Source organism: Streptomyces arenae (genome assembly GCF_022343545.1).
GTDB lineage: Bacteria > Actinomycetota > Actinomycetes > Streptomycetales > Streptomycetaceae > Streptomyces > Streptomyces humi.
Map to the genome: position 1 here is coordinate 1 of NZ_JAKQYH010000013.1, position 113,731 is coordinate 113,731.

Below are 113,731 nucleotides of genomic sequence, written 5' to 3' on the forward strand. Positions count from 1 at the left end.
CGCTCCCCGCTCGCCCACGGCCAAGGGACCGCCTCCTTCCCCACTCCCCGCCCGCCCGCCGCACCGTCCCTACCCGCCCCACGCACCGTCCCCTGCCCGTACACCGCACACGCACGCCCGGCGGATCGGTCCCGCCAGCCCACTTCTCGCCCGCGCGCGGGCGGGGGGCTGGCTTCGCCCGCTTGCCGCCCGCAGGTAACCGGCGCACCGGCCCCGCTCGCTCCGCGTCCCGCGCGCGGCCGACGCACAGTCCCCCCGCGCACCGCGCACCGCGCACCGCGCGCCGCGCGCCGCACAGGCCCGCCCGCCCGCCGCGCACCGCGCACCGCGCACCGCACAGGACCGCCCGCCCGCCGCACCGTCCCCACTCCACCCGCACCCCGCACGCGCGGTGGACCGATCCCACCCGCCCACTTATCGCCCGCGCAGGGCCCGGGGGGCTTCGCCTGCTTGCCGCGCCCGCCGGTGGAGCGCCCCCGCCCACCCGCTTCCCGCCCGCCCGTAACCGGTGCGCCGGCCCCGTCCCCCCGCTTCCCGCCCACGCGGTTGAGGGACCGGCTTCGCCCGGTTCTCGCCCGCCGGCGGCCGGCGGCCGGCCTCGCTCGCTCCGTGCCTCGGCCTCCCGCCCGCCCCCCGGCACGCGCGTTGTTCTGGCGTGAAGTGGATTACTGGGGGACATTTCCCCTTATTCAGGGGCGGAAGGGGGCGGGGGGCTGGGTTTCGTGGTGGAGCGGGGTTCCGCAGGGGTTAGCGTGGTGGGCGCTGATCGGCAGGTTGTGTCGGCCGGGGCGGTTGTCGACGTGCGGGAGGGTGAGACATGCGGGGCGGGGCGGTTCTGTGAGGTTGCTGCACACGTCCGACTGGCACCTCGGCCGCTCGTTCCACCGGGTCGACATGCTCGGCGCCCAGGCCGACTTCATCACCCACCTCGTGGCGACCGTACGTGAACAGGCCGTCGACGCCGTGCTCGTGGCGGGGGACGTCTACGACCGCGCCGTTCCGCCGCTCGCCGCGGTCGAGCTGTTCGACGACGCCCTGCACCGGCTCGCCGAGCTGGGCGTGCCCACCGTGATGATCTCCGGCAACCACGACTCGGCCCGCCGCCTCGGCGTCGGCGCCGGTCTCATCGACCGCGCCGGCATCCACCTGCGCACCGAGCCGTCCGCCGCCGGTACGCCCGTCGTGCTCACCGACGCCTTCGGAGACGTGGCCTGCTACGGGCTGCCGTACCTGGAACCCGCTCTGGTGAAGGACGAGTTCGGGGCGGAACGGGCCGGTCACGAGGCGGTGCTGGCGGCCGCCATGGACCGGGTCCGCGCCGACCTGGCCGGCCGCGCCCCCGGCACCCGCTCCGTCGTCCTGGCCCACGCGTTCGTTACCGGCGGCGAGGCCAGCGACAGCGAGCGGGACATCACCGTCGGCGGGGTGGCCGCCGTCCCCGCCGGGGTCTTCGACGGCGTCGACTACGTGGCACTCGGCCATCTGCACGGCTGCCAGACCATCACCGGGCGGATCCGCTACTCCGGCTCACCGCTGGCGTACTCCTTCTCGGAGACCGACCACCGCAAGAGCATGTGGCTGGTCGACCTGGCCGCCGACGGCACGGTCACCGCCGAGCGCCTCGACTGCCCGGTCCCGCGGCCGCTGGCCCGCCTCCGCGGCACCCTGGACGACCTGCTCGCCGACCCCGCCCTGACCCGGCACGAGGGGGCCTGGGTCGAGGCCACCCTCACCGACCCGGTCCGCCCGGCCGACCCCATGGCCCGTCTCACCGACCGCTTCCCGCACACCCTCAGCCTGCTCTTCGCACCCGAACGCGCCCCGGACGACCCCGACGTGACCTACGCCCGCCGGCTGGCCGGCCGCACCGACCGGCAGATCGCCGAGGACTTCCTCGCCCACGTGCGCGGCGCGGGACCCGACGAGCGGGAGCTGGCCGTGCTCGGCGAGGCATTCGACGCAGTCCGCGCGGACGGCGCGGTCCGGGAGGTGGCACGGTGACCGCCCCCTCGGGCGACGCGGCGACCGCGGGCGCGGCACCGTTCAGGAAGGCCGCCCCATGAGACTCCACCGGCTCGACCTCACCGCCTTCGGACCCTTCGGCGCCACCCAGAGCGTCGACTTCGACGCGCTCTCCGCCGCCGGCCTCTTCCTCCTGCACGGCCCGACCGGCGCCGGCAAGACCTCCGTCCTGGACGCCGTCTGCTACGCCCTCTACGGCACCGTCCCCGGCGCCCGCCAGAGCGGCCAGGGCGTCACCCTGCGCAGCGACCACGCCGACCCGGCCACCCGCACCGAGGTCCGCCTCGAGCTCACCGTCGCCGGACGCCGGCTGGAGATCACCCGCCAGCCGCCCTGGGAGCGCCCCAAGAAACGCGGCTCCGGCACGACGCTCGACAAGGCCCAGACCTGGCTGCGCGAGTACGACGCGAAAGGCGCCGCCTGGAAGGACCTCAGCCGCTCCCACCAGGAGATCGGCGAGGAGATCAGCCAGCTCCTCGGGATGAGCCGCGAACAGTTCTGCCAGGTCGTGCTGTTGCCCCAGGGCGACTTCGCCCGCTTCCTGCGCGCCGACGCCCAGGCCCGCGGCCAGCTGCTCGGCCGGCTCTTCGACACCCAGCGCTTCGCCGACGTCGAGAAACGCCTCGCCGAACGCCGCAAGTCCACCGAGGCCCAGGTCCGGGAGGGCGACTCCGCGCTGCTGGCCGACGCGCACCGGATGCAACAGGAGGCCGGTGACGCGATGGAACTGCCGGAGCTGGGTCCAGGTGAGCCCGGCCTCGCCGAGGCGGTCCTGGCCGCCGCCGCCGTGGCCCGCAGCACCGCCCGCGAGCGCCGCACCGTCGCCCACTGCCGTCTCGCCGCCGCCGAGTCGGCCCAGTTCACCGCCGACCGCGCGCTCGCGGACGTCCGCGAACTGGCCCGGTTGCAGGACAGGTTCACGCAGGCCAGGGAGCGCGCCGCACGGCTGGAGGAGAGCGCGGGCGAGCACCGCGAGGCGCAGGCGCGGATGGAGCGGGCGCGGAAGGCGGAGACGGTGGCGCCGGCGCTGGAGCTGCGCGAGGCCGCCGAGGCCGGGCACCGCGACGCGGCGGCCGCCGAGATGCGCGCCCGTGCGCTGCTGCCGGAGACCTTCGCCGGAGCCGGCGCCGCGGGGCTCGCCGGGGCGGCCCGCCGGGCCGCCGAGGAGCTGGGCGGGCTGGAGTCCGCGCGCCGGGCCGAGCGGCGGCTGGCCGACGTCGTCGAGGAACGCGGCCGCCTGGACCGGCAGGAGCGCGCGGACGAGGACGTGCTGCGCGAGGCCGAGAGCTGGCTCACCGACTGGGACACCACCCGTGCCGGACTCCAGTCCCGGGTCGACGCCGCCCAGGAGGCCGCGACGCGGGCCGAACAGCTCGACGTGCTGCGCGAACCCGCGCGCCGGCGGCTGGCGGCGGCCCGGCTGCGGGACGAACTGGGCCGGGACACCGACGAGGCCCAGCGCACGGCCCTCGCGTCCGGGACCCGCGCCCTGGAGGCCAAGGAGCACTGGCTGCGGCTCAAGGAGCAGCGCCTGGCCGGCATCGCCGCCGAGCTGGCCGCCCGGCTCACCGCGGGCGAGCCCTGCGCCGTCTGCGGGGCCACCGAACACCCCGCGCCCGCCCGGAAGTTCGAGGGCCACGTCGACGGTGAGGCCGAGGAGCGCGCGGAAGCCGCCCACCAGCGCGCCGAGGCCCAGCACGCCCGGGACGAACGGCGCCTGGCCACCGCCCGCGAGGCGCTGGCCGCCGCCACCGCCGCGGCCGGAGACGCGCCGACCGGTCAACTGGCCGCCGAGGCAGACGAGTTGGAGCAGGAGTACGCCCGCGCCCGGCGTGCCGCCTCGGCCCTGCACCCGGCGCAGGAGGAGCTGCGGCTCGCCGAGCGGGAGCGCGAGCGCCGCCTGGCCGACCGCCAGCAGGCCGAGGTCCGGGCCGCCTCCCGGCTCAGCCGCCGCGACGGACTCGATGTCGAGCAGGCCTCCCTGGAAGCGGAGTTGACCCAGGCGCGGGGGAGCGCCGACAGCGTCACGGCGCGGGCCGCGCAGCTGGAGCGGCAGGTGACGCTGCTCACCGACGCCGCCGACGCCGCGCGCGCCGCCGACGACACCGCCCGGCACCTGAAGGAGGCCGACGCCCGGCTCGCCGACGCCGCCTACCGGGTCGGTTTCGAGACCCCGCAGGCCGCGGCCGCCGCGCTGCTCACCGACACCGCGCACCGCCAACTCCAACGGCGCCTGGACGAACGGCAGTCGGAGGAGGCCGCGGTCCGCGCGGTGCTGGCGGAGTCCGACACCGCGGCCGCCGCCCGGCAGGCGCCCGCCGACCTCGACGCGGCCGAAGGCGCCGCCACCGCCGCGGCCCGGGCCCTGCGCGAGGCCGCCTCCGCCCGCGACCGGGCGGAGCGCTGCTGCGCCGAACTGGACCGGCTGTCCGCCCGAGCGACGGCGGCGGTACGCAGGCTCGCCCCGCTCCGCGAGGAGTACGACCGGGTCGCCCGGCTCGCCGCCCTCACCGCCGGGACCTCCGCCGACAACGAACGCCGGATGCGCCTGGAGTCGTACGTCCTGGCCGCCCGTCTGGAACAGGTCGCCGCCGCCGCGACCGTACGCCTCCAGCGGATGTCCTCCGGCCGCTACACCCTGGTCCACTCCGACGACCGCACCGGACGCGGCCGCAGCGGCCTCGGACTGCACGTCGTCGACGCCTGGACCGGACGGGAACGCGACACCGCCACCCTCTCCGGCGGCGAGACCTTCTTCGCCTCCCTCGCCCTCGCCCTCGGCCTCGCGGACGTGGTCACCGACGAGGCCGGCGGGATCCGCCTCGACACCCTCTTCATCGACGAGGGCTTCGGCAGCCTCGACGACCAGGCCCTGGACGAGGTCCTGGACGTCCTCGACTCGCTGCGCGAACGCGACCGCAGCGTCGGCATCGTCAGCCACGTCGCCGACCTGCGCCGCCGTGTCCACGCCCAGCTGGAGGTCACCAAGAGCCGCTCGGGCTCCGCACTGCGGCTGCGCGGCGTCTAGGTGCCGATCGGCCGGCGTGGCAGGGGCGAGGAGTAGACGACGCTCGTCGTCACCGAGCCGAGGGTGCCGATCCTGCCCGAGATCTCCTCCAGGTGGCGCATCGAGCGGGCGGTGACCTTGATGACGAAGCAGTCGTCGCCCGTGACGTGGTGCGCCTCCAGGATCTCGGGTGTGACGGCGACCAGGTCGTGGAACGGCTTGTAGTTGCCGTTGGGGTAGCGGAGGCGGACGAAGGCGAGGATCGGCAGGCCGAGCCGTTCCGGGTCCACCACCGCCGCGTACCCCTGGATCACGCCCGCCTCCTCCAGGCGGCGCACGCGTTCGGTCACCGCGCTCGGGGACATCGCGACGGCACGGGCCAGCTCGGCGAAGCTGGCCCGGCCCTCGCGCTGCAGGACGTCGAGGATACGCCGGTCGGTGGCGTCCGGGGAAAACACGGTCATGAGGGATGGATAACAGGCAATCCCCGGCCGGACAAGGTCCGGGCCGTGGATCACGGCTTCAGGGCGGCCGGTCACCGGCCGTAGATTTCCGGTTATGGAGAGCCGCCCCTTCGGCGGCCGAGGCGAAAGGCACGACATGACCGAGACGGACGTCACCACCCGCAACCCCGTGCTGCGCGTCGCCCCGGCCGCCCCCGCCGAGGCCGCCGCCCACTTCCGGGCGAGCCTCGCCTTCCACGCCGACGTGTCCGACGTGGCCGCCGCCCTCGCCGCCGACGGCGACCCCGGTTTCGTCGTCCTCGACTCCCGCTCCACCGAATCCTGGGACCAGGGCCACGTCCCGGGCGCCGTCCACCTGCCCACCGCGCTCATCGCCGGGCAGGCCGCCGGTCTCCTGGACCCGGACGTGCCCGTGGTGACGTACTGCTGGGGTCCCGGCTGCAACGGCGCGACCCGCGCCGCCCTCGCCCTCGCCGAACTCGGCTACCGGGTCAAGGAGATGCTCGGCGGGTTCGAGTACTGGGTGCGTGAGGGCTTCGAGTTCGAGACCTGGCAGGGACGCGAGCGCCGGGCGCCGGACCCGCTCACCGCGCCCGTCCACGGCGACTGCGGTTGCTGATTCCTGGAGGCGAACCTGTGCCGTCGCTGTACGTGTAGGTTCAGCCCATGACTCGTTATGCGGATCCAGGCGCGGTGGAGTGGGTGGAGTCGGGCGGCGGCCCGCTCGTGGCGGTCCCGGAGACGGTCCTGCCGTTCTGGGCCGGAGCCGACAGCGAGGAACTGGCCACCGACTACGACCGTGCCTGCGAGGTCGACGGCTTCGTCGGACTGCTCCCGGTCGGGGACAGTGCCGCCCTGGTCTTCGGCGACGAACCCGCCTCGACGTCCTTCCTGCCGGACCACGGCACCTTCGTACGCTGGTCCGCCGCCAACTCCGAGGACGAACTGCTGGCCCAGGTCCCCGCCGCGCTCGACAGCGCCGTCTGGGAGAACGAGATCCGCTGGCGGGTCCCCGGCCCCGTCGTCCTGTTCGACTCCGCCTGGCCGGGCGGCGCGGTGGCCGGCGGGGACCATCTGCGCGTCCCGCTGGAGCCCGGCACCTACACGGTGCGTGCCGCCTACACCAGGCCCGGCCCGGAAACCTGGCTCGGCCTGGTGCAGTTGCGCAAGGACGCCCACTGACGACCAGTCACTTGATGCCGTCCACCGCGATGTTGAGGTGCCGCGGACCACGCAGCACCGCGTTCTGCCGGTACGGCGGCGGGTCCTCGACCAGCCGGGGGTTGTCCAGCCGCCGGGCCAGCTGGGACAGCGCCAACTGGGCCTCGATGCGGGCCAGCGGGGCACCGAAGCAACTGTGGATACCGCTGCCGAAGCCCAGGTGCTGGATGTCCTGGCGGTCCGGGTCGAACCGGTCGGGGTCGGTGAACCGATGCGGATCCCGGTTGCCCGCGCCCAGGACCAGCCAGATGCGCGAACCCTTCGGAATGGTCACCCCGTGCACCTCGATGTCGGTGATGCAGGTGCGCTGCGGGAGGAGCTGCACCGGCGGCTCGTAGCGCAGCAGTTCCTCCACGATCCGCACCGACAGCTCCGGGTCGTCGCGCAGCCGCGCCAGGACCTCCGGGTGCCGCAGCAGGGTGAGCATGCCGTTGGTGATGAGGTTGACGGTCGTCTCATGGCCCGCGATCAGCAGCAGCACCGCGGTACTGAGCACTTCCATGGTCGTCATCGCGCCGTCCGGCCCGTGGCTGTGCACCAGGTCGGAGAGCATGTCGTCGCGCGGCTCCTTGGCGCGCTGCTCCACCAGCCCGTTCAGGTACATGCCGAGCTGGAGCCGGGCCTCCTGCGCGGCCTTCTCGGAGTCGGCGGCCGTACGGGTGTCCGGGTCCAGGCCCGCCACGATCGGGTCGACCCAGGCACGGAACCGCGGTTCGTCCTCGCGCGGCACCCCGAGCACCCGGCAGATCGCGGTGACCGGGAACGGATAGGCGACCTGGTCGACCAGGTCGAACTCCCGCGCGTCCCCGAGGCCGTCGATCAGCTCGGTGACGATCTCCTCCAGCTGGCCCCGCATGTTCTCGATGCGGCGCGGCCGGTGCGGCGGCCCGAAGGAGCTGTTGGCGATCCTGCGCAGCCGGTCGTGCTCCGGCGGGTCCAGCCGGATGAAGCTCGGCGGCAGCCCGGTCGCCTCCGGACCGGACAGCTCGTCCTCGCCGAGCGCGGCCAGGTTGGCGGCGTCCGAGCTGATCCGCGGATCGTGCAGCAGGGCCTCGATGTCGTGGTAGCCGCTGATGAGGTACGGGCCGTCCTCCTCGTGCAGCACCGGTGTCTTGCGCAGTTCCTCGTACACCGGGTACGGGTCGGCGCGGTTCGCGAAGTCGGTGATCTGCCGCAACATCGAGGTCTGCGTCATGACAGGTCCTTGGGGCGTCGTGGCCGGACTGCGGTCAGTGCCGGGCGGGGTGGAAGACCAGCTGCTGGTCGGTCGGCGAGTAGCCGCTGAGGGTCACCATGGGGCCGTGCGTCGGCAGCGCCGGGTCCGGGAAGTCGGCGTCGACCGGTACCCGTCCCTCGGGCCGGCGGTCCACCGTCGGGAACTCCACCGGGAACGGCGCGCCCTTCTCGATCTGCCGCTGGTAGAACTCCAGCCACCGCGTGTTGTCGAAGCTCACCGCGGCGATCGTGCGGCCCTGGAAGCCGTACACCCCCACGAAGCGGCGCTCGGCCAGCGAACCCTGCGTGATCATGATCTGGTCGCCCATCGGGGGCACCCCGACCGACTTGATGTTCACGCCGAACTGCGAGGACCAGAAGGCGGGCACCCACAGGTGCGGCCTGCGCTCCGCGCTCGGGCTGATCATGTTGTGCGCGGCGGTCTCGGCCTGCGCGACCGCGTTGCCCCAGTGCTCCAGGGACAGGAACTGGTAGCCGAACAGCGCGTGCGGGGACCGGGCGACATCACCGGCCACGAAGATGTCGTCGGTGACGATGCCCCGGAAGTCGAAGGCACGGCAGCCCGCGTCACAGGCGATGCCCCGCGGTCCCGCGCCGAGCCCGGACCCGGCCAGCCAGTCGGTGTTGCGGACCGCGCCGAGCCCCACGACCACCACGTCCGCCTCGATCACGCTCTCGTCGGACAGATGGACCGCGCGCACCCGGCCCGCAGGGTCGCCCTCCAGCGCGGTCACCATGACCCCGGTGCGCAGGTCCACCCCGTTCTCCCGGTGCATGTCGGCGGCGACCGCGCCGATCACCCCGCCCAACGCGCCCACGAGCGGCGCGCCCGCGCGTTCCGCCACGGTGACCGGGATGCCGTGCTCCCGGCAGGCCGAGGCGATCTCCGAACCGGTGAACCCGGCACCGATCACGAACACCCGGCGCGGCCCGGCCCTCAGCCGCCGCAGCAGGGCCGCCGCGTCGTCCCGGGTGCGCAGCGTGAAGACGCCGTCGAGACGGGCCTCCTCCTCCTTCGGCCAGGGCCGCGCCCGCACTCCGGTGGTGATCAGCAGCCGGTCGTACTCGACCTCGTCGCCGTCGGCCAGCCGGACCCGCCTGGCCTCGATGTCCAGACCGGTGGCCGCGACACCGAGCCGCCACTTCGCGTCGATCTCCCGCCGGTGCGGCAGCCCGGTGTGGTGCGGCTCCGCCTTGCCGAGCAGGACTCCCTTGGACAGCGGCGGCCGGTCGTAGGGCTCGTACGGCTCGTCGCCGATCATGGTGAGTTCGCCCGCGAAGCCCTCGGCGCGGAGCGTCTCGGCGCCCCGCAGCCCGGCCAGCGAGGCGCCCACGATCACGATCCGGCCCTCGCGCCGGAGCCAGTCCAGGTAGTCAGTGGGCGGCATCCGACGCCCCTCCCGAGACCGTCTCCAGGCCGTCGGCGGTGATCGCCTGCACCGGGCAGGCGGCTACGGCGCGGGCCACCCGCTCCCGCTGCTCCTCGTCGGCGCGCGGGCTGTAGACGAGCGATTCCTCGCCGTGCATGGCGAAGACGTCCGGCGCGAGGAACGCGCACTGCGCGTATCCCTGGCATCGGTTGAGATCGACGACGAGGCGCATCATGGCTCCGCCCTTCCGGTGGCCGGGTCCGGTGGACACCGCGGTCCGTCACCTCAGTGTCGGACCGCGGAGAACTCCCCGCACGCCAGCATGGGAGCCCCCGCCCGCCCCCGCCCGCCGGGGGCCGCCGATCGGGTGAGCCCTCAGGGCGCCGGCGCTCCGGCGGGGGAGCGGCGGAAGCTCTCCGCCACGATGTAGACGCTGAGCAGCAGCGACCAGGCAGGGAACACCAGCTCGCTCCAGGGCACGGAGGTCGCCGCGAACAGCAGGATCACGGTGACCAGCAGACCCAGCACGCTGAGCCAGCGGGGCAGGATGCCCAGCCGGTGCCCGATCACCGAGGTGGAACAGGTGAAGACGGCGGCCATCCGCATCGCGTACCCGACCATCAGCGAGTACGCCAGGTGCTGGCCGTAGTCCCAGACGGGCCTTGAGGGCGAGGTGCCCGCCGGATGCGCGGTGTCGAGCACGGCCGAGGCCGCCGCGGCGGCGCCGAACATCGTAGCCGTGAAGACCAGTCCGCTGCCGAGGAACACGGTGGCCATGAACCGGTCCTCGCCCTCACCGACATGGGCGCGCACCGCGCCGGCGAACCACAGGAAGCAGATGCCGGCGAACGGCACCAGCAGCAGGGCCGCGTGCACCGCGCTGCGCTGCGCCGGGTCCGCCCGCTGGGTGGTGACCGCGTCCGCGCCCTGCGGGATCCCCAGCCGGATCAGCACTATGGCGGCGGCGAGCAGCAGCGCGAAGACGATCCCGGCCACCCCGGCGGCGCGGGGGGTCTCCAGCGGCTCCCGTGGGCGCGTGGCGGTCTGCATACGAGGCTCGCTTCCTGTCCGGCGGCACCGGCGGCACCGGTGGCCCTGGCCACCAGCAAGCCGCCCGCACCCGCTCACCGCCACCGGAACACCCCCGAACGGCAGACACCCCCGAACGGCACCCCCGAACGGCGGGCACCCCCCCCGAGCGGCACGCCGTCACCCCGGGATGCCGAACCCGCGCTTCCCAGGTGGACGGCGCACCGAGCGGCCGCGCGTCAGAGCTGGGACAGCTCCTCCACCAGGTCGTCCAGGCCCAGCGACCCCTGCGACAGGGCCGCCATGTGCCAGGCCTTCAGGTCGAAGGCGTCACCCTGCCGCTCCCGCGCCTTCTCCCGGCCCAGCAGCCAGGCACGCTCGCCCAGCTTGTAGCCGATGGCCTGGCCCGGCATCGACAGGTAGCGGGTCAGCTCGCTCACCACGAAGTCCGCGGGCCGGCTGCTGTGCGCGGCGAAGAACGCCTGCGCCAGGTCGGGGGTCCAGCGCTCCCCGGGGTGGAAGGGGGAGTCGTCGGGGATCGTCAGTTCCAGGTGCATGCCGATGTCGATGATGACCCGCGCCGCCCGCATCATCTGCGCGTCCAGATAGCCGAGCCGGCGCTCCGGGTCGGTGAGGAAGCCCAGTTCGTCCATCAGCCGCTCCGCGTACAGTGCCCAGCCCTCGGCGTTGGCGCTGACCATGCCGACGCTCGCCTGGTAGCGGGAGAGGTCGTCGGCGATGTGCTTCCACTGCGCCAGCTGGAGGTGGTGGCCGGGCACACCCTCGTGGTACCAGGTGGAGACCAGGTCGTAGACCGGGAACCGGGTCTGGCCCATCGTCGGCAGCCAGGTGATCCCGGGCCGCGAGAAGTCGTCCGACGGCGGCGTGTAGTACGGCGCCGCAGCGCTGCCGGGCGGCGCGATCCGGGACTCCACCCGGCGGACCCGCTCGGCCAGGTCGAAGTGGGTGCCGTCCAGCCGCTCGATGGCCTCGTCCATCACCGACTGCAGCCAGGCGCGCACCTCGTCGACGCCCTCGATGTGCGTGCCCTGCGCGTCCAGGTGCGCCAGCGCCTCCCAGGGCGTGGCCGCGCCGGGCAGGATCTTCTCGGCCTCGGCCTTCATCTCGCCCAGCAGCCGGTGGTACTCGGACCAGCCGTACGCGTACGCCTCGTCCAGATCGAGGTCCGTGCCGTTGAAGTAGCGGACCCAACGGGCGTACCGCTCGCGGCCCACCACGTCCGGGGCGCCCTCGACGGCCGGCGCGTACACGTCCCGCATCCAGTCGCGCAGTGCCACGACCGCCTCGGTGGCGGACCGGGCCGCCTCGTCCAGCTCGGCGCGCAGTGCCTCCGGTCCGGCTGCCGCGAACTGCTCGAACCAGCCCCTGCCGTCGCCCGTGTCGGCCCACTCGCCGAGCTGCCCGACGAAGGTGGCGGTGGCCCGCGGGCCCCCGTACAACTTGCGGTCCAGGCCGAGTTCGAGGGACTGCCGGTACCCCTCAAATGCCGCCGGCACCGCGCGCAGCCGCTCGGCGACCGCCGCCCAGTCCTCCTCCGTGGCGACGGGCGTCACGGTGAACACCTGGCGCACCGAGTGCGCGATCGAGCTCAGGTTGCTGACGGCACGCAGGCTCTCGTCCGCCTCGTGCACGGCGAGGGACGCGGTGAGCCGCTCCCGCAGCAGACGGGCGCAGCGGCGCTCGATGTCACTGTCCGCGCCGGGCTGCCGCTCGGCCTCGTCGAGCTTGGCGAGCGTGGCGCGCTGGAGCTGGGCGAGAGCTTCGTCACCGGCCGGCGAGGTGTCGGGCAGCCGGCCCGAACTCTCCTTCACGCCGAGGAACGTACCGGTGATCGGATCGAGGGCGATGAGTTCGTCGACGAAGGTGTCGGCGACCTGACGGGGCAGCGGGGCGTTCGTCTGTGACATGCGGTCCATCCTCGTACGACGGCCGCCGCGCGTCACTGGGATTGAGCTGACGGCGTAGGCGGCAGCAGCGGTCCGCAGTCCCACTGCTGGAAGATCAGCCGGGTCTCCACCCGGGCCACCTCGCGACGGGACGTGAACTCGTCGAGGACCAGCCGTTGCAGGTCCGCCATGTCCGCCACGGCCACCTGGACCAGGTAGTCGTCGGGACCGGTCAGATGGAACACCGTCCGCGACTCCGGCAGCGCCCGGATCCGCTCCACGAACAGCCCCACCAACTCCCGGCTGTGCGGCCTGACCTGCACCGAGAGCAACGCCTCCAGACCGCGCCCGAGTTTGGCCGGATCGAGTTCGAGGCGGTGCCCGAGGATCACCCCGCAGCGGCGCAGCCGGGTCACCCGGTCCAGACAGGTCGACGGCGCCACGCCCACCTGAGCGGCGAGATCGCGGTAGGTGGTCCGGGCGTCGTTCTGAAGCAGCCGCAGCAGATGCAGGTCCACCGGATCCAGTACGACGGAATCGGCCATGGCCCGAACGTAACACGGGTCATGCCCCGGACAACCCGGCAGGTGTTCACCCTTCCGCCATGGACTCAGCGAGCATGCACGACGAGCCGGTGTCCCGCCCCGGCGACCTGACCGGCACCCCGCGCGCCCTGGCCACGGAGGCGGTGCACGCCGGCCGCGACGACCTCGCCCGGCAGGGTCTGCACGCCCCGCCGATCGACCTGTCCACCACCTACCCGTCGTACGACAGCCGTGCCGAGGCCGCCCGCGTCGACGCCTTCGCCGCCGACGGCGCGGACCCGGCGGGCCCCCCGGTCTACGGACGGCTCGGCAATCCGACGGTCGCCCGTTTCGAGACCGCTCTCGCCCGTCTCGAAGGCACCGACTCCGCCGTCGCCTTCGCCAGCGGCATGGCCGCCCTGTCCGCCGTCCTCCTCGCCCGCGCCGCGACGGGCCTGCGCCATGTCGTCGCCGTGCGCCCCCTGTACGGCTGTAGCGACCACCTCCTCACCGCCGGTCTCCTCGGTACCGAGGTCACCTGGACCGACCCGGCCGGCATCACCGACGCGCTGCGCCCCGACACCGGTCTGGTGCTGGTCGAGTCGCCGGCCAACCCGACCCTCGCCGAGCTCGACCTGCGGGCCGTCGCCCACTCCTGCGGCACGGTCCCGCTGCTCGCCGACAACACCTTCGCCACCCCCGTCCTGCAACGCCCCGCCGAACTCGGCGCACGGCTGGTGCTGCACAGCGCCACCAAGTACCTCGGCGGCCACGGCGACGTCCTGGCCGGAGTGGTCGCCTGCGACGAGGAGTTCGCCGGGCAGCTGCGGAAGGTACGTTTCGCGACCGGGGGAGTGCTGCACCCGCTGGCCGGCTACCTCCTGCTGCGCGGGCTGTCCACCCTGCCGGTACGGGTCCGCGCCGCCTCCGCCAACGCCGCCGAACTCGCCCGCCGCCTCTCCGCCGACCCCCGGGTGGCCCGCGTCCGCTACCCGCGGCTCGGCGGCGCGATGATCGCCTTCGAGGTGTACGGCGACCCGCACGAGGTGGTCTCCCGGGTACGGCTGATCACGCCGGCCGTCAGCCTCGGCAGCGTGGACACCCTCATCCAGCACCCGGCGTCGATCAGCCACCGCATCGTGGCCGCGGGCGACCGCCACAACGCGGGCGTGAGCGACCGTCTGCTACGGCTCTCGGTGGGCCTGGAAGACGTGGACGACCTGTGGTCCGACCTCGACCGGGCACTGGGCCACACCGAAACGCACCTTTAGGGGCGCTGGGGGCACCCCCGGCCGAAGGCGGGGGGAGGAACTGCGCGAGCGGCCACCACGCACCCGCAGTGGCCGCGTCCCCGCACCCTCTACGGCGCTTCGGTCCTCCCCTTCTCAGCCGCACCGGAGAGCCGCCCCGCGACCCCGACGGCGTCCAGCCGCGCGGTGATGACCAGCGTCCCCTCCTCGATCTGGTAGTCGAGCGGCAGCCCCAGCGCCCGCATGGCCGCCACCATCCCCGTGTTGGAGGCCTGCGTCACCGCGTACACGCTCTCGCAGCCCGCCTCGGCGGCCATGCCCACCAGCCGGCTCAGCAGCTCACCCCCGATGCCGCGCCGCTGCCACTCGTCCTCGACGAGCAGCGCCACCTCCGTCTCGTCCCCGTCCCACAACAGGTGCCCCAGGCCCACGACGCGGCCCGACGCGGTCTGCACGGCCAGTGTCCGGCCGAAGCGCGGGCTGAGCAGGTGGTTGAGATAACGGTCCGCGTCCCCGACGGGACCGTGGTAGCGCAACCCCAGGGTCCGCGCCGAGCACCGCTCGTGCATCGCCTTCGCCGCCTCCAGGTCCCCCGTGTCGGCCCGGCGCACGGTGATCGCGTTGCCCTCCGGCAGCGTGAGCACGTCCTGGCCGTGCGGGATACGCGGTCCGAGCCGGGCGTCCAGCTCCACCAGCGCCCGCGCCCGCGCGAACTCGGTGGGCGTGAACGGCAGATACGGCCGCTCCACGGTGATCACACCGCCTTCCGGTGCGCGCAGCCGCATCACGGTGTCCTCCAGCGCGCCCTCGACGGGAACCGTCTCGGGGCTCCGGGCCCCGCCCACCGGATGGGCGGGGAGCGAGCGGATCGTGCACCGACCCAACAACTGCCGGAGGGCCAGCGGAAGTTCCGCAGCGTCCAACGCGGTGCGGGTCGCCAGGCCCAGCACCCGGGTCGGCGCGTCCACCAGGTCGTGCGTGTCGGCCCGCTCGATCCAGGTGTCCGTGCCCCCGGCCAGCGCGAGCGCCCGGGTGATCTCACCAGCGGTCAGCTCGCCAGGGCCGCGCAGCAGGAACTCGTCCACCGTGCCGTCGGCCAGCGGATGCGTCTGCAGGCTCAGGATGTCCACCCGCCGGCCGGCGAGCGCGCCGCACAGGGCGGCCAGCGAACCGGGCTGGTCCCGCACCGTCGTCCGCAACCGCCACAGGGTGGCGGCGAGCGGGTCCCCGGCCGCCTGGCCCTCCGTACCGGGCCCGGCCTGTTCCGTCGCGGAGACGGCCGGCCGGGCGCCGGTATCGGTATCCGTCACCGGCGGTGCGTGACCTGGGCGCCTCGCCCACCAGACGTGGAAGCCCGCGGTCGCCGCCAGCACCAGCGCCGAGATCACCAGCAGCGCGGGACCGTCGGGACCGTGCCCCACCAGGTTGGCCACCGCGTCCGCGACCGCGACGGCCGTGAACAGCGCGGCGAGTTCGACGACGTCCCGCCGCCAGTGGTGCACGGGGCGCCCGTTCCTCGCTCGTGTCACATCAGACATGTCTCGATTCATACAGCCACTGTGAAGGAAGGGTGTTGCGTGATCACGAACGCTCTGTGACCGATGGGTAAAGCATGGTTATGTTCCTTTTGTTGATGTTTTTACTAGTGGCTCAGGCGGCCACCGGTTCGGCCAGCGCGTCCCGCAGCCGTCGGGCCTGGACCGCCAACCGGGACGAACCGCGGCGCGCCGCCGCCCCGGAGAGATGGGGCAGCTCGCCGTGTGCCCCGGTCCGCTCGGCGCACTCGGCCGCGACCGAGAGCAGTTCCCCGAGCCCACGCGCCGAACCCGGGGTGCCCGCGGTCGCGAGGTCGGCGAGCAGCACGGGCAGGGTGTGCCGGAGCATCTCCCATATCGTCGCGTTCGCCCCGGTGGCCGCCGCCGTCCGGGCCGACTCGGCCAGCCGCAGCGGCTTGACCGCACCGCGCCGCACCAGTTGGCCCAGGTCGGCGCCGAGCCGCTCGGCGTCGAGCTGTCCGCGGGCGGCGAGCACCAGCAGCGCGTCCACCGCGGCCAGCCGGTCCTCGGGATGCCGGGCGCCCAGGCCGTAGGCCAGGCACAGGTGCGTGCTCTCGCCCGCCGCGCCGCCGGACTCGGCGAGCAGCGGCAACGCGGCGGCCGTGCCCCGCTGGTCGTCCACGGCGGCCTCGGCGAGGTCGTGCAGCAGCCGCACGGCCACCAGTTCGCGCTGTTCCGGCAGGGTGGCCAGCCAGGCCCCGTGGTTCTCCTGGACCCAGTGGTAGCAGTAGCGGCGCTGGTCGGAGACGGTGACCGGCCGGCCCAGCCGCCGGAACGCCTCGGGGAAGTGCAGCTGGACCTCCAGGACCTCACCCGACTCGACAAGGACGCGCGGGCCCGACGTGCGGCGTGCGGACGTGGGCAGGGCGGGGCCACCGGCGGACAGCCAGTGGGCCAGGCGCTCGCCCTCCGGCGTGCCGAGGCCCCTCGCGCGTCCGGCGGCCGCCAGGGCCGTGGCCCGGTCCTCGCGTCGCACCCGCAGCAGCGCCTGCGCGAAGTCGGCTTCGCCGGCCCGCGCGCCGAGGCGACGGTAGGCGTCCAGCCGGTCCACCAGTTCGTCCGGCTCCAGGAGACCGGTGCTCCACGACGGGGTGGCCAGCAGCAGCGGCTGCGGATCCGTCCGTATCCGGTAGGCCAGTTCACGGAACCGGACGTCGAGGACCCGGGAGAACCCGTGGCGCGGGCACTCGTGATCGGCCGGCCCGCGCTGCCGCGCGGCGAGCAGGGTGGCCGTGCTCACGACCCCGTACAGCGTGGCCAGGACCAGTTCGAGGCCGTCCTCGGTGTCGAGGAGGCCACGCCGGGTGGGACCGAAGTACTCCTCGGCGTGCCACCGGCGATGGCCCTCGGGCTGCCGCCACCAGCGGGTGGCCACCGTCGGTTCGAGCGCCTCCCGCAACGCGTCCTGGTCCCGGTGGGCGTGCCGGGCCAGACCGTCCAGCACCCGCTCGAACGCGGCGACGTCCCCGCCGGACGCCAGCAACGCCCCCACCTCCTCGGCGAGTTCCAGTGCCGAATCCGGTGCCGGTGCGAGCCGCAGCGGTTCCGGTGCCGGCGGCAGCACCTCCTGGTACGCCTCGGGTTCCGGTCCGGGTGCGACACCCAGCACGGCGGCCGCCCGGACGCGCAGGGCCGGACTCAGCTGCCCGACCGCGGCGGCGACCTCCGACCGCGCCGCGGCGTCCTCGTCCAGCCGCCCGGCGTGCCGTTCGACCAGCTTCAGTGCCCGCTCCTGCACCTGGGTGTCCTCGTGGCCGAACGCCTGCGTCACCGTCGGCAGCAGCTCCGGCGCCGCGGACGGCTCGCGGCCGAGCACCTTGCCGAGGAGCACCAGCTGAGCCCGGACCAGCTTCTTCTCGGCCCGGAACAGCAGACCCTCGGAGGCCTCCGCCAGCTCCCGCGGGGTCAGGACGCCGTCGAGGGCCAGGGCGGCCAGCACCGACTGGGCATGCGCGGCGACGGGCGAGACGGCGTCACGCGCCAGGGACGTCCAGTCGGCGACGCGGGCACGCTCCTCGTCGCGGTTCGGGGCGAGCTGGACCAGCAGCGGCAGGAAGACCCGGTGGTCGGTCGGGCCGCCGCCGCGCAGCAGCCGGGCGACGCACGCGTCGAGGACCGCCCCGCGGTCCAGGGTGCCCGCGTGGGCGAGCTCGGCCAGGGAGCTCTGCCACGAACCGGGCCCGTCGCCGAACAGCCAGCGGACCTCCGCGAGATCGGACAGCTCGAACAGCCCGTTCACCAGCGCCGCCAGATCCGGCTCGGCGCGCAGCCGCTCGACGAGGGAGAGGCGCCCCCAGGTGTGACCCACGTGCCGTACCCAGCCGACCACATAGGCCTCCGTGACCGGTACCTCGCACCCCGAGCGGCGCACCAGCCCCGCCATCAGCGCGAAGGGTACGTCCGCCGAGACCGGCCGCGCGGCCAGCCGGCGGGCCACGTCGGCCTGCCAGCCGGTGTCCCGGTCGGCCAGCGCCTTGAGCAGGGTCTCCACCGGTGCCTGCCGCCAGCGCATGTCGGCCCCGGCGATCCAGGTCGCCGCCGCGGCCGCTCCGGTGTGACACATCGCTCCGGCCACCTGGAGCGCCGGGTACATCCGTTCATTCCGCTCCGCCCACGAGGTGGCCCGGATCTCCTTGCGCAGCTTCTGCAACTCAGGCAGCAGCGCACGCCGTTCGGCGTCCGGCAGCTTCGTCAGCAGCAGCGCCGTCTCGCCCGCGCGCCCCGCCCGCACCGCTTCCAGCACCGCATTCATCGCGCACCCCCGCCGATCCCCGCCATGTCCTGTCCCGCCGCCTCGCGCCCCGCCGTGTCCCCGCCCGGCGCCGCGCCCCGCCGCACCATCCGCACCGCCAGCGCGTGCTTGCACGGACCGCGCCCGCCCCGGTACTTCGCCCACCACAGGCAACTGCAACTCAGCACCCCCGCCGCGTCCCGTACCCGGTGCACATGACCGTCCTCGGCGGTCACCGTGCCCACGGCGCCGTCCACGGTCACCGCGCCCGCGGCCACCAGCGCCCGGGCCGACCGCAGCCGCGGGTTGTGCCGCTCCACGCGCCCGGCGTCGTACGGCAGTTCGCGGTGGAAGTAGGCGGCCTCCGCCGTGTCGTAGCCGACCCGCCCCGAGGTGCCGAGCCGGACCAGTGCCGCGCGGACCCGCTCCGTGGTGAGCCCGGAGGCGGCCGCCAGGTCGGCGACGTCCACCCGGGGTTCCCAGGCCAGCAGCACCGCGATCAGCTCCGCGTCCTCGCCGGCCTCGTCGGTGGCGAGCGCGTCCAGCACCCCGCCCTCGCCGGAGAACCCGCGCGCGCTGTCGGGCGAGAGGGTCAAGGTCAGCCGCATGCCCGGCAGCACCACCTCCCAGGCGGCGGCCGTGCCGGCGGCCGCGAGCGCGCCCGGCGGACCGTAGACCCGCAGGGCCGTCGCATGCCGCAGGACGCGCTGGAGCGCGGCCAGCCGCTCCGGGCCCGGCAGGCACACCGCGCCCGGCACCGGGCGAGTGGTCGGCCGCAGCCCCCGCCCCGCCGGCACCACCCAGCCGGGTCCGGCCGCGCCCCGCCGAGCCGTGCCGGCGCGGGGGAGCGAGCGCAGGAACCGCACCGCCTCGGCCGCCGGAAGCCCGGCCCGCAGCTCGAACCCGGCCGCTATGACCTGGGCCTCCGCGAAGCCGCGCAGCCAGCGGTCCGGGAGCGGGACCTTCTTCTCCACGACCGGCCCGTCCAGCGTGGTGACCGCCAACTCCTCCGGGCCGACCCGGAGATGCAGCGGATCGTCGGTGCCGATCCGGGAAAGCGCGTCCCGCAGCGGGTTGTTGACGTCGACGTTCGTCGTCCCGTGCCCCACCTCGCCGCCGTCCAGGCCCGGTCCGAGCACGTCCAGCCGGGCGTAGACCCCACCGCAGCCCGAGAAGGACTCGAAGCGCAGCCGGTCGCCGTTGCCCGTGACCACCGGGTCCAGCGAGGCGCGCAACTGCGGCTGGTAGTACCGGGCCGCCGCCACGTCGGCCACCGCCAGCAGCCCGGCGGCCGCCACCTGGGGGGAAGTCAGAAAGCCCGCGAAGAACCGCGGATGGTCCTCGACCCCGGTGGGCGTCGCGCCCCGGGAGGTCTCGAGCCCGAGACGGCGTCCGTCGGCGGCGGAGCGCAGCACGGAGGGTTGGCGATAGGCCACGGCCTGTGAAGATCGCGTCATGGGAAAACCGTAGAGGCGACCACTGACAATCCCTCTGACCTGCTAAAACATCATGCGGGCGGCTGAGTTCTGAGGGGTTCGAAGGTGGCCGGAGGTCCGACCGCGGAGACGGCTGGGGCCGCGCACCGGGGGATGACGCCGGTACGCGGCCCTGTTTCGAGCGTACGGGAGTTACTGGCCGACCCGGCCCGGCTGGAGCGTCCGGGTGAACAGCACGGTGCCGTCGTACTCCCGCAGACGCACCGTCAGTTCCCCGCTGTCGCCGTCGATGTCGACCTCGCCGAAGAACTGGTAGCCCTCGGCGGGTGACACGTTCGAGGCGGTCGGCGCCTTGACGAACACCCGGTCGGGTCCGAACGTGCCGTCCAGTGCGCTGGCCGGGAACGCGCCGGCGTTCAGCGGGCCCGAGACGAACTCCCAGAACGGCGCGAAGTCCTTGAACGCGGCCCGGGACGGGTCGTAGTGCTGGGCCGAGGTGTGGTGGACGTCGGCCGTCAGCCACACCGTGCCGGTGATCTTCTGGTGCTTGATGTGCCGCAGCAGCTCCGCGATCTGCAGCTCCCGGCCGAGCGGGGCACCCGGGTCGCCCTGGGCGACGGCCTCGAAGTTCGCCTTGCCCTCGACGGGGTCGGGCACGACAAGACCGAGCGGCATGTCCGCGGCGATGACCTTCCACACCGCACGCGACCGGGACAGCTCGCGCTTCAGCCACTCCAGCTGCTCGGCGCCGAGGATGCCCTGCGGATCGGTCGTCTGGTCGTCGGGGGAGTTGGCGTTGCGGTAGGTCCGCATGTCCAGGACGAACACGTCGAGGAGCGGACCGTGGTGGTGGACACGGTAGATCCGCCCGTCCGGGCGGCCGCTGATCGTGGAGATGGGGAAGTACTCGGAGAACGCCTGCCGGGAACGCACCGCCATGTCGTCCAGCCGCGTGCCGGCCGGGTAGGGGGTGCCGGTGCCGATGACCTCGCCCGGGTACCAGTTGTTGCGGACCTCGTGGTCGTCCCACTGGATGACGTTCGGCACCTGGGCGTTGAACCGGCGCAGCGCCTGGTCCAGCAGGTTGTAGCGGAAGTTGCCGCGGAAGTCGTCCAGGGTGACCGCGACGTGCGACTTCGCCTCGGCGGTGACGTTGCGGTACAGGCTGCCGTCGGGCAGCGCCTGCGTCGCCGGGATCACGCCGTCGGCGTAGATGTTGTCGCCGCTGCACAGGAAGAAGTCGGGGTCCACCTTCGCCATCGCCTCGAAGATGCGGTAACCGCCGATGGACTCGTTGATGCCCCAGCCCTGCCCGGCCAGGTCGCCGGACCACACGAACCGCACGCCCTGGCGGCGGCGCGTGGACGCGGTACGGAAGGTGCCGGTGACCGGCTCGCCGGTGCGGCGCGGGTCGTCGGGGTCGGCGAGCAGCACGCGGTAGTGGATCTGCTCGCCGGACGGCAGCCCGTGCAGCCGGGTGGTGCCGGTGAAGTCGCTGCCGGCGCCCAGCAGCGGGCCGCGCCACCTGCGGGCGTCGCGGAACGACTCGGTGGCCGAGGTCTCCACGATCATCCGGGCGGGCCGGTCCGAACGGACCCACACCAGGCCGGAGTCGGCGGTCACGTCGCCCGCCTGCACGCCCCAGTGCGCGCGGGGCCGCCCGGACAGTGCGAACGCCGGCGCCGAACCGAGCGCCGTGGGCAGGGCCAGGGCCGCCGACGCGGCGAGGGAGCCGCGCAGCACGCTGCGGCGGCCGGGGAGCGAAAGGGACATGAGAAGGGCCTCCAGGACGGGTTCCGGCCAATGTGCACGGCCACAACTACTGGGGCGCCGCAGCGCACACGGAAACCACGGGTGAACTCTGACCGCGCACGGGACGTCACCCGCCTTGTGCCGCCGCCATGAGCCAGCCGGGGGTGCCGTGCGCGGCGGTGCGGCCGGTGCGGCTCCGGGTACGCACGAGAGGAGCGACGGCACCGACGGGCCCGGGCGCAGTCCGCCCGCCCGCCTCGCCGGCGCGGCGCGCAGTTCGTCCGCCTGCCTCGCTGGCGCGGCGCGCAGTTCGTCCGCCTGCCTCGCTGGCGCGGCGCGCAGTTCGTCCGCCTGCCTCGCTGGCGCGGCGCACAGTCCGCCCGTCCCCCTTGCGGGTCCGGCGCGAAGTCCGTTCGCCTGCCTCGCGGGTCCGGCGCGCAGTTCGTCCGCCTGCCTCGCTGGCGCGGCGCGCAGTTCGTCCGCCTGCCTCGCTGGCGCGGCGCGCAGTTCGTCCGCCTGCCTCGCTGGCGCGGCGCGCAGTCCGCCCGTCCCCCTCGCGGGTCCGGCGCGCAGTCCGCCCGTCCCCCTCGCGGGTCCGGCGCGCAGTCCGTTCGCCCTTCTCGCGGGCGCGGCGCGAGGTCGGGCGCGCAGGGTGAGTGGGCGGCCGACTGCCGGAGGTGGAGGGCGTCGGCCGCCGTCCGTCAGCGGCTGCCGTCCAGGATGACGCGGGCGACCAAGGCCGGGTCGTCGTTCATGGGGCAGTGGCCGCAGCCGGGCAGCCGGATCAGCCGGGCCTTGGGGATGATCTGCTTGGCGCGGACGCCCTGGCGGCGCACCAGCAGCAGGTCCCGGGTGCCCCAGCCCACGGTCACCGGCACGCCGGGGATGTCGTCGGTGAACTGGACGGCGGAGCCCGCCCGCAGGGTGTCGGCGAACCCGGTGGCCCGCGCGAGCGCCAGGGTCTCGGCGACCACGGCCTCGGGTGAACGGCGCGCCGGCCGGGCGTAGATGGTGCTGGTCAGGGCCGTCCGCCCGGCGGCCGTCCGGGACAGCCGCTCCACGAGCGGGAGCGGCAGGCGCTCCGCGATCCGGCGCATGGCGATGAGCACACCGAAGGCGTAGCGCCGCTCGGCCTGCGACCAGAACCCCGCCGGGGAGAGCGCGGTGACGGACCGTACGAGCTTCTCGCGGCCCAGTTCCAGCGCCAGCAGCCCGCCGAGCGAGTTGCCCGCCACGTGCGGCCGGTCCAGCTCCAGCGCCTCGAACAGGGCGCCCAGCACGGCGTTGGTGGTCGGCAGGTCGTAGGTGAGGCCGGCGGGCAGGCCGGGGGAGGCACCGAAGCCGGGCAGGTCCACGGCGATCACGTCCCGCTCGGTCGCGAGGATGTCCACCACCGGGTCCCAGGCCTGCCGGTGATGCCCTATGCCGTGGATCAGCACCAGGGGTTCACCGCGGCCCACGCGCGCGTAGGAGACGGTCACGTCGTGCTGACCGTGCTGCGGGGTCGCGACCTTGAAGGAGACGGTGGCGGACATGGGCACTCCTCGTCTGGCGGCTTCGGCGGACGCCGTAGACAGCTTGTCAGCAATTGCTACTGGCGGGTAGTCCCCGGTGGGGCGTGTCGCGCCAGGCACCCCTTCGGCCCGCCGGAAGCCCGCGGACCATTCTGGGCGGCCGGTCCGGCATGCGGGTCGATTCCGCCTGGACAGGCGGGAACGTGTCGGATGGGATGGTGCCGTGACCACCGACACCCTCACCGATGTCTTCGAGGAACACCGTCCCGTCCTCATGGGAGTCGCCTACCGCATGCTCGGCCGGGTGGCCGACGCGGAGGACGTGGTCCAGGACGCCTGGCTGCGCTGGTCCGGCGGCGACCGAGGCGAGGTGCGCGAGCCGCGCGGCTACCTGGTGCGCGTCACCACACGGCTCGCCATCGACCGGCTCCGGCAGATCCGGACGCGTGGCGAGAGCTATGTCGGGCCCTGGCTGCCCGAGCCGTACGTCACCGACTTCGGCGCCACCGTGCCCGACACCGCGGAGCGCGCCGAGCTGGCCGACTCCGTCTCGCTCGCGGTCCTCGTCGTCCTCGAATCGCTGTCGCCCCTGGAGCGCGCGGTGTTCGTGCTGCGCGAGGCCTTCGGCTACCCGCACGCCGAGATCGCCGCCATGCTCGACCGGGGCGAGGCCGCGGTGCGCCAGCTCGCCGGCCGCGCCCGGCGCCACGTCGACGAACGGCGGCCGCGCTACGCGGTGGACCCGGCCCAGCGCCGGGACCTCACCGAGCGGTTCCTCGCCGCCGCGGCCGAGGGCGACCTGGAGGGGCTGATGTCGCTGCTCGCGCCGGACGTCCGCCTGGTGAGCGACGGCGGCGGCAAGGCGACGGCGGCGCTGCGCGTCATCGACACCCCCGCCAAGGTCGGCCGGTTCCTCGTCGGCGTGGCCCGCAAGGAAGGGGCCGGACTGTCCTTCCACCCTCTGGAGGTCAACGGCGGCTTCGCCGTGCTCCTGCTGGCCGGGGACAGGCCCGACAGTGTGGTCCAGCTCGACGTCGCCGACGGTCTGGTCCGGGCCGTCCACGTCATCCGCAACCCGGACAAGCTGCGGTCCCTCCGGCCCCTCTGATCCCGGTCGGCACACGGCTCCCGTCGGTGGCCGCCGTACGACGGGAGCTTTGCCGCCATGTCACGAAAAGGACCCCGCGCGAACGCCTCGTGAACGCTGCGCTGCGGCACCGCTGTGCGTTCGCCAAGGGTTCGAGGATTGGTATTGACCAAGGGTGTGTGCCGTCCTATGGTCGCAGATAAGTACAACAACCTTTAATAAACAAGGGCGCTTAAAACGCCGCCGGACCACGGCGATTGCGGAGGACAGGGTGGGGACCACGCAGCTGGAAACGGTGCCGGAACCGAAATACTGGCATCTCAAGACCGTGCTCAGTGAGGCACTCGACTCGGAGTTCTCGGTCGGTGAGATCCTGCCCAACGAGCGCGACCTCGCCGCCCGCTTCGGCGTGGCCCGCGCCACGCTCCGTCAGGCCCTCGAACAGCTCGAACTGGAAGGCCGCCTCCAGCGCCGCCGCGGTGTCGGTACGACGGTCGCGCCCCCGCGCGTGGGCGTGGCGGTGGGCACCGACCAGCACGCCTGGCCGGGCGCCCCCGACGACGCCTGGCAGCCGGTCGACTGCACCCTCGCGGTGCCGCCCGCCGCCGTCGCGACCGCCCTGGAGACCGGTGCGGACGAACCCGTGCACATCGTGCGGCGCTCCCGCGTCTCCCACGGCCAGCCCGTCGCCGCCGAACTGCTCTACATCCCGGCGTCCGCGGTCCCGGACCTCACGGCGATCGACGCGCCCGCCGGAGCGGCACGCGCGCGTGCGGTCCTGCGCGAACTCCAGCACCTGGAGCTGGACGGCCGGGACAGCGCCGTGGAACTCGGCTCGGCCCGCGCGGACGACGCCAAGGAACTCGACCGGCTGCCCGGCGCCCCGGTCCTGGTCGTCACCACCCGCTTCCTCGCCGCCGGCCGCACCGCCGCGCTGTCCGTCGCCACCTACCGCGCGGACACCTGCCGGCTGACCTTCGGGGCCTCCGGCGGGGTGGAGATCCACCACGGCCCCGAACGCCAGGCCTCCTAGCGACCGCCCCCAGACCGACGCCCCGCGCCCCGGAACCCCTCCGGGGCGCGCGACGTTCCGTCCGCGCGCCACAGGCCTCCTGACGCTCAGCGGCGGGCCGTGACCGTCCCGTCGACCGCGAAGAGCTGTTCCTCCACGTGGTCCAGGGCGAGCCGCAGCGCGCCCGTCGCCACCGCCGCCTCGCCGAGGAGGGAGAGGGCCACCCGGGGCGGCCGCAGACAGTACCGGGCGAGTTCACGACGCAGCGGCTCCAGGACGCCGTCCAGCCCCGCCGCCCAGCCGCCGATCACCACCAGCTCCGGGTCCAGCGCGAGCACGAGCGCCGCCACGTCGTGGACCAGCCGCTGTATGAACCGGTCGACGGCGGCCCGCGCCCGCGTGTCCCCCTTCCGGGCCAGCGCGAACACCTCGGCGACCGCCTGCTCGTCCAGCGGATGCAGCGGCTCGTCGGTCGTCGACAGCAGCGTCTCCGGGGTGACCTCGCGCCCCAGCAGATGCAGCGCGCCGATCTCACCGGCCGCGCCGCCGTAGCCGCGGTGCAGGCGCCCGCCGATCAGCGAACCCGCGCCCGGACTCAGCCCCGCCATCACCATGACCACGTCGTCGGACTCAGTGGCGGCGCCCTTCCAGTGCTCGGCCACGGCCGCCGCGTTGGCGTCGTTCTCCACCAGCACCGGACACTTGAAGGACCGGCTCAGCCGCTCGCCGAGCCGCAGCCCGGTCCACTGGGGCAGCGCGGTGCCCAGCCGCACCCGGCCGTCCGCCTCGACGATCCCGGGCGTGCCGACCCCGACGGCCCGCAGCGAACCGCGTGCCACCCCGGCCCGGCGCAGCAGCTCGGCGACCGCGGTGCGCAGCCGCTCCAGGCGCTCGTCCGCGTCGGCCGCCTCGTCCACGTCCTTGGCCTGAGCCCCCAGCACCCGGCCGTCCAGATCGGCGAGCAGCGCGGCCACCCGGTGCGGCCCGATCTCCAGCCCCAGCAGATGCCCGGCCTCGGCGCGGAACCGGTACCGTCGCGCCGGCCGCCCCTGGCGCCGTGCGGCACCCTCCTCGGCCGCCTTCTCCACCACCAGACCGGCTTCGATCAGCCCCTCGACGACGCCCTCCACCGTCGGCCGGGACAGCCCGGTGACCCGGGTGATCTCGGTGAGTGTCGCGCAGTCGGTGGCCCGCAGCGCGTGCAGCACCACCGCGGAGTTGATCCTCCGCAACAGAGACGGATCACCGCCGGTCAGCCCCGCCAACGTCCGTCCTCCCAGCTAGCTCCGCGTGTTGGCCGGATCGTACTTCGCCGCCACCGACCCGGGCGAGTGCCCGGCACCCCCGACCCGCGAAAGATCCGCGCTCGCCAGGGCGCCACCCCCGGAGTGCCCGGCCGCCGAGACCCGGCTGACGGGACTCCTGACAGCCCGCCAATTGTCAGTGGGACCGGCTTTACTGGATCACATGGACATCGCGAAGTGCCTCGCCGTGATAGACGAGCTGTGCGCGGCGGACTTCCCGACGCGGTACGGCAGGACAGCGGTCGGCGAGGGCGGGCCGGGGTATCTGACCGCGGAGTTACAGACGAGCGCCGACTTCCACGAGGACGGCGGGAGCGAGCGGGACGAGACGGAGGCACAGTACGAGGCCGACCGGGACGCGCTGGGGGAGCGGCTCCGCGCGAGGTGGGGACCGGCCCGGAAGTTCAGCCTGTACAGCACCTTCGAGCGGGGCATGGACGGCGAGGACCTCGACGAGCCCTGGGCCTCGCTCAGCGACCACGTCCCGGATGTACACCTGTGGCCGACGGACGCCGGCCGCTGGATAGCCCTCGGCGTCTCCCAGTGGGACACCGAACTGCCCTTCCAACTGCTGGCGGTCGTCACGGTCATAGACCCACCGTGAAGGCTCCGCATACCACCCGCGGATCGTCACGGGCGTGGCGTCGGTCGGTCGAGTCACGCGGGGCCGAGGTGACGTCGCCCACCGGAGGACTTACCTCGCAGCGGGCGCGCTTCCCCACACCATGACGGCCGACTTCACGGCGTTCCGAGCCTGTCCTGCCTGATGACCGAACGGGCTTGGGTGATCCAGCCGGACACCGCGTCGGCGCCGCAGGTCTCGGCGACCGACTCGGCCTCGTCCAGGTGGTGCGCGGCCGTCGTGAAAAGTTCCGCCGCCTGCCCCACCCAGCCCTGCCTCGCCCGGTCCTGCCCGACCCGGTCCTGCCCCGTCATGGTGCCGCCCCTCGCCGCCGGATGATCGCGGCGCCGAGGGTACCTCCGAACTCCTGGGAAGACAGCGGGAATTACGGGGCGGAGTGTGCCGCTGCCTCGCGCAGGCGGCCGTACTCCTCCGCCATCGTCGCCGCCGTCCAGTGTGCGTTCAGGCCGCTGGGGTTCGGGAGTACCCACAGCCGGGTCTGCCCGATCGTCCGTTCCTGCGGACCCACCTGAGCCGTGCGGTCGGCGAAGGCGGCGCGGTAGGCCGTGACGCCGACCACCGCCAGCCACTTCGGGCGGACCCGCGTCACCTTGGCCGTCAGGAGTCGGCCGCCCTCGGTGTACTCCGCCGCCGTCAGTTCGTCGGCCCGCGCGGTCGCCCGCGCGACCACGTTGGTGATGCCGAGCCCGTAGGACAGCAACTCACCCTGTTCCGCGGGCTTCAGCAGCCGCGGGGTGAAGCCGGACAGGTGCAGCACCGGCCAGAAGCGGTTGCCGGGTCGGGCGAAGTGGTGGCCGGTGGCCGCCGTCATCAGACCCGGGTTGATGCCGCAGAACAGGACACGGAGGCCGTCCGCGATGACGTCCGGGACGAGCCGGTCGCGGGCGGCCTCCAGTTCCGCCACCGTGAAGCGGGTCAGAGGATCGCCCCCGGCGTGTACCCCGCGGCCTCCGGGTGCTGCTTCACGATCTCCTCGATCCGGCCGACGACGAAACCGACCTGGGCGGCGGCCGCTCCGGTGAAGGACAGCTTGTCGGCCATCAGGGCGGCCAGCTGCTCGCGGTCGAGCGGCAGCCGCTCGTCGGCGGCCAGCTTGTCGAGCAGGTCGTTGCGCTCGGCGCCCCGCTCCCGCATCGCGAGGGCGGTGGCGACGGCGTTCTCCTTGATCGCCTCGTGGGCCACCTCCCGGCCGACACCCGCGCGCACCGCGCCCATCAGCACCTTGGTGGTGGCGAGGAACGGCAGGTAGCGGTCCAGCTCCCGCGCGATGACCGCGGGGAAGGCGCCGAACTCGTCGAGGACCGTCAGGAACGTCTCCAGCAGACCGTCCAGGGCGAAGAACGCGTCCGGCAGGGCGACCCGGCGCACCACCGAGCAGGACACGTCGCCCTCGTTCCACTGGTCGCCCGCCAGCTCGCCGGTCATCGAGGCGTAGCCGCGCAGGATGACCATCAGGCCGTTGACGCGCTCGCAGGACCGCGTGTTCATCTTGTGCGGCATCGCCGAGGAGCCCACCTGGCCCGGCTTGAAGCCCTCCGTCACCAGCTCGTGCCCGGCCATCAGCCGGACCGTCTTGGCCAGCGAGGACGGCGCCGCGGCCAGCTGCACCAGCGCGGTCACCACCTCGTAGTCCAGCGAGCGCGGGTACACCTGGCCGACCGAGGTGAACGCCTGCGAGAAGCCCAGGTGCCCGGCGATCCGGTTCTCCAGCTCGGCCAGCTTCGCCGCGTCCCCGCCCAGCAGGTCCAGCATGTCCTGGGCGGTGCCCACCGGGCCCTTGATGCCGCGCAGCGGGTAGCGGGCGAGGAGCTCCTCGACCCGCCCGTACGCCACCAGCAGCTCGTCGGCGGCGGTCGCGAACCGCTTGCCGAGGGTGGTGGCCTGTGCCGCCACGTTGTGGGAGCGGCCGGCCATGACCAGCTCGGCGTACTCGCCCGCCAGCTTGCCGAGCCGCGCCAGGACGGCCACCGTACGGTCGCGCACCAGCTCCAGCGAGAGCCGGATCTGCAACTGCTCCACGTTCTCCGTGAGGTCCCGGGAGGTCATGCCCTTGTGCACGTGCTCGTGCCCGGCGAGGTCGTTGAACTCCTCGATGCGCGCCTTCACGTCGTGCCGGGTGACCTTCTCGCGCTCGGCGATCGAGGCCAGGTCGACGGTGTCGAGGACGCGCTCGTAGTCGGCGATCGCCGCGTCCGGCACCTCGATCCCGAGGTCCTTCTGGGCCCGCAGCACGGCGAGCCAGAGCTGCCGCTCCAGCTTCACCTTCTGCTCGGGCGACCAGAGCGTGGCGAGCTCGGCGGAGGCGTAGCGTCCGGCGAGGACGTTCGGGATGCGGGGCTTGGCGGCTGCGGCAGAAGTCACGTGTACGGATTCTACTGGTCGATTCGTGCAGGCCAGCGCCACGGGCCCAGTCGTGCGAAGCTACGAGAGCCGCGTCACGGCTGGGGCAGGTCGGCCAGCTCCGCCAGGACGTCCGCGTGGCACGGCTGCGGTGCGCACCAGCAGGCCAGAGTCCGTCCGCGCAGGTCCGCCACCAGCTCCAGCAGTTCGGGCCGCTCCAGGAGGTACGCCCGGTACATCGCCATCACCTCGGCCCGGGTGCCGTCCCGCTTCTTCTTCGGGGTGTCGTAGGCGAAGGGGTTGCGCAGCGGGTGGTGTGGCAGGTCCCAGCCGCCCATGGTCCAGCGGCGGCCGACGTAGACGACGTCCGCGGGGGCGTGCTCCAGCCGGGGGCCGAACTCGTGGATCCGGCCCCGGACACTGATCACCCGTGTGGACACAGGACCGACGCTACGCCTCGTAGGGCAGCAGCTCCGGCCGCTTCGGCGCGCGGCCGTCGCCGGAGGAGCGGCCGGTGAGCCGACGGCCTATCCAGGGCAGCAGGTACTGCCGGGTGAAGCGGACGTCCTCGACGCGGCGCGCGGCCCAGCCGGGCGGTGCCGTGGCCGGCATCGGCGTGCGCCACTCGGCGTCCTCGGGGTCGTAGCCGAGGGTCTGCCAGACCGCCTCGGCGACCCTGCGGTGCCCCTCGGGCGTCAGGTGCAGCCGGTCCACGTCCCACAGCCGGGGGTCGGCCAGGGAGGGCGCGCCGTACAGGTCGACCACGCGGGCGCCGTGCCGCCCGGCGAGTTCCTCGACGATCTCGAACAGCGCCTCCATGCGGGGCCGGAACCGTTCGAGGACCGGGCCGTTGCGGCCGGGGCTGCGCATCAGCACCAGCTGCTCGCAGGCCGGCGCCAGCCGCTCCACCGCCTCGGTGAGCAGATCACGGACGCGCTGCATGTCGCACTTGGGGCGCAGGGTGTCGTTGAGGCCGCCGACCAGGGTGATCACGTCGGGTCGCATCGCGACCGCCACGTCCACCTGCTCCTCGACGATCTGTCCGATCAGCTTTCCGCGCACCGCGAGGTTCGCGTAGCGGAAGCCGGGGGTGCGGGCGGCCATCCGGTTGGCGAGGACGTCGGCCCAGCCCCGGTAGGAGCCGTCGGGCAGCAGGTCCGACATGCCCTCGGTGAAGGAGTCGCCGACCGCGACCAGGCTGGAGTGTGCGGGAGGCACGGAATTCGTCTGCATGGCGACGGAAATGGTATCCCGAGGCGCATACCCGTCAGTCGGTCCGGTGGCGCCCGGAGGGACACGGGGAACCGCGCGAGCAGCCGCGGCGGTGCCCGCGCACGGTCCGTGGACCGTGCGCGGCACTCTCCGTGGACCGGTCACACGCGCTGCCCGAACAGCTCCCGCAGCACGTCCTCCATGGTCACCAGGCCCGCCATCCGCCCGTCGTCGCCGAGCACACCCGCCAGATGGGTACGGCTGCCGCGCATCGCGGTGAGCACGTCGTCCAGCGGTGTGTTCTCGCGCACACGCGCGATGGGCCGCATGTCGCGCAGCCGGAACGGCACGTCCTGGGGCGAGGCGTCCAGCGCGTCCTTGACATGCAGGTAGCCGACGATCCGCCGTACCTCGTCGACCACCGGGAAGCGGGAGAAACCGGACTCCGCAGACAGCCGCTCCAGCTCCTCCGGGGTGACGCCCACGCGCGCGTAGACGACCCGTTCCAGCGGTACGATCACGTCCCGCACGGGACGGCGGCCCAGTTCCAGGGCGTCGTGCAGCCGCTCCTGCGCCCGGTCGTCGATCAGGCCCGCCTCGCTGGCGTCCTTGACGATCTCGGCGAGCTCGGCGTCCGTGAAGGTCGCCGAGACCTCGTCCTTGGTCTCCACGCGCAGCAGCTTGAGCAGGGTGTTGGCGAAGGCGTTGACCGTGAAGATCACCGGGCGCAGCGCCCGCGACAGCGTGACCAGCGGCGGTCCGAGCAGCAGCGCGCTGCGTACCGGCTCGGCCAGCGCCACGTTCTTCGGCACCATCTCGCCCAGCAGCATGTGCAGATAGGTCGCCAGGGCCAGCGCGATCACGAAGGACACGACGTGGCCCGCGCTCTCGGGCACGCCGACCGTGTGGAACACCGGCTCCAGCAGATGCTCGATCGCGGGCTCCGCGACCACGCCCAGCACCAGCGTGCACAGTGTGATGCCGAGCTGGGCGGCGGCCAGGAGCGCGGAGACGTGCTCCAGGCCCCACAGCACGCTCTTGGCCCGCCGGTCGCCTGCCTCGGCGTACGGCTCGATCTGGGAGCGGCGCACCGAGATCAGCGCGAACTCGGCGCCGACGAAGAAGGCGTTCACGACCAGCGTCGCCAGCCCGATCAACAGCTGTACGGCGGTCATCGGTGCGCCTCCCGCTCCGTCTCGTCGTCCAGCGGGGCGTGCAGCAGCACCCGCGCCGCCCGCCGCCCCGCCGCGTCCACCACGTCCAGCCGCCACCCGGCGACCTCCACGCTGTCCCCGGTCTCGGGTATCCGGCCCAGCTCGGCCGCGACGAGACCGGCCAGTGTCTCGTACGGCCCCTCGGGCGCCCGCAGGCCCACGCGCGCGAGCTGGTCCATCCGGGCCGCGCCGTCCGCCGAGTACAGCGCGCGGCCCTGTTCGTCCGCGCCCGCGGGGGCGAGGTCGGACATCTCGTGCGGGTCGTGTTCGTCGCGGACCTCGCCGACGACCTCCTCGACGATGTCCTCCAGGGTGGCGACCCCCGCCGTACCGCCGTACTCGTCGATGACGACGGCCATGGTGCGCCGGCCGCCGAGGCGGTCCAGCAGCCGGTCGACGGTGAGGGACTCGGGGACCAGCAGCGGTTCGCGCATCACCTGGTCGACCCGGACCCGGGCCCGCTCCTCGGCGGGCATGGCCAGGACGTCCTTGATGTGGGCGGTGCCGACGACCGCGTCCAGGCTGTCCCGGTAGACCGGGAAGCGGGACAGGCCGGTCGCGCGGGTCGCGTTCGCCACGTCCTCGCAGGTCGCCCGGACCTCCAGGGCGACCACCTGCACGCGCGGGGTCATCACGTTCTCCGCCGTGAGGTCGGCGAGGTTCAGTGTGCGCACGAACAGCTCGGCGGTGTCCGGCTCCAGCGCGCCCTGCCTGGCGGAGTGCCGGGCCAGCGCGGCCAGCTCCTGGGGGCCGCGCGCGGAGGCCAGCTCCTCGGCGGGCTCCACGCCGAAGCGTCGTACCACCCGGTTCGCGGAGTTGTTGAGATGGGTGATGAACGGCCGGAAGGCCGCGCTGAACCAGCGCTGGGCGTTGCCCACCCGCTTGGCCACGGGCAGCGGCGAGGAGATCGCCCAGTTCTTGGGCACCAGTTCGCCGACGACCATCAGGAACACCGTGGACAGCGCGGTGCCGATGACCAGACCGACCGAGCTCGCCGCCGACGCCGAGACGCCGATCGCCTCCAGCGGGCCGGCCAGCAGCTTGGCGATGGAGGGCTCGGCGAGCATGCCGACCACCAGGTTGGTGACGGTGATGCCGAGCTGCGCCCCCGAGAGCTGGAACGTCAGGTTCCGTACGGCCTTGAGGGCGCCGGCGGCTCCGCGCTCGCCGCGCTCCACGGCGCGCTCCAGTTCGCCGCGTTCGACCGTGGTCAGTGAGAACTCGGCCGCGACGAAGGCGCCGCAGGCGAGCGACAGCAGGATCGCCACCAGCAGGAGGAGCACTTCGGTCATCGGGTCACCTCCGTCCCATGGTCGGACAGGGCGGACGGGACCGCGCGGTGTTGCCGGTACTGAGGACTGGGAGGCTCGCCCATGGGCGGACGCTCACACACCTTTCATCGGGGATCGGGACGACCCCTCAATGGTAAAGGATCGGCAAAGCGTTTCACTCGGAGACCTCTGCCAGCGGTTTCACCCACCGCCGCCACTTCTCCTCCGGCTGGTACCCCGCCGCGCGCCAGGCATGGTGGGCGGTCTCGTTGCGGACCAGCACCATCGCGTCCCCGCGCCGCCCGCCGAGCCGTACGAAGCGCTCCTCGGCGGCCGCCAGCAGCGCCGAGCCGATGCCCCGGCGGCGCCGCTCCGGGTGCACGGCCAGCCGGTACAGGTGGCAGCGCCAGCCGTCGAAGCCCGCGATCACCGTGCCCACCAGTTCGCCGTCGAGTTCGGCGAGCAGCAGTGCCCCGGGGTCCCGGGCGACCAGGCGGTCCACCCCGCCGCGGTCGTCGCTGATGCTGGTGCCCTCGGCCGCCGTCCGCCAGAAGGCGAGCACGGCGTCCAGGTCGTCGGGCGCGGCGGCCCGTACACGAAGGTCTGTCATGCGGTGATCCCACCACAACCGCCTTTGCGGACCCGCCAATTCCAGAATGCGGACGACCCCACCGCCCAGGTCGCGCGCCCCGGCCGTCCCTGTCGCGCGCCCCGGCCGTCCCGGGCGCGCGGCGCACCGCACGGTCCGGTTCACTCGTGCGCGATCGCCGCCAGCACGTTCATGCGGGACGCGCGCAGCGCCGGCAGCAGCGCGGCCACGATGCCCACCACCGCCGAGCCGATCACGACCGCGACGATCGTGCCCCACGGGACCGCCAGCGCCTTCATGCCCTGGAGCGCCAGGACCCGCTGGGTGCACACGCCCCACACCAGGCCGAGCGCCAGCCCCAGGACCGCCCCGAACACCGCGATCACCACCGACTCCAGCCGGATCATCCGGCGCAGCTGCCGCCGGGCCAGCCCGATCGCGCGCAGCAGCCCGATCTCCCGGGTGCGCTCCACCACCGACAGCGCGAGCGTGTTCACCACCCCGAGCACCGCGATCACGATCGCCAGACCGAGCAGCGCGTACACCAGATAGAGCAGTACCGAGATCTGGTCGTGGACCAGCTTCTTGTAGTCGGCCTGGTCACGGACCTGCACCTGGGGGAACGGGGCGAGGGTCCGCTCCAGGTTCGCGCGGAGCCGGTCCGCGCTCGTACCCGCGGCCCGGTTGACGTACAGCGCCGAGTCCTGGCCGCCGGGGACGTACTTCTCCACGGTGGCGATGCCGAAGAACAGCCCGCCCTGGGTGCCGAATCCGCTGCCGCCGTCCTGGTCGCTGAGGGCGCCCACCCTCATGTCGGCGGTCCTGCCGCCCGGGAACCGGACGGGGAGCACGGTGCCCAGCCGGACCTGGTGGTCCTCGGCGAAGCGGGCGTCCATGCCGAGACTGCCGGCGGCCAGCGCGGCGGCCGTGTCACCGCCCTTGTACGCGACATGGGCGACCTGGTCGACCTGCGGGTCGTACCCCGCGGCGGTGGTGGTGACCCGCTTGCCGTCCGGCAGCCGTACCGCCACCGGCGCGAACCGCTGCCGTACGACGAGTCCCACGCCCTCGGTGCCGCGCACCTTGTCCGTGATCTCCTCGGTGAACGGCAGGAAGCTGCCGTTCTGGATCACGAGGTCGGCGCCCAGCGTCTTGTCGATCTGCTGGTCGAACGACGCGGACATGGAGGCGCTGGCCACCGACATCCCGCCGACCAGGGCGAGGCCCACCATCAGCGCGGCGGCGGTGGCACCGGTCCGGCGCGGGTTGCGCAGGGCGTTGCGCTGGCTCATCCGGCCGACCGGGCCGAACAGGGCGGGGAAGGCCCCGCCGAGGACCCGGATCACCGGCCGGACCAGCAGCGGTCCGGCGATCACCGTCGCGATCAGGGTCAGGACGACCCCGAGCCCGAGCAACGAGGCCGCGGCGGCGGTCCTGTGGGCGGCCGCGCAGCCCGCGAGGGCCGCCGCCCCGAGCGCCCCGACGGCCGAGCCCACCACGGCCCGCACCTTCAACGGCTTGCCCACACCGGCGATCTCGGCGTCCGCGAGCGCCGCCATCGGCGACACGGCGGCCGCGCGCCGGGCGGGCAGGTAGGCGGCGACGAAGGTGACGCCGACCCCCACCGCGTACGCGGCCACCGGGGTGCCCCAGCCGATGACCATCTCCGTGGCCTTGAGGTTCATGCCGATCGCGGACATCAGCCCGATCAGCCCGAACGCCAGCCCGATCCCGGCGCCCAGCCCCAGCGTCGAGCCGACCAGCCCGAGCAGCACCGCCTCGGTGAGCACGGACCGCCGGACCTGCCGCCGGTCGGCGCCCAGGGCACGCAGCAGGCCCAGCTCACGGGTGCGCTGGGCGATCAGCATGGAGAAGGTGTTGACGATCAGGAAGACGCCGACCAGGGTCGCTATGCCCGCGAACCCGAGCATCACGTACTTGATGACGTCCAGGAAGCCGCCGAGGTCCGCCGCGGAGGACTTCGCCTGCTCGTCGGCGGTCTTCAGGTCGTACGTCCCGGTGCCGATCGCGGCGCCGATCCGGCCCTTCAGCTCGGCGTCGGTCACGCCCTCGGCCGCGTCCACCGAGATGCTGGTGGCCCGGCCGGGGGAGCCCAGCAGTTCTCTGGCGGCGACCGCCGGGTCCAGGAAGACCAGGGCGGCGCCCGGGTTGGTGGTGGTGAAGGTGGCGATGCCGACGATCTCGACCCGGAAGGTGCCGGGCTGCGCCTGCACGGTCAGCGTGTCGCCGATGCGGACGTGCTTCCTGTCGGCGGTGTCCGCGTCGAGGAGGGCCTGGCCGGCACCCCGCGGGACGTGCCCGGAGGTGAGTCTCACCGGGCTGCGGTGGGTGAGGTACCAGTCGGTGGCGATGGTCGGGGCGCCGGTGGTGGAGCCGACCGACTCGTTGTGGCGGTCGACCACCACGACGTTCTGCACGGAGACGTCCGCGTGCGTCCCGGCGACGCCGTCGACCTTCGCGACCCGGTCGGCCAGCGCGGCCGGCACGGTCTGTACGGCACCCGTGGGCACCGACGACTTGAGGTCCTGCTTCGGCTCGACCGTCACGTCGGCGGAGGTGGAGGCGAACAGCCGGTCGAAGGTGCGGGACACGGTGTCGGAGAAGATCAGGCTGCCCGCGACGAACGCCACGGACAGGACGATGGCCAGCGCGGACAGCAGGAGCCGTCCCTTGTGGGCCAGAAAGCTCCGCAGGGTCGCCTTGAGCACCGGCTCAGTCCTCCTCGGACGCCGAGGAACCGTCTCGCTCGGCGGAACCCCGGCCCGCGGGGTCGCCGTCGCCGCCCTCGACACGGCCGGCGGTCTCGCCGCGGCCGCTGCCCTCGTCACGGCCGCCGCCTTCGTCACGGCCGCCGTCCTCGTCGCGGCCGGCGCCTTCGTCACCGCCACCGGAGAAGCGGCGCATCCGTTCCAGCACGGCCTCCGCCGTGGGTTCCTCGATCCGGTCCACGATCCGGCCGTCCGCGAGGAAGAGCACCAGGTCGGAGTGGCCGGCGGCGCTCGGGTCATGGGTGACCATCACGACCGTCTGCCCCAGCCGGTCGACGGCCTCCCGCAGGAAGCCCAGCACCTCCAGGCCGGCCCGTGAGTCCAGGTTGCCGGTCGGCTCGTCGGCGAAGATCAGCTCAGGGCGGGAGGCCAGCGCCCGGGCACAGGCCACCCGCTGCTGCTGGCCGCCGGAGAGCTGGGCCGGCCGGTGTCCCAGCCGGTCCCGCAGCCCGAGCGTGTCGATGACCTGGTCCACCCACTTCCGGTCGGGCCTGCGGCCCGCGATGTCCATGGGCAGCGTGATGTTCTCGGCCGCGTTCAGCGTGGGTATCAGGTTGAACGACTGGAACATGAACCCGATCCGGTCCCGGCGCAGCCGGGTCAGCTCGCGTTCCTTGAGCCCGGTGATCTCGGTGCCGCCGAGCCAGACCTGACCGGCCGACACGTCGTCCAGCCCCGCCAGGCAGTGCATCAACGTGGACTTCCCGGAACCCGAGGGACCCATCACCGCGGTGAAGCGGCCGCGGGCGATGTCCACGTCCACCGAGTCCAGCGCGAGCACGGCCGTCTCACCCGCCCCGTACGCCTTGGTCAGCCCGCGCGCGCGGGCCGCGATCGCGTCGGCTGCGGGTGCCTGAGCAGCAGGTGTCGACAAGACTGCCTCCCTCGCTGGCGTGCGCTGGCGCGGACCTCTTCGTCCGGGGCGAGCGTAGTGTGACCCGTCCCACAGGCGGTATCACTTTTCGATTCCGATGCGCGCTTGCCGTTGCTAGCGCTCCGGCGCTAGCTTCGAGGTATGGCTAAGACCCAGCTGAACGTGCGGGTGGACGAGGGCACCGCCAGGGCCGCCCGCGAACGCGCCCTCGCGCGGGGCATGAGTGTCAACCGCTACATAGAGGAACTGGTCATGCAGGACACGGGTGAAGCGGGCCGGACGTTCGTCGAGGCCGCCGCCGACTTCATGAAGCAGTACGAGTCCGTCTTCGCCGAGGAGTTCGGCGAGACGCACGGTACCGACACCGCTGACAAGACCGAAGGCCGTCACTGATCCCTTGAGCGATGTGACCATCGACCTCGCCTGGCTCCTCATGCTCGCCGAACAGAAGACCCCCGGTGACCCGCAGGTCACCGACTGGGGAGCGCTGATCGCGGCCGTGGCCCGGCACCAGGCCGAGATATTCGACGTGCCCGTCTACGACACCCCGCACGCCCGTGCCGCGGCCCTGCTGCAACTCCTGATCCACGTCCCGGCGCTGGAGCGCTCGAACGCCCTGTTCGCGTCCTCCGTCGCCTACGCGTACCTGGTCGCGAGCGGCCTGAAGATCGCCACCTCGCCCGAGCAGGTCCGCGATCTGGCCCGGCTCGTCAAGTCCGGCGATGCCGGTGTCGCCGACATCGCCGAGGAACTGCGCCGCTGGAGCCTGTGAGCGGCACTCCCTGGGAGCTGCCCTGAGCACTGCTCCCTGTGAGCGGTGCTCAGGGTCCGGGCTCCGGTGGCCGGCGTGCGACGCCGAGGACGCAGTACGAGGACGGCAGCCGCGGCCCGCTCCCCGGCACCAGCACCTGCTGGTAGGGGCCGAGTTCGAAGCCGGCCGCGCGCAACGCGGTGACCGGATCGCGGGCGAGGTGACAGCCGCCGGCCAGCACCGGCCACACCGTCCGGTCCAGGGCTCGCTGGGTGAACCGCATCGCCGGCCCGCCGCCCCGGCCGTGCTCGAAGAACCGCAGCTCACCGCCCGGCCGCAGCACCCGTCGTGCCTCGGCGAGCGCCCGCGGCACGTCCCGGACACTGCACAGCACCAGGGACAGCACCGCCGCGTCGTAGGCCTCGCTCTTGACCGGCAGCGCCTCCGCCGCGCCCGGCACCACGTCCACCGGGACCTCGGCGCGCACGGCGGCCTCCACCGCCAGCAGTCGCAGGGTGCGCTCCGGCTCGATCGCGACGACCTCCGCGACCGCACGCGGATACCGCGCGAAGTTCAGCCCGTTCCCCGCACCGATCTCGATCACCCGCCCGGACAGCCCGGAGAGCAGCCGCTCCCGGATCGCCGCCAGTCCGAGTCCGGTCTCGGCACGGGCGCTGCACCGGGCGTAGAAACGGGCGAACAGCGGGTGGTGGACGGGATCCCGCACCGGTGTTCCGGTACTGACGGACATCAGCCGCATGACGACCTCCCGACGGAAGCAGGTCCACGGTGATTGTCCCCCGTACGGGCCCGTCGCACCCCCGCTGCCGGCGACGGCCTAGGAGATGAAGTCGTGCACCTGCTCGTACACGCCGTGGTCGTTGTTCATGTCGGTGTGCGAGATGCAGCCGACGTCGACGTTGGTGGCCCCGCTCAGCTCCGCCGAGGTGTCCGGGTCGATCGCCGCGTCGCAGTCCGACCAGTACGCCGCGTAGGAGACGCTGCCCGGTGTCTCGTCACCGGAGTTGAGGGCGGTCAGGAAGGAACTGCCGGTCGTCATCTCCTTGCAGGAGGTGTAGAGCCATCCGCACAGCGAGGCGACGCTCGTCCCGTGGTTCACCCCGGCGACCGACACGAAGTGGTCCACGTACGCGGTGCCGCCGAGGTTCTTGAGGTAGTAGCGGCTGTTGAGCGCGCCCATGGAGTGGACCACCAGGTCCACCTTGGAGGCGCCCGTCCTGGAGAGGACGGACTGGATGTAGCTGGACAGCGTCGAGGCGGTGGTGACGTTCGACTTCGTCCAGTCGTACGAGATCGCGTACAGCTCGGAGGACGAGTAGCCGTCCGCCTCGAAGTCCGCGATCCAGTCGTCCCAGCTGGTGGAGTCGCTGCTCAGGCCGTGCACGAACACGATCGGGTCGTGGCTCGCCGCGTGCGCGGGAGTCGCGGCCAGGGGGAGTGACAGAAGGAGCGAACCGGCAGTCGCCGACAGAGCCGTTGCGATGCGACGCTTGGCGCGTTGCATGATGCCTCCTGAAACGGGTGGGGTTGTTCAGGAGTGTCAGGACGGGTCTACGCGCGCCGCATCGGTGAAGTCGCCAGTCTTTACGAGTCAACTAACTCGCCAGTAACGTCTTTGGTGTGGTGATACCGGTGAACCCCCCACCTCTCGACCGCACTTCGCCACCAGGGACCACCGACGCGGGGCCGTGCCCGGCTTCGGCGCTCCCCGACGGCGTCCGCACCAGGGTGCTCCGCCTCGTGTACGACGACCCGCGCGCCGCGGCCGAACTCGTGCCGCGCCTCACGGCACGCCAGGCCGCAGGCGCCGACCCGCTGCCCGTCGAACCGGCCGAACTGGCACCGCGGTTGCTGCATGCCCTGCGCCGGGAGATCCGGGCCCTGCCCGACGACACCCGGCGGTTGCTGCTCCTCGCCGCCGCCGACCAGTACCCCGTCGCCACCCACGCCTTCCTGCGCGCGGTCACCGCCGTCCGGGCGGACACCCGCCCGCTGGAGGCGGCCGAGACCGCCGGGGTCGCCCACGCCAGCGCCGGCGGGGTGTTCTTCCGGGACGCCTGGACCCGGATCGCCGCCTACGAGACCGCCTCACCCGCGGACCGGCGCGCCGCCCACCAGCTGCTGGCCCGGGTGCTCGGAGGCAAGGGCGAGACGACCCGCCGCTCCTGGCACCGGGGCGCCGCCGCCCTCGGCCCCAGCGCCCGGCTCACGGCGGAACTCCGCCCGGCCGCCGACCGGGCCCGCGCCGAGGGCAGACCCGCGCTCGCCCGGGCCCTCGCCGAACGCGCCGCCGAACTCAGCCCGGACCCGGTCGCCGAGGCCCGGCTGCTCGCGCTGGCCGCCGCCGACGCCTGGCGCTCCGGAGAACCCGACCGGGCCAGACGGCTGGCCGCCCGCACCGACAACTCCGCCCTCGACGGGGTGCTCGCGCTCAGGACGGGCAACGCCGCCGAGGCCTTCGACGCCCTGCTCACCGCCGCCGTCCGGCAGGAACGTTCCGCCGATGCCGCCGGACTGCTCGCCCTCGCCACCGAGGCCGCCGTCTACACCGGCGACCTCAGACGCTGCCGCGAGGCCCAGGTCATCGCCCACTGGCTGGGGCTCGCACCGTCCGGCGTGCTCGCCGGACTGGCCGCCGCCGTCGAGGGCCGCTACGACGAGGCGCGCGACCTCCTCAAGGGCACCGCAGGCCGCTGCGGACCCGGCGGCGACCCCGGTCCGCTGATCCACGCCGCTGTCGCGGCGCTGCTGCTCGGCGACCCCACCCGGGCCGCCACCGCCACCCTGCGGGCTGCCGCCTCCGCCCGGGCGCGCGGCACCCCTGGGAGGGTCGTCCAGGCCATGGAGTTCCGCGTCTACGCCGACTTCTGGACCGGCCGCACCCGGGCCGCCGAGGCCACCGCCCAGGAGGCCCTTGACCAGGCCCACGCCATCGGGCAGGACAACGGGGCCTGCCATCTCCAAGCCGCGCTCGCCATGTTCGCCGCCGTCACGGGCGACGAGGAGGCCTGCCGGGACCGCGCGGCGGCCGTCCGCCCGTACGCCCTGGCGCACGGACTCGGTCTGCCGGCCGCCCTCGCCCAGTGGGCGCTCGCCTTCCTCGACCTCACCCACGGCCGCTTCCCGGCGGCGGCCGCCCGGCTGCGCGCCCTCGCAGGGTTCGGCCCCGGCCACGGACACCGGGCGATCCGGCACCTGGCCACCCCGCACTACGTCGAGGCCGCCGTACGCACCGGCGACACCAGGGTGGCCCGCGCCGCGCACGCCGACTACGACCGCTGGGCCACGGCCGTCCGCAGCCCCGACGACCTCGCGCTCAGCGCCCGCTGCCGGGCCCTGCTCGCCCCCGGCGCCGAGGCGGTCCCGCACTACCGCACCGCCCTCGACCTGCACGCCCGCGGTACCCGGGACTTCGAACGCGCCCGTACCGAGCTGCTGTTCGCCGGTGCGCTGCGCCGGATCCGGCAGCGCACCGAGGCCCGGGACCGGCTGCACAGCGCCCTGGAGGCCTTCGAGTCCTTCGGTGCCCCGCACTGCGCGGCCCAGGCCCGCGCCGAACTCCGCGCCCTGGGAACGCCGTTTGCGCCCCACCCGGGCGCCGATCCGGCCGCCGTGCTCACCGCGCAGCAGCTCATGGTGGCCCGGATGGCCGCCGAGGGCGCCACCAACCGGGAGATCGCCGACCGGCTCAACCTCAGCCCGCGCACCATCGACCACCATCTGCGGGGCGTCTTCAGCCGGTTGGGGATCCGGTCCAGGATCGAACTGGTACGGCTGCTGGGGGAGTCGCCCTAGGGATTTTCGGGATTCCGGTCGGGTGCGGAGTCGGTCGGGTGCGGCGCCGTCGTGGCTGGTCGCGCAGTTCCCCGCGCCCCTTCAGGGCGCCCGGTGGAGCGCCCCTTCAGGGGCGCGGGGAACTGCGCGACCAGCCCCCACACAGCCGCACCCGAGCGACGGACCGTCGGTCTACGCCGCTTCCCGCGCCCGGAACGCCTCCGCGTCCCAGTTGCCGTCCAGGCGTGCCGACAGCCAACTCGGCGCCACCGCACGGAACTCCGCGGGCGACAGAGCCCCCGCGCCGGCGGGCAGCGCGCCCAGCAGCGGGGCGCCGGCCACCTCCGGGAGGTCCGCGACATTGCAACGGGACGCCAGGTCAGGTGAGTCGGGCCAGCTGCCGATCACGACGCCCAGCAACTCCAGCTCACGGGCGCGCAGTTCGCGGGCCGTCAGCTCGGTCGTGTTGAGCGTGCCGAGCCCGGCCGACGCCACCAGCAGCACCGGCGCGTTCAGCAGCCGGGCCACGTCCGCCAGCGTGCCGCCCGCCTCGTCGAACCGGACGAGCAGCCCGCCCGCGCCCTCGACCAGCACCAGATCGTGCTCGGTGGCCAGCTTGGCGGCGGCCTCCGCCACGTCCTGCGGACGCACCGGGCGCAGGCCCGCCCGCCTGGCCGCCGTACCGGGCGCCAACGGCTCGGGGAAACGGGCCACTTCGGCCGCCGTCACGGCGCCTGCGAGCCGTGCGACCTCGTCGGCGTCCCCGCGCTCGTCCGGTCGTACCCCGGTCTGCGCGGCCTTGAGGACCGCCACGGAGCGGCCGGCCGCGACCGCGGCGGCGGCGACCGCGGCCGTGGTGACGGTCTTGCCGACCTCCGTGCCCGTCCCCGTGATCACCAGGATCGGCATGCTCATCCCTCCCGCGCCGCGGCGCACACCGCGCGCGTGATCCGTGCCAGGTCCGCGTCGTCCGTGACGTACGGCGGCATCGTGTACACCAGGTCGCGGAAGGGCCGCAGCCACACGCCCTCGCGTACCGCGGCCGCCGTCGCGGCCTTCATGTCGATCTCGTGGTCGAGCTGGACCACCCCGATCGCCCCGAGGACACGCACGTCCCGGACGCCGGGGAGCCCACGGGCGGCCGCGAGTCCCTCCCGCAGGCCCGTCTCGATCCGCTTCACCTCCGCCGCCCAGTCCTGCCCGAGCAGCAGCCCCAGCGAGGCGCAGGCCACCGCGGCGGCGAGCGGATTGCCCATGAACGTCGGGCCGTGGGCGAGCACCGGCACCTCGCCCCGTGAGATCCCCTCGGCCACCCGGGGCGTGCACAGTGTCGCCGCCATGGTCAGGTAACCACCGGTCAGCGCCTTGCCCACGCACATCACGTCCGGGGTGACGGCCGCGTGGTCCGCCGCGAACAGGGCGCCCGTCCGGCCGAAGCCGGTCGCGATCTCGTCGAACACCAGCAGCACGTCGTGCGCGTCGCACGCCTCGCGCAGCACCCGCAGGTAGGCGGGGGAGTGGAAGCGCATCCCGCCCGCGCCCTGCACCACCGGCTCCACGATCACCGCGGCCAGTTCATGGGCGTGCCGCTCGATCATGGAGCGCAGACCGTCGGCGTACGACTCGTCGTACTCGGCCGGGGGCGCGTCCGCGAACACCTGGCGGGGCAGCACCCCGGACCAGAGCTCGTGCATCCCGCCCTCGGGGTCGCACACCGACATCGGCTGCCAGGTGTCGCCGTGGTAGCCGCCGCGCCAGGTCAGCAGGCGCTGTTTCGCCGGGCGGCCGAGCGAACGCCAGTACTGGAGGCACATCTTGACCGCGACCTCGACGGACACCGAGCCGGAGTCGGCCAGGAAGACGTGCTCCAGACCCTGCGGAGACATGTCGACAAGGAGCTTCGCCAGCCGGACGGCGGGCTCGTGGGTGAGCCCGCCGAACATCACATGGCTCATCCGCCCCAGCTGCCCGCGCGCGGCCTCGTTGAGCACGGGGTGGTTGTAGCCGTGGATCGCCGACCACCAGGACGACATCCCGTCGACCAGTTCGCCCGAGCCGTCCGCGAGCCGCAGCCGCACCCCGCTCGCCGACTCCACGACGAGCGGTTCGGCCCGGCCGGGCATCGGACCGTACGGATGCCAGACGTGCCGCCGGTCGAGGTCGAGCAGTTCGGGGACGCTCAGGTCAGGCATTGGGCGCGAGATCCGTCCCGGCACCCCGGCGGCGGACGGCGACCAGGTCCGTGCGCGGCTCGTTGACGGCGGCCGTACCGCGGACGTCCTCGTGGGAACCGCAGCCCGACCCGCACCCGGCGTCGGCGTGCGACCCGCAGCCGGCATCCGCGTGCGACCCGCAGCCGGCGCCCCCGGCCGCCGCCCGGTGCTCCGGCAGCGTCACCTCGTCCGAGCCCTCCACCACGAACCCGGCGTCCGCGATCATCTCCAGGTCGGCCTGGCCGGCCTGCCCCTCGGTGGTCAGGTAGTCACCGAGGAAGATCGAGTTGGCCAGGTGCAGCGCGAGCGGCTGCATGGTGCGCAGATGAACCTCGCGGCCGCCCGCGATCCGCACCTCGACGTCCGGGCAGACGAACCGGACCATCGCGAGGATGCGCAGACAGCGCTGCGGGGTGAGGTTCCACTCCTTGGCCAGCGGCGTGCCCTCGACCGGGATCAGGAAGTTGACCGGCACCGAGTCCGGGTCCAGCTCGCGCAGCGAGAAGACCACGTCGACCAGGTCCTCGTCCGACTCGCCCATGCCGGCGATCAGCCCGGAGCAGGCCGAAAGGCCGGCCGCGTGCGCCTTGTTGACCGTGTCCACCCGGTCGGCGTACGTGTGCGTGGTCGTGATGTCCCCGTACGTCCCCTCGGACGTGTTGAGGTTGTGGTTGTAGGCGTCCGCGCCGGCCTCGCGCAGCCGCTCGGCCTGGCCGTCGGAGAGCAGACCGAGGCAGGCGCACACCTCGACGCCCTCGTTCTGCTCCTTGATCGCCTTGATGGTGCCGGCGACCCGGTCCACGTCCCGGTCGGTCGGACCGCGTCCGGAAGCCACCAGGCAGACCCGCTTGGCGCCCCCGGCGAGGCCCGCGGCGGCCGCCTTGGAGGCCTCGTCGGGTTTCAGCCAGGAGTACTTCAGGATCCCGGTCGAGGAGCCGAGGCGCTGCGAGCAGTACGAGCAGTCCTCCGGGCACAGGCCCGACTTGAGGTTGACCAGATAGTTGAGTTTCACGCGCCGGCCGAACCACTGCCGGCGCACCTTGCCGGCCGCGGCCACCACGTCGAGCACGTCGTCGTCGGAGGTCGCCAGCACGGCGAGCGCTTCCTCGCGGGTCGGCAGCTCGCGCCGAAGCCCCTTGTCCACCAGCGTGTTCAGCAGGTCCATGAGAGCCGATCCTGTACTACGAGACTGCCCGGGGCCAAGGAGAGTTCGCACAACCCTGGCAGATCGACATGTGGGTATCACCACACACTGGGTGCCTGGCGGTCCCGCTAGGGTCTGTTCATTGCCTACAAAATCACCGGAGGGGTCGTGGCGTTCGGCTGGATCGACGAACAGGCGGAACTGCGCCGCCGCGCCGGACTCGTACGGACCCTGCGCCCCCGGCCCGCCGACTCGCCGCTGCTGGACCTGGCGAGCAACGACTACCTGGGCCTCGCCCACCACCCCGAGGTCGCCGAGGGCGCGGCCGAGGCCGCCCGGACCTGGGGCGGCGGCTCCACCGGCTCCCGGCTGGTCACCGGCACCACGGAACTGCACACCGAGCTGGAGCGGGAGCTGGCCGGATTCTGCGGTTTCGAGGCGGCCCTGGTCTTCTCCTCCGGTTACGCGGCGAACCTCGCCGCCGTCACCACGCTCGGCCCGCACGGCTCCCTGATCGTCTCCGACGCCCTCAACCACGCCTCCCTGATCGACGGCTGCCGGCTGGCCCGCGGCACCACCCAGGTGGTGGGACACGCCGACCCGGACGCCGTGCGCAAGGCGCTCGGGACCCGCTCGGGACCCGCGGTGGTCGTCTCCGACACGGTCTTCTCGGTCGACGGCGACGCGGCCCCGCTGGCCGCGCTGGCCGAGGCGGGGCGGGAGCACGGTGCCGGCCTGCTCGTGGACGACGCCCACGGGCTCGGGGTGCTCGGGGACGGCGGCCGGGGCGCGGCGTACGCGGCCGGGCTCGCCGGCGCCGCCGACGTGGTGGTCACCGCGACCCTGTCCAAGTCGCTGGGCAGCCAGGGCGGAGTGGTGCTGGGCCCGGCGCGGGTGATCGACCACCTGGTGAACGCGGCACGGACCTTCATCTTCGACACCGGCCTCGCCCCCGCCGCCGCGGGTGCCGCGCTGGCGGCGCTCCGGCTGCTGCGGCGTGAGCCCGGCCGCGCGGCCCGGGCCCGCGAGGTGGCCGCCGAACTGCACGCACGCCTGACCACCGCGGGTCTGGCGGCGGTACGGCCGGACGCCGCGGTGGTCTCCGTGCGGGCCCCGTCCCCGGAGCAGGCCGTGCGGTGGGCGGCCGACTGCCGGTCGGCCGGCCTGGCCGTGGGCTGTTTCCGTCCGCCTTCCGTGCCGGACGGCATCTCACGGCTCAGGCTGACCGCCCGTGCCGACCTCTCCGGGGCCGAGATCGAACGCGCTGTACGTGTGATCGGCGAGACACGACCATGAGTCGGCGTGACACGGCCGGGCCTTGCGCGAATGCGGATACGGAACCGGTTACCGTCTGATCAGCCGGTGAGCGTGGCCACGAAACCCGCCCAGCTCTCGGGGGAGAAGAGCAGCGCGGGCCCGGCCGGGTGCTTGGAGTCGCGCACGGCGAGCAGTCCGGCCGGTGGGCCGGAGCACGGCCGGGCCGTCTCCACGCAGTTGTTCGCTCCGGTGCTGTAGCTGCTGCGCAGCCATCGCACACCGTGCAGATCAGTACTTGAAGGTACGTTCCGAGGCAGTGCAGTCATGGTGCCTCCTTACGCGCCGTCACCTATCCCGGCGATGTAATCCAACGAGTCCTCGGGCGAAAGGGCGTGGATCTGAAGGGTGTTGAAGGCCTCCGCATAGGCCTGGAGGTCTTCTTTCCGTTCGAGGTAGAGGCTACTCGTCAACTGGTCGAGAACAACCACATCCAGATCAGAAGTGCTCGGAAATGAGAAGATTACGAAAGGCCCGGTGATGCCCACATGGGCCCCGGCCGCGAACGGCAGCACCTGGAGCCGTACCTGGGGCAGCCGGGCCGCCTCCGTCAGCCGCTCCAGCTGGCGCGCCATCACCCCCGGACCGCCCACCTCGCGGCGCAGCACCGCCTCGTCGAGGACCGCGCTCAGTCTCAGCGGCGGATCGCCCCGCAGCACGTCCTGCCTGGCCAGGCGCACCTCCACCAGGGCGTCCAGGGCCTCGTCGTCGAGCCCGTCGGCGGCCACCCGGGTCACCGCGCGGGCGTACTCGGGGGTCTGCAGCAGCCCCGGCACCACCGAGGTCTCCAGCGTGCGCATGGTGTCGGCCTGCGACTCCAGGCTGATGAAATCCCGGTAGGCGGGCGGCAGCACCCCCCGGTAGGCGTGCCACCAGTGATGTCGTCCCGCCGTGTCCTCCGACCCCGCCAATACCAGCAGCAACTCGCGCAGTTGTCCCTCGGCCACCCCGTAGGCGTCGAGCAGTAACCGCACATCGGCCGGTTTCACACCGCTGGCGCCCGTCTCGATCCGGCTCACCTTCGACTGGTGCCAGCCCACCAGACGGGCGGCCTCACCGCTCGTGAGACCCGCACCGGTGCGCAGCATGCGCAGTTCGGTGCCCAGTTTCCGACGGCGTACCGCGGGACCGTTCTGCATGGGCTACTCCTTACTCCTACCAAGCCACCCAAATACGGTCCGGTGTCGCAGAGTTCACCGCTTCGAGCGACAGATATATGCACATCTTGGTGGATCGCTCCCCGTGACCGGCCCGGTAATGGCAGTCTGACGAAGAAGCACCAGTCCGGGACCGTACTCGAACCATCCGCAGCGTGTCGGACTCCGGTCCCGAGGAAAGGGACGACGTCGCCATGGCCGACCACCTGGAAGCATCCGTCACCCTGCAGAGCGACCCCGCCTCGGTCTCCACGGCCCGGTCCTATGTGCTGGACACCCTCGCGGAGTGGGGACTGCCACCGGAGACGGAAACGGCGGACACCATCCGCCTCATCGTCTCGGAACTCGCCACCAACGCCGTACAGCACACCTTCGGGCAGTCACCCACCTTCACGGTGGACCTCGTCCTCGACCGTGACGAACGGCTGCGCGTCGGCGTCACGGACAGTCATCCGCGCTTCCCCAAGAGACTTCCCGCCGCGGTCCAGCAGGACAACGGCCGCGGCATGGTCATCATCCGCTGGCTCACCGCCGAGTGCGGCGGCAAGCTCCGGGTCCGCCCCACCCGGGAGGGCGGCAAGACGGTCTTCATCGAACTGCCCTGGACGGTCCCGGCCCACCCCGTCACCGCGGCCGGCCAGCAGGAGCCGTAGCCCTGAGCCCCTGCCGGCCGGCGCGCGGCGGGGTCAGCTGACCCGGCCGTACCAGACGCTCCTCGTCCAGATCTTCTGGAGCTTCACCACGTCCCCGGTCTTCGGGGCGTGCCAGATCTTTCCCTTCCCGGCGTAGATGCCGACGTGGTACACGCTGGAACCCGAGTGGAAGAAGACCAGGTCCCCGGCCTTGCGGTGGCCGGCCGAGATGTGACGGGTCTTGTTGTACTGCTGGGCCGCCGTACGAGGCAGGGTCTTGCCCGCCTTCTTGAACGAGTACAGCGTGAGCCCGGAGCAGTCGAACCGGTTCGGCCCGGTGGCGCCCCACCGGTAGGGCGAGCCCTTTTTCGAGGCAGCGACCTGAAGTGCCTTCGTCGCCATCGTGGCCGCCGAGGCGTCGGAGGCGACACCGGGGATCACGATCGAGCCGCCGACGGCGGCGATGGTCAGGGCCGAGGCCGTACCGGCCCGGGCCATGAGCGACGGAACACGATTGAGCGCAGTCATGCGCAACCCTTCGTCAGCCGCCTGTGAAGGATGACCTGTCGGATTCGGGCTGGCGAAGTTGCCCGGCCGCGTTGCCACGGCTTCACCCCAAGGGCTGCTCGGGCCGGTCATGGCGTGACCGTTCCGGCGACCCGTCGTGCTTGGGTCCTCCACTCCTGCCGATGCACTTCTGTCGACGTCATCCGGGCGGCGGCAGGACTCGGCGTCCGCCCGGACCGCCCCGCCTTGGTAGCGGGGGCTTGTCGTCAGACAGGGATCTTCACGCACTCGTGTCCGAAAATCCCAATGGAATCGGGGATTTGTGGGGTTACTCACCACCCACCCGTTCGGGTGGACAGCCCTGTGTTCGATTATCCGTCAACTCGACTGCGTAGCCCCGGACCTGCGCCGAAGCGCTCCATGAGCACCCGAGCGCGGGCCAGTCGAGCGGTCCGTTCGGTCAGGTAAAACCACGCCACGCTCCGCCGAACGGCGGTAACCCTTTTGGGTCGTTTCAACTCCGGCCCGGGCGTGGCGTCGACACGTGGACCGGACTCCTGCGGAGTTCACCGTACGCAGTCGGGCGGGAGTACGACGCGAGCGGTCCGGCGCTCGCCGTCGAGCACCCGTAACGCCCGTGCCAGCGTGTCCCCGTGCAGCTCCGTCTCGCCCCGCCGGTGCATCAGCGCCAGCGCGTCGCGCAGCTCGGACGCCGCGCGCACCAGCGCCTGCGCGGCGCGCAGTCCGCGGTAGGTGTCCTCGTTCTGCGCCGGGTTGATGCGGCCCAGCAGGTCGACCACGTCCAGGTAACGGTCGATCAACTCGCCCTCGGCGCGGGTCAGCGCGGGCAGCGGCGGCAGCTCCGGTGGCAGCATCGGCGGCTCAGCCCGCGTGCGGACGGCCGAGCGGCGGCCGGTGGCTGGGCATGACCCGGTCCACCAGTCCGTACTCCAGAGCTCCCGGCGCGTCCAGGACCAGGTCCCGTTCCAGGTCCCGGTGGACCTGCTCGGGGGTGCGCCCGGTGTGCCGCACGAGCATCGCCTCCAGCATCCCGCGGACCCGCTCCAACTCCGTCGCCTGGATGAACAGATCACTCGGCTGGCCCTGTACCGGTTCCGGCAGCGCCGGTTGCCGGAGCACGATGCGCGCGCCGGGCAGCACCGAGCGTTTGCCCGGCGCGCCCGCCGCGAGCAGCACCGCGGCCGAGGTGCCGGCCTGGCCCAGGCAGACGGTCTCCACCTCGCAGGTGACGTACTGGACCGTGTCGTAGATGGCGGCCATCGCGCTGAACGAGCCGCCGGGGGAGTTGATGTACAGCGAGATGTCCCGCTCCGGGGCCGCGTGCTCCAGGTACATGAGCTGCGCCATCACGTCGTTGGCCGAGGTCTCGTCGACGGGGGTGCCCAGGAAGACGATCCGCTCCTCCAGCAGCTTGGAGTACGGGTCCAGGGTCCGCTGTCCCGCGGTGGTGCGTTCGGTGAACTCCGGCAGGACGTAGCGGGCGGACGGTCGGGTCATGGCGTACCACTCCTCGCGGCTGGGCATCTCGGCGGCCGGGCCGGCTGCCACCGGCTGTCTGTAAAAAATGTACAGGACGTACAGGGTCCTGGGTGGGGATTCCGCTGTCGCCGAACAAGAGGTGTTGTCGGGGCCGCCCCGTAAGCTGGGGTGTATGGCCTACGAGATTCCGGTGACGCAAGCCAGGGCTGAGCTCGCCGAACTGATCAACCGGGTGGTGTACGGCGGTGAGCGCGTCGTCGTGACGCGGCACGGCAAGCCGCTGGTGGCCCTCGTCTCCGCCGCCGACCTGGAGCGCCTCGAAGAGCTCTCGGAAGCCGTCGAGGGCCAGGTGGTCAGCTCGGTCTCCGGCGTGCGCGAGACCGCCGCCGTACGCCCCGAACGCGGCCGTTTCGGCATCGCGGCCGAGCACCGGGGAGCCACGGGCTCCTGATCGCGGGCGCGGCACCGGCACGGCACCAGGAAAACGCATCGGCCCTCCCCGGGGCGCCCGGGGAGGGCCGACGCCGTACGCCCGGCCCCGGGGGCCATACGACCCGTTCGGGCGGCCGGCGGCGGACGGGCGACCCGTTCGGCCCAATCGCGCGCCCCATGTGCCGGTGATGAAGTGATCAAGGTCCGGTTAACGTCACCGAAACTCCGGCGAACTAGCCTGCCGACCACGCCACCAGGGGTTTCCCTGGCCCGATGGGGTTCGCCCGATGGGGTTCGCGAGCCCGATTCGCCGCGGTGGCTGCGGCAACCGGACCCCGCACGGTCCGGAGCGAGGACTGTGAGGTGGGACGTGCAACTGACCCCGCACGAGCAAGAGCGGCTGCTGATCCATGTGGCGGCCGACGTGGCAGAGCGGCGCCGGGCCCGCGGCCTGCGGCTGAACCACCCCGAGGCGGTGGCGCTCATCACGTCGCACATCCTCGAAGGCGCACGTGACGGCCGTACCGTCGCCGAACTGATGGCCTCCGGGCGGAAGCTGCTCACCAGGGACGACGTCATGGAGGGCATCCCCGAGATGATCCACGACGTGCAGGTCGAGGCGACCTTCCCGGACGGCACCAAACTCGTCACCGTCCACGACCCGATCGTCTGAGAGGCCGCCGATGATTCCCGGAGAGGTCCTCTTCGCCGACGGGCCGGTCGTGTACAACGCGGGCCGCGAGGTCACCTTGCTGTCCGTCCTGAACGCCGCCGACCGGCCCGTCCAGGTCGGCTCCCACTACCACTTCGCCGAGGCCAACCCCGGACTGGAGTTCGACCGGGCCGCGGCGCGCGGCAAGCGGCTGAACATCGCCGCCGGCACCGCCGTCCGCTTCGAGCCCGGCATCCCGGTGGACGTCGAACTCGTCCCGCTCACCGGCGCCCGCGTGGTGCCCGGCCTGCGCGGGGAGACCGGAGGTGCCCTCGATGCCTGAGATCTCCCGCGCCGCCTACGCCGACCTGTTCGGCCCGACCACCGGCGACCGGATCCGGCTCGCCGACACCGACCTGCTCGTGGAGATCGAGGAGGACCGCTCCGGCGGCCCCGGGCTCGCCGGCGACGAGGCGGTCTTCGGCGGCGGCAAGGTCATCCGCGAGTCCATGGGGCAGTCGCGCGCCACGCGGGCGGAAGGCACGCCCGACACGATCATCACCGGTGCCGTGATCATCGACCACTGGGGCATCGTCAAGGCCGACGTCGGCATACGCGACGGACGGATCACCGGGATCGGCAAGGCCGGCAACCCCGACACCATGGACGGGGTGCACCCGGACCTGGTCATCGGGCCCGAGACCGAGGTCATCGCCGGCAACGGCCGGATCCTGACCGCCGGTGCCATCGACGCCCACGTCCACTTCATCTGCCCGGGGATCGCCGACGAGGCGCTGGCGGCGGGAGTCACCACCCTCGTGGGCGGCGGCACGGGCCCCGCCGAGGGGTCCAAGGCGACCACCGTCACCCCCGGCCCGTGGCACCTCGCCCGGATGCTGGAGGCGATGGAGCAGTACCCGCTCAACATCGGCTTCCTCGGCAAGGGCAACACCGTCTCGCACGAGGCGATGCTCTCGCAGATCCGGGGCGGGGCGCTGGGCCTGAAGCTGCACGAGGACTGGGGCTCGACACCGGCCGTCATCGACGCGGCCCTGACCGTCGCCGACCGGACGGGCATCCAGGTCGCCATCCACACCGACACCCTGAACGAGGCGGGCTTCGTCGGGGACACCCTCGCCGCGATCGGCGGGCGCGGGATCCACGCCTACCACACCGAGGGCGCGGGCGGCGGGCACGCGCCGGACATCATGACCGTCGTCTCCGAGCCGCACGTGCTGCCGAGTTCGACGAACCCGACCCGCCCGTACACGGTGAACACCGCCGAGGAACACCTCGACATGCTGATGGTGTGCCACCACCTGAACCCGGCGGTACCGGAGGACCTGGCCTTCGCCGAGTCACGGATCCGGCCGTCGACCATCGGGGCCGAGGACGTGCTCCACGACCTCGGCGCGATCTCCATCATCTCCTCCGACGCCCAGGCCATGGGCCGGGTCGGCGAGGTGATCCTGCGGACCTGGCAGACCGCCCACGTGATGAAGCGGCGGCGCGGCGCGCTGCCCGGCGACGGCCGGGCCGACAACCGCCGGGTCCGGCGCTATGTCGCCAAGTACACGATCAACCCGGCGATCGCCCAGGGACTGGCCCGTGAGGTCGGCTCGGTGGAGACCGGGAAACTGGCCGATCTCGTGCTCTGGGAGCCCGCGTTCTTCGGGGTCAAGCCGCAACTCGTCGTCAAGGGCGGGCAGATCGCCTACGCGCAGATGGGCGACGCCAACGCCTCCATCCCGACGCCCCAGCCGATCCTGCCGCGTCCCATGTACGGGGCGATCGGGCGGGCGCCGGCCGCCAACTCCTTCAACTTCGTCGCCCCGCTCGCCGTCGAGGACGGCCTGCCGGAGCGGTTGCAGCTGGGGAAGCGGTTCGTGGCCATCGAGTCGACCCGTGGGGTGACCAAGGCGGACATGCGCGAGAACGACGCGCGTCCGAGCGTACGGGTCGATCCCGACAGCTTCGCCGTGCACATCGACGGGGAGCTGGTCGAGGCGACACCGGCCGCCGAACTGCCCATGGCCCAGCGTTACTTCCTGTTCTGAGAGCAGAGGTACGGGATGTCACGGGCAGCGTTGCTGGTGCTGGCCGACGGCCGCTTCCCCGCCGGAGGGCACGCGCACTCCGGCGGGGCGGAGGCGGCCGTCAGGGCCGGGCGGATCACCGGGGCGGCGAGCCTCGAGGAGTTCTGCCGGGGGCGGCTGCACACCGCCGGACTGACCGCGGCCGCCCTCGCCGCGGCCGCCGTACTCGGGCTGGAGGTGCGGATGCTGGACGCGGCGGCCGACGCGCGGACGCCGTCGCCGGCGCTCCGGGGCGCCGCCCGCAGACTCGGCCGGCAGCTGCTGCGGGCCGCCCGTGCGACCTGGCCGAGCCCCGAACTCGACGCCGTCGCCGCGGAGTTCCCCAAGGGGGCTCACCAGCCCGTGGTCCTCGGAGTGGTGGCCCGGACGGCCGGGCTGCCGGCGCGGGACGCGGCCTTCTGCGCGGCGTACGAGTGCGTGAGCGGGCCGGCCACGGCGGTGGTGCGGTTGCTGAGCCTGGATCCGTTCGAGGCGACGGCCGTGCTGGGGCGGCTGGCGCCGGAGGTGGACCGGGTGGTCGACCGGGCGGTGGAGGCGGCACGCGAGGCGGTCGACGGTGGCGTCGACGCGCTGCCGGCGGCGTCGGCGCCGCTGCTGGAGATCGGGGCGGAGTGGCACGCGGGGTGGGCGGTGCGGTTGTTCGCGTCGTAGCCGTTCCCGACGGCACACCTCCCCAGGCGCACCCACCCACGCGCACCTCCAACGCGCACCCACCACGCGCAGCCCCCGCGCGCGCCTCCAACGCGCACCCCCCCGTGCGCGTCCCCTCGGAAGGACCCCCTGGACGGGCTGACGGACAGAGCCCGCTGAACAAGGAGCCGTACATGCATCTCGACCACGACCACCAGCACGGTCCCGCCGCCGTCAGCGCCGACGCCCGTCGGCCCGACGGGACCCGGCGCGCGCTGCGGATCGGGCTCGGCGGACCCGTGGGGTCCGGCAAGACCGCCACCGTCGCCGCCCTGTGCCGGGTACTGCGGGACGAACTGTCGCTCGCCGTCGTCACCAACGACATCTACACCCGTGAGGACGCCGAGTTCCTGCTCCGGGAGGCCGTGCTGCCGCCCGAGCGGATCACCGCCGTCGAGACGGGGGCCTGTCCGCACACCGCGATCCGGGACGACATCTCGGCCAACCTCGAAGCCGTGGAGGACCTGGAGGAGGAGGTCGGCCCGCTCGATCTCATCCTCGTCGAGTCCGGCGGTGACAACCTCACGGCGACCTTCTCCAAGGGGCTCGTGGACGCGCAGGTCTTCGTGATCGACGTGGCCGGCGGCGACGACATCCCGCGCAAGGGCGGCCCCGGCGTGACCACCGCCGACCTGCTCGTTGTCAACAAGACGGACCTCGCGCCGTACGTGGGTTCCGACCTGGCGCGGATGGCCGCGGACGCGAAGGCGCAGCGCGCCGAACTGCCGGTGGTCTTCCAGTCGTTGCGCGGCGAGACCGGGGTCGCCGACGTGGCCCGGTGGGTGCGGGAGCGGCTCGCCGCGTGGACGGCGTGACCGGCACCGGCGTACGCGCGACCGCCCGGATCGTCGCGCGGGACGACGGGCGGGGCGCCACCTCGCTGCCCGTGCTGGAGGGCGAGGGGCCGCTGGCGCTGCGGCGCACCCGGAGCAGCGGTGCCGAGGCCCGGGTGACGGTCGTCGGGGCGATGAGCGGTCCGCTCGGCGGGGACCGGTTCGCCATCGGGGCGACGGTGGAGCGCGGGGCCCGGCTGCGGGTGGGGTCGGCCGCCGCGACCATCGCACTGCCGGGACAGGCCAAGGGCGAGGCCCGCTACGACGTCCGGCTCGACGTCGCCGACGGCGGTGAACTGCGCTGGCTGCCCGAGCAGTTGATCTCGGTCAAGGGAAGCGACCTGTACGTCACCACCCGGGTCGACGTGGCGGCGGGCGGCCGGCTCGTGCTGCGCGAGGAGCAGGTGCTCGGGCGGGCGGGGGAGGCGCCGGGGCGGCTGAGCAGCCGGCTCACCGTGCGGGTCGCCGGTGGCCTCGTACTCGACCAGGAGCTGGCCTGCGGGCCCGGGGCGCCGGGCGGCTGGGACGGGCCCGCCGTGCTGGCGGGACACCGTGCCGTGGGGCAACTCATCGTCGTACGGCCGGAGTTCGCCGCCGAGCCGGTGGCGGCGCGGATGCTGGGGGAGTGCGCCGCGCTCACCCCGCTCGCCGGGCCCGCCGTACTGGTGAGCGCGGTGGCGGCGGACGCGCTGCGGCTGCGCCGGGTGCTGGACGCGGCCTTGGGTGAATTGGGCGGCTGATCCGCTCAGCGGGACCCGATCATCCGGATATCGGATTGGTAAAGAACGGCTGACATGCCTTGTGCACAGGCGAGTCACAGCCGGAAAGATCCTCCCTGACGATTCGTAAAAATGAGCGGGGAGGGGCCCACTTGAGGGACAACTTCAGATCGAGGAGCCGTACGCTGGCGCTCGGTTCGGCGGGGGCGCTCGTCACCGCGAGCCTCATCACCGGGGCGCTCGCGGCCCCGGCGGCCGGTGCCGAGGTCCGGCACAGCGGCCAGGACCGGCAGCAGCAGGGCGCGGCGGTCGCCGCCGCGCGGGCCGCCAAGGCCGGTATCGACTGGGCGGACTGCCCGGCCGACTGGGGCTTCGAGAAGCCCATCCAGTGCGGCTGGGTCAGCGTGCCGCTCGACTACGCGAAGCCCAACGGCAAGCAGATCAAGCTGGCCGTCGACCGAATAGGCAACACGGGGACGAAGGCGGAGCGCCAGGGCGCGCTCGTCTACAACCCCGGCGGCCCGGGCGGCTCGGGGATGCGCTTCCCGCGCCGCGTCACCACCAAGAACCCGCTGTGGGTCAACACCGCGAAGGCGTACGACTTCGTGGGCTTCGACCCGCGCGGCGTCGGCCACTCCGCGCCCATCTCCTGCATCGACCCGCAGGAGTTCGTGAAGGCGCCCAAGGCCGACCCGGTGCCGGACACCGAGGCCGACAAGACCGCCCAGCGCAAGCTGGCCAAGGAGTACGCGGACGGCTGCGCCGAGCGCACCGGCAAGGCGATGCTCCAGCAGATGACCACCCCGAACACCGCCCGTGACCTCGACGTCATCCGGGCCGCGCTCGGCGAGAAGAAGCTCAACTACCTCGGTGTCTCCTACGGCACCTACCTCGGCGCCGTCTACGGCACGCTGTTCCCGGGGCACGTCCGCCGGATGATCGTCGACAGCGTCGTCAACCCGTCGCGCGAGAACATCTGGTACGAGGCCAACCTGGGCCAGGACATCGCCTTCGAGGGCCGCTGGAAGGACTGGGAGGACTGGGTCGCCGCCCACGACTCCGCCTTCCACCTGGGCACCACGCGGGACGCCGTCCAGGCCAAGTGGCTCCAGCTGCGGGCCACCGCCAAGGCGAACCCGATCGGCGGGGTCGTCGGCCCGGCCGAGCTGATCTCCTTCTTCCAGAGCGCCCCGTACTACGACTCCTCGTGGGTCCCGGTCGCCACGGTGTTCAGCAAGTACGTCGCCGGTGACACCCAGGCGCTGGTCGACGCCGCCGCCCCGGATCTCTCCGACACCGCGGGCAACATCTCCTCGGAGAACGGCAACGCCGTCTACACCGCCGTGGAGTGCACCGACGCCAAGTGGCCCACCAGCTGGCGGAAGTGGGACCGCGACAACACCGAGCTCAACAAGCAGTACCCGTTCATGACCTGGGCCAACGCATGGATGAACCTGCCCTGCGCCACCTGGCCGGTCAAGCAGCAGACCCCGGTGAACGTCGCCACCCACAAGGGTCTGCCGCCGGTGCTGATCGTGCAGTCCACGCGTGACGCCGCCACCCCGTACGAGGGCGCCGTCGAACTGCACAAGCGCTTCAAGGGCTCCCGGCTCATCACCGAGCAGGGTGCCGGCTCGCACGGCGTGACCGGCCTGGTCAACCCGTGCATCAACAGCCGTGTCGACACCTACCTGCTCACCGGCGACCTGGACGGCGCGGACGTGACCTGCACGCCGCACGCCACGCCGCAGCCGTAGGCACGTACGCACAGCGGTGAGGGGCGGCGGGAACACTCCCGCCGCCCCTTCGCCGTGCTCCGCGTGCGTCCTGAGACGTCAACTCAGCGGCGCCCGGGGGAACCTGCGCCCCTTCTCGCCCTTCGCCGCCGTCTGCTCGGCCTTGACGACCGCCGCGTACTGGTCGACGTACTCCTGCTCGGAGAGGGTCAGGATGGCGTACATGATCTCGTCGGTGATGGCCCGCAGGATCGCCTTCTCGCCCTCCATGCCCGCGTAGCGCGAGAAGTCCAGGGGCCTGCCGAAGCGGATCACGACGGGGTGGACGTTGGGGATGACCTTCCCGGGCGGCTGCGCCTCGAAGGTGCCGATCATCGCGCAGGGGATCACCGGGACGCCGGCCCGCAGCGCCATCACGGCGACCCCGACCTTGCCCTTGTACAGGCGGCCGTCGTGCGAGCGGGTGCCCTCCGGGTAGATGCCGAGCAACTCGCCCTTGTCCAGCACCCCGAGACCTTCCCGGATCGCGGCCTGGCCGGCCTCCTTGCCGGAGCGGTCCACCGGGATCTGGCCGGCGCTGCGGAAGAAGAACGCGGTCAGCCGCCCCTTCACGCCCGGTCCCGTGAAGTACTCCGCCTTGGCCAGGAAGGTGATGCGCCGCTTCAGGACGGCCGGCATCAGGAAGTGATCGGAGAAGGAGAGGTGGTTGCCCGCGACGATGGCCGGTCCCGACGCGGGCACGTGCTCCAGCCCCTCGATCCGGGGACGGAACACCACGCGCAACAGCGGCCCGAGCAGAACGTACTTGAGCAGGTAGTAGAACACGGCTCTCTCTCCTCACTTGACCAGTACCCGTTGGAACTGGTGTTTCCCCAGGTCAGATCAACTGTGGCGCTCCTGGGGTGATGTGCATCTGTCGTCATCTGCGGCCATGTTCGGTCAGCCTCATGCCGATACCTTGCTGAGTTATTTGATGGGTGGTCAGGTGATTCTTCACAAGCGGGCAGGCCAGGTCGGCGTCGGCGCCCCTCCGGGCGCGGTCGCCGGCCCGCCTGCGAGGAGAGACAGTGGGTCGAACATCGTGTCATTGGATTTCACCATGCGGGAGGCTGAGTAGTCGCCTGCGCCGCAGGTGGTAACTCGCGTCGCGAGGGCCGGGGCGATTCGCGTGCGTCGCCCGTGACGGCGCGCTTCGGGTGAAACCGATGTCGCTGCTGACTTCGCCAAAGGTTGAGCACTGTCAGGAGGCTGAGGCGGCCCGGGCGGTCTGTGGTGAACGCTGCCCCCGCCGATCTCGCGAGCTTTCGGCCGCCCGGATGCGGGCTTGCGGGCAGGCGCACCCGCTTTGGTATCCGGGTGTACCCGGATCGACTTCGCCCCCATTTGGTCTGCCCCGCTCAACCAGTGCTCACGGAGGCCGGCCGGCGAGGGAACGCGCTGTCCTCGGAGGTGCCGAGCAACACTGCCACCGTCGCGTTCGACGAGGGCCCGCGTGTGATCGGGTGGAGCCAGACGCGGGCCTGGCACAGCGAAGGCCGATCGACCGCTCCGTACTGAGGGGGTTGCAGCAGTGGCCAGCGGGATCGCCCTTCCTCTTCGCAGTGGTGCGCTCAGCTTCCCGGGGGTGGTTCGAAGGCTGTCGTGAGCGATCCTGGGGTCACCGGTGTGCGCTGGCCGCTGCCGGACACGGCAAGACGGGCGCCGTCCAAGGCGGGGTCGACGTAGGTCGCGAACCATTCGTCCAGCCGGGCGGCGAGTTCGGCGCGGACGGTGGCGTACCGGGGGAGGCCGGCGAGGTTGTGCTGCTCGCCTGGATCCGCGGTCAGGTCGTACAGCTCGTGCGGGCCGTGGGGGTAGCGGTGCACGTACTTCCAGCCCTCGGTGCGGATCATGCGGACGGGGCCGTACTCGTCGTAGACGACCACCCGGTCGTGGCCGAAGGTGCGGTCGGTGTCGGTGAGGAGGCCGGCGAAGGAGCGGCCGGGCAGGCGGGGGTCGGCGGTGTGGTCCAGGCCGAGGTGGTCGACGAGGGTGGGCAGGACGTCGTACTGCGACAGGAGGGCTTCGCAGACGCGTCCGCCGGGGACGCGGCCCGGCTGGGCCGCGATGAAGGGGACCAGCACCGAGCTGTCGTACATGTTCTGCGGGAACGTGCCGTTGCCCTTGCCCCAGATGCCGTGGTGGCCGGCGTTGAAGCCGTTGTCACTCGTGAAGATCACGAGTGTGGAGCCGGTGAGGCCGAGCGTGTCGAGCCGGTCCAGGACGCGGCCGACGGCGGCGTCCATCGCGGTGGTCGCCGCGAAGTAGCCGATGAGTGCCTGCCGGGTGTCGCTCTCCCCGCCGACCGGCGAGCCGTCCTCGGCGAGCGGCTGCCAGGGGTGCGGTGCGCCCTGGGGGCAGGTATCGAAGGCACAGTCCTTGTACAACTCGGTGTAACGGGTGGGGTGTTGGCCCTTCCAGGGCTTGTGCGGCGCGGTGAAGTGCAGGGAGAGGTGGAAGGGTTCGGGACGCTCCGACTCGGTGACAAGGAAGCGTTCGGCGTCCTCGGCCAGGGCGTCGGTGAGATAGTCCGGCTCCTCGGTGCGGACTCCGTCGCGGTACATGGGCGCTCCGCGGTAGGGCCCGCCGCCGCTCTCGTGGGCGTACCAGTGCACGAAGCCGGGGCGCGGCCGGTCGTTGGCGCCCAGGTGCCACTTTCCGCTGAGGCCGAGGCGGTAGCCGGCGTCGGCGAGCAGGTCGGTGAACAGGGTACGGCCGGCCAGGAAGTCGATGCCGGTACGGCCCGCGTGATGGTAGGAGAGCCAGTCGTGGACGCCGTGCTGGGAGGGCAGTTGGCCGGTGAACAGGGAGGCGCGGGCCGGCGAGCAGACCGGTGAGGTGCAGAAGAAGCGGTTGAGGCGGACGCCGCTCGCCGCGAGGGCGTCCAGCCGGGGGGTGCGGATCTCGTGGTTGCCGGCGCAGCCGAGGGCCCAGGGGCCCTGGTCGTCGGAGAGGATCAGCAGGACGTTGGGACGCTCCGGATCGCGGCTTGCCATGGTTCTCCCGGGCCTGGGGTGACGGGTGGCTGGCGAAGGGCCGGGACCGTGCGGTGCCGGCCCTTCGCGCGAGGCGGGCAACTGGCCGGGCTCGCGGATGGCTCACATGCTCGGTGGCCGCGTCTTTCCAGTCAATCGGCGACAGCATATGAATGGGCTATGAATATCGCGCATTCGCGCGCCGCGCCGGGGCGACCGACCCACTGTTCAGAGCAATGACGAAATTCATTCGCAATTCATTGCTTCAGTGGCCTGTTGAAATGTCTATGACTCGACGGCAATCATATGGCCACGCCTTCCCCCCTGTTCAGGTCGTCGCCTCCCGAGGAGTGCAGGTATGTCCGCTGCCAGACCGTCCGTGACCGTCTCCGAGTCCGGTCGCCCTCTGTCCCGCCGCGCGGTCCTCGGCGCCGTGCTCGCCACCGCCGCCGGGCTGACCGCCGCCGGGTGCGGGTCCGGTTCGACGTCCTCCGGGGACGGGGAGTCCTCGTTCACCTACTGGTCGATGTGGAAGCAGGACGAACCGCAGGCCAAGGTGCTCAAGGCCGCGATCGCCCAGTTCACCAAGGACACCGGCGTCAAGGTCAGCGTCCAGTGGAAGGGCCGTCAGGTCGTTCAGCAGCTGGCACCCACCCTGAACACGTCGAACGTCCCCGCCGACCTGGTCGACTCCGCCGACCGCTTCGCCTACGCCCAACTCCAGGCCACCGGACAGGCCTTCGACCTCACCCCGGTCCTGGACCTGTCGATCCCGGGGGAGAAGGGCCACACCGTGGGCGGCGTCATCCCCGCCAAGTACCGGGACCTGAGCACCACCGACGGCACGCTGTGGCAGATACCGTACGAGGTGGTCACCACCCAGGTCTGGTACGACGGACACGCCCTGCCCGACGTCGCCGCCCAACCCCCCGCCACCTGGGCGGAGTTCACCGACCTGCTGGCCACCCGCCGGGCGAGGCGCGGCGACGGGCCGCTCGCCCTCGACGCCGACGTTCCCGACTACGCCGCCTACTGGACGTACTACGCCGTCCTGCGCGGCCTTGGGCCCGGTGCCTTCGCCAAGGCCGCGAAGGACAAGAGCGGCGCCCTGCTGAAGGCGGACGGTTTCGTCGACGCGCTGCGCCACATCGAGAAGCTCGTCTCCGCGAACGACTTCACCAAGGGGTACGACGGCTCGAAGTGGCCGGCCGTCCAGCAGAAATGGGCCAAGGGCAAGTCGGACTTCCTGCTCCTCGGCACCTTCGCGCCCAGCGAGACCGCGGAGTTCGCCACCTCCGGCTTCACCTACCGGTCCTTCCCCTTCCCGGCCTTCACCGCGGGCGACAACACCGCCCAGGACATCTCCCTCATCGGCTTCTCCATCCCGAAGAAGGCCAGGAACACCGCCGCGGCACAGAAGTTCATCGCCTACTTCCTCGCCAAGGAGCACCTGAGCGGCATCGCCTCCCAGGCCAAGAACATCACCCCGCGTGCCGACATCGCGGCCCCCACGGAACTCGCCGACGCGCAGAAGGCGCTCAGCTCGGGCACCGTCGTCAAGACCCTCGACGGCGTGAAGGAGACCGCGGCCGAGTGGTACACCAAGGTGTTCCTGCCGCTGAACACCGAGTTCATCACCGGCCGCCTCACCGCGAAGTCCTTCGCCGGCAAGCTGGCGGACGGTTCCGCCGCCTACTGGAAGACGGCCTCGTGACGGCCACCGACACCCTGCGCCCCGCCGGCGAGGCCGACATCACCCCCGCCCGCCGCCGGTCCGCCGCCTGGCGGGGGGAGTCCCGGCCCAGCCCGCTCGCCGCCCGCCGCAGGAAGCTGTTCTGGCCGATGCTGCTGCCGGCGGTCCTGGTCTACGTCGTCTTCTTCGCCGGCCCCTCTCTGTTCACCCTCTGGCTGAGCCTCAACCAGTGGGCCGGGGCGGGCCCCATGCACTTCATCGGCCTGGACAACTACCGCAGGATCTTCCAGGACCCGACCTTCCGGCACTCCTTCACCAACACCCTCTGGATCATCCTCGGCGCGGGCGGTCTGACCTTCCTGGTCTCCTTCGGACTGACCATGGTGCTGCGGGAGATGAAGGGCCGGAAGGCCGCCCGGTCCATCCTCTTCTTCCCGAACATCGTGCCCAGCGTCGTCCTGGCGATCCTGTGGGGCTTCCTCTTCCAGCACGACGGACTCGTCGACGCCCTCGCCGAGGCCGCGGGCCTCCCGTCGCCCAACTGGCTCGGCCAGGAGAACCTCTTCAAGGTCATCATGATCGGCCTGGTGTGGACCTCCACCGGCTTCTACACCACCATCCTGATGGCCGCCGTCGACCAGATCCCGCCCGAGCTGTACGAGGACTGCGACCTCGCCGGAGCCAACGCCCTGCAGAAGTTCCGGCACGTCACCCTGCCACTGATGTGGGACGTGGTCGGAGTGTGCGCCGTGCTGTGGACCATCTCCGCGGTCAAGGTCTTCGAGTTCATCTACGCCTTCGCCGGCGCCGCCGGCCAGATGCCCGACACCGGCGTGTGGAACACCGCCCTCTACACCTACGGCGAGGCCTTCGCCTCCGGCGGCGTACCCCGCTACGGTTCCGCCGCCGCGAGTGCCGTGGTCATGCTCACCCTCGTCGGCGTGCTCGTCGTCCTCATCCGGCGCTTCATGCGCCGCGACACGGTGCAGTACTGACCGGTATCGCACCACTCCGGTCGCACCGGACACGACCCGCCCCTCGCACGCGCCTTCCGCACCCCGTAACGGAGGTCAGCCCCGATGGCTGTCGCCAGTCCCAGCCGCCCGCCCGGCCCCCTCACCCGCCGGCTGCGCCGGCTCACCACCGCCCGGATCGTCGGCGTACCGCTGGTCTGGCTGTTCGCCGCCTTCAACGTCCTCACCGGACTGTGGCTGCTGATGTCGTCGCTGAAGACCGGCGACCAGATCTTCACCTCACCCTGGCGGCTCCCCACCAGCCCGAACTGGGGAAACTACGCACGGGCCTGGACCGGCGGCCTGTTCGGCCAGGCCGCCGTCAACACCGTCGTCGTCGTGGGCGGCACCGCCGTCGTCACCCTGCTGCTGGCCGCGCCGGCCGCCTACGTCCTCAGCCGCATCACCACACGCCTGAACTCCTCATTCGCCCTGTTCTTCGCCCTGGGACTCGGCATCCCCGCCCAGATGGTGATGCTGCCGCTGTTCGTGGTGATGAACCAACTCCAGCTCGTCAACAGCCTGTTCGGGCTGATCGTCGTCTACGTGGCCACCTCCCTGCCCTTCGCGGTGTTCTTCCTCACCGGCTTCTTCGCCACCCTCCCGGTGGAACTGGAGGAGGCCGCGGCACTGGACGGAGCCACGCCGCTGCGGACCTTCTGGCAGATCATGCTGCCGATGGCGCGGGGCGGTCTCGTCACCGTCCTCATCCTCAACATCATCCAGCACTGGGGGGAGACGGTCTTCGCCCTGGTCTTCATCCAGACCACCGACCACCAGACCCTCTCCCTCGCCCTGCTCGGCTTCCTCCAGCAGATGCAGTACAACGGCGCCGACTGGGGAGGACTCTTCGCCGGTGTGGCCATCGTCGTCCTGCCCGTCCTCGCCTGCTATGTGTGGCTGGGCCGCCGGATCATCGAGGGAATGACCGTCGGCTCCGTCAAGTGAGTACAGCCGATGCGAGATTGAGGACCGTCGTGACCGGAGTTCGTGACCTGAAGTTCCGTCAGCTCGCCGCCGAGCTGCGCCGGCAGCTGCTCCAGGGCGTGTGGCCGGCCGACAGCCGGCTGCCCACCGAGAAGGAACTCGCCGGCAGCAGCGGCACCTCGGTGAGCACGGTGCGCCGCGCCGTCGACGAACTGGTCGCCGAGGGACTGGTCGTCCGCAGACAGGGCTCGGGCACCTTCGTCGTCCCGCCGAGCCCGCCCGGGCCCGGCCGCGCACTGATCGGTGTCAGCGTCCCCGACACCGCCTTCTACTACCCGAAGGTCCTCCAGGGCATCGAGGAGACCCTCTCCGCCGCCGGCGCCCGGCTGCTCTTCGCCTGCTCCGGCTACGACCAGGAACGCGAGGCCAAGGACCTGCGGGACATGCTGGACGCCGGCGTCGACGGCCTGCTCGTCGTCCCCACCCTCGACGGACCCGAACCCGCCCGGGACTACCTCGCCCGGCTGGCGGCACTGCCGGTCCCGAGCGTTCTGGTCGAACGGCGCCACGCCTCCCTCGGCGACACCAACGAATACGTGTGCACCCACCACGAAGCCGGTGCCTACGACGCCGTCCGTCACCTCGCCGGCCTCGGACACCGGACGATCGGTCTCGTCCTGCGTCACCCGAGCCCCACCTCCGGCCCCGTGGCCGAGGGCTTCCACCAGGCGATCGACGAACGCGGCCTGCTCACCGTCGAGTTCCGGGCCGCCCGGGAGGAGTGGAGCCCGGCGGCGGCCGACCGCTGCCTGGCCGTACTGCGCGAGGCCGGGGCCAAGGCGGCCGTCTGCTTCGGCGACCGACAGGCGGCGCTGCTGCTCGGCGCCGCGCGCCGGGCCGGTCTCACCGTCCCCGGTGACCTCGCCCTGGTCGCCTACGACGACGAGATCGCCGACGTCGCCGACGTGCCCCTGACGGCGGTCGCACCCCCGAAACGGCACCTCGGCAAGACCGCGGCCGAAACCCTCCTGCGCCGCCTCGACGACCCCGAACTGCCGCGCAGCCGCGTCCTGCTGCGCCCCACCATCATCGTCCGCCAGTCCTGCGGAGCCGCCCAGGACACCGGCTCCGTCATCCCTGAGGAGAACACCACGTGACCGCCATAAGGCTCGGCCTGATCGGCGCGGGCGCCGTGGGCGTGCTGCACGCCGACGCCGCCGCCGGCACCCCCGGCGTGCGGGTGACCGCCGTCTGCGACATCGTCGCCGAGACCGCGAGCCGCGTCGCCGGACCGCTGAACGCCGCGGTCTTCACCGACCACCGCGAACTCATCGCCTCCGGGCTGGTGGACGCCGTCGTCGTCAACACCCCGCACGCCCTGCACACCGACATCGTCACCGACGCCGCGGCGGCCGGACTGCACGTACTGGTCGAGAAGCCGATGGCCACCCGCTCCGAGGACTGCGTCGTCATGGAGCGGGCCTGCGCCGACGCGGGAGTCGTCCTCTTCGTCGGGCACATCCAGCACTTCCTGCCCTCCACGGCCGCCGCCAAGGCAGCTCTCGACGCGGGCGCCGTGGGGTCCGTACTGGCCGTCCACGACTGGCGCGGCACCGACTACCGCCCCGGCAGCAGGCCCGCCTGGTTCTTCGACCCGGCCGTGTCCGGCGGCGGGGTGTTCATCAACATCGGCACCCACTGTGTGGACCGGCTGCTGTGGCTCACCGGCCGGCGCCCGGTGGCGGTGACGGCGAAGGCCGTCCACCGCGGAGAGCTGCTCGTGGAGACCGACGTACTGGCCCGCCTCGAACTGGAGGACGGAGCCGTCGGGCACATCACGGTCACCAGCACCCAGCTGCCCGCCCGGGACGAAATGACCGTGATCGGCGAACGCGGCACGATCCGTGTCGCACGCGGCTCCGGCGCCGTCCTCCACCCCGACGACGGCAGCGCCCCGGTGGTGCTCGCCGACGAGTCGGCCGACGATGTGCCCACCGCCTTCCTCGACCAACTGGCCGCGTTCGCCGCCGCCGTACGGGGCGAACAGCCGCCCGTGATCCCGGCCGCCTATGGGCGCCACGTCGTCGAGGCCGTGGAGTCCGTCTACGCCTCGTGCGCCACCGGCGAGCGGGTCCTCGTGCCGGACTGGGCGGAGGTGCCCGTTGGCTGACCCGCCCACGGCACCGCGCTGGGAACGGGCGTTCAGCACCCTCGGCTGCCCCGACGCGGACGTCCACGAAGTGGCCCGGCTGGCCCGGACCGCGGCCGGCTCTGCCTGGAGTGGGAGAAGCGGTGGTTCCCGAGGCCCCTCCGCTGGCCGAGGCGCTGCGGTACGCCGCCCTGTGAGTCCTGAGTCCTGAGTCCTGAGTCCTGATTCCTGAGCCGCGAGCCTTGAGCGCCAGTTCACCGTCCCGAAGACCGAGCCACGAGCAAGAGGAGAAGAGGAACGTCCGTGTCGTTCACCCAGGAAGAGATCGCCACCCAGCCGGAGTGCTGGCTGCGTGCGGCCGAGGCCGCCGCGAGTGCCGGTGACGCGCTGCCGTCACCGGGCGAGGAGGTCGCGGTCGTCGGCTGCGGAACCTCCCTGTACATGGCCCGGTCCTACGCGTCCCTGCGCGAGGAGGCCGGCCACGGCCGTACCGACGCCTTCGCCGCCTCGCAGTTCCCGGCCGGGCGCCGCTACGACCGGATCGTCGCCCTCACGCGTTCGGGCACCACCACCGAGGTCATCGACCTGATCGCGGCAGTACAGGGGGCGGCCGCCAGCACCGTGATCACCGCGGACGGGAGCACCCCGGCCGCGGTGGCGGCCGATCACGTGCTGAGTCTGCCCTTCGCCGACGAGCAGTCCGTGGTGCAGACCCGGTTCGCCACCACGGCACTGGCCCTGCTCCGCGCCCACCTCGGCGAGGACCTCGCGCCCGCCGCCCAGGACGCGCGCCGTGCCCTGGCCGAGCCCCTCGACCCGCGGTGGGTCCAGGCCGGGCAGGTCACCTTCCTCGGCACCGGCTGGACCGGCGGACTGGCCGACGAGGCCGCGCTGAAGATGCGTGAGGCGGCCGGCGCGTGGACGGAGAGCTACCTGGCGATGGAGTACCGGCACGGCCCCATCAGCATCGCCGCCCCCGGACGGGTGGTGTGGGTCTTCGGACCGGCACCGGCGGGACTGTCCGAGGACATCACCCGTACCGGCGCGATCCTGGTCGGCTCCGACCGCGACCCGCTCGCCGAACTGGTCCTCGCCCAGCGCCTGGCCGTGGCGTGTGCCGAGGCCGCCGGGCTCGACCCGGACCGGCCCCGCAACCTGACCCGCTCCGTCGTGCTCGTCTGACCGAAGGGACCCGGACCCCATGAGCGGCAGCAGCCCCCCTCCCGGCCATGTGGTCGCCGTCGACCTCGGCGGCACCGACATCAAGGCCGCGCTGGTGGCGAGCGACGGCACCGTGACCCGCACCGAACGCCGGGCGACCCGGCGGGAGCGGGGACCACAGGCCGTCGTCGACACCGTGGCCGAGACGGTCGCCGCCCTCGCCGCCCAGTGCGTGGCCCGCACCGGCCGGCCTCCGCTCGCCGTCGGTGTGGCCGTACCCGGCCTCGTCGACACCGCGCGCGGCGTGGCCCGTTACTCGGCCAATCTCGGCTGGCACGACCTGCCGCTGCGGGCCGTCCTCGCCGAGCGGCTCGGCCTTCCCGTGGCCCTGGGCCACGACGTGCGGGCCGGCGCGCTGGCCGAAGGCCGGCTGGGTGCGGGCCGCGGCCGGCCCGAGTTCCTGTTCGTCGCCCTCGGCACCGGGATCGCCGCCGCCCACGTCCGCGACGGCCGGGTACTGGACGGCAGCGGGGAAAGCGCCGGTGAGCTCGGCCATCTGACGGTACGGCGGGGTGGGCCGCGCTGCGGCTGCGGGCGCCGCGGCTGCCTCGAAACACTGGCCTCCGCGTCCGCCGTGGCCCGCCGCTACGCCCGGGCGACCAACACGGCGGACACCGCGGACACCGCTGACACGGCGGACACCGCGGGTACGACCGGTACGGCGGGCGCGGGCATCGGGGACACGGAAGGTGTGGTGGGATCCGTCGCCGTGACCGCCGAGGATGTCTGCGCCCGGGCGTGCGCCGGTGAACCGGTGGCGCGGCGGATCTGGGACAGCGCCGTGGCGTCGCTGGCCGACGGCCTCGCCGCGTACACCGTGCTGTGCGACCCCGGAACGATCGTGATCGGCGGGGGACTGGCCCGTGCCGGGGCGGCCCTCATCGATCCGCTGCGCACCGGGCTCGCGGCGCGCCTGGCCTTCCACCGGCCGCCGGATCTGCTGGTCGCGGAACTCGGTGCCCAGGCCGGCTGCCGAGGCGCCGCGCTTCTCGCGCTCGACCTCACCGGCGAGCACCGGGCCGCGCGTGGGGCATCCGTGGAGGCGGGGCTGTGATCACCACTGTCACGCTCAACGCCGCGATCGACGTGACCTACACCGTGGACCGCATCCGCAACGGCGCCAGTCACCGGCTCACCGTCGCTCACCACCGGGCGGGCGGCAAGGGGATCAATGTCTCCCGGGTCCTGAGGACGCTCGGCCACGCCACCTCGGTCACCGGACTCGTGGGCGGGTTGTCGGGACAGGCCGTCCGCCGGGAGCTGGCCGCCGCCGGGATGCGCGACGAGCTGGTGACGATCGCCGGGACCACCCGGCAGACCGTCACCGTGGTGGAAGGAGAGACTGGGGACGCCACCGTTCTGCTGGAACCCGGGCCCGGCATCACCGCGGGGGAGTGGCTGGATTTCCGGATCAGCTACCGTCGCCTGCTGTCGGCCTCCCGAGTGGTGGTGATCTCGGGCAGCCTGCCCGAGGGACTGCCCGACGACACGTACGCCGAACTGGTTCTGCTGGCCCGCCGGGAGGGCGTCCCGGTGGTCCTCGACACCGCCGGCCCTCCGCTGCTGGCAGCCCTGTCCGCCGGTCCCGCCGTGGTGAAGCCGAACGCACAGGAACTGGCCGAGACACTCGGCGCGTCCGCCGACGTCCGTGCGGGAGCCGAGAAACTGCGCGCGGCCGGGGCCCGGTCCGTGGTCGTCTCCCTCGGCCCCGACGGCCTGCTCGCCGTCACCCCGGACGGTGTCTTGTCGGCCCGGCCACCGGGACGCCTGAACGGAAATCCGACGGGCGCCGGGGACGCGGCGGTCGCCGCGCTGAGCGTCGGCCTGGCCGGGAACACACCGTGGCCGGAACGTGTCCGGCAGGCGGTCGCGCTGTCGGCGGCAGCGGTGAAAGCCCCGCTGGCGGGTGACTTCGACGACCGCGTCTACCGGGACCTGCTGTCGGCGACGACCGTCACGCCCGGCGGATGAGGCCGTCCGCCCGGCCCGCCGCCGCGCACCCGCAGCCCGCGCCGCGGCACCTCACCCGCACACAGACCGATAGGCCGGCCGTGCCGCCCACGGTCCGCCCTGCCGAAGAAGGAGAACCCGCCCATGCCCCTCGTGGGAACCGGCCCGCTCGCCGACACGGCCGCCGCCGCGCACCGAGGTCTCGGCGCCTTCAACGTCGTCGACCTCGAACACATCACCGCGATCGTCACCGCGGCGGAACAGGCCGAGACCTCCGTCGTCCTGCAGATCAGCGAGAACACCGTCCGCTATCACGGCGCCCTGCGCCCCCTGGCCTCGGCCGCCCTCAGTGCCGCCGAGGAGTCCCGGGCGCCGGTGTCCGTGCACCTGGACCACGCCACCTCGCCGGCCCTGGTGGAGGAGGCCGTCGCGCTGGGGGTGCCGTCCGTGATGTACGACGCCTCCGCGCTGCCGTACGCCGAGAACGTCGCCGCCACCGCGGCGCTCGTGGAGTTCTGTCACGGGCACGGGGTGTGGGTGGAGGCCGAACTCGGTGAGATCGGCGGCAAGGACGGGGTGCACGCGCCGGGCGCGCGCACCGACCCGGCCGACGCGGCACGGTTCGTCGCCGCCACCGGGGTCGACGCCCTCGCGGTCGCCGTCGGCACGTCGCACGCGATGCTCACCCGTGATGTGGCCCTCGACTTCGCGCTCATCCGCGAACTGCGTGACACCGTGCCCGTACCCCTGGTCCTGCACGGCTCCTCCGGGGTCGCCGACGCCGCTCTCGCCGACGCGGTGGCCTGCGGAATGACGAAGATCAACATCGCCACCCATCTCAACTCGCTGTTCACCCGGGCCGTACGCGCCGACCTGGAGTCCTCCCCGGTCTCCGTCGACCCCCGCCGCTATCTGGGGGCGGGCCGCGCGGCGGTCACGGCCGAGACCGGGCGCCTGCTGCGGCTGATCGGCCGGGCGCCGCAACCGGCCGCGCCGTAACCCGACCCCGCACCCCACCCGCACGGTCCGTACCCCGCGCGTCCCGATGGAGCGCGCCCCTCGCAATGTCCCCCGACCCCGTTCCCAGCGGAGGAACACCGTGCACGAGAACACAGCCATGACCTTCGGCCGCCGTGGTTTCCTGACCGCGGCGGCGGTCGCTCTCGGCGCCCTGACCGGCGCCGTCCAGCTCGGCCCGGGCGCCGCGCCCGCCCGGGCCGAGGACGCCGAGGCGGTCCTGCGCGCCCTGTGGGCCGACATCCTCACCGGCGGATCGATCGACCCCACCGACGACGCCTACGCCTCCGCCCTGTCCAGCCTCTCCACCACCGCCACCGACCTGTGGAACTCCCTGTCCGCCGACGCCTCGGCAGGCGCCCTCTGGCCGGGACTGACCCTCACCGCCCCCGCGAACATGACGACCAGCTGCAAGCGACTGGCGACCATGGCGACGGCGTACGCCACCCCCGGCGCGACCGCCACCGACGGCAGCGGGCGCACGCTGCACGGCGACCCGGAGCTCGGCGCGGCGATCGTCTCCGGCCTCGACTTCCTCCACGCACAGGTGTACAACGCCGACACCGCCGAGTCCGGCAACTGGTGGGAGTGGGAGATCGGTTCGCCGTCCGCACTGGTCAACGCGGCCGTCCTGGTGTACCCCCTGCTGTCGTCGGCGCAGACAGCCGACCTGGTCGCCGCGGTCGACCACTTCGTGCCCGACCCGACTCTCAACAAGTACGGCACCGCCCGATCCACCTCCACCGGAGCCAACCGCGTGGACCTGTGCCAGGTCGTCGCGGTGCGCGGCATCCTCGGCGGAGACGGCGAACGCATCGCCACCGCCGTCTCCGCCCTCTCCGACGTCTTCCCGTACGTCACCTCCGGCGACGGCCTGTACGCCGACGGGTCGTTCGTCCAGCACACCTACATCCCCTACACCGGCACCTACGGCATGGTCCTGCTGCGCGGCCTCGCCGCGCTCTTCCAGCTCCTCGACGGTTCCGACTGGGAGATCACCGACACCGCGGCCACCCACGTGCACACTTCCGTCGACACCGCCTTCCGGCCCTGGACGTGGAACGGCCTGTGCATGGACGCCGTACGCGGCAGAGCGGTCAGCCGCGTCGCCGAGACGGACTTCTCCGACGGCACCCTCGTCATCGAGTCCGTGCTGCGCGCCGCCGAGTCCGCCCCGACCACCGCCCAGGCCGACCACTTCAGGAGCCTGGCGAAAGGATGGATCACCCGCGGCGAGGACTACGCGCCCTTCGCGGACACCGCGTCCATCGCCGGAATCGCCATGGCGCAGCCGGTACTCGACGACTCGTCGATCAGCGCCGCCGGTGAACCCGCCGGGCATCTCCAGTTCCCGTCCATGGACCGGGCCGTGCACCGCGGCGACGGCTGGGCCTACGCCCTCTCCCTGTCCTCGGCCCGCGTGGCCCGCTACGAGTCGATCAACGGCGAGAACCTGCACGGCTGGCACACCGGCGACGGCATGGGCTACCTCTACCTCGCCTCCGACCCGGGCCACTGGACCGACGGCTACTGGCCGACCGCCGACCCCTACCGGCTGCCCGGCACCACCGTCGACACCCTCGCCCTCGCCGACGCGGCCGGCACCGGAACCCGCTCCGCCGCCACCTGGGTCGGCGGAGCGAGCCTGTCGGGCACCTACGGCTGCGTGGGCATGGACTTCCGGCAGTACGGATCCACGCTGACCGCCAAGAAGTCCTGGTTCCTCCTGGACGACAGCGTCGTCTGCCTGGGCGCGGGCATCAGCGGAGGCAGCGGGGCGGAGGTCGTCACCACGGTCGAGAACCGCAACCTCCACGAGGACGGCGGCAACACCCTCACCGCGGACGGCACCGCCCAGCCCGCCACAGCCGGCTGGGCAAGCACCCTCCAGGTGGACTCCTGGGTCCACCTGGAGGGCGTCGGCGGCTACCTCTTCCCCGGCGGCGCGACCGTCGAGGCGGCCCGGACGACCCGCACGGGCGCCTGGAGCGACATCAACACGCTGTCCGGGCCCACCGACACGCTCAGCCGGCAGTACGTCTCGCTCTGCCTGTCGCACGGCACCGCCCCGGCGTCCGACGCGTACGCCTACGTCCTGCTGCCCGGCTTCACCAAGGCGCGGACGGCGGCCCGCGCCGCCGCCCCCACCGTCACCGTGCTCGCCAACTCGAGCGCGGTGCAGGCGGTACGGGACACCGCGAGCGGCGTGATCGCGGCGAACTTCTTCGCGGCGGGCTCGGCCGGGGGCATCACGGTCTCCGCGCCGTGCGCGGTCATCACCCGCCAGGCGCAGGGCCGGTTGGCCGTCGGCGTCTCGGACCCGTCCCGTACGGCCTCCACCGTCACGGTCCAACTCGCGCTCGGCGGGGACCTGGTGAGCGCCGACGACACGATCACCGTCATCCGGTCGGCACCGGACACGGTTCTCGTCGTCGACCTCTCCGGCGCGGCCGGCGCCACCCGCGAGGCCACCTTCACCCTCACCTCGGCCGTGCTCGCCCCCGTGGGGGACGCCTACGTCCGGGACGGCGCCTACGCGGCGACCGGCTACGGAAGCGCCACCACCCTGGTCGTCAAGAACGCGAGCGGCAGCGGCTACAGCCGGCAGTCGTACCTGGCCTTCGACACCTCACCCCTCATCGGCGCGATCAGTGCCGCCACCCTGTCGGTGTACGGCTACGTCTCGGACAGTGGCGGCGACACCACGTCGATCGCCGCCTTCGGCGTCGCCGAGACCGACTGGACCGAGTCCACACTCACGTGGAACACCAAGCCCGCCCTCGGCGCCGTTCTGTCCTCCACCGTCGCCACGACCACCAGAAGTACGCTGCGGTTCGACGTGACGTCCCAGGTGGGGCCGGCCCTCGGCGGCAGGGTGTCACTGGCCCTGGCCGAGCAGGCCGCGGGCCTGGCCGTGATCCTCAACTCCCGTGAGAACACCGTGAACCCGCCCATGCTGCTGCTCACCGTGGCCGCCGAGTGACAAGCCCGCTCGTGTCAGCTGAGCGGGGTGCCGAGTCGTCGCCCGCCTCGCGAGCGGACACCGTGCGAAGCGCTCGCCGGACGCTGTTCCCGACGTGCGTCGGCCCCGGCGGATGCCGGGGCCGGTGGGACTTGGCTGTGGGTGGCGGCGGGTCAGTGTGCCGGCCAGCTGAGTGCGGTCAGGACCGCGCTCTGCACCGTGACCGGCGTGCCGCCGTTGTTGAGGAGCCGGACGCGCATGCCGCGGCCGGCCGTCAGGTGCTTGGTGAGGGGGGTGACGTGGTAGGTGTCGCCCAGGGTGCCGACCGCCTCGTCGATCGGGTGGTCGGCGATGTGCTGGTCACCCTCGTACTCCGACATGCGGACCTGGACGGTCGCGCCGGCCGCGAGTCCGGTGATGTGCAGGCTCACCGAACCGGTGAACCGGCAGGCGCCGCGGGCGAAGACGGAGCCGTCGGTGGCGTGCTGGTCCGCGGTGTCGGCCCACTCGGTGGTGAACTCCACCGAGTCCCAGGCCCCCGGGGCCAGTTGGTAGGGCGCGGCGATGCCGAGGTTCACTTGGTCGGGCACGGGGTCCTCCTCGTCGGTGTTCGCCGTGGTGCCCGCGGCCCAGGCGCGCAGGGCGGCCTCGGAGCGGTAGGCGATGGATCGGTCGAGCGGGGTGCTGGTGAACTGCCACAGCAGCGGCGTCCAGCCGGACGGCGCGGGCCGTGCCGCGGCCTCCGCGCGCGGGTAGTCGGCGGCGCCCCAGGGGTAGGCCGGGTACCAGAGCGGCAGGCCGCCGGGGACATGGCCGGCGGCCAGGTCGTCGGCCGAGGTGTAGATCCCGACGCGCTGCCCGGGGAACGCGCCCTGGACGGCCGCGATCCAGGCCGCCGCCCACGACCGGATCTGGGCGGCGGAACGGCCGGCGTAGTTGCGCCGGTCGGGGTAGGCCTCCAGGTCCAGCCAGTGCGTGTACAGCGGCTGCGCGTCCGCGTAGGGCCGGGCGGCGCTGACGTAGTTCGCGGCCTCGGTCCTGGCGTCCTGGTTCGGCCACGCGAAGTGGTAGCTGCCGGGGAGGAGCCGGGCGGCGATGATGCCCGAGATGTGCAGGGGGAAGCGGCTGTCGTGGCTGTGCTCGCCCTCGCTCGCCTTGGCGAAGCCGAACGCCAGGCCGGCCCGCTTGTGGGCGGCCCAGTCCTGCGGGGCCTGGTGCTCGGAGACGTCGATGCCCCGGCAGGTGGACGAGGCCGTCATGCGCCGCCTTCCGTCGATGCCGATGTGGGTGGTTGGGGCTGCGGCATGGTCAACTCCCTGTGCTCAGCCGTCGACTGACCACCCTCACACCGTCCCGGCCGGTACGCTCAGGAAAGAGAGGTTTTGCACCACTTTTGGATCGTGTCTTTCGGAGACCCCCCGGAAGTGATCGTGTCGGGAGCGCCGTCCCGGGAGTCAGCCGAAGCGCTCGACGCGGATCCGGTCCACGGGCTGCCCCAGCGCGACCAGCAGCCGGGAGGCGTGCTCCGCGAAGCCGTTGGAGCCGCAGACGTACGCCTCCCAGCCCTCGGCCGGAGGCCGCGCCAGGTACGGCTCCAGGTGGGCGGCCGAGAGGCGGCCGGGCCGCGCTCCGGGCGGGGCCGCGCGGGTGAGGACGGGGGTGGTCTCGTCCCCGTACTCGTCCGCGTAGATCAGGTCCTCGGGCGTGCGCGCCGAGACCAGCAGACGCAGCGGGACGGCGCTTCGGCGCAGGCGGCGGTCGCGGACCATCGACATCAGCGGTACGACACCGGAACCCGCGCCGAGCAGCAGGGCCGGCCGGTCACCGGGCCAGGCGAAGAACCCGCTGAGCGGGCCGCGTACCTCGACGGTGTCGCCGGGCCGGGCCACCCGGTGGAACCAGCCGGACACCTCGCCGCCCTCGACGTGGTCGAGGGTGAGCTCGACATGACCGCTGTCGGCGGGCGGTGACGCGATGGAGTAGTGCCGCTGTGCGACGTAGCCGTCGGCCGCCGTCAGGCGCAGCATCAGGTGCTGGCCGGGCAGGTGGCCCGTCCAGCCGGGCACCGCGAACCGGAACGTCGACGCCCGCGCCGTCTCGCGGCGGACCTCGACGAGGCGGGCCGGCTGCCAGCCGGCCGCGGCGCGGTTGCTCGCGACGATCCGTCCCGGCACGGCGAACCGGGTCTGCGGGACGAAGGGCTCGGTCGGGCGCTCAGTCACCGGCGTAGCGCTCCTCGTTCCAGGGGTTGCCCCGGGCGTGGTAGCCGTTCCGCTCCCAGAAACCCGGCTCGTCGTGGTCGAGGACGCGCAGGCCCGCGATCCACTTGACGCTCTTCCAGAAGTACAGGTGGGGCACCACGAGCCGGGCCGGGCCGCCGTGCGCCGGGTCGAGCGGCCCGTCGCCGAACTCCCAGGCGATCCAGGCGCGTCCGCCGGTCAGGTCGGACAGCGGCAGGTTCGTGGTGTACCCGGTGTGCGCGTACGCGACGGCGTGCGTGGCCGAGGCGTGCGGGCGGGCGAGGTCCAGGAACGTGTCCAGGGACACGCCGCCGAACCGCACCCCGAACTTCGACCAGCTGGTGACGCAGTGGATGTCGCCCTCGTACCCGGACCGCGGCAGCGTGTGCGCCTCCTCCCACGACCAGGTGCGGGCCTCGGCCACCAGCCCGTCGACGCGGAACGTCCACTCGGCGGCCGTGAGGCCGGGGGTGACCTCGGCGGACAGCACGGGCCAGGAGTCGCCCGCGTCGTACTGGCCGGGCGGCAGCCGGGGATCGCGTTCGCCGGCCGGCGAACGTCCGGCGAAGCCCCGGGTGACGGTCATGCCAGGACCTCCGGACCGGACCGCGCGTCCGGGACGGACACCGTGTCCAGGTCCGCCAGGGCCTTCAGGGCCGCGGCCTCGTCGAGGGTGGTGAGCGCGCGGTCGCGCATCAGCACCCGCCCGTCGACGACCGTGTCCCGTACGTCGGAGGCCTGGGCGGCATAGGCGAGCATCGACCACACGTCGTGGCGCGGTGTGAGATGGGGCTTGCCGAGGTCCAGCACGATCAGGTCCGCGCGCTTGCCCGGCTCCAGGGAGCCCAGCTGCCCGTCGAGGCCCAGCGCGCGGGCGCCCTCGACGGTCGCCATGCGCACGGCCTGCTCGGCGCCGACCGCCGTCGGGTCGCCGCCCGCCTTGTGCACGAGCGCGGCCTGCCGCACCGCGCCCAGCAGGTCGAGGGTGTTGGAGCTGACCGCGCCGTCCGTGCCGAGTCCGACGGTCACGCCCGCGCCGAGCAGCCGCGGCACCGGAGCGATGCCGCAGCCGAGCTTCAGGTTCGACACCGGGCAGTGGGCGACCGAGGTGCCGGTGCGGGCCAGTGCCGCGATCTCCGGTCCCGTCAGGTCCACCGCGTGGGCGATCAGCAGGTCGGGGCCGAGCAGTCCGAGCCTGTCCAGCAGCTCCACCGGGCGCCTGCCGTGCGCCACCTCGACGGTGGCGACCTCGATCGCGTTCTCCGCGGCGTGGATGTGCAGCAGCGCGCCGAACTCCCGGGCCAGCGCGGCGATCCCGGTCAGCTGCTCCGGGGACAGCGTGTAGGTGGAGTGCGCGAAGAGGACGGGCCGGGTACCCGGCCGGGCCGGGCGCGCCGCCAGGTCGCGGCGGGCCCACTCCAGCCGGTCCTCGTAGGCGATGCCGTCGGCCGGGTCCGGTACGTCCATGAAAGTGGGGCCGGTGTGCAGCCGCCAGCCCGCCTCCCGTGCCGCGCGCTCGGCGGCCTCGTGGAACCAGTACATGTCCAGGGCGGAGGTCACGCCCGCCCGTACGCTCTCGGCGACCGCAACCCGCACCGCCGCCGCCACGTTCTCCGGCGACAGCAGCTCGCCCTCCCAGCGGATCACCCGTTCCAGGAAGCCCTGGAGCGTCACGTCGTCGGCGCGGCCGCGCAGCAGCGTCATCGCGAGGTGCGTATGGGTGTTGACGAGGCCGGGCATGACCAGGCAACCGGTGGCGTCGAGGGTGTCGGCCGCGGCGTACTGGGCGCGCAGGGCGTCGGTGGGTCCGACGGCCAGGATCTCGCCGTCGCGGACGGCGACGGCGCCGTCCCGTACGAGGGTCCCTGCGTCGTCGACGGTGAGGACGTCACCGCCGTGCACCAGGAGGTCGGCGGGGACGGTCACGCGTCGGCCCCTTCCTCCGCCGAGTCCTCGGCGAGCAGCCGCAGTGCCTCCAGCGAGACGACGGCGCCGCGCTCCACGCCCCGGACCACGACCTCGCGGTGCGGGTCGTAGTGACCGGTCGACAGCGGCGCGTCCTCGTCCACCAGTTCGTCCGCGTTCGCGCCGTCCACGACGAGGACGCCGCCCGCGACGAGCCCGCGCAGCGAGGCGGTCACCAGCAGCGCCGACAGCTCCATCTCGATCGCGGCGAGCCCGGCCCTGTCGTAGGCGACGAGCGGCAGCAGCCCCGGCTGGAAGGCCGCCCGGGTCCACACGATGCCCCGGTGGTGCGGGGCGGCCGCCTCGCGGGCCGCGCGCTGGAGCGCGAACACCGCCTCGGGCGCGGACACGGCCGGGTACTCGGGCGGCAGCAGCTGCTGGGTGACGCCGTCGTCGCGTACGGCCGCCTCCGCGATGACGAGGTCGCCGTCCCGGATGCCCGGCTTCATCGCGCCCGCGGTGCCGAACCGCAGGAACGTGCGGACGCCCGCCTCCGCCAGCTCCTGGAAGAGCAGGATCGCGCCGGGCGCGCCCACCCCGTGCGAGGCGACGGTGACCGGCAGCCCCTTCCAGCTGCCGCTGAACACCCGGTATTCGCGGTGGTACGCGATCTCCTCGGCTCCGTCGAGGAGCGCGGCGACCGCCGCCGCGCGCGCCGGGTCGCCCACGACCAGGGCGCGGGGCGGCAGGCCGGTGCGGGGTATGCGGGTGACGGGCAGCAGGTCGTGGCTCACGAGGCGACTCCGGAAGGGTCGGTGGAACGGGTGGAACCGGTGGAACGGGGGGTGCCGGGAGTCCGGGGGCCACCGGAAGCGCGGGGCTTACGGGCACGGCGCCGGGCCGTGGTGATGAACAGCGCGCCGAGGGTGACGACGTAGGGCGCGGCGTCGGTCGCCTGCTGCGGCAGGCCGAGGCCCTGGAGGCGGAAGCCCACCGCCTCCGCGACGCCGAACAGCAGCGCCGCGAGCAGCACCCCGAGCGGCACGGCACGGCCCAGCATGACCGCCACGACCGCGATCCAGCCGCGTCCGGCGGTCATGTTCTCGGAGAACAACGTGACGTTGCCGAGGGCGAGTTGCGCCCCGGCGAGCCCGCACAGCACCCCGGACAGGAGCACCGCGGCGTACTTGTGGCGGGCCGGGTTCACGCCGAGCGTCGCCGCGGCGTCCGGAGACTCGCCGACACCGCGCAGGCGCAGGCCCCAGACGTGCCGGGAGAGCAGCACTGCGGCGACCACGACGGCGGCCCACGACAGGTAGGTCAGCGGGGTGAAGCCGCCGACGACCGGGAGCCCGGCGAGGCTCGGGTCGTCGAAGGTGCCCTGGACACCGAAGACCGTACGGAGCAGGAAGCTGGTCAGGCCGGCCGCGAGCAGGTTCATGGCCACGCCGAGGACCACCGCGTCACCGCGCAGCGTGACCGCGCCGACGGCCAGGATCAGCGAGTACGCGGCGGAGGCGAGGGCCGCCGCCAGCACGCCGAGCCACGGGCTGCCGGTGAACCAGCTGGTCGACACCGCGGTGAAGCAGCCCACCAGCATCAGGCCCTCCAGGCCGATGTTGAAGACGCCCGCGCGCTCGCACAGCGCTCCGCCGAGCGCGGCCAGCAGGATCGGGGTGAGCGCGCGCAGCACGGACATGAGGAGATCGGAGTCGAGGAACATCAGGCCGGCTCTCCCTGAGTGACGGGCTGGTGGCCGCCGGCCGCCCTGCGTCTGCGCGGGAAGCGCAGCCGGGCCGCCAGGAAGACGATGACGATGGCCTGCAGCACCTGTGTCAGCTCGCGAGGCACCTCGGTGGTGCGCTCCATGGCGAGCCCGCCGACCTGCAGCACGGCGAAGAAGAACGACGCGAGCACCGTGCCCAGCGGGGTGGCCGAGGCGAGCAGCGCGGCGGTCAGCCCCGTCCAGGTGTAGCCGGGCGAGGTGAGCGAGCCGTCGAGGAACCGGTACGGGAAGCTCAGCACGCCGATCGCGCCGACGAGCCCGGCGAGGGCCCCCGAGGTCGCCATCAGACGGAGCGTCAGGCCTTTGCGGTCCACGCCCGCGTACGCGGAGAAGCGCGGGTTGAGACCGGTCATCCGGATCTCGTAGCCGACGGCCGTACGGGAGTCGGTGAACCAGTACGCGCCCGCGGCCAGCGCCACCACCAGCAGCCCCACCGTCACGGTCGACGACCCGAAGGCGGGCAGCGCCACGCCCTCGGGCAGCCGGCGCGTCTGCGGCAGGCTGGAGCCGGGCTCCTTGAGCGGATAGCGGGCCAGGTAGGAGGCGAGACTGATCGCCGGATAGCTCAGCAACAGGCTGCTCACCAGCAGCGGAACACCGAGGCGGTTCTCGCACAGCGCCGCGAGGGCCGCGTACGCGCCGCCGGCCGCCATCCCGGCGAGCAGCGCGAGCACCGCGGTGAGCGACGGCGGCAGCGGGGAGTACAGCCCGGTGACGGCGGCCGTGATGCCGCCCAGCACCATCTGCCCGTCGCCGCCGAGGTTGATGAGCCCGGCGCGCAGCGGGACGGCCAGTGCGAGCGCCATGCCCAGCACGCTGGTGAGGGTGGTCAGGGTCGCGCCGATCCCGTCGGCGCCGAGCGAACCGGTGAGGACGGCGCCGTACGCCGCGAACGGATCGGCGCCGGTGCCGACGAGGAAGACCGCGCCGATGACGACTCCGGCGAGGAGAGAGAAAGTGACGGGGGAGCGGAGCGCGGTGGACGCCCGCCTCACGTCCGGTATGCGGGCCATGTCAGTCCTCGTCTCCGTCCTGCCCGGCGCCGGGCCGCCGCGCCGTGCCGCCGGCCATCGCCAGGCCGAGCGTGCGTTCGTCCAGTTCGTCCTTCGGGTACTCGGCGGTGACCCGGCCCTCGTACATCACGAGAACCCGGTCCGAGAGCCCGCGGATCTCGCTCAGCTCGGCGGAGACCAGCAGCACGGCGTGGCCCGCGTCGCGGTAGGCGATGATCTGGTCGTGGATGTTCTGGATGGCGCCGATGTCGACGCCCCGGGTGGGCTGTTCGACCAGCAGCAGCGGGGCGTCATGGGCGAGTTCACGTCCGATCAGCAGCTTCTGCAGGTTGCCGCCGGAGAGCGTCGCCGCGGGCAGGTCGGGCGTGGCCGCCTTGATGCCGAAGCGTTCGACCAGCCGCCCGGCATGCGCACGTACGGCCGCGGGCGGCAGCAGGCCGCGCCGGGACGACAGCGCCCTGCGGTGGTGGCCCATCGCCAGGTTGTCCGCGACGGACGCGGCGGGTGCGGTGCCCACCGCGTGCCGGTCCTCGGGCACGTAGGCGAGACCCGCTTCGCGGCGACCGGCCGCCGACGCGTGGGTGACGTCCCGGCCGGAGAGGGTGACCCGGCCCGCGGTGACCGGCCGCAGCCCGGCCAGCGCCTCGACCAGCTCGCTCTGGCCGTTGCCCGCGACGCCCGCGACCCCCACGATCTCGCCCGCGCGGACCGTCACGTCGACGTCGCGCACGGCGTCGCCCGCGCTCAGTCCGGTGACGTCCAGCACGACGTCACCGCGGGCGCCGGGGGCGTGCACGCGGTCCAGTTCCACCGCACGGCCGGTCATCGCGGCCGCGATCTCGTCCGCGGTGGTCGCCGCGGTGCGCAGCCGGGCGGCGACCCGGCCGTCGCGCAGCACCGTGACGTTGTCGCTGACCTCCAGTACCTCGCGCAGCTTGTGCGTCACGAGGATCACCGTGCGGCCCTCGGCGGCGAGCGACTTGAGCACCGCGAACAGGGCGTCGGCCTCGGCCGGGGTGAGTACCGCGGTCGGTTCGTCGAGGATCAGCGTGCGGGCGCCGCGGTGCAGCAGCTTCAGGATCTCCACGCGCTGCCGCAGGCCCACCGGCAGGCCGCCGACCCGGGCGTCCGGATCGACGGTGAGGCCGTGGGTCTCGGCGAGTTCGCGCACGCGGCCGCGCGCGGCGGCCCGGTCCACGAACCCGAACCGGCGCGGCTCGGCCGCGTAGACGACGTTCTCGGCGACGGTCAGCGAGTCGAACAGCTTGAAGCTCTGGTGGACCATGCCGAGGCCGGCGGCCATGGCGTCCCCCGGGTCGCCGAAGGACACCTCACGTCCGTCGATGCGCACCGAACCGGCGTCGGGCCGGGTCATCCCGTACAGCACTGACATCAGCGTGGACTTGCCCGCGCCGTTCTCCCCCATCAGGGCGTGGATCTCGCCGTGTTGGACGGTCAGGTCGACGGCGTCGTTGGCGAGGGTGCCGGGGAACCGCTTGGTGACGCCGAGGAGTTCGACGGCCGGGGCCCGGACGGCCCCGGCCGGGCGGTCACTTGGCTGCGGGGTCATCGACCGTCAGCTCACCGGCGACTATCTGGTCACGCAGTGCCTTGACCTTCGTCAGGACGTCCTTGTGCTGGGCGATGACGCACTTGGACGAGTCGACGCCGGCCTCCAGCCCGGTCAGGCTGATGCCGCCCTCCTTGAGGCCGTAGGACACGGTCGTGCCGGTCTTCCCGCCGAGGACCGCCTCGATGCCCTTCTCCACGGCGACGTCCGTGCGCTTGATCACGTTGTCGACGACGGTGCCGGGCGCCGACGGGCACTGGTTGACGTCGACGCCGTACGCGAAGGCGCCCTTGGCCTTCGCGGCCTCGAAGACGCCGTAGTTGCCGGCCGCTGCGGCCGCCATGATCTGGTCGTAGCCCTTGGACAGCAGGGTGTTCGCCTGCTCCTTGGCGCGGGCGGAGTCGTCGAAGGGGGACTGGCCGCCGACGAAGCGGGTGGACGTCCCGGTCTTCGCGGCGACCTTCCTGGCGCCGGCCGCGAACGGGTCGCTGTAGCGGCGGAACTGGGGTGTGTCGAGCACGTCCACCGCGCCGACCTTGCCCGACTTGCTGAGCAGACCCGCCTCGGCGCCCGCGAGGTAGACGCCCTCGTGCTCGCGGAAGACCGCGCAACTGACGTTCTCGTACGTCTTGGTGGTGCACGCGTCGACCATCAGGAACTGCTGCTTCGGGTTCTTCTCGGCCTGCTGGGCGACGATGTCGGCGAACTCGAAGCCGACCAGCACGATGACGTCCGGCTTGGCGTCGACGGCGGCCTGCACGTTCTGCTGCTGGGAGGCGGTGTCCGTGGACTCGTAGACCTTCGAGGTCCCGTCGTGCTGCTTCGCCGCGTCCTTGATCCCGGTGACGGCCAGCTTCAGGAACTCGTTCTCGCCCACGGAGTCCGGGGTGACGAGGGTGAAGGACTTGCCGCTGCCGCCCGCGGAGGCGGACGTGCCGTCCTTCTTGGCCGCCGCGTTGCAGGCGGTGGCGAGCAGGACGGTGCCGGCGGCGAGCGCGGTCAGCTGGAGGGTACGGCGGTGTCTGCGGTGCATCGGGGACCTTCCGGATACGGCAAGGCGCGCTCGACGGCGGGCGCGTGAGAGAGGGTGATCGGACGGCGGCGGGCTGAGGGGGACGGCTCAGCGGTGACAGCAGTCGCCGGTACAGCGGCCGAAGTCGAGGTACAGACGCCGGGTGAGCAGTGGCATGTGTCCTCCTTCGTCGTCTCGGACCGCGAAACGGGGGTATCGGCCCGTGGGATGCGGTGCTGGACTGTAACACCCGGATCCGGCCAACCGTGCAACTGTCTCGAACTGTGGTTCTCCCAGGTCATGTACGGTGGCAGGCACCATCGAAACATCAGGAGTGTCCTGTTATGTCCCAGGAACTGCGCGCCGTCGACTGGACGGGAACCGGCCTCGCGCTCATCGACCAGACCCGGCTGCCGCACCACACGGAGACGGTGGACGTCCGGGATGTGGACACCTTGGTGGACGCGATCCAGCGGCTCGTGGTGCGGGGCGCGCCCGCGATCGGAGCGGCCGGCGCCTACGGCGTCGCTCTCGCGCTGATCCAGGGCGAGCGGGAGGGCTGGAGCGAGGCGCAGACGCGCAAGGCCGTGGCCCGAATACGCGAGGCCCGCCCGACCGCGGTCAACCTGATGGTGTGCGTGGACCGGGTCATGACCCGCTTCACCGAGGGCCTCGACGCCGTGCTGGAGGAGGCCGCCGCCGTCCAGCGCGAGGACGTCGACGCCAACCGCGCGATGGGCGGGTACGGCGCCGACTGGCTGCTGAAGAAGGCCGGCGAGGACCGGCCGCTGCGGATCCTCACGCACTGCAACACGGGCGCGCTGGCGACGGCCGGCTGGGGCACCGCGCTCGGCGTCATCCGTGAACTCCACGCGCGCGGACGCCTGGAGGTCGTGTACGCCGACGAGACGCGCCCCCTGCTCCAGGGCTCCCGGCTGACCGCCTGGGAACTCGTCCAAGAGGGCATCCCGCACTACGTCCAGGCCGACGCGGCCGCCGCCGGCACCATCCTGCGCGGCGAGGTCGACGCGGCGATCGTCGGCGCCGACCGGATCGCGGCCAACGGCGACACGGCGAACAAGGTGGGCACCGTGGGCGTGGCCCTCGCCTGCGCGTACGCCGGCATCCCGTTCCTGGTGGCGGCTCCCACGACCACGGTCGACCTGTCGACGCCGACCGGGGACAACATCCACATCGAACTCCGCGGCGAGGACGAGGTGCTGGAGTGGGCGGGCGTCCGTACGGCGCCGGCCGGGTCGCGCGGCCACAACCCGGCGTTCGACGTGACACCGGGCCGGCTGGTCACGGGCCTGGTGACCGAGCGGGGCGTACTGGAGGTGTCGGCGGGCGAACTTCCCGGGGACCGGCTCGGCTGAACAGGCCGAGGGCCACGGCCGGACGGCCGTGGCCCTCGTGCGTCGTCCACTCGGCTCAGCGCCGGGTCAGCTCCAACTCCAGGAGCCATTCCACGACTTCGGTGTGGTGCCGGGCCTGCCGCGGATCGGCGCCCCACACGTACAGCCCGTGCCCGGCCACGACCACCGCGGGCATCCGCGGATCCCGGGCCGCCGCCAGCCGGTCCCCGAGCACCTTCATGTCCTGGCTGTTGGCGATGACCGGCAGCGTCACCTCGACGTCATGGGCCGGCTGGCCGACGCCCTTCAGCATCTCCAGGTCCCGGAAGACGATCCCGCCGGGCTGCCGGTGTCCCATCGCCACCGAGGCCACGGTGTGCACGTGCACGACCGCGCCCGCGCCGGTCAGCGCGGCCACCCGCGCGTGCAGCTCGGCCTCCGCGGACGGCCTGCCCTCGCCCGTGGCGGCGCCCTGCCCGTCGACCAGCACCACGTCGGCGGGCGTCAGTTCGCCCTTGTCGTGGCCGCTCGCGGTGACCGCCAGCCGCAGCGGCTCCCGGGAGAGCACCACGGACAGGTTGCCTGACGTACCGCGCATCCAGCCGAAGGAGGCGAACCGGGCGGACTCGGCGGCGAGGACCGCCCCCGCCTCCCGGAGGTCGGACGGGGTGATGTCGGCGCTCACGTGCTGCTCCCGGTGGTGCTGATGCTGATCTCGTCGAACGACCCCGCCTGCGCGTGGTCGCCGACGCCTTGCTGGAAGAACGGTTCTCCGGGACGCCGGATCCCGACGGTGTGCCAGCCCGCGGTACGGGCGGCGTCGAGTTCGCCGGGCCGGTCGGAGAGGAACAGGAGCCGCCCGGCGGGCAGTTCCGCGGACTCCGCGATACGGCGGTAGGACTCCGGCTCCTGCTTGGGACCGGCGTTCTCGGTGTCGTAGAGGCCGGAGAGCAGGGGCAGCAGGTCGCCCTCGGGTGTCGAGGAGAACCACGCCCGCTGGGCCGCCACCGAACCGGACGAGTAGACGTACAGCCGCAGCCCCGCCGTGTGCCAGCCGCGCAGGGCCGGTAGGACGTCGTCGTAGAAGTGCGAGACGAGGTCGCCGCGGGCGAAGCCCTCCGCCCAGATGAGGCCCTGGAGGGTCTTCAGCGGGGTCGCCTTGCGGTCCTCGTCGAGCCAGGCGTTCAGCGTCTTCACGACCGCGGCCGGGTCGGCGTGCGGGTCGCCGGTCAGCTCGCGCACCTGCGCGAGGGCCCGTGCCACCGCCGGATCGCCGCTCCGCTCGGAGAGCAGCGCCGCGAAACGGGACCGCGAGTACGGGTACAGCACGTCCACGACGAAGCCCGTGGCGCTCGTGGTGCCCTCGATGTCGAGCACCACGGCGTCCACGTCGAAACGGCGGGCCGGGTCCGGCAGGCTCACGCGGCGCCCTTGTCCGCCTCGTACCCCGCCGCGATCGTGTCGTAGTCGGGGAAGCGGGAGGCGATGGTCGAGCCGGTGAAGCTGCCGATCCAGCCGTCCTCCTCGTGGAAGAAACGGATCGCGGTGAACGACGGCTTCGTGCCCATGTCGAACCAGTGGGTGGTGCCGCGCGGCACGCCCAGCAGGTCGCCCTTCTCGCAGAAGACCGCGTGCACCTCGCCGTTGACGTGCAGGTAGAAGATGCCGGAGCCGGAGACGAAGAACCGGACCTCGTCATCGTCGTCGTGGGTGTGCTCCTGGAGGAACTTCTCCCGCGCGGCCTTCGCCTTCACGGGGTACTCCGGGTCGTCGCTGGGGTGCAGACCGAGGACGTCGACGGTGGTGAAGCCCTCCTCGGCGTTCAGCTTGTCGATCTCGGCGCCGTACGCGGCGAACACCGTCTCGCTGTCGGCGTCGGCCGGCACGTCCTCACGGATGGGCCACTGCTCGAAGCGGACTCCGAGCGGCTTGAGCGCCTCCGCGATCGCGGCGGGGTCCGAGGTACGGCGGATCTGGTTCTCGGGGCCGGATTCGGACCAGGTCGTGAGCAGCGTCATGGGAGCAACTCCTATGCGGCGAAGGGAAGTCCGGATACCGAGACGGATCGGACGCGGGGAGAGGGGGGAGGGAGGACCGTGACGGCGCGGCAACGGCGGACAGCCCCGCCCTCGTGATGTTAACTCCAGGTCGGAGGGCGACCGGGTGTGACCCAGTCGTTGTCTCACGTGGTGAGAAACCGCTTCCCAAGCTTTGACGAGTGGCCGAAAACGTTCCCATGATCTGCGTATGAAGACGCTGCTGCTCGTGCGGCGGCTGTACGTGGACCTGTTCCGGTCGACCACGGCCAGCTGTCGCTGACCCCTCCCGGAACCCCCGCACGCCCGTCGCACGGGCATGCGCCACATCCCGCGCAGTGACGCGTTCCGCTCCGGTCCGAGCCACCGTCATCTCTCCTCGCGCTCTCCCGCGCCCCTCTCTCCCCTTTCCGCTCTTCTTGCGCACCACCCTTGCACCTGGAGCCCGTCATGTCCCGTGTCCGCCTGCCCCTCGCCGCGCTCTCGCTGGCGTCCGTCTCCGCTCTCGTCCTCTCCGGCTGCTCGCAGTCCTCGGACGCCTCCACCCAGGCGGGCGCCGACACCGCCTCGGCCTCGGCCGCCACCGGCAAGAAGCCCGCCCCGTTCAGCAAGGGCACGGTCAAGGTCGCCCTGGTCCGGCAGAGCGGCGCCGGCGACTACTTCGAGCAGTGGGGCAACGGCGCCAAGGCCCAGGCCAAGGCCCTCGGGATCGACCTGACGGTGTACGACGCCCAGGCCGACAACGCCAAGCAGGCCACCGACCTCTCGTCCGCCATCAACTCCGGCGCGCAGGCGATCATCGTCGACCACGGGTTCCCCGCCACCATCCAGCCCGAGATCGACCAGGCTGTGAAGAAGGGCATCAAGGTCGTCGTGTACGACGTCGACCAGAGCAACAAGTCCGTCGTCAGCACCGAGCAGGACGACGCCAGCATGGCGCAGGCCGTCCTCGACGTGATGGCCAAGACGATCGGCGAGAAGGCCAAGGTCGGCTACGTCAACGTGGCCGGTTACGCGGCCCTCGACAAGCGCGACTCGGTCTGGAAGAAGGCGCTCACCGCCAACGGCTGGACCCAGGAGTTCAAGGTCGGCAAGGTCACCGACTCGACCGCCACCGACAACGTCCCGCTGGTCTCCGCCGCGCTGACCCAGCACTCCGACGTGACGGGCGTCTTCGCGCCCTACGACGAACTCGCCAAGGGCACCGTCCTCGGCGTGCAGAACAAGAAGCTCCAGAGCAAGGTGAAGGTGTTCGGCGCGGACGTGTCCAACGCCGACATCCAGAACATGACGGCCGCCGGCAGCCCCTGGGTCGCCACCGCCGGCACCGACCCGTCCGCCGTGGGCGCGGCCGTGGTCCGCACCGCCGCGCTGGAGCTGGCCGGACAGCTGAACAAGTCCTCGGTCGAGTTCCCGGCCGTCGCCATCACCCGCGACTTCCTGGTCAAGAACAAGATCGAGAACATGGACCAGCTGCGCACCGCGCTGCCCGCGCTGAACCTCTCCAAGGTCAGCACCGCCGACTGGATCCCCAATGTCGCGCACTGAGACGGCGCCTGACGGGACGCCCGCGGTCGGCCTGACGGACGTCAGCATGGCGTTCGGCGGCAAGACGGTGCTCGCCGGCGTCTCGCTCGACATCGCCCCCGGCAGCGTGGTCGCGCTGCTGGGCGCGAACGGCGCCGGGAAGTCCACGCTGATCAAGATCCTGTCGGGCGTGCACCCGGGCCACGGCGGCGAGGTACGGGTCGCGGGGGAGCCCGTGGCTCTCCCGACCCCGCTCGCCGCCCGCCAGCTGGGCATCCAGACCGTCCACCAGCGCATCGGCGAGGGCATCGTGCCCGGCCTGAGCGTGGCCGAGAACCTGGTCTTCGAGGAACTGGCCCAGCGCCGCGGCAACCCGTTCCTGAGCGGGAACCGCACCCTGGCCCGGGCCCGCGAGATCCAGGCGGGCCTCGGCCTGGACTGGAGCGACCCCGTGCTGCGCCAGGACGTCACCGAACTCGGCATCTCCGACCGCCAGTTGCTGATCCTCGCCCGCGCCCTGGCCACCCGCCCCCGCCTCCTCATCCTCGACGAACCCACCTCCGCGCTGTCGGCCGCCGAGGCCGAACGGCTCTTCGCGCTGGTCGAGAAGATGCGTGACGACGGCATCGCGGTGCTCTACGTCTCCCACCGCCTCGGCGAGATCGACGCCCTCGCCGACCGGCTGGTGGTGCTGCGCGACGGCCGGCTCACCGAGGACCAGGCCAGGCCCTTCGACTGGGACGCCGCCCTGCGCGCGATGCTCGCCCAGGCCCAGGAGGCCCAGACGGCCCGGCCCACCCGCGAGGGCGAGCAGGGCGGAATCGCCCTCTCCCTGAACGGAGTCCGCCTCTTCGACGGCCACGCCCCGCTCGACCTCGACCTGCGGGCCGGCGAGGTCACCGGTGTCGTCGGCCTGCTGGGCGCCGGCAAGACCGAACTCGCGCGCGGTCTGTTCGGCGCCGAGCCCTTCCGCACCGGCACCGTCGCACTGGACGGCAGGCCCTACGCGCCCCGCCGCCCGGCCGACGCCATCCGGGCCGGCGTGCACCTGGTGCCCGAGGACCGGCATGCCGACGCCCTCGTCCCGGGCTGGTCGGTGGCGCAGAACGTCTCGCTGCCGTTCCTCAGGTCCCTCTCCCTCGCCGGCCTGGTGAACCGCTCCCGCGAGGACGCCCTGGGCCGCGACACGATCGAGGCCCTCGGGGTCGTCGCCCGCGACGAGCACAGCACCGTGGAGGAACTCTCCGGCGGCAACCAGCAGAAGGTGGTCGTCGGCCGCTGGCTCGCCGAGACCCCCCGTGTCCTGATCCTGGACGAGCCGTTCCGCGGCGTCGACATCGGCGCCCGCCGCGACATCGGCCGCCGGGCCCGCGCCCTGGCCGCCGAGGGCGCGGCCGTGCTCGTCCTGTCCGCCGACGTCGACGAGATCCTCGAGATCGCCGACCGGGTCGTCGTCCTCGCGGCCGGCGAGGTCCACCTCGACGCGTACGGCGAGGACGCGGAGCGCGACCGCGTGATCCAGACCATCGCCGGGTCCCTCTGAGCCCCCGACACCGGCCGCCGAAGGAAGCAGCACCCATGACCACCACCCAGAGCACCGAGGTCCCCGCCGCGGCGGCGATCCGGCCCGCGACCTCCACCGCCGCACGCGTCCAGAACGCCGTGATCAAGTACGGCTTCATCCTCGTCACGGTCGCGCTCTTCCTGTACTTCGCGCTGAGCGAGGGCACCTTCCGCGAGTCGGCGACCCTCCTCGACACGCTCCGGTACGTCTCCGTCGCCGCGATCCTCGGCCTCGGTGTCACCCTCACCATGGCCGTCGGCGGAATGGACATGTCCGTCGGTGCCGTCGCCGGCCTCGGCGTCTCGGTCGCCGCCCAGACGATGGTCGTCCACAACCAGGTCGGCACGGTCGCCGTCCTCGCGGTGCTGGCGGCGGGCGCCGTCGCGGGCCTGCTCAACGCGCTCCTGATCGTCGTGCTCAAGATCCCGGACATGCTGGCCACCCTCGGCGTCATGTTCGTGATCCAGGGCGGCAAACTCATCCTGGTCGACGGCCAGTCCGTCACCCCGGGCATGACGATGTCCGACGGCAGCACGGCGCCCGGCAAGTTCACCGCGGGCTTCCTGCGCATCGACCGCGGCACGGTCCTCGGGATCCCCGTCTCGGTCCTGATCTTCGGCGCGCTGACGGTCGCCGCCTGGGTCTTCCTCGCCCGCACCCGCTGGGGCCGGGTCCTCTACGCGATCGGCGCCAACGCCGAGGCCTCCCGGCTGGCCGGCATCCGGGTCGGCGCCTACCGCGCCCTGGCCTATGTCATCTCCGGCGTGCTCGCCTCGGTCGGCGGACTGATCCTGGCCTCCCGGATCGGCCAGGGCGACGTCAGCGCCGGCACCTCCCAGCTCCTGGAAGCGGTCGCCGTCGCCCTCGTGGGCACCTCGGTGCTGGGCCGGGGCCGGCCGAACGTCTGGGGCACGGCCCTGGGCGCGGTCCTCATCGGCATCATCACCACCGGCCTGACCATCAAGGGCCTGCCCTACTACACGCAGGACGTGGTCGAGGGCGCCGTCCTCATCCTGGCCCTGGTCTTCAGCTTCACCCTGTCCAAGCGCCGTACCGCATAAGGAAACCGACACCATGGGCTACCGCATCCTGGACACCGACGACGTCCCCGGCTACCTGAACGAGCGCGGTCACTGGGACGACCTCGACGACATCCACGTCCGCGAGGTCTCCGACGGCAACCTCAACCGCGTGTTCCTGGCCTCGGACGGCGCCGGCACCCGCAGCCTCGCCGTGAAGCAGGCCCTGCCCTGGGTGCGCGTCGCCGGTCCCTCGTGGCCGCTGAGCCCCGACCGTTCCGACGCCGAGGCCCGCGCGTACGAGCAGATCGCCAAGGCCGCCCCGGACAAGATCCCCGCGATCCACGGGTACGACGCCGAGAACCACGCCCTCGTCATGGAGGACCTGTCCGACCTGACGGTCCTGCGCACCCACCTCAACGAGGGCGGCTCCTACGGCCCGTCCACCTCGGCCCGCATCGGCGAACTCGTCGCGCAACTCTCCTTCAGCACCAGCGACTTCGGCATGCCCTCCGGCGACCGCAAGGCCCTGATCGCCGCCTCCGTCAACCCCGAACTCTGCAAGATCACCGAGGACGTGGTCCTGTCGGAGCCGTACGTCGAGCACGAGCACAACCACTGGCACCCCGGACTCGACGACCTGGCCGCCGGGTTCCGCGCCGACTCCCGGCTGCGCACGGAGGTCGCCGAACTCCGCCACGTCTTCATGACGAGCGGGCAGGCGCTGCTCCACGGTGACCTGCACACCGGCAGTGTCATGGTGGGCCGACGGGACGGCGAGGAGGTCGTCCGCGTCTTCGACCCCGAGTTCTCCTTCGTCGGCCCGGTCGGCTTCGACCTCGGCCTGTACTGGGCGAACGTCCTCGTCTCCGAGGCCCGTGCGGACGCGCTGGGCGCCGACGGCGATCACGCCGGCCAACTGCGCCTGAGCTGGGCGGGGTTCGAGGCCGAGTTCCGCAGGCTCTGGCCCGCGCGCGTCGACACCTTCTTCGACGACGCCTATCTGGAGCGGTTCCTGCGCCGGGTCTGGACGGAGTCGGTCGGCTTCGCGGGCACGGAGATCATCCGCCGCGTCATCGGCTTCGCCCACCTCACCGACCTGACGACCCTGCCCGACCCCCTCCAGGTGACCGCCTCCCGCCGTGCCCTGCTCCTGGGCCGCGAACTTGTCGTGCGCCGGGCCGAGTTGCCGGACCCCGAGTCCGTCCGCGCCCTCGCCCGGCAGATCCCGGCCGGTCACCGGGAGGCGTCGGTCTGACACCGGTCCTTGCCGCACCTATCGATATTCGATAGCTTTCCATCGTGATTCGATGGAAGGGCAGGCCATGGGAAAGCTGACGGTGCTCGCGTTGCGGGCCGTGCTCGTCGTGGTGCTCGCCGGCACCGTGTTCGTCCAGGCGGGGATGGTGTGGGCGTTGACCGCCAAGCCGGACGACGGGTCGCTCCCGCTGACCCTGTTGCGCGTGATCACCATCCTGGGCATGGTGTCGGCCCAGGTCGCCGTGGTCTGCGTGTGGCGGTTGGTGACGATGGTGCGCCGTGGAACCGTGTTCTCCCACGCCGCCTTCCGGTACGTGGACGCCGTGATCGGCTCGATCGTCGCGGCCGCCCTCATGTGGTTCGCGGTCACCGCCGTCAACGCGCCGGGCCAGCGGGACGACCCGGGCGTCACCCTCATCATGGGCGGGATCGGCGTGGCCATCCTGGGGGTCGCGCTCATCGTGCTCGTCCTGCGGATGCTGCTCGCGCAGGCCGTCGCCCGGGACGTGGAGGCGACCCGGATGCGGGCCGAGCTGGACGAGGTCATCTGATGCCGATCGCCGTCGACATCGACGTCATGCTGGCCCGCCGGAAGATGTCCGTGGGCGAACTCGCGGACCGGGTGGGGATCACGCCCGCCAACCTGGCCGTCCTCAAGAACGGCCGGGCCAAGGCGGTGCGGTTCGCGACCCTCGCCGCGCTCTGCGAGGTACTCGAGTGCCAGCCGGGCGACCTGCTGCGCTGGGAGGCCGAGGACATCGCGGGCGAATGACGTACCGCGGCACTGACTTGGCAGCTCACCGGCTCAGCCGGCGTACACCCTGCCCTGCTTCACGACGTAGTGCGCCGGGGCCGAGCAGCCGATGGACGGGGTGACCAGCAGGCTGACGGTGAGGGGCGCGGGCTCCGTGCTCGCGGTCGTGAACTCGCAGACGGCCTGGCTGCCGGTCAGCGGGTACCAGAACCAGCCGTCGACATCGCCCACCGTGACCCGGTCGGACTCCTTCCAGGTGCCGGTGTCGTGCGTGAAGACCTGCAACCGCACCGAGGCGGCGTACTCGTCCTCCGGCGACCGCAGCGCGGTGAGCGTGATCTTGTAGTCACCGCCGAGGACGGACGAGGCGATCTGCTGTGACTGTGGCGCGGCGGTCCCGGCGTCGGCGGTGGTCGCCCCGACGGTTCCGAGGACGGCTGCCGTGACCAGGGCGACACCCGCCATCGCGGCGCGCCGGGTGCGGTGGTTGCGGACCAGGTTCATGTTCTTCCCCCGTCGGGTCGAGTGCGGCGGGACGTCGGACAGCGGCACCTGCCGGGCCGTGCCACGCCCCGCCGCCGATGCTCGCCCGTGCGCCGGGCCGGGGAGAAGCAATTCGAATGTGCTCGAAGCAGTGTCGGTCGCGCCGCCGCGGCCCGGGCTCCCGCTACGGCGTGCCGCCGACGGGCTGCCCCAGCCGCCGCAGCTCTCCCGCGTCCCCTTCGCCGTCCAGGAGCCGGAGGCCCATCAGCGTCGCCGAGTGCCGTACGTACTGTCCGTCGCGCCGGCTCGCCAGCAGCCCCCCGTCCCGCAGGACCGAGAGCTGGTAGCTGGCGCTGGGCAGGGCGATGCCGACGGCCGTCGCCACCTCGGACGTGGTCCGGGGCCCGCGGCGGGCCACCTCGGTGAGGACCGAGGCCCGGGTGCGGCCCAGCAGGCGGTCCAGTCCGTTGTCGTTGAGGGTGACCGAGTCGAGGGGCCGTTCGCCGACCGGGTAGACCAGGACCGGGCCGAGGGCGGGGTCGGCGAGGGCGGTGGGCCTGCGCCAGCAGAAGTACGACGGGACGAGAAGCAGTCCGCGTCCCTCCAGACGGAGGTCGCGGTGGGTGGGGTACTCCACCTCCAGGACGGGCGCCCGCCACCGGGCCAGCGGACGCAGGCTCTCCAGCAGGGCCAGGACACCGCCGTCCAGGAGGATGCGGGAACGCAGGTCGACCTCGTCACGGACGGCTCTGCGGGTGTGGGCCCAGCGCGGTTCGAGCAGCGTCCGGGCGGAGATCTCCAGGGCCTTCACCAGGGATCGCATGCCGTTGTCGCCCGGCCGGGCGAGCGTCGTGGTCCACGCCGGGAGGGGACGCGCGGCGCCGAGCCTGCCCAGCTCGTGCCGGAGCCGGCCGGCCGGGGTGGCCTGGATCTCCTCGAAGGCCGCGGGCAGCCCTCCCTCCAGGACGGACGGGGTGAGGAAGTCGGGGATGTACCCGGTGGGCGGGACGAGTGTCCGCAGCGTGTGCACGGCACGGCCGGCCACCGGATCCGCGGTGACCCGTTCCCGGACGGAGCGGCGCCAGGCCCCGAACTCGAGCGGACCCTGTTGCGTGACCAACCGGCAGGCGGCGCAGACGAGTTCCCACATCGGATCGGGCCGGCGCGCGATGCGGATGTTCTGTAAGTCCTGCGGTGTGAAGTGGATTCGGAGCATGCGGCCTCATTCTCGGACGGTGGGGGGTCGGCCGGGGGTGACGAGTGGTGGCTGTCGCCATGGGTGACGACTGACAGGACCCATGGTTGGTTGCGGGGAGGAGACGGACGGCCGGGAACATCGGCCGGATTCCGCCGCCGGTCACGGTCGTCGCTGCTGAAGCCCGGCGTCCGGTCCGCCCTGGACCGGGCGCCGGGCTGCTTCCCCGCACCATCGTGCTGGTGCGCCGGTGTGGGCGAACAGCTCACGCACCGTTCACCTGTGACCGGTTCAGCCGGCCGCGCCCGTCGCGCGGGGGAACACGCGGCCGTTGTCACGCACCCCGCCGTCCGTGCCCGCCGCCGGTGATGTCACCGGGCGCCGTCGGCGTCGTCCCGTCCGGCGAGTCCGTCAAGGAGCCGCTCGACGTCCTCGGCCTCCTGATCGCGTCCCTGCCGCCGGTACAGGTCGCGTGCCTCCCACCACACCGCGCGGGCCCGGTCGTGCTGGCCGAGCGCGGCATGGGGGTGACCGAGCCGGTCGAGCGTGTCGGCGGCCTCGTAGGTGTTGTCGAGCTCGCGGTAGAGGCCGATGGCCTGGCGGTAGTGCTCGACGGCCGAGTGGTGGCGGCCGCTGTGGTGGTCGATGTAGCCGAGGCTGTCCAGGGTCTGCGCCTGGCCGTTCACGTCCTGGTGGGTGAGGTAGAGGGCCAGGGCGGCCCGGCAGTGCTCGCGGCCGGTGTCGTACTGGCCGAGGCGCGCGGCGTACCAGCCCACCGCGTTGAGCGCGTTGGCCTCCGCGATCGGCTGGTCCAGCCCCCGGTAGAGGTCCAGCGCGCGCCTGGCGTGCTCCAGCGCCCGCCGGCCGTCCGGCCAGATCGACGCGAGCGTGTAGTGCGCCTGCGCCTGGAGCGCGCGGTCGTTCTGCTGCTCGCTGAGGGCGAGCGCCCGGTCGAGCGCCGCTATCGCCTCCTCGTGGTGTCCCAGCACGACGTGGGCCCGGCCGAGGAGCCGCTGGGTGATGATCTGGGCGCCCGGGTCGGGCAGCCGGGCCGCGGATTCGGCCGCGGTCCGCCACACCGCGAGCTGGTCGTGGCGGTGCCCTCGCCGGTAGTGGAAGTTGTACAGCGTCCAGGCCAGTTGCCAGGCCGTGCGGTGCCCGGCGGCCGCCACGGCGGCGCCCTGGGCGGCGAGCAGGTTGCGGTGCTCGGCGTCGAACCAGTCCATGGCCGCCGGGATGTCCGCCAGTTCCCGGGGGTGGCAGCCGGGGGCCGGCGGAGCGAGCTCGATGGGCTCGCGGTGGGAGTCCAGCAACCGGTCGGCGGCGTAAGCGGTACGGAGGTAGAAGTCCAGCACCCGCCGCAGCGCCGCGCCGCGGGTGCCGGCGGGCGGGTCGTGGGCAGTGGCGGCGTAACGGCGGATCAGGTCGTGCATGCGGTAGCGGCCCCCGGCGTCCTGGCCGATGAGCGAGGCCTGTTCCAGCCGGCGCAGCAGGGCCCTGGTCCGGCTCAGGCCCAGGCCGGTGAGGCTGCCGGCGGCGGACAGGCCGATGTCCGGACCGGGCGCGATCGCCAGCAGCCCGAACACCTCGGCCTCCTCGCCGGTCAGCGCGCGGTGGGAGGACGAGAGGACGGCGGGCAGGCTCGCCGCGGGATCGGCGTCGTCGAGCACGTCGAGGGCGTCCTCGCGCAGTTCGGCGGCGAGATCGGCCAGCGACAGGTGCGGGTCGGTGTGGGCGCGGCCCGCGATGATGCTCAGGGCCAGCGGGAACCCGCCGCACAGGCGCACGAGTTCGTCCACCGCCGTCGCCTCGGCGTCGATGCGCGCGGAGCCCAGGCGGACGGTGAGCAGTCCGCGGGCCTCGGTGTCGGTGAGCATGTCGACGGACACGTGGTGCGCGCCGTGCCCGGTGATCAGGCCCGACAGCCGCTTGCGGCTGGTGACCAGCACGGTGCAGGTGTCACCGCCCGGCAGCAGCGGGGTGATCTGGGCCGTGTCGGCGGCGTTGTCCAGCACCAGCAGCATCCGCCGGTCCGCCACCAGGCTGCGGAACAACGCCGCCTGCGCGTGCGCGGCCAGGGGTACCCGGCCCGGCTCGACACCCAGCCCGTCGAGGAAGCCCCGGACCGCCACGGCCGGGTCCATCGGATCGCTGTCGGGGCTGAAGCCCCGCAGGTCGACGAAGAGCTGCCCGTCGGGGAACCGGTCGGCGTTCCGGTGCGCCCAGTGCAGGGCGAGCCAGGACTTCCCCACTCCGCCCGCCCCGGCGATCGCGGAGACGACCACCGTGGCCGCGGGCCCCGGGTGCGACCCCGGTCCGGCACCGGACCGAGGTTTCAAGGCGGCGTCGAGGCGCGCCAGTTCGTGCTCACGCCCGACGAACGGCGCGGGTGGGGCGGGTAGTTGCCGTGGTACCGGGACCGCCGGGGGTTCGGCCGCGCCGGCCGCGGCCAGCAGGTCGTCCCGTTCGGCCGGCCGCAGGCCGAGCGCGGCGGCCAGTCCCCGCACCGACGCGAGCTGCGGGTTGCGGCGCCTGCCGGTCTCCATGCCGCGGATCGTGCTGACCGAGACACCGGAACGCTCGGCCAGCGCCTCCTGGGTCAGCCCCGCGCGCAGCCTGAACCGCCGTAGGGCCGTGCCGAAGTGATCTTCCATACGGCCCTTCCTACCAGGGCGAACGGTCACCGGTGACCGGTTCGGCGGGAGGACCGCCGCGGGCGGCTGTCCGCCGGGCACCGGCCGGGGCTGCCCGGAAGGGCTAAGCGCCACACCGGATTTGACGCTGGTCGAAACGTTTGTGGGGCCCGGGCGGCGGACCTCAGTCTGAAGCGGCAGTCAATCGCACGGGGGCGACATCGTTCCCACGGGGGCTTCCGCTCCGTGGGACGGTTCGACGGGGCCGCGTTCCGCTGTTCTCGACCGGTTCGATGCGCGCCGCCGTCCAACGGAGGAGGTCATGATGGAAAGTTACTCCCTGGAAAAGAAGCCGGCGTTCTTCCGCACCACTTCGGTCGCGATGTTCTTCGAGTCCGAGGCCCTGGAGACCGAGGTCGTGCTCGGCTCGCTCGCCGAGGACGTCGACGTCGACGCGGAACTCGACGCCCTGCTCGGCGCCGAGGCCTGACCGGACCGCGGACGGGCACGCCGGGTGGGCCCGCGCGTGCCCGGAGCACTCCGTGAAGTGATCACGCGGGGGCGGCGGACCCGCCGTCCCCGTACCTCAGTACGGCACAGAGGGCTGCGCATTGTCCAGAGACAACAGGACGACTTCCTTCTGCGGGCTGCCCTTCGCGGACCCGCGGAGCATTCCGGCCGGCACCGTGGCCGCCGTCGCCGGCGTGGGCCATTCCCTGGGGAGCCCCCACCGCGGCGCGGAGCACGGGCCGTTCTTCCTGCGCACCGTCTCGAAGGAGTACACCTGGTCGGCCGCGTCGGCCCGGGTGGTCGACCTCCGCCACGGTGTGACACCGCTCGACGGCATCGTCGACGTGGGCGACCTGGCCACCACCGAGACCACGCTCACCGGCGTCCTGGCGGCGACCCGGGCGTTCGTCACGGAGCTCCCGCCGCGCGTGGTGCCGTGCGTGATCGGCGGCGACCACACCGTGACGCTCCCGGTCGTCTCGGCCCTCGCCGCACGGCGCGCCCGCCCCTTCACCGTGGTCCAGTTCGACCACCACCTGGACCTGCAGATCTGGGAGGGCGCCCCCGCCCGGCCCGGGAAACGGGATCCGGTCTTCCACACCAACGTCATGTCCCACGTGTCCGACGTGCTCGGTCCGGGACGCCTGCTCCAGGTCGGTGTCTTCCCCTTCGCCACCGTCGAGGACGACAGCGCGCACGCCCTGCCCGCCTTCCTGCGCTCCGTCGGCCGCCAGGTGCCGGTGTCGGCCCCCGAGATCGACGACGCCGACGCCTTCCGGGACGTGGTCGGCCGGGGCGGGGACCTCTACGTCAGCGTCGACCTGGACGTGCTGGACGCGGCCGAGATGTCGTCGACCGGCTACCCCGCGACCGTCGGACTGAGCCTGCGCCGGCTGCTGCGGCTGATCGACCTCGCCCTCGCGGCCAACCGGCTCGTCGGATTCGACGTCGTCGAGTTCGCGGCCGACCGGGCGGACCGGTCCCCGAAGACACTCGCCGACGCACAGCGCGCCGCACTCGTCTTCGTCCACCTGCTGAGCTGGGCCGGCCGGCAGCGGGACGCCCGGACGGACCCCTGACACCGCAAGCCCGCAGCCGCACGTACCGCGGCCTTCCCACGGGGGGACCATGCCCACCAGCGCACCGCGTACCCGAAACGCCTTCCAGGAGACGATGCTCGGTCTCACGTTCTCGCCGCTCCAGAAGAGCGACCTGTTCTCACGGGCGTGTGTGGAGCAGTACCAGACCGCCGACCTGTCCCGCCACGCGTACCGGTTCGCGCAGGTCTTCGAGCCCGACGTGCTCCGAGAGGTGGCCCTGCTCGAAGGGATCGCCTACGACTCGCTGGCCGAACTGGACCACCGCCCCTCGGAGGCGACCGCCCGGCTCGGTGAACTCGCCGACGGCGCGGCCGACCTGTCGGTGGTGGCGGCGGTCAACGTGGCGGCCGCCCTGATCAGCGTCTCGCGCTTCGGCCCCGCCGCCCGGATCCTGGACCGGACCGAGCCACGGGCCACCACCCCGCGCGACTCCTTCGAAGTGGGGATGCTGCGCTTCGTGGTGGCCAACCGGCGGGACGACGGCCCCGCCGTCTCCCGGGCCTTCCACGCGATGCGCCGGGCCGTCGAGTCCGGCACACTGCCCGCCGACCGCACCCTCGACGCCTGCGCGCAGGCCGTCGTCTGGTACATGAAACGCCGCGACCTGCCGACCGCGGACTTCCTCTGGTACGTGGCGGCCGGCCGTGAACTCGCCCAGCACCCGCGGGACCTGGGCGCCGGTTCACTGTCGGCCTGGTACCGCGCCCTCGCCATGGTGCCCGCGGCCCGCGGCAGGGCCCGGCTGACGCGCCGCTACATGGAGTTCACCCGTGAGGCCGCCGCGCACTCGCTGGCCGGCCGGCCGCGTGCCTACGAGGCCCACTTCCTCAAGACGTACCACGAGTCCACGCTGAAGGAGCACATGTACGTGACCCGGGACCCGGACCGGGCCGAGGAGGCGGGCCTCGACCTCATCGCGCTGGACCCGGCCTGGTCCCCGAGCTACGGCGAACTCGCCGACGCATACGCCCACTTCGGCTGGCTCGCGGACGCGGCCGCGCTCTACGAGAGGGCCGTCGCGACCGGGCCGCCGTACTACGGGCACCACCTCCTGCGGGCGGCCCGGGCCAGGGAGCGCCTCGGCGACGACGTACGCGCCCTGGAGCACTACGGGCGCCTGGCCGACCTCGTGCCCGGCGACGAGAGCGTGCTGCGGCAGGGCCTGGCCGTCGCGCGGCGCGTCGGCGACCCGGCCGCCGACCGCTTCCGGTCGCTGCTCAACCGGCTCCGCACCCCGGCGAGCGAGGCGACATGAAGCACACCGAACTGACCGTCAGGAACTACAGCGGCTTCGCGACCACGATCTTCCTCACCGGACTGGTCTCGGTCGGCTTCGGAGCCATCGACATCCTGCTGATCTCGCCCAAGGGCCTCGACCAGGTGGCGGCGGTCGGCCTCGGTGACGTCGTCAACGCGGGCCTCACCGCACTGCTCGCCATCGGCGTCGTGGACACCTTCAGCAGCCGCCTGGCGATCGCCGAGGGCCGCGGCGACCTCGCGCGGCGGCTGCCGGTGCTGGCGGCGGCCCTGCTCGTCCTCCTGCTGGTGGCCCAGGCGTCGGCCGTGCTGCTCTCGTCCGCCGTGCAGCCCGCGCTGCGCCTGGCCGGACAGGACCCCCGACTGGCCGGTCTCGCCGGGGACTTCGTGATCGTGCGCGGTTGCAGCCTCGGTTTCACGATCCTCTACGCGGCCCTGAACGAGGCCCTCAGGATCTGCGGGCTGAAGAACAGGTCCCTGCTGCTCCTGGTGGTCGGCTTCGCCACGAACGCCGCCCTCGACTGGGCCTTCCTCTACACGCCGCTGTCCGGCCGGTTCGCGTCCCCGGTGGTCGCGGTCGCGGCGGCGACCACCGGCTCCCAGCTCCTGATCGCCTGCTTCGCGCTGCGTTTCTTCCTGCGCCGGATGCGGGCACGCGGCGAGCGGTTCACCCGCCCCGACCGCGCCTCGGTCGTCGCCGAGACACGCTCGATGGCACGCAACGCGCCGGGCGTGGGCGCCCGGCACTTCAACGACTACGCGGGCACGATCACCGTCACCCTGCTGCTGGGCACGCTGGGCGTGCAGGTCCTCGCGGCGGTCACGGTGGCCACCAAGGTCTGGAGCCTGTTCTGCCGCATCCCGCAGGCCTGTGTGTCCGGCACCTTCGTGTACTACGGCTACCGGCTCGGCAAGAACGAGAGCGACCTGCCGGCAACGGCCCGCACCCTGCCCGCCACCGCCCGCACCCTGCTGCGCTACGCGGCGGTGCCCACCGCGGCCGGGGCCGTGACCGTGGCGCTGGCCGCCCCCTGGCTGGTGCGGCTCTTCGCGGGCGCCGGCCAGGACGAACGGCTCACCCGTTCCCTCCTGTTCGCCTTCCTGCTCACCGTCCCCGCCTACCTCCTGGAGAACCACTTCGGAGAGATCCTCTCCGTGCACCAGCGAGGCGCCCTGCTCGCCACCGCCTCGGCCGTCACCACGTACGCCCTCGCCGTGCCGCTGGCCGCCGTCGGCGTGTTCGTCCTGCACTCCCCGTTCCTGGTGATCGCCTCGGGCGTGCTGCCCTCGGCGGTGCTCGCCACCGCCTTCCACAGGTCGCTGCGCAAGGACCACTGGACCGGAAGCGAGGTGGACCGTGACACAGGTGTCGGCGTTCCGGCATGACCCGGTGAGGTCCGTCCTGCCCGGCGGCGGCCACGGCACCTTCCACTGGGACAGGGAACCCGTGGTGTTCGGCCACCGCCGCCTCACCCACCACAACGAACGGCTGGGCCGCACCCTGCCGGTCCCGGTCAGCGCCTCTCCCGCGGTGGTGCCGGGCATCGGGGTGCTGCTCGCCGCCGACGACGGCCGGGTGCGGTTCTACGGCCGCGGCCTGCACAAGGTGTACTGGGAGCGCCGCCTCGACAGCGGGGTGTACGCCTCGCTCGTGGTCGACCCCGGGCGGCGCCGGGTGGTCGTCGCGGCGACCAGCGGGCTGATCACCTGCCTCGACCTGCGCGGGAAGCTGGTGTGGGCCGCTCGCACGCGGCTTCCGGTGTACGCGACCCCGGTCCTGCTCCCGGCCGCCGACCTGCTCGTGGTGGCGGCCTTCCACGCGCGCTGTCTGGCCTTCCGCCTGTCCACCGGCGAGCCCGTCTTCGACCGGGAGCTGCCCGCACCCTGGCACGCGGCGGACGGCGGCACGGCCTCGTACCGGGACCCCTACGCCAGTCCGGCCGGCACGGACGAGGGCACCGCCGTCGTCTGCTGCGGCCACCACGTGATCGCCCTGTCCGGCGACGGCGGCGAGCTGTGGCGGTTCGCGGCCGACGCCGACATCAAGGCCTCCCCGGTCTTCGTCCGGGCCACCGGGGAGGTCGCGGTCTGCACCGTCGGCGGCACCTGCCTGTTCCTGGACGCCCGCACCGGACGGCTGCTGCACACGGAGTTCCTGGGAGCCAAGATCACAGCAAGTCCGGCGCTCTCGGCGGGGGTTCTGGCGGTGGGCGCCCAGGACGCCACCGTGACCGGCGTCGACGTCCGCACCCACACGCCCGTGTGGCGGACGGCCCAGGGAGCCCCGCACTCGTACACGTCCTTCAGCGTGCTGCCCAACGGGGACTTCGTCGCGACGGCCGAACGCGGCAACGTGATCGCGCTGCGCCGCCGCGACGGACGGTTCCGCTGGGAGAGCAGCCAGGTCCTGGGCCTGCCCGACCACGAGCCCCGGATGGACACCACCCCGCTCGCCTCGCCGGACGGCGCCCTCTACTGCGCCTCCTACGCCGGGGACTTCTACGAATTCCGATTCCAGCCCGCGAACACGGAGGTCGCCCCGTGCCGGCAGTAGCACCCGGCGCCGGTCCCGAGGCCGGCGCGAGCCCGATCGAGGAGTCGCTGGAAGGAATGATGTCCCGTCTGGACGTCATCCTCGCCGCCGACCGCCTGACCGACCGGACGCTCGTGGAACTCATGGCCATCTACAACAACGTGGCCTACGTGTTCCTCTACCTGGAGGCCGTCGACGACGACGAGAACTTCACCCGGTTGCTGCCCTGGCGCCGGGCGTTCTACCAGGACGACGACCGCACCGCCCGGATCGTGCGCCGGCTGCGGCAACTGCGCTGCGCCGACGCCCGGCTGGACGCCGTCCGCGAGGAGTACCTGGCGGAACTGACCGCGGGGGAGCGCCGCGACCCGGCCGAGGACGCCCGCCTCGACGACCTCCTCGACGAGGCGAAGGCGGTGCTGGCCGGGGTGCGGGACGCCCGGCGGGAGATCCTGCGGCGGGTGGGCGCCCGGGACGCGGAGGCCGATCCGGCGGCGGTCTACTACACCGTGCTGGGCTCCATGGAGAGCACGGCCACCCGGGACAAGCTGGCACGCGTGTGGGCGGCGGCACGGGACGCCCGGCAGCCCGCCCTGCTCGCCGCGCTCGACGCGATGGTGACGGTACGGCGCCGGCGGAGCGCGCGGGCCGGTCATCCGAACGTCGCGGCGGGGACGCTGGCCCGCTGCCGGGCCACCGAGGCCGACATCGCCGCCTTCGTGACGAGCTGCCTCGAGACGGCCCTGGCCGCACACGCGGAGGTGGAGTCCGAGATCGCCGCCGTCACCGGCGCCACCGGCCGGCCGATGGACCACCTCGGGTTCGCGATGCGCACCGTGTTCGGCGCCGGACGGGCGCCGGCGTTCCGGGTGGGGGAGTGCCTGGACTTCCTGTTCGCCGTGACCCGCGCCGTGTTCGGCCTCACGCTGACCCGGCAGCCGAGCGGGCACCCGCAGGTGATCAAGGTCGCCGTGCGGGACGCGGACGACGAGATCGGGGACATCCTGTTCGACCTGTGGGACACGGACCGCGGGACGCCCGGCCCCAACCACACCCTCGGCCTGCGCAACCGCACCGACTGGAGCGGACTGGTCCAGCGGCCCGTCGCGTACGTCTCGTGCCGGTTCCGTCCGGACACCGAGGGCACCGGACACATCACGTTCCAGAACGTGCACGGCATGTTCCACGAGTTCGGTCACGCCCTGAACCACCTCCTCCTGCGCACCGGCGTGCCGTTCCGCTCCGGACTCGAGTCCCTGCCGCCGGAGCGGCTGGAGTGCCTGAGCATGTGGTTCGAGAAGTGGGCCTGCCACCCGGAGTTCGCCCGTCGGCTGACCCTCGGCCCCGCGGGCGAGGAGCAGTGGGCGCGGTGCGTCCGCATCAAGATGTTCGAACAGCGGGCCGGCCTGCTGGAACAGGCCGTCACCGCCGCCCTGGACCTGGAGGTGCACCGCAGCGGCACCGGCGGACTGCGGGACGCCTTCGACCGCCTGGACGGCCGGTACGGCATCGGCCGCCACTACCAACTCGGCGATGTCGCCGCGTACTTCACCTGGCCCATGTACGTGGCCAACCCCGGCGCCAACTTCAGCTACCTGTGGGGAGCGGCCGACAGCGCCGGGAGGTTCGCCGCGTTCCGGGAGCTGAGCCTCGCGGACATCACCGGGCGGCCGGAACCGCGCGGGCTCCTCGCCCCCTGCTTCGACCCGGACGCGCCGGCCGAAGTCCCCGACGGTTCGGCCGTGTTCCGGCTGTACGGCTCGTCGGCCCTGACCGGATGAGGGGAGAACCCGCCACATGACCACGCTGTCGAACGGATTCACCCGGGCGCTGCTCGGCCCGCGGGACCCGGTCCTCGACGCCATCCTGCACCGCTCGCTGGCGGCCGCCGGGCTGCCCACGATCCAGGTCGACGACAACACGGGCCGGCTGCTCCGGCTGCTGACCGAGCTGCACCGGCCGCGCCATGTCATCGAGATCGGCACCTTGTTCGGGTACTCCACCGTGCACATCGCGCGGGGGCTCCCGCCCGGTGGCACCGTCACCACCCTGGAGGTGGACCCCGAGGCGGCGCGCGTCGCGGCGGAGAACTTCGCCCTGGCCGGGGTCGCGGACCGGGTGACCATCGTGGTGAGCGACGCCGTGGACCATCTCGCCACGGTGGCACCGGAAAGCGTCGGGATGCTCTTCATCGACGCCGACAAGAAGTCCTACCCGCGCTACCTCGCCCACGGCTTCCCGCTCCTCGAACCCGGCGGCCTGCTCGTCGCCGACGACGTCCTCGCCCTCGGCGACTACGGCGCCGAGTCCCCGGACCAGCCCACGGACGCCCGCGAGGTGGCCGCCCTGACCGCGTACACCCGTGCCGTCGGCCGCAGTCCACGGCTCCTCTCGGCGTTCGCGGGCACCGAGAACGGCCTGCTGATCAGCCGGAAGGAACGCCGATGACCGACCGGCGCGCGCTGGTCACCGGCGCCTGCAAGGGACTCGGCCGGTTCCTCGCCGCGAGCCTGGCGGCCGAGGGCTGGGACGTGACCGGCGTCGGCCGCTGTCCCGAGGAGCGCGTCCCGGCCGGACCCGACGTCACCTACCTCCAGGCGGACCTCTCCCGTCCGCAGACCGCCACCGCCCTGTCCGAACGGCTCGACCCCGCGCTGGACCTGGTCGTGCACTGCGCGGTGGCCTATCCGCCCGCCCGGCCGTCCGGGCCCGTGCCGCGCGACCTGGAGGAGGTGTTCCGCGTCAACGCCTTCGCCCCCTACCTCCTCACCCTGGACCTGCTGGCACGCAAACCCGCGGACCGGTTCTGCGCCTACGTCGTCGTCAACTCCGAGGCCATCTACGGCGCCGACGACCACTCGGCGGTCTACGCCGCCAGCAAGGCGGCGCTGCGCGTGCTCACGGCGGGACTCGCCGCCGGGTGCCGGTCCGCGGGCGCCGCCGTGGCGACGCTGCTGCTCGGCCCGCTGGCGGACCCCGCCAAACTCGCGGAGGCCGAGACGATCGCGGCCCGCAAGGGGCTCCCCGCCTCCGACGTCGTACGGCTGTTCCTGCGCAGATCGAACCCGAACCTGGTGATCGACCAATTCATCGACTACGCGGCCTGCCTCCGCAGCGTCCGCTACCTCGCCGAACTGGGCCCGACGGCCAACGGCATGCTCTGCAAGCTGGACGGCGGATCGTCGGGATCGCTGGTCTGACGTGCCACAGAGGGAGACGACCACATGATCGACCCGTCCCGGCAGATCGTCCTGGGCAACGACGTGCAGCAGCAGTACACGGAACTCAAGCACGAGCTGGACGCGGCGATGTCGCGGGTGATCGCGGACGGCCGGCTCGTCCTCGGCCCGGCGGTCCAGGAGTTCGAGCGCGACTTCGCGGCCTTCTGCGGTACGCCGTACGCCCTCGGCGTCGGCACCTGCACGGACGCCCTGTTCATGGCACTCACCGCGCTGGGCATCGGCCGCGGCGACGAGGTGATCACCTCGCCGGTCACCTTCGTCGCGACCGTCTCCGCGATCGTGCGCACCGGGGCGACACCGGTCTTCGCCGACATCGACCCCGGCACGTTCACCCTCGACGCGTCCGCCGTGGCGGACGCGTACACGGAGCGGACGAGGGCGATCGTGCCGGTCCACCTGTTCGGGCTGACCGCGGACCTGGATCCGCTGCTGGAGGACGCCCGCCGCGCGGGAGCGGCGGTCGTCGAGGACGCCGCCCAGGCCGTCGGCGCGGCGTACTGGGGCAGGCCCGCGGGCTCCTTCGGCGACGCGGCGGTGTTCTCGTTCTTCCCGACCAAGAACCTCGGCTGCTACGGGGACGGCGGCGCCGTCGTCACCGGCGACCCGGCGCTGCACGCCCGGATCGGCAGGCTCCGGGAGCACGGCTTCGAGCCCGACGGCTACGTCGCCGTGGAGGAGGGCGGCATCAACTCCCGCCTCGACTGCGTCCAGGCCGCCGTCCTGTCGGTGAAGATGCGTACCCTCCGGCAGGACATCGCCCGGCGCATCGCGGTCGCCGCCCGCTACGACGAACTCCTCCGGGACACCGACATCCGGACTCCCGAGGTCCCGGTCGGCCGGACGCACGCGTTCCACCAGTACACCGTCACCGTGCCGGGCGGACCGGAGCACCGGGACGAGACCCTGGCGTACCTGCGGAAGAACGGCGTCGACGCCCGGGTCTTCTACGGGCAACTGGTCCCGCACCAGCCCGCGATGGCCGCGCACGCGGGGGCGCCGGGCCGGTGGCCGGCGGCGGAGAGGTACGCGGACCACGCCCTCTCACTGCCCTGCCACCCGCGCCTGACGGCCGATCAGCAGAACTACGTCTGCGCACTGTTGAAACCCCGGTACTGACCGGCACCGACCCGAAGCACCGACCCGAAGCGACGCGAAGAACCGACGCGAAGAACCCGACACGAAGAAGGAGCCGGTGGATGACCGAGATCAGGGAATGCGAGCGCAGCGCCTTCGACTTCGACGAGTTCTTCGCGGTCTTCTGGAGGCAGCGGCCGCTGTTCGTCCGGGGCGGGGCCGAAGCCTTCCTCGGCCGTTCCTGGTCCCCGGACCAGTTCGCCGCCGCCCGCACCCGGGCGCTGGCACAGGACCCCGGCGCGGTGACCGAACGCCCGGACGAGGTCACGTTCATCGAGCGGGTCTCCGCCTTCGACCCCGGTCTGGCCGAGCGCGCCGAGGAGTTCGCCCGTGTCTTCGGCGCGCCCCGGGCCTGGTTCGACACCGTGCGCACCCACGGCGCGGACGGGATCGGCGCCCACTTCGACCACAGCGACAACTTCGTGCTCCAGCAGACCGGTACGAAGCGGTGGTCGCTCGCGGCACCGCACCACATCCGCGCCGAGACCAGGGCCCGGCGCATGATGGACGTGCCCGGCGTCGGAAGCCACGCCCTGCCGGACGCGGAGGTACTGACCTTCCAGGTGCGGCCGGGAGACCTGCTGTACATCCCGGTGCTCTGGCTGCACTCGGGAGTCTCCGAGGCGGACTCCCTGAGCCTGTCCCTGGTCTGCCCCGCGGTGTCGTTGCAGTCGGCGGTCCTGCCGTTCCTCGCGCAGGTCGCCAGGGGCCGTGCCGTCGGCCACCAGGTGGTGCCGGCCTTCCACGCCCACCTGTCCGACGCGGCGCGGGCCGAGGCCGAGGAGACCCTGCGACGGGCGACCCTGATGCTCCTGGAGCGCCTGACGACCGGGGACCTCCTGGCAGCGACCCTGCGGCTACAGGCGGAGCACCTGACCCGGCAGGCCGGCTGACGTGGCCCACTACAGCAGGATCTGCAAGGTGGTCGTCGATGTGCCCGCGGCCGACCACGACCGCGTCGCGGCCTTCTGGGGAGCCGCCGCCGGCGCACCCGCCGCGGTGGTCCCCGACTCGCCGGAGTACCTGAGCGCGTCGCTGCGCAGCCCCCGCATGTGGCTGTACTTCCAGCGCCTCGACTCGGCGGAGAGCGGCCCCCGCGTCCACCTGGACATCCACACCGACGACGTGGAGGCCGAGGTGACGCGACTGGAACGACTCGGGGCGGCACGTGTACGGCGCGTCCACTCCTGGTGGGTCATGCGCGACCCGGCGGGCCTCCTGTTCTGCGTCATCCCGCATCCCCCCGGCAACCTCGACGACAGCAACGCACAGCGCTGGGATTGACGTTCCCGGCGGTGCCTGTGCGAAGTCGAGCACAGGGCACGCATAGGATGACCCCGATGCGCCCCACCGAGCTGCCCGCCGAGCGACCGCCCCACCGGCGGTGGCGAGCGCTGCTCGTACTGGGTGTGCTGGCCGGGCTGCTGGGCATGCACGCGCTGGCACCCGGTGGCCTGATGGGGGGCCACGACGGACACGGTCGTGCCGTCCCCGCCACGGCGGTCATGGTCATGGCGTCCGACGGCTGCGCCGGCGACGACGGTCACTGCGGCGGCGGCCACGCACATCACGCCGACGCGACCTGCGCCTCCGGTGCGCTGAGCGGCGGACCGGCGCTGCCCGCGCCGGCACCCGACCCGGTGCACGTGCCCGTGCCCGCCCGCACCGCCCTCTCCCACCGGGCCACGGCACCGGACGGCGCCCGCGCCCCGCCCGACCTGGCGGAACTCCAACTCCTGCGGATCTAGAGGCACCCGAGCCGGCCGCGCACAGCGCAGCGGTCGTGCTCCCGCGTGCCCATTCACCGCCATCGCAGGAGATCCAGCATGACCACCACACGTACCCGTGCCGTCCTCGTCGCGCTCACCGCGACCGCCGCCCTCGCCCTCACCGCGTGCGGCAGCGGTGACGACAGCGCCGGCACCACGCACGCGTCCCACTCGGCGGCGGCCGGCGGCACCGCCTCCGCCACCGCAGGCGCGCACAACGCGCAGGACGTGTCCTTCGCCCAGGCCATGATCCCGCACCACCGGCAGGCCGTGGAGATGGCCTCCCTCGCCGCAGGCCGCGCCTCCTCCGCCCAGGTGAAGGACCTCGCCGGCCGGATCGAGAAGGCCCAGGACCCGGAGATCGACACCATGACGGGCTGGCTGAAGGCCTGGGGTGAGGACGTGCCCATGGCGGGCATGGACCACAGCGGTCACGGCGGCATGGCCGGGATGATGTCCGACAAGGACATGACCATGCTGAAGCAGGCCAAGGGGACGGACTTCGACAAGATGTTCCTGACCATGATGGTCCAGCACCACCAGGGCGCCGTCGAGATGGCCGGCACCGAGCAGGCCAAGGGCGCGTACGCCCCGGCCACGAGCATGGCCGGCTCCATCGTCACCGGGCAGAACGCCGAGATCAAGGAGATGAACAAGCTCCTCGGCAAGGGCTGAGCAGCAGCGGCGGCCGCGCCTCACCGGCGCGGCCGCCGTCCGCTCAGAGTGCCAGGACCTTCTGCAACGACGCCAGCGCGGACCGCAGTTCGTCCGCCGTGACGGTCAGCGGTGGGGCCAGCCGGATCGTGGAGCCGTGGGTGTCCTTGACCAGCACGCCCTCGTGCATCAGGCGCTCGCTGATCTCCCGCCCGGTGCCGATCGCGGGGTCCACGTCGACGCCCGCCCACAGTCCGCGCGCCCGGAAGCCGACCACTCCGCTGCCGACCAGCTCCGCAAGACCGTTCCGCAGGACCACGCCCAGCTCGGCCGCCCTGCGCTGGAACCCACCGCCCTCCAGCAGCTCCACCACCGCCGTGCCGACCGCAGCCGCCAGCGGGTTGCCGCCGAACGTCGAGCCGTGCTCGCCCGGGTGCAGCACGCTCATCACCTCCCGCCGGGCCACCACCGCCGACACCGGCACGATCCCGCCGCCCAGCGCCTTGCCCAGCAGCAGCACGTCCGGCACCACGTCCTCGTGGTCGACGGCGAGGGTACGCCCGGTGCGGCCGAGCCCTGACTGGATCTCGTCGGCGATGAACAGGCAGCCCGCCCGCCGGGTCAGCTCCCGGACACCGGTCAGATAGCCGTCGTCGGGGATCAGTACCCCGGCCTCGCCCTGGATGGGCTCGATGAGCACCGCCGCGGTCGTCTCGTCGACCGCCGCCTCCAGTGCCGCCAGGTCGTTGTACGGCACGACCCGGAAGCCCGGTGTGAAGGGGCCGAAGCCCGCGCGGGCGGTCTCGTCCGTGGAGAAGCTGACGATCGTGGTCGTACGGCCGTGGAAGTTGTCCGCGGCGACGACGATCGTGGCCCGGTCGGCGGGGACGCCCTTCACGTCGTAGGCCCACTTGCGGGCCACCTTGATGCCGCTCTCCACCGCCTCCGCGCCGGTGTTCATCGGCAGCACCATGTCCAGCCCGGTCAACTGGGCGAGGCGTTCGGCGAACTCGGCGAGCCGGTCGTTGTGGAAGGCACGGGAGGTGAGGGTCAGCCGGTCGAGCTGGCGGTGCGCGGCCTCGATCAGGGCGGGGTGGCGGTGGCCGAAGTTGAGCGCCGAGTAGCCGGCCAGCATGTCGAGGTAACGGCGGCCCTCGACGTCCTCCACCCAGGCGCCCTCGGCGCGGGCCACGACGACGGGCAGCGGGTGGTAGTTGTGCGCGAGGACCGGCTCCTCCGCCTCGATCAGGCCGGCGGAGGAACGCGTGCGTGCGGGTGCGGTCATGTGTGGGATCTCCTGGTCCTCAGCGGATTTCCTGGGTGCAGCACTTGATGCCGCCGCCGGCCTTGTGGAATTCGGACAGGTCGACGGGGACCGGCTCGTAGCCCTGGTCGGCGAGCCGGCCGGCCAGCGCCTCGGCCTGCGGGGCGATGAAGACGTGGCGGCCGTCGGAGACCGAGTTCAGTCCCCAGGCCAGCGCGTCGTCGCGGGTGGCGAGCACCGCGTCCGGGTAGAGCCGGCGCAGCACCTCGCGGCTGCCCGCCGAGAAGGCCTCCGGGTAGTAGACGACGTTCTCCTCGTCGAGGACGAACAGCGCGGTGTCCAGGTGGTAGAAGTACGGGTCCACCAGCGTCAGGCTGATCACCGGGTGACCGAAGAACTCCTGCGCCTCCCGGTGCGCCTCGCGGGACGTCCGGAAGCCGGTGCCGGCCAGCAGGTACCGGCCCGTCCACACCAGGTCGCCCTCGCCCTCGACCACCGAGCCGGGGCGGTGCACGTCGTAGCCCGCGGTCTTGAACCACAGGTCGTAGTGGCCCGACTCGGGGCGCCGCTCGGGGGCGTGGAACAGCGAGCCGAACACGCGCCCGCCGACGACCACCGCCGAGTTGGCGGCGAAGACCATGTCGGGCAGGCCGGGGACCGGTTCCAGCCGGTCCACGCTGTGACCGCGGGCACGGTAGGCGTCGATCAGCGCCGTCCACTGCTCCTGGGCCAGATCGACGTCGACCCTGGTGTCGGGGTTCATCCAGGGATTGATCGCGTACTGCACGGCGAAATGTCTGGGTTCACAGACAAGGAAGCGCCTGAGGCGCGGCACACGGCTTTCGGACACAGAGGGGTTCCTCCGCTTTCCCGCGGTGTCGACTGAGGGTTGACACCAAGGTAGAAAGCGTCGGATACGGGCGACAAGAAACGAATGCTGCGCGTTCGCGCAGGAATGCTGCGTCTCCGGTCGTACAAACGCAGCATCGGTGCGTTTACTCCGGGGCCGCGACCGTCGCACCGGCCTCCGGGCTCTCCGGCAGCAGGTGCGACAGCACCATCACGCTGATCGTCTTGCGGATGAACGGCTCGACCCGGATCCGCTCCAGCACCTCCTCGAAGTGGTCCACGTCCCGGGCCCGGACGTGCAGCAGCGCGTCCGCGCCGCCGGTCACCGTCATGGCCGCGGTGATCTCCGGATGGTTGCGCACCACCTCCGCGAGCCGCCGGGGCGGCGCCGCGCCCTCGCAGTACACCTCGACGTACGCCTCCGTGCGCCAGCCGAGCGCGGACGGCTTCACGGTGGCCGTGAACCCGGTGATCACACCGGTCTCGCGCAGCCGGTCGACCCGCCGTTTCACGGCCGTCGCGGAGAGCCCGACGGCCGCGCCGATCTCGGCGAAACTGGTCCGCGCGTTCGCCATCAGCGCGGTGGTGATCTTCCGGTCGAGATCGTCGAAGGAGGCGGTGCCGCTGTTCATGTGCGCACTGTAACCGCGGCGAACGGCACTTCGGGAACGCCACTTCAACCGGTTCGTCCGCCGCGGACGTCCACGTCCGCGACATGTCCAGCGCCCCGCTCCGCCGCCTACACTCCGTTCATGCTGCGCGCTCTCGCCGTCGACGACGAACGCCCCTCGCTGGAGGAGCTCCTGTACCTGCTGCATGCCGATCCGCGCATCGGCAGCGTCGAGGGCGCCGCGGACGCCACCGAGGCGCTGCGCCGCATCACCCGCGCGCTGGAGTCCGGACCGCAGGGCCCCGAAGCCGTCGACGTCGTCTTCCTGGACGTCCAGATGCCCGGCCTGGACGGACTGGAGATGGCCCGCCTGCTCACCGGCTTCGCCCGCCCGCCGCTGGTGGTCTTCGTGACCGCCCACGAGGACTTCGCGGTAAGGGCCTTCGACCTCAAGGCGGTCGACTACGTCCTGAAGCCCGTCCGCAAGGAACGCCTGGCGGAGGCGGTACGGCGGGTCGCCGAACTGCGCGGCGCGGCACCCCGGATACCCGTGCACGAACCCGACCCCGACCACATGCCGGTCGAACTCGGCGGTGTCACACGGTTCGTGGCCGTCGACGACATCACCCACGTCGAGGCCCAGGGCGACTACGCCCGGCTCCACACCGACCGCGGCAGCCACCTCGTCCGCATCCCGCTGTCCACCCTGGAGGACCGCTGGCGCTCCCGTGGCTTCGTCCGCATCCACCGCCGCCACCTCGTCGCCCTCCGCCACATCGGCGAACTCCGCCTGGACGCGGGCACGGTGAGCGTCCTGGTCGGCGGCGAGGAACTCCAGGTCAGCCGGCGCCACACGCGCGAGCTGCGGGACCTGCTGATGAGGAGGGTCTGACCGTGCCCAGCGACCCCGTGGAGCGCCGGGTCACCGTCACCGGACCGCCCCGCCGCAGCCGCCGCACCTCGGGCTACTACCGGCCCCGCACCGAGATCGACGAGCAGACCACCCTCGGCCACACCTACGTCCGTTCCCTCATGCGTTCCCAACTCCGCGTCGCGCTCGTCGTGTTCGCGGTACTCGTACTACTCGTCGGACCGCTCCCGCTGGTCTTCGCGGCCGCCCCCGAGGCCCGCCGCCTGGAGTGGCTGGTGCTCGGCTTCTGCCTCTACGCCCCGCTGATCCTGCTCGCCCGCTGGTACGTGCGCCGCGCCGAACGCAACGAGCAGGACTTCGTCCGTCTCGTCGAGGACCGATGAACTCCCGCCGCCACGAGGTGAGATGAACTCCAGCTACGCCGTACCGGCCGTCGCCCTGGTCGTCGTCGCGACCGTCCTCGTCGGCGCCTTCGGCCTGCGCATCTCCCGGACCACCTCCGACTTCTACGTCGCCTCACGCACCGTCGGACCGCGCCTCAACGCGGCCGCGATCAGCGGCGAATACCTCTCCGCCGCCTCCTTCCTGGGCATCGCCGGACTCGTCCTCGTCCAGGGCCCCGACATGCTCTGGTACCCGGTCGGCTACACCGCCGGCTACCTCGTCCTGCTGCTGTTCGTCGCGGCCCCGCTGCGCCGCTCCGGCGCCTACACCCTCCCCGACTTCGCCGAGGCCCGGCTCGCCTCGCAGCCGGTGCGACGGCTCGCCGGGGCCTTCGTCGTCGGCGTCGGCTGGCTCTACCTGCTGCCCCAGCTCCAGGGCGCCGGACTCACGTTGACGGTCCTCACCGGCGCCCCCGACGTGCTCGGCGGACTCATCGTGGCCGTCGTGGTGGTGGCCACGGTCGCCGCCGGCGGCATGCGCAGCATCACCTTCGTCCAGGCCTTCCAGTACTGGCTGAAACTCACCGCCCTGCTGGTCCCCGCCCTCTTCCTCGTCCTCGCCTGGCAGGGCGCAGGTGCCCCCACCCACGCCTTCGACGAACCGGCCGCCTTCCGCGACCGGCGCACCGTCGACGTCCAGGACACCCTGGCCGTCAGGCTCGACCGCCCCCT

At 72.8% G+C, this 113,731-nt stretch carries 107 protein-coding genes and 1 riboswitch (1 of these 108 cut by a window edge); of the genes, 54 read left to right on the top strand and 53 right to left on the bottom strand.

Features of this window, described 5'->3' with window-relative positions; translation table 11 throughout:
* Positions 1-837 precede the first annotated feature (837 nt).
* Positions 838-2,001: an exonuclease SbcCD subunit D gene (locus MB828_RS06550; RefSeq protein ID WP_301647330.1), complete on the top strand. Its 1,164-nt coding sequence runs from the start codon at positions 838-840 to the stop codon at positions 1,999-2,001.
* Positions 2,002-2,059: 58 nt separating this feature from the next.
* Positions 2,060-5,050 (top strand): AAA family ATPase, encoded by a 2,991-nt coding sequence (locus tag MB828_RS06555; RefSeq protein ID WP_301647331.1) that lies wholly within the window; start codon positions 2,060-2,062, stop codon positions 5,048-5,050.
* Here MB828_RS06555 and MB828_RS06560 read toward each other — a convergent pair.
* Positions 5,047-5,493, bottom strand: coding sequence for an Lrp/AsnC family transcriptional regulator (locus MB828_RS06560; RefSeq protein WP_301647332.1), 447 nt, complete (start codon positions 5,491-5,493; stop codon positions 5,047-5,049). The two genes, MB828_RS06555 and MB828_RS06560, sit on opposite strands and share 4 nt — an antisense overlap.
* A gap of 136 nt (positions 5,494-5,629) precedes the next feature.
* On the opposite strand from MB828_RS06560, the gene MB828_RS06565 reads away from it, so the two are divergent.
* The gene (locus tag MB828_RS06565; protein ID WP_301647333.1) at positions 5,630-6,112 is read left to right on the top strand and encodes a rhodanese-like domain-containing protein; all 483 of its coding nucleotides are present in this window, start codon (positions 5,630-5,632) and stop codon (positions 6,110-6,112) included.
* Positions 6,113-6,159: 47 nt separating this feature from the next.
* Positions 6,160-6,675, top strand: a complete 516-nt coding sequence (locus tag MB828_RS06570; protein ID WP_301647334.1) for an immunity 21 family protein — start codon at positions 6,160-6,162, stop codon at positions 6,673-6,675.
* 7 nt (positions 6,676-6,682) lie between these two features.
* Here the strand turns inward: MB828_RS06570 and MB828_RS06575 are convergent, their stop codons facing one another.
* The 6 genes from MB828_RS06575 to MB828_RS06600 form a co-directional block, all read right to left on the bottom strand.
* Positions 6,683-7,909, bottom strand: coding sequence for a cytochrome P450 (locus tag MB828_RS06575; protein ID WP_301647335.1), 1,227 nt, complete (start codon positions 7,907-7,909; stop codon positions 6,683-6,685).
* A gap of 34 nt (positions 7,910-7,943) precedes the next feature.
* Positions 7,944-9,338 carry an NAD(P)/FAD-dependent oxidoreductase gene (locus tag MB828_RS06580; RefSeq protein ID WP_133024774.1) on the bottom strand — a complete coding sequence of 465 codons (1,395 nt, stop codon included), beginning with the start codon at positions 9,336-9,338 and terminating at the stop codon, positions 7,944-7,946.
* Positions 9,325-9,552, bottom strand: coding sequence for a ferredoxin (locus tag MB828_RS06585; RefSeq protein WP_301647485.1), 228 nt, complete (start codon positions 9,550-9,552; stop codon positions 9,325-9,327). The genes MB828_RS06580 and MB828_RS06585 overlap by 14 nt, the downstream gene beginning before the upstream one ends.
* A 143-nt stretch (positions 9,553-9,695) precedes the next feature.
* The gene (locus MB828_RS06590) at positions 9,696-10,370 is read right to left on the bottom strand and encodes a hypothetical protein (protein WP_133024775.1); all 675 of its coding nucleotides are present in this window, start codon (positions 10,368-10,370) and stop codon (positions 9,696-9,698) included.
* A gap of 218 nt (positions 10,371-10,588) precedes the next feature.
* A complete protein-coding gene (locus MB828_RS06595) occupies positions 10,589-12,277 on the bottom strand; it encodes a DUF885 domain-containing protein (RefSeq protein ID WP_301647336.1) in 1,689 nt (562 codons plus the stop codon).
* Between the two features lie 32 nt (positions 12,278-12,309).
* Positions 12,310-12,801, bottom strand: coding sequence for an Lrp/AsnC family transcriptional regulator (locus tag MB828_RS06600; RefSeq protein ID WP_133024777.1), 492 nt, complete (start codon positions 12,799-12,801; stop codon positions 12,310-12,312).
* Positions 12,802-12,860: 59 nt separating this feature from the next.
* On the opposite strand from MB828_RS06600, the gene MB828_RS06605 reads away from it, so the two are divergent.
* Positions 12,861-14,051, top strand: coding sequence for a trans-sulfuration enzyme family protein (locus tag MB828_RS06605; RefSeq protein WP_430381340.1), 1,191 nt, complete (start codon positions 12,861-12,863; stop codon positions 14,049-14,051).
* An 89-nt stretch (positions 14,052-14,140) separates the two neighbouring features.
* Here MB828_RS06605 and MB828_RS06610 read toward each other — a convergent pair whose 3' ends face one another.
* The 5 genes from MB828_RS06610 to MB828_RS06630 form a co-directional block, all read right to left on the bottom strand.
* A complete protein-coding gene (locus tag MB828_RS06610) occupies positions 14,141-15,532 on the bottom strand; it encodes a GNAT family N-acetyltransferase (protein ID WP_301647487.1) in 1,392 nt (463 codons plus the stop codon).
* A 148-nt stretch (positions 15,533-15,680) separates the two neighbouring features.
* Positions 15,681-18,338, bottom strand: coding sequence for a DUF6493 family protein (locus tag MB828_RS06615; protein ID WP_301647337.1), 2,658 nt, complete (start codon positions 18,336-18,338; stop codon positions 15,681-15,683).
* A complete protein-coding gene (locus MB828_RS06620; RefSeq protein ID WP_301647338.1) occupies positions 18,335-19,774 on the bottom strand; it encodes an SWIM zinc finger domain-containing protein in 1,440 nt (479 codons plus the stop codon). The genes MB828_RS06615 and MB828_RS06620 overlap by 4 nt, the downstream gene beginning before the upstream one ends.
* A 171-nt stretch (positions 19,775-19,945) precedes the next feature.
* Positions 19,946-21,526 (bottom strand): alkaline phosphatase D family protein, encoded by a 1,581-nt coding sequence (locus MB828_RS06625; RefSeq protein ID WP_301647339.1) that lies wholly within the window; start codon positions 21,524-21,526, stop codon positions 19,946-19,948.
* Between the two features lie 680 nt (positions 21,527-22,206).
* The gene (locus tag MB828_RS06630; RefSeq protein WP_133024782.1) at positions 22,207-23,040 is read right to left on the bottom strand and encodes an alpha/beta fold hydrolase; all 834 of its coding nucleotides are present in this window, start codon (positions 23,038-23,040) and stop codon (positions 22,207-22,209) included.
* Between the two features lie 202 nt (positions 23,041-23,242).
* Between MB828_RS06630 and MB828_RS06635 the strand changes: the two genes are divergently transcribed.
* Entirely contained in the window at positions 23,243-24,127 is an 885-nt protein-coding gene (locus MB828_RS06635; RefSeq protein WP_133024783.1) for an RNA polymerase sigma-70 factor, read from the top strand.
* A 250-nt stretch (positions 24,128-24,377) separates the two neighbouring features.
* Complete coding sequence (locus MB828_RS06640; RefSeq protein WP_133024784.1) at positions 24,378-25,139, top strand: GntR family transcriptional regulator; 762 nt, start codon at positions 24,378-24,380, stop codon at positions 25,137-25,139.
* A gap of 86 nt (positions 25,140-25,225) precedes the next feature.
* On the opposite strand, the gene MB828_RS06645 is transcribed toward MB828_RS06640, so the two are convergent.
* Positions 25,226-26,383, bottom strand: coding sequence for an ROK family transcriptional regulator (locus tag MB828_RS06645; RefSeq protein ID WP_133024785.1), 1,158 nt, complete (start codon positions 26,381-26,383; stop codon positions 25,226-25,228).
* A gap of 202 nt (positions 26,384-26,585) precedes the next feature.
* Between MB828_RS06645 and MB828_RS06650 the strand changes: the two genes are divergently transcribed.
* Positions 26,586-27,026, top strand: coding sequence for a hypothetical protein (locus tag MB828_RS06650; protein WP_301647340.1), 441 nt, complete (start codon positions 26,586-26,588; stop codon positions 27,024-27,026).
* Positions 27,027-27,160: 134 nt separating this feature from the next.
* Here MB828_RS06650 and MB828_RS06655 read toward each other — a convergent pair whose 3' ends face one another.
* From MB828_RS06655 to MB828_RS06700, 10 genes are all read right to left on the bottom strand, one after another.
* Entirely contained in the window at positions 27,161-27,358 is a 198-nt protein-coding gene (locus MB828_RS06655) for a hypothetical protein (RefSeq protein ID WP_301647341.1), read from the bottom strand.
* Between the two features lie 71 nt (positions 27,359-27,429).
* On the bottom strand, positions 27,430-27,984 hold the full coding sequence (mug, locus tag MB828_RS06660) for a G/U mismatch-specific DNA glycosylase (protein WP_301647488.1): 555 nt from the start codon (positions 27,982-27,984) through the stop codon (positions 27,430-27,432).
* Positions 27,981-29,426, bottom strand: coding sequence for an adenylosuccinate lyase (purB, locus tag MB828_RS06665; protein ID WP_301647342.1), 1,446 nt, complete (start codon positions 29,424-29,426; stop codon positions 27,981-27,983). The genes mug and purB overlap by 4 nt, the downstream gene beginning before the upstream one ends.
* A gap of 74 nt (positions 29,427-29,500) precedes the next feature.
* Positions 29,501-29,845, bottom strand: coding sequence for a DUF4326 domain-containing protein (locus MB828_RS06670; protein WP_301647343.1), 345 nt, complete (start codon positions 29,843-29,845; stop codon positions 29,501-29,503).
* A gap of 10 nt (positions 29,846-29,855) precedes the next feature.
* Entirely contained in the window at positions 29,856-30,638 is a 783-nt protein-coding gene (locus MB828_RS06675; RefSeq protein ID WP_301647344.1) for an SGNH/GDSL hydrolase family protein, read from the bottom strand.
* A 140-nt stretch (positions 30,639-30,778) separates the two neighbouring features.
* The gene (locus MB828_RS06680) at positions 30,779-31,792 is read right to left on the bottom strand and encodes a hemolysin family protein (protein WP_301647345.1); all 1,014 of its coding nucleotides are present in this window, start codon (positions 31,790-31,792) and stop codon (positions 30,779-30,781) included.
* Positions 31,789-33,123, bottom strand: a complete 1,335-nt coding sequence (locus tag MB828_RS06685; RefSeq protein ID WP_301647346.1) for a hemolysin family protein — start codon at positions 33,121-33,123, stop codon at positions 31,789-31,791. Before MB828_RS06685 ends, MB828_RS06680 begins: the two co-directional genes overlap by 4 nt.
* A gap of 154 nt (positions 33,124-33,277) precedes the next feature.
* On the bottom strand, positions 33,278-33,712 hold the full coding sequence (locus MB828_RS06690; protein ID WP_301647347.1) for a GNAT family N-acetyltransferase: 435 nt from the start codon (positions 33,710-33,712) through the stop codon (positions 33,278-33,280).
* A gap of 140 nt (positions 33,713-33,852) precedes the next feature.
* On the bottom strand, positions 33,853-36,420 hold the full coding sequence (locus MB828_RS06695) for an ABC transporter permease (protein WP_301647348.1): 2,568 nt from the start codon (positions 36,418-36,420) through the stop codon (positions 33,853-33,855).
* 4 nt (positions 36,421-36,424) lie between these two features.
* Entirely contained in the window at positions 36,425-37,354 is a 930-nt protein-coding gene (locus tag MB828_RS06700; RefSeq protein WP_301647349.1) for an ABC transporter ATP-binding protein, read from the bottom strand.
* Between the two features lie 141 nt (positions 37,355-37,495).
* Here MB828_RS06700 and MB828_RS06705 point away from each other — a divergent pair, with 141 nt between their 5' ends.
* Positions 37,496-37,747 (top strand): toxin-antitoxin system HicB family antitoxin, encoded by a 252-nt coding sequence (locus tag MB828_RS06705; protein ID WP_133024799.1) that lies wholly within the window; start codon positions 37,496-37,498, stop codon positions 37,745-37,747.
* A 4-nt stretch (positions 37,748-37,751) separates the two neighbouring features.
* On the top strand, positions 37,752-38,126 hold the full coding sequence (locus MB828_RS06710) for a fic family toxin-antitoxin system, toxin component (protein ID WP_133024800.1): 375 nt from the start codon (positions 37,752-37,754) through the stop codon (positions 38,124-38,126).
* Positions 38,127-38,175: 49 nt separating this feature from the next.
* On the opposite strand, the gene MB828_RS06715 is transcribed toward MB828_RS06710, so the two are convergent.
* The gene (locus MB828_RS06715) at positions 38,176-38,865 is read right to left on the bottom strand and encodes a class I SAM-dependent methyltransferase (protein WP_133024801.1); all 690 of its coding nucleotides are present in this window, start codon (positions 38,863-38,865) and stop codon (positions 38,176-38,178) included.
* Positions 38,866-38,943: 78 nt separating this feature from the next.
* Complete coding sequence (locus MB828_RS06720) at positions 38,944-39,630, bottom strand: esterase/lipase family protein (protein ID WP_133024802.1); 687 nt, start codon at positions 39,628-39,630, stop codon at positions 38,944-38,946.
* Positions 39,631-39,749: 119 nt separating this feature from the next.
* On the opposite strand from MB828_RS06720, the gene MB828_RS06725 reads away from it, so the two are divergent.
* On the top strand, positions 39,750-41,921 hold the full coding sequence (locus MB828_RS06725) for a helix-turn-helix transcriptional regulator (RefSeq protein WP_301647489.1): 2,172 nt from the start codon (positions 39,750-39,752) through the stop codon (positions 41,919-41,921).
* Positions 41,922-42,092: 171 nt separating this feature from the next.
* Here the strand turns inward: MB828_RS06725 and bioD are convergent, their stop codons facing one another.
* From bioD to bioB, 3 genes are read right to left on the bottom strand one after another with little or no spacing between them, the layout of a single operon-like run.
* On the bottom strand, positions 42,093-42,809 hold the full coding sequence (gene bioD, locus MB828_RS06730; RefSeq protein ID WP_301647490.1) for a dethiobiotin synthase: 717 nt from the start codon (positions 42,807-42,809) through the stop codon (positions 42,093-42,095).
* A gap of 2 nt (positions 42,810-42,811) precedes the next feature.
* Positions 42,812-44,092, bottom strand: a complete 1,281-nt coding sequence (locus MB828_RS06735) for an adenosylmethionine--8-amino-7-oxononanoate transaminase (RefSeq protein ID WP_301647350.1) — start codon at positions 44,090-44,092, stop codon at positions 42,812-42,814.
* On the bottom strand, positions 44,085-45,278 hold the full coding sequence (bioB, locus tag MB828_RS06740) for a biotin synthase BioB (RefSeq protein WP_301647351.1): 1,194 nt from the start codon (positions 45,276-45,278) through the stop codon (positions 44,085-44,087). Before bioB ends, MB828_RS06735 begins: the two co-directional genes overlap by 8 nt.
* A gap of 147 nt (positions 45,279-45,425) precedes the next feature.
* Between bioB and MB828_RS06745 the strand changes: the two genes are divergently transcribed.
* Positions 45,426-46,553, top strand: coding sequence for an 8-amino-7-oxononanoate synthase (locus MB828_RS06745; RefSeq protein ID WP_301647352.1), 1,128 nt, complete (start codon positions 45,426-45,428; stop codon positions 46,551-46,553).
* 59 nt (positions 46,554-46,612) lie between these two features.
* On the opposite strand, the gene MB828_RS06750 is transcribed toward MB828_RS06745, so the two are convergent.
* A complete protein-coding gene (locus tag MB828_RS06750) occupies positions 46,613-46,840 on the bottom strand; it encodes a DUF397 domain-containing protein (protein WP_301647353.1) in 228 nt (75 codons plus the stop codon).
* A gap of 9 nt (positions 46,841-46,849) precedes the next feature.
* Positions 46,850-47,710, bottom strand: a complete 861-nt coding sequence (locus tag MB828_RS06755) for a helix-turn-helix domain-containing protein (RefSeq protein WP_046730016.1) — start codon at positions 47,708-47,710, stop codon at positions 46,850-46,852.
* Between the two features lie 212 nt (positions 47,711-47,922).
* Here MB828_RS06755 and MB828_RS06760 point away from each other — a divergent pair, with 212 nt between their 5' ends.
* Positions 47,923-48,381: an ATP-binding protein gene (locus MB828_RS06760; protein ID WP_301647491.1), complete on the top strand. Its 459-nt coding sequence runs from the start codon at positions 47,923-47,925 to the stop codon at positions 48,379-48,381.
* Between the two features lie 33 nt (positions 48,382-48,414).
* Here MB828_RS06760 and MB828_RS06765 read toward each other — a convergent pair whose 3' ends face one another.
* From MB828_RS06765 to MB828_RS06775, 3 genes are all read right to left on the bottom strand, one after another.
* Positions 48,415-48,888, bottom strand: coding sequence for a C40 family peptidase (locus MB828_RS06765; RefSeq protein WP_046730014.1), 474 nt, complete (start codon positions 48,886-48,888; stop codon positions 48,415-48,417).
* 3 nt (positions 48,889-48,891) lie between these two features.
* A riboswitch (cyclic di-AMP (ydaO/yuaA leader) is annotated at positions 48,892-49,064 on the bottom strand.
* 369 nt (positions 49,065-49,433) lie between these two features.
* A complete protein-coding gene (locus MB828_RS06770; protein ID WP_133024808.1) occupies positions 49,434-49,742 on the bottom strand; it encodes a hypothetical protein in 309 nt (102 codons plus the stop codon).
* Positions 49,743-49,749: 7 nt separating this feature from the next.
* Complete coding sequence (locus MB828_RS06775; protein WP_301647492.1) at positions 49,750-50,385, bottom strand: ATP-dependent Clp protease proteolytic subunit; 636 nt, start codon at positions 50,383-50,385, stop codon at positions 49,750-49,752.
* Between the two features lie 154 nt (positions 50,386-50,539).
* Here MB828_RS06775 and MB828_RS06780 point away from each other — a divergent pair, with 154 nt between their 5' ends.
* The 8 genes from MB828_RS06780 (at position 50,540) to MB828_RS06815 (ending at position 57,546) form a co-directional block, all read left to right on the top strand.
* On the top strand, positions 50,540-50,818 hold the full coding sequence (locus tag MB828_RS06780; protein WP_133024809.1) for a type II toxin-antitoxin system Phd/YefM family antitoxin: 279 nt from the start codon (positions 50,540-50,542) through the stop codon (positions 50,816-50,818).
* A 351-nt stretch (positions 50,819-51,169) separates the two neighbouring features.
* Positions 51,170-51,472: an urease subunit gamma gene (locus MB828_RS06785; RefSeq protein WP_046730081.1), complete on the top strand. Its 303-nt coding sequence runs from the start codon at positions 51,170-51,172 to the stop codon at positions 51,470-51,472.
* Positions 51,473-51,482: 10 nt separating this feature from the next.
* A complete protein-coding gene (locus MB828_RS06790) occupies positions 51,483-51,794 on the top strand; it encodes an urease subunit beta (RefSeq protein WP_301647354.1) in 312 nt (103 codons plus the stop codon).
* A complete protein-coding gene (locus MB828_RS06795; protein WP_301647355.1) occupies positions 51,787-53,508 on the top strand; it encodes an urease subunit alpha in 1,722 nt (573 codons plus the stop codon). Before MB828_RS06790 ends, MB828_RS06795 begins: the two co-directional genes overlap by 8 nt.
* Before the next feature lie 15 nt (positions 53,509-53,523).
* The gene (locus MB828_RS06800; protein WP_301647356.1) at positions 53,524-54,198 is read left to right on the top strand and encodes an urease accessory protein UreF; all 675 of its coding nucleotides are present in this window, start codon (positions 53,524-53,526) and stop codon (positions 54,196-54,198) included.
* A 173-nt stretch (positions 54,199-54,371) separates the two neighbouring features.
* Positions 54,372-55,052, top strand: coding sequence for an urease accessory protein UreG (ureG, locus tag MB828_RS06805; RefSeq protein WP_046730007.1), 681 nt, complete (start codon positions 54,372-54,374; stop codon positions 55,050-55,052).
* Positions 55,049-55,810: an urease accessory protein UreD gene (locus MB828_RS06810; RefSeq protein ID WP_301647493.1), complete on the top strand. Its 762-nt coding sequence runs from the start codon at positions 55,049-55,051 to the stop codon at positions 55,808-55,810. The genes ureG and MB828_RS06810 overlap by 4 nt, the downstream gene beginning before the upstream one ends.
* 131 nt (positions 55,811-55,941) lie before the next feature.
* Positions 55,942-57,546, top strand: coding sequence for an alpha/beta hydrolase (locus MB828_RS06815; protein WP_301647357.1), 1,605 nt, complete (start codon positions 55,942-55,944; stop codon positions 57,544-57,546).
* Between the two features lie 78 nt (positions 57,547-57,624).
* Here the strand turns inward: MB828_RS06815 and MB828_RS06820 are convergent, their stop codons facing one another.
* Both MB828_RS06820 and MB828_RS06825 read right to left on the bottom strand, forming a co-directional pair.
* The gene (locus MB828_RS06820) at positions 57,625-58,350 is read right to left on the bottom strand and encodes a lysophospholipid acyltransferase family protein (protein ID WP_301647358.1); all 726 of its coding nucleotides are present in this window, start codon (positions 58,348-58,350) and stop codon (positions 57,625-57,627) included.
* A 785-nt stretch (positions 58,351-59,135) separates the two neighbouring features.
* Positions 59,136-60,560 carry a sulfatase-like hydrolase/transferase gene (locus MB828_RS06825; RefSeq protein WP_301647359.1) on the bottom strand — a complete coding sequence of 475 codons (1,425 nt, stop codon included), beginning with the start codon at positions 60,558-60,560 and terminating at the stop codon, positions 59,136-59,138.
* A gap of 337 nt (positions 60,561-60,897) precedes the next feature.
* Here MB828_RS06825 and MB828_RS06830 point away from each other — a divergent pair, with 337 nt between their 5' ends.
* The 10 genes from MB828_RS06830 (at position 60,898) to MB828_RS06875 (ending at position 73,492) form a co-directional block, all read left to right on the top strand.
* Positions 60,898-62,253 (top strand): ABC transporter substrate-binding protein, encoded by a 1,356-nt coding sequence (locus MB828_RS06830; protein WP_301647360.1) that lies wholly within the window; start codon positions 60,898-60,900, stop codon positions 62,251-62,253.
* Positions 62,250-63,227, top strand: a complete 978-nt coding sequence (locus MB828_RS06835; protein ID WP_301647361.1) for a carbohydrate ABC transporter permease — start codon at positions 62,250-62,252, stop codon at positions 63,225-63,227. Before MB828_RS06830 ends, MB828_RS06835 begins: the two co-directional genes overlap by 4 nt.
* Before the next feature lie 84 nt (positions 63,228-63,311).
* Positions 63,312-64,193 carry a carbohydrate ABC transporter permease gene (locus MB828_RS06840; RefSeq protein ID WP_301647362.1) on the top strand — a complete coding sequence of 294 codons (882 nt, stop codon included), beginning with the start codon at positions 63,312-63,314 and terminating at the stop codon, positions 64,191-64,193.
* Between the two features lie 29 nt (positions 64,194-64,222).
* Entirely contained in the window at positions 64,223-65,329 is a 1,107-nt protein-coding gene (locus MB828_RS06845) for a GntR family transcriptional regulator (RefSeq protein WP_301647363.1), read from the top strand.
* Positions 65,326-66,342, top strand: coding sequence for a Gfo/Idh/MocA family protein (locus MB828_RS06850; protein WP_301647364.1), 1,017 nt, complete (start codon positions 65,326-65,328; stop codon positions 66,340-66,342). The genes MB828_RS06845 and MB828_RS06850 overlap by 4 nt, the downstream gene beginning before the upstream one ends.
* Positions 66,343-66,624: 282 nt before the next feature.
* The gene (locus MB828_RS06855; RefSeq protein ID WP_301647365.1) at positions 66,625-67,503 is read left to right on the top strand and encodes an SIS domain-containing protein; all 879 of its coding nucleotides are present in this window, start codon (positions 66,625-66,627) and stop codon (positions 67,501-67,503) included.
* Between the two features lie 19 nt (positions 67,504-67,522).
* Entirely contained in the window at positions 67,523-68,596 is a 1,074-nt protein-coding gene (locus MB828_RS06860) for an ROK family protein (RefSeq protein WP_301647366.1), read from the top strand.
* Positions 68,593-69,513, top strand: a complete 921-nt coding sequence (locus tag MB828_RS06865; protein WP_301647367.1) for a 1-phosphofructokinase family hexose kinase — start codon at positions 68,593-68,595, stop codon at positions 69,511-69,513. Before MB828_RS06860 ends, MB828_RS06865 begins: the two co-directional genes overlap by 4 nt.
* A 123-nt stretch (positions 69,514-69,636) precedes the next feature.
* Positions 69,637-70,491, top strand: a complete 855-nt coding sequence (locus MB828_RS06870; RefSeq protein ID WP_301647368.1) for a class II fructose-bisphosphate aldolase — start codon at positions 69,637-69,639, stop codon at positions 70,489-70,491.
* 100 nt (positions 70,492-70,591) lie between these two features.
* A complete protein-coding gene (locus tag MB828_RS06875; protein ID WP_301647369.1) occupies positions 70,592-73,492 on the top strand; it encodes a polysaccharide lyase family 8 super-sandwich domain-containing protein in 2,901 nt (966 codons plus the stop codon).
* Between the two features lie 152 nt (positions 73,493-73,644).
* Here the strand turns inward: MB828_RS06875 and MB828_RS06880 are convergent, their stop codons facing one another.
* The 9 genes from MB828_RS06880 to MB828_RS06920 all read right to left on the bottom strand — a co-directional run bounded on the left by MB828_RS06880 (position 73,645) and on the right by MB828_RS06920 (position 83,018).
* On the bottom strand, positions 73,645-74,730 hold the full coding sequence (locus MB828_RS06880; protein ID WP_301647370.1) for a glycoside hydrolase family 25 protein: 1,086 nt from the start codon (positions 74,728-74,730) through the stop codon (positions 73,645-73,647).
* 195 nt (positions 74,731-74,925) lie between these two features.
* Positions 74,926-75,693: a ferredoxin reductase gene (locus MB828_RS06885; protein WP_301647371.1), complete on the bottom strand. Its 768-nt coding sequence runs from the start codon at positions 75,691-75,693 to the stop codon at positions 74,926-74,928.
* Positions 75,686-76,297, bottom strand: coding sequence for a sulfite oxidase-like oxidoreductase (locus MB828_RS06890; RefSeq protein ID WP_301647372.1), 612 nt, complete (start codon positions 76,295-76,297; stop codon positions 75,686-75,688). The genes MB828_RS06885 and MB828_RS06890 overlap by 8 nt, the downstream gene beginning before the upstream one ends.
* Positions 76,294-77,637, bottom strand: coding sequence for an amidohydrolase (locus MB828_RS06895; protein WP_301647373.1), 1,344 nt, complete (start codon positions 77,635-77,637; stop codon positions 76,294-76,296). Before MB828_RS06895 ends, MB828_RS06890 begins: the two co-directional genes overlap by 4 nt.
* Complete coding sequence (locus MB828_RS06900) at positions 77,634-78,410, bottom strand: nucleoside phosphorylase (protein ID WP_301647374.1); 777 nt, start codon at positions 78,408-78,410, stop codon at positions 77,634-77,636. The genes MB828_RS06895 and MB828_RS06900 overlap by 4 nt, the downstream gene beginning before the upstream one ends.
* Complete coding sequence (locus tag MB828_RS06905; protein WP_301647375.1) at positions 78,407-79,339, bottom strand: ABC transporter permease; 933 nt, start codon at positions 79,337-79,339, stop codon at positions 78,407-78,409. The genes MB828_RS06900 and MB828_RS06905 overlap by 4 nt, the downstream gene beginning before the upstream one ends.
* Positions 79,339-80,415 carry an ABC transporter permease gene (locus MB828_RS06910; protein WP_133024819.1) on the bottom strand — a complete coding sequence of 359 codons (1,077 nt, stop codon included), beginning with the start codon at positions 80,413-80,415 and terminating at the stop codon, positions 79,339-79,341. The genes MB828_RS06905 and MB828_RS06910 overlap by 1 nt, the downstream gene beginning before the upstream one ends.
* 1 nt (position 80,416) lies before the next feature.
* Positions 80,417-81,985, bottom strand: a complete 1,569-nt coding sequence (locus MB828_RS06915) for an ABC transporter ATP-binding protein (RefSeq protein WP_301647376.1) — start codon at positions 81,983-81,985, stop codon at positions 80,417-80,419.
* Entirely contained in the window at positions 81,966-83,018 is a 1,053-nt protein-coding gene (locus MB828_RS06920) for a BMP family ABC transporter substrate-binding protein (protein WP_301647377.1), read from the bottom strand. The genes MB828_RS06915 and MB828_RS06920 overlap by 20 nt, the downstream gene beginning before the upstream one ends.
* Positions 83,019-83,341: 323 nt before the next feature.
* On the opposite strand from MB828_RS06920, the gene mtnA reads away from it, so the two are divergent.
* Complete coding sequence (gene mtnA, locus MB828_RS06925; protein WP_301647378.1) at positions 83,342-84,373, top strand: S-methyl-5-thioribose-1-phosphate isomerase; 1,032 nt, start codon at positions 83,342-83,344, stop codon at positions 84,371-84,373.
* A gap of 55 nt (positions 84,374-84,428) precedes the next feature.
* Here mtnA and mtnB read toward each other — a convergent pair whose 3' ends face one another.
* From mtnB to MB828_RS06940, 3 genes are read right to left on the bottom strand one after another with little or no spacing between them, the layout of a single operon-like run.
* Positions 84,429-85,037 (bottom strand): methylthioribulose 1-phosphate dehydratase, encoded by a 609-nt coding sequence (gene mtnB, locus MB828_RS06930; RefSeq protein ID WP_133024823.1) that lies wholly within the window; start codon positions 85,035-85,037, stop codon positions 84,429-84,431.
* Positions 85,034-85,774 carry an acireductone synthase gene (gene mtnC, locus MB828_RS06935; RefSeq protein ID WP_301647379.1) on the bottom strand — a complete coding sequence of 247 codons (741 nt, stop codon included), beginning with the start codon at positions 85,772-85,774 and terminating at the stop codon, positions 85,034-85,036. Before mtnC ends, mtnB begins: the two co-directional genes overlap by 4 nt.
* The gene (locus tag MB828_RS06940; RefSeq protein ID WP_133024825.1) at positions 85,771-86,370 is read right to left on the bottom strand and encodes a 1,2-dihydroxy-3-keto-5-methylthiopentene dioxygenase; all 600 of its coding nucleotides are present in this window, start codon (positions 86,368-86,370) and stop codon (positions 85,771-85,773) included. The genes mtnC and MB828_RS06940 overlap by 4 nt, the downstream gene beginning before the upstream one ends.
* Before the next feature lie 468 nt (positions 86,371-86,838).
* Here MB828_RS06940 and MB828_RS06945 point away from each other — a divergent pair, with 468 nt between their 5' ends.
* From MB828_RS06945 to MB828_RS06970, 6 genes are all read left to right on the top strand, one after another.
* The gene (locus MB828_RS06945; RefSeq protein WP_133024826.1) at positions 86,839-87,936 is read left to right on the top strand and encodes a substrate-binding domain-containing protein; all 1,098 of its coding nucleotides are present in this window, start codon (positions 86,839-86,841) and stop codon (positions 87,934-87,936) included.
* Positions 87,923-89,458 (top strand): sugar ABC transporter ATP-binding protein, encoded by a 1,536-nt coding sequence (locus tag MB828_RS06950; protein WP_301647380.1) that lies wholly within the window; start codon positions 87,923-87,925, stop codon positions 89,456-89,458. Before MB828_RS06945 ends, MB828_RS06950 begins: the two co-directional genes overlap by 14 nt.
* 35 nt (positions 89,459-89,493) lie before the next feature.
* The gene (locus tag MB828_RS06955) at positions 89,494-90,540 is read left to right on the top strand and encodes an ABC transporter permease (RefSeq protein WP_133024828.1); all 1,047 of its coding nucleotides are present in this window, start codon (positions 89,494-89,496) and stop codon (positions 90,538-90,540) included.
* Positions 90,541-90,553: 13 nt separating this feature from the next.
* Entirely contained in the window at positions 90,554-91,756 is a 1,203-nt protein-coding gene (mtnK, locus tag MB828_RS06960) for an S-methyl-5-thioribose kinase (RefSeq protein WP_301647381.1), read from the top strand.
* A gap of 67 nt (positions 91,757-91,823) precedes the next feature.
* Positions 91,824-92,309, top strand: a complete 486-nt coding sequence (locus tag MB828_RS06965) for a DUF2975 domain-containing protein (RefSeq protein WP_301647382.1) — start codon at positions 91,824-91,826, stop codon at positions 92,307-92,309.
* The gene (locus MB828_RS06970) at positions 92,309-92,530 is read left to right on the top strand and encodes a helix-turn-helix domain-containing protein (RefSeq protein ID WP_301647383.1); all 222 of its coding nucleotides are present in this window, start codon (positions 92,309-92,311) and stop codon (positions 92,528-92,530) included. The genes MB828_RS06965 and MB828_RS06970 overlap by 1 nt, the downstream gene beginning before the upstream one ends.
* A 33-nt stretch (positions 92,531-92,563) precedes the next feature.
* On the opposite strand, the gene MB828_RS06975 is transcribed toward MB828_RS06970, so the two are convergent.
* The 3 genes from MB828_RS06975 to MB828_RS06985 form a co-directional block, all read right to left on the bottom strand.
* A complete protein-coding gene (locus MB828_RS06975) occupies positions 92,564-93,016 on the bottom strand; it encodes a hypothetical protein (protein ID WP_301647384.1) in 453 nt (150 codons plus the stop codon).
* Positions 93,017-93,179: 163 nt separating this feature from the next.
* Complete coding sequence (locus tag MB828_RS06980) at positions 93,180-94,211, bottom strand: ArsR/SmtB family transcription factor (protein ID WP_301647385.1); 1,032 nt, start codon at positions 94,209-94,211, stop codon at positions 93,180-93,182.
* 350 nt (positions 94,212-94,561) lie between these two features.
* Positions 94,562-96,844 (bottom strand): ATP-binding protein, encoded by a 2,283-nt coding sequence (locus MB828_RS06985; protein WP_301647386.1) that lies wholly within the window; start codon positions 96,842-96,844, stop codon positions 94,562-94,564.
* A 301-nt stretch (positions 96,845-97,145) separates the two neighbouring features.
* Between MB828_RS06985 and MB828_RS06990 the strand changes: the two genes are divergently transcribed.
* The 13 genes from MB828_RS06990 to MB828_RS07050 all read left to right on the top strand — a co-directional run bounded on the left by MB828_RS06990 (position 97,146) and on the right by MB828_RS07050 (position 109,043).
* Positions 97,146-97,313, top strand: a complete 168-nt coding sequence (locus MB828_RS06990) for a hypothetical protein (RefSeq protein ID WP_165941543.1) — start codon at positions 97,146-97,148, stop codon at positions 97,311-97,313.
* 121 nt (positions 97,314-97,434) lie between these two features.
* A complete protein-coding gene (locus tag MB828_RS06995) occupies positions 97,435-98,412 on the top strand; it encodes an arginase family protein (RefSeq protein WP_301647387.1) in 978 nt (325 codons plus the stop codon).
* Between the two features lie 49 nt (positions 98,413-98,461).
* Entirely contained in the window at positions 98,462-99,688 is a 1,227-nt protein-coding gene (locus tag MB828_RS07000) for a hypothetical protein (RefSeq protein WP_301647388.1), read from the top strand.
* Entirely contained in the window at positions 99,685-101,076 is a 1,392-nt protein-coding gene (locus MB828_RS07005) for an MATE family efflux transporter (protein WP_301647389.1), read from the top strand. The genes MB828_RS07000 and MB828_RS07005 overlap by 4 nt, the downstream gene beginning before the upstream one ends.
* Complete coding sequence (locus tag MB828_RS07010) at positions 101,048-102,244, top strand: PQQ-binding-like beta-propeller repeat protein (protein ID WP_301647390.1); 1,197 nt, start codon at positions 101,048-101,050, stop codon at positions 102,242-102,244. The genes MB828_RS07005 and MB828_RS07010 overlap by 29 nt, the downstream gene beginning before the upstream one ends.
* Positions 102,232-104,004: a M3 family metallopeptidase gene (locus tag MB828_RS07015; RefSeq protein ID WP_301647391.1), complete on the top strand. Its 1,773-nt coding sequence runs from the start codon at positions 102,232-102,234 to the stop codon at positions 104,002-104,004. The genes MB828_RS07010 and MB828_RS07015 overlap by 13 nt, the downstream gene beginning before the upstream one ends.
* A gap of 16 nt (positions 104,005-104,020) precedes the next feature.
* Entirely contained in the window at positions 104,021-104,671 is a 651-nt protein-coding gene (locus MB828_RS07020; RefSeq protein ID WP_301647392.1) for an O-methyltransferase, read from the top strand.
* Complete coding sequence (locus tag MB828_RS07025; RefSeq protein ID WP_301647393.1) at positions 104,668-105,423, top strand: SDR family NAD(P)-dependent oxidoreductase; 756 nt, start codon at positions 104,668-104,670, stop codon at positions 105,421-105,423. The genes MB828_RS07020 and MB828_RS07025 overlap by 4 nt, the downstream gene beginning before the upstream one ends.
* Before the next feature lie 24 nt (positions 105,424-105,447).
* Positions 105,448-106,581: a DegT/DnrJ/EryC1/StrS family aminotransferase gene (locus tag MB828_RS07030; RefSeq protein WP_301647394.1), complete on the top strand. Its 1,134-nt coding sequence runs from the start codon at positions 105,448-105,450 to the stop codon at positions 106,579-106,581.
* A gap of 80 nt (positions 106,582-106,661) precedes the next feature.
* The gene (locus MB828_RS07035) at positions 106,662-107,492 is read left to right on the top strand and encodes a JmjC domain-containing protein (RefSeq protein WP_301647395.1); all 831 of its coding nucleotides are present in this window, start codon (positions 106,662-106,664) and stop codon (positions 107,490-107,492) included.
* 1 nt (position 107,493) lies between these two features.
* Complete coding sequence (locus MB828_RS07040; protein ID WP_301647396.1) at positions 107,494-107,883, top strand: VOC family protein; 390 nt, start codon at positions 107,494-107,496, stop codon at positions 107,881-107,883.
* A 56-nt stretch (positions 107,884-107,939) separates the two neighbouring features.
* Positions 107,940-108,347, top strand: coding sequence for a DUF6153 family protein (locus MB828_RS07045; RefSeq protein WP_301647397.1), 408 nt, complete (start codon positions 107,940-107,942; stop codon positions 108,345-108,347).
* A 78-nt stretch (positions 108,348-108,425) separates the two neighbouring features.
* The gene (locus MB828_RS07050) at positions 108,426-109,043 is read left to right on the top strand and encodes a DUF305 domain-containing protein (protein WP_301647398.1); all 618 of its coding nucleotides are present in this window, start codon (positions 108,426-108,428) and stop codon (positions 109,041-109,043) included.
* A gap of 43 nt (positions 109,044-109,086) precedes the next feature.
* On the opposite strand, the gene rocD is transcribed toward MB828_RS07050, so the two are convergent.
* From rocD to MB828_RS07065, 3 genes are all read right to left on the bottom strand, one after another.
* Positions 109,087-110,307 carry an ornithine--oxo-acid transaminase gene (rocD, locus tag MB828_RS07055; RefSeq protein ID WP_301647399.1) on the bottom strand — a complete coding sequence of 407 codons (1,221 nt, stop codon included), beginning with the start codon at positions 110,305-110,307 and terminating at the stop codon, positions 109,087-109,089.
* 19 nt (positions 110,308-110,326) lie between these two features.
* Positions 110,327-111,136 (bottom strand): dimethylargininase, encoded by an 810-nt coding sequence (ddaH, locus tag MB828_RS07060; protein ID WP_301647400.1) that lies wholly within the window; start codon positions 111,134-111,136, stop codon positions 110,327-110,329.
* Between the two features lie 145 nt (positions 111,137-111,281).
* A complete protein-coding gene (locus MB828_RS07065) occupies positions 111,282-111,767 on the bottom strand; it encodes an Lrp/AsnC family transcriptional regulator (protein ID WP_046729975.1) in 486 nt (161 codons plus the stop codon).
* A gap of 120 nt (positions 111,768-111,887) precedes the next feature.
* Between MB828_RS07065 and MB828_RS07070 the strand changes: the two genes are divergently transcribed.
* The 3 genes in view from MB828_RS07070 to MB828_RS07080 are tightly spaced (at most 22 nt apart) and all read left to right on the top strand, a layout consistent with a single transcriptional unit that may run on beyond the window.
* Positions 111,888-112,637, top strand: coding sequence for a LytR/AlgR family response regulator transcription factor (locus MB828_RS07070; RefSeq protein WP_301647401.1), 750 nt, complete (start codon positions 111,888-111,890; stop codon positions 112,635-112,637).
* 2 nt (positions 112,638-112,639) lie between these two features.
* Positions 112,640-112,999, top strand: a complete 360-nt coding sequence (locus MB828_RS07075; protein WP_133024849.1) for a hypothetical protein — start codon at positions 112,640-112,642, stop codon at positions 112,997-112,999.
* A gap of 22 nt (positions 113,000-113,021) precedes the next feature.
* On the top strand, positions 113,022-113,731 hold the beginning of the coding sequence (locus tag MB828_RS07080) for a cation acetate symporter (RefSeq protein ID WP_301647402.1). 1,003 nt of this gene lie beyond the right edge of the window; 710 of the gene's 1,713 nt are visible here — the first part of the coding sequence; it begins with the start codon at positions 113,022-113,024; the stop codon falls past the right edge of the window.

Excerpts from the sequence above, each read along its gene's own strand:
- MB828_RS06755 (WP_046730016.1), bottom strand. The coding sequence starts at position 47,710 with ATGCAGAACGGTCCCGCGGTACGCCGTCGGAAACTGGGCACCGAACTG.
- MB828_RS07045 (WP_301647397.1), top strand. The coding sequence starts at position 107,940 with ATGCGCCCCACCGAGCTGCCCGCCGAGCGACCGCCCCACCGGCGGTGG.
- MB828_RS07065 (WP_046729975.1), bottom strand. The coding sequence starts at position 111,767 with ATGAACAGCGGCACCGCCTCCTTCGACGATCTCGACCGGAAGATCACC.
- MB828_RS07035 (WP_301647395.1), top strand. The coding sequence starts at position 106,662 with ATGACCGAGATCAGGGAATGCGAGCGCAGCGCCTTCGACTTCGACGAG.
- MB828_RS06840 (WP_301647362.1), top strand. The coding sequence starts at position 63,312 with ATGGCTGTCGCCAGTCCCAGCCGCCCGCCCGGCCCCCTCACCCGCCGG.
- MB828_RS06780 (WP_133024809.1), top strand. The coding sequence starts at position 50,540 with ATGGCCTACGAGATTCCGGTGACGCAAGCCAGGGCTGAGCTCGCCGAA.
- rocD (WP_301647399.1), bottom strand. The coding sequence starts at position 110,307 with ATGACCGCACCCGCACGCACGCGTTCCTCCGCCGGCCTGATCGAGGCG.
- MB828_RS06715 (WP_133024801.1), bottom strand. The coding sequence starts at position 38,865 with ATGCGGCTGATGTCCGTCAGTACCGGAACACCGGTGCGGGATCCCGTC.
- MB828_RS06765 (WP_046730014.1), bottom strand. The coding sequence starts at position 48,888 with ATGACTGCGCTCAATCGTGTTCCGTCGCTCATGGCCCGGGCCGGTACG.
- MB828_RS06795 (WP_301647355.1), top strand. The coding sequence starts at position 51,787 with ATGCCTGAGATCTCCCGCGCCGCCTACGCCGACCTGTTCGGCCCGACC.
- mtnA (WP_301647378.1), top strand. The coding sequence starts at position 83,342 with ATGTCCCAGGAACTGCGCGCCGTCGACTGGACGGGAACCGGCCTCGCG.
- MB828_RS06950 (WP_301647380.1), top strand. The coding sequence starts at position 87,923 with ATGTCGCGCACTGAGACGGCGCCTGACGGGACGCCCGCGGTCGGCCTG.
- MB828_RS06580 (WP_133024774.1), bottom strand. The coding sequence starts at position 9,338 with ATGCCGCCCACTGACTACCTGGACTGGCTCCGGCGCGAGGGCCGGATC.
- MB828_RS06870 (WP_301647368.1), top strand. The coding sequence starts at position 69,637 with ATGCCCCTCGTGGGAACCGGCCCGCTCGCCGACACGGCCGCCGCCGCG.
- MB828_RS06955 (WP_133024828.1), top strand. The coding sequence starts at position 89,494 with ATGACCACCACCCAGAGCACCGAGGTCCCCGCCGCGGCGGCGATCCGG.
- MB828_RS06915 (WP_301647376.1), bottom strand. The coding sequence starts at position 81,985 with ATGACCCCGCAGCCAAGTGACCGCCCGGCCGGGGCCGTCCGGGCCCCG.
- MB828_RS06680 (WP_301647345.1), bottom strand. The coding sequence starts at position 31,792 with ATGACCGCCGTACAGCTGTTGATCGGGCTGGCGACGCTGGTCGTGAAC.
- MB828_RS06585 (WP_301647485.1), bottom strand. The coding sequence starts at position 9,552 with ATGCGCCTCGTCGTCGATCTCAACCGATGCCAGGGATACGCGCAGTGC.
- MB828_RS06590 (WP_133024775.1), bottom strand. The coding sequence starts at position 10,370 with ATGCAGACCGCCACGCGCCCACGGGAGCCGCTGGAGACCCCCCGCGCC.
- MB828_RS06570 (WP_301647334.1), top strand. The coding sequence starts at position 6,160 with ATGACTCGTTATGCGGATCCAGGCGCGGTGGAGTGGGTGGAGTCGGGC.
- MB828_RS06565 (WP_301647333.1), top strand. The coding sequence starts at position 5,630 with ATGACCGAGACGGACGTCACCACCCGCAACCCCGTGCTGCGCGTCGCC.
- bioB (WP_301647351.1), bottom strand. The coding sequence starts at position 45,278 with ATGGACCTGCTGAACACGCTGGTGGACAAGGGGCTTCGGCGCGAGCTG.
- MB828_RS07030 (WP_301647394.1), top strand. The coding sequence starts at position 105,448 with ATGATCGACCCGTCCCGGCAGATCGTCCTGGGCAACGACGTGCAGCAG.
- mtnK (WP_301647381.1), top strand. The coding sequence starts at position 90,554 with ATGGGCTACCGCATCCTGGACACCGACGACGTCCCCGGCTACCTGAAC.
- MB828_RS07005 (WP_301647389.1), top strand. The coding sequence starts at position 99,685 with ATGAAGCACACCGAACTGACCGTCAGGAACTACAGCGGCTTCGCGACC.
- MB828_RS06620 (WP_301647338.1), bottom strand. The coding sequence starts at position 19,774 with ATGACGCGATCTTCACAGGCCGTGGCCTATCGCCAACCCTCCGTGCTG.
- MB828_RS06890 (WP_301647372.1), bottom strand. The coding sequence starts at position 76,297 with ATGACCGTCACCCGGGGCTTCGCCGGACGTTCGCCGGCCGGCGAACGC.
- MB828_RS06615 (WP_301647337.1), bottom strand. The coding sequence starts at position 18,338 with ATGAATGCGGTGCTGGAAGCGGTGCGGGCGGGGCGCGCGGGCGAGACG.
- MB828_RS06880 (WP_301647370.1), bottom strand. The coding sequence starts at position 74,730 with ATGACGGCCTCGTCCACCTGCCGGGGCATCGACGTCTCCGAGCACCAG.
- MB828_RS06760 (WP_301647491.1), top strand. The coding sequence starts at position 47,923 with ATGGCCGACCACCTGGAAGCATCCGTCACCCTGCAGAGCGACCCCGCC.
- MB828_RS07020 (WP_301647392.1), top strand. The coding sequence starts at position 104,021 with ATGACCACGCTGTCGAACGGATTCACCCGGGCGCTGCTCGGCCCGCGG.
- MB828_RS06985 (WP_301647386.1), bottom strand. The coding sequence starts at position 96,844 with ATGGAAGATCACTTCGGCACGGCCCTACGGCGGTTCAGGCTGCGCGCG.
- MB828_RS06750 (WP_301647353.1), bottom strand. The coding sequence starts at position 46,840 with ATGACTGCACTGCCTCGGAACGTACCTTCAAGTACTGATCTGCACGGT.
- MB828_RS06560 (WP_301647332.1), bottom strand. The coding sequence starts at position 5,493 with ATGACCGTGTTTTCCCCGGACGCCACCGACCGGCGTATCCTCGACGTC.
- ureG (WP_046730007.1), top strand. The coding sequence starts at position 54,372 with ATGCATCTCGACCACGACCACCAGCACGGTCCCGCCGCCGTCAGCGCC.
- MB828_RS06605 (WP_430381340.1), top strand. The coding sequence starts at position 12,861 with ATGGACTCAGCGAGCATGCACGACGAGCCGGTGTCCCGCCCCGGCGAC.
- MB828_RS06770 (WP_133024808.1), bottom strand. The coding sequence starts at position 49,742 with ATGCTGCCACCGGAGCTGCCGCCGCTGCCCGCGCTGACCCGCGCCGAG.
- MB828_RS06705 (WP_133024799.1), top strand. The coding sequence starts at position 37,496 with ATGGCTAAGACCCAGCTGAACGTGCGGGTGGACGAGGGCACCGCCAGG.
- MB828_RS06920 (WP_301647377.1), bottom strand. The coding sequence starts at position 83,018 with ATGCACCGCAGACACCGCCGTACCCTCCAGCTGACCGCGCTCGCCGCC.
- bioD (WP_301647490.1), bottom strand. The coding sequence starts at position 42,809 with ATGCCGATCCTGGTGATCACGGGGACGGGCACGGAGGTCGGCAAGACC.
- MB828_RS06775 (WP_301647492.1), bottom strand. The coding sequence starts at position 50,385 with ATGACCCGACCGTCCGCCCGCTACGTCCTGCCGGAGTTCACCGAACGC.
- MB828_RS06830 (WP_301647360.1), top strand. The coding sequence starts at position 60,898 with ATGTCCGCTGCCAGACCGTCCGTGACCGTCTCCGAGTCCGGTCGCCCT.
- MB828_RS06720 (WP_133024802.1), bottom strand. The coding sequence starts at position 39,630 with ATGCAACGCGCCAAGCGTCGCATCGCAACGGCTCTGTCGGCGACTGCC.
- MB828_RS06825 (WP_301647359.1), bottom strand. The coding sequence starts at position 60,560 with ATGGCAAGCCGCGATCCGGAGCGTCCCAACGTCCTGCTGATCCTCTCC.
- MB828_RS06690 (WP_301647347.1), bottom strand. The coding sequence starts at position 33,712 with ATGACAGACCTTCGTGTACGGGCCGCCGCGCCCGACGACCTGGACGCC.
- MB828_RS06790 (WP_301647354.1), top strand. The coding sequence starts at position 51,483 with ATGATTCCCGGAGAGGTCCTCTTCGCCGACGGGCCGGTCGTGTACAAC.
- MB828_RS06990 (WP_165941543.1), top strand. The coding sequence starts at position 97,146 with ATGATGGAAAGTTACTCCCTGGAAAAGAAGCCGGCGTTCTTCCGCACC.
- MB828_RS06555 (WP_301647331.1), top strand. The coding sequence starts at position 2,060 with ATGAGACTCCACCGGCTCGACCTCACCGCCTTCGGACCCTTCGGCGCC.
- MB828_RS06650 (WP_301647340.1), top strand. The coding sequence starts at position 26,586 with ATGGACATCGCGAAGTGCCTCGCCGTGATAGACGAGCTGTGCGCGGCG.
- MB828_RS06940 (WP_133024825.1), bottom strand. The coding sequence starts at position 86,370 with ATGACGCTGCTCACGACCTGGTCCGAATCCGGCCCCGAGAACCAGATC.
- MB828_RS06595 (WP_301647336.1), bottom strand. The coding sequence starts at position 12,277 with ATGTCACAGACGAACGCCCCGCTGCCCCGTCAGGTCGCCGACACCTTC.
- MB828_RS06625 (WP_301647339.1), bottom strand. The coding sequence starts at position 21,526 with ATGTCCCTTTCGCTCCCCGGCCGCCGCAGCGTGCTGCGCGGCTCCCTC.
- MB828_RS06905 (WP_301647375.1), bottom strand. The coding sequence starts at position 79,339 with ATGTTCCTCGACTCCGATCTCCTCATGTCCGTGCTGCGCGCGCTCACC.
- MB828_RS06910 (WP_133024819.1), bottom strand. The coding sequence starts at position 80,415 with ATGGCCCGCATACCGGACGTGAGGCGGGCGTCCACCGCGCTCCGCTCC.
- MB828_RS07000 (WP_301647388.1), top strand. The coding sequence starts at position 98,462 with ATGCCCACCAGCGCACCGCGTACCCGAAACGCCTTCCAGGAGACGATG.
- MB828_RS06685 (WP_301647346.1), bottom strand. The coding sequence starts at position 33,123 with ATGACCGAAGTGCTCCTCCTGCTGGTGGCGATCCTGCTGTCGCTCGCC.
- MB828_RS07070 (WP_301647401.1), top strand. The coding sequence starts at position 111,888 with ATGCTGCGCGCTCTCGCCGTCGACGACGAACGCCCCTCGCTGGAGGAG.
- MB828_RS06970 (WP_301647383.1), top strand. The coding sequence starts at position 92,309 with ATGCCGATCGCCGTCGACATCGACGTCATGCTGGCCCGCCGGAAGATG.
- MB828_RS06980 (WP_301647385.1), bottom strand. The coding sequence starts at position 94,211 with ATGCTCCGAATCCACTTCACACCGCAGGACTTACAGAACATCCGCATC.
- MB828_RS06655 (WP_301647341.1), bottom strand. The coding sequence starts at position 27,358 with ATGACGGGGCAGGACCGGGTCGGGCAGGACCGGGCGAGGCAGGGCTGG.
- MB828_RS06800 (WP_301647356.1), top strand. The coding sequence starts at position 53,524 with ATGTCACGGGCAGCGTTGCTGGTGCTGGCCGACGGCCGCTTCCCCGCC.
- MB828_RS06675 (WP_301647344.1), bottom strand. The coding sequence starts at position 30,638 with ATGCAGACGAATTCCGTGCCTCCCGCACACTCCAGCCTGGTCGCGGTC.
- MB828_RS06735 (WP_301647350.1), bottom strand. The coding sequence starts at position 44,092 with ATGCCTGACCTGAGCGTCCCCGAACTGCTCGACCTCGACCGGCGGCAC.
- MB828_RS06945 (WP_133024826.1), top strand. The coding sequence starts at position 86,839 with ATGTCCCGTGTCCGCCTGCCCCTCGCCGCGCTCTCGCTGGCGTCCGTC.
- MB828_RS07025 (WP_301647393.1), top strand. The coding sequence starts at position 104,668 with ATGACCGACCGGCGCGCGCTGGTCACCGGCGCCTGCAAGGGACTCGGC.
- MB828_RS06860 (WP_301647366.1), top strand. The coding sequence starts at position 67,523 with ATGAGCGGCAGCAGCCCCCCTCCCGGCCATGTGGTCGCCGTCGACCTC.
- MB828_RS07050 (WP_301647398.1), top strand. The coding sequence starts at position 108,426 with ATGACCACCACACGTACCCGTGCCGTCCTCGTCGCGCTCACCGCGACC.
- MB828_RS06575 (WP_301647335.1), bottom strand. The coding sequence starts at position 7,909 with ATGACGCAGACCTCGATGTTGCGGCAGATCACCGACTTCGCGAACCGC.
- MB828_RS06965 (WP_301647382.1), top strand. The coding sequence starts at position 91,824 with ATGGGAAAGCTGACGGTGCTCGCGTTGCGGGCCGTGCTCGTCGTGGTG.
- MB828_RS06600 (WP_133024777.1), bottom strand. The coding sequence starts at position 12,801 with ATGGCCGATTCCGTCGTACTGGATCCGGTGGACCTGCATCTGCTGCGG.
- MB828_RS06975 (WP_301647384.1), bottom strand. The coding sequence starts at position 93,016 with ATGAACCTGGTCCGCAACCACCGCACCCGGCGCGCCGCGATGGCGGGT.
- MB828_RS06630 (WP_133024782.1), bottom strand. The coding sequence starts at position 23,040 with ATGTCCGCCACCGTCTCCTTCAAGGTCGCGACCCCGCAGCACGGTCAG.